The organism is Kitasatospora sp. NPDC041917 (genome assembly GCF_055589745.1).
Genome location: NZ_JBVJBI010000007.1, coordinates 228,968 through 327,838, shown reverse-complemented (window position 1 = coordinate 327,838; position 98,871 = coordinate 228,968). Strand labels below are relative to the sequence as shown.

Annotated in this window: 70 protein-coding genes, 1 pseudogene and 1 riboswitch; of the genes and pseudogenes, 25 read left to right on the top strand and 46 right to left on the bottom strand. The window is 72.7% G+C overall.

The window, feature by feature from the left end; genetic code table 11:
• Window positions 1-105 (top strand): annotated as a pseudogene (locus ACZ6EM_RS11780) (ATP-binding protein); the annotation flags it as partial.
• Between the two features lie 67 nt (window positions 106-172).
• Here ACZ6EM_RS11780 and cimA read toward each other — a convergent pair.
• The 3 genes from cimA to ACZ6EM_RS11765 all read right to left on the bottom strand — a co-directional run bounded on the left by cimA (window position 173) and on the right by ACZ6EM_RS11765 (window position 4,594).
• Window positions 173-1,777 carry a citramalate synthase gene (cimA, locus tag ACZ6EM_RS11775; RefSeq protein ID WP_401049502.1) on the bottom strand — a complete coding sequence of 535 codons (1,605 nt, stop codon included), beginning with the start codon at window positions 1,775-1,777 and terminating at the stop codon, window positions 173-175.
• 418 nt (window positions 1,778-2,195) lie between these two features.
• Entirely contained in the window at window positions 2,196-3,308 is a 1,113-nt protein-coding gene (locus ACZ6EM_RS11770) for a branched-chain amino acid aminotransferase (protein ID WP_401049504.1), read from the bottom strand.
• A 248-nt stretch (window positions 3,309-3,556) separates the two neighbouring features.
• A complete protein-coding gene (locus ACZ6EM_RS11765; RefSeq protein WP_359915405.1) occupies window positions 3,557-4,594 on the bottom strand; it encodes a 3-isopropylmalate dehydrogenase in 1,038 nt (345 codons plus the stop codon).
• A gap of 268 nt (window positions 4,595-4,862) precedes the next feature.
• Here ACZ6EM_RS11765 and ACZ6EM_RS11760 point away from each other — a divergent pair, with 268 nt between their 5' ends.
• Window positions 4,863-7,346: a YfhO family protein gene (locus ACZ6EM_RS11760; RefSeq protein WP_465772301.1), complete on the top strand. Its 2,484-nt coding sequence runs from the start codon at window positions 4,863-4,865 to the stop codon at window positions 7,344-7,346.
• A 154-nt stretch (window positions 7,347-7,500) separates the two neighbouring features.
• Here ACZ6EM_RS11760 and ACZ6EM_RS11755 read toward each other — a convergent pair whose 3' ends face one another.
• The 20 genes from ACZ6EM_RS11755 to ACZ6EM_RS11660 form a co-directional block, all read right to left on the bottom strand.
• A complete protein-coding gene (locus ACZ6EM_RS11755; protein ID WP_401054483.1) occupies window positions 7,501-10,854 on the bottom strand; it encodes a S8 family serine peptidase in 3,354 nt (1,117 codons plus the stop codon).
• Between the two features lie 274 nt (window positions 10,855-11,128).
• Window positions 11,129-11,293 (bottom strand): hypothetical protein, encoded by a 165-nt coding sequence (locus tag ACZ6EM_RS11750; RefSeq protein ID WP_465772300.1) that lies wholly within the window; start codon window positions 11,291-11,293, stop codon window positions 11,129-11,131.
• 285 nt (window positions 11,294-11,578) lie between these two features.
• The gene (gene serA, locus ACZ6EM_RS11745; RefSeq protein ID WP_401043809.1) at window positions 11,579-13,165 is read right to left on the bottom strand and encodes a phosphoglycerate dehydrogenase; all 1,587 of its coding nucleotides are present in this window, start codon (window positions 13,163-13,165) and stop codon (window positions 11,579-11,581) included.
• Window positions 13,166-13,407: 242 nt separating this feature from the next.
• Complete coding sequence (gene ilvC / locus ACZ6EM_RS11740) at window positions 13,408-14,406, bottom strand: ketol-acid reductoisomerase (RefSeq protein ID WP_401043804.1); 999 nt, start codon at window positions 14,404-14,406, stop codon at window positions 13,408-13,410.
• 104 nt (window positions 14,407-14,510) lie between these two features.
• Window positions 14,511-15,035: an acetolactate synthase small subunit gene (gene ilvN, locus ACZ6EM_RS11735; protein ID WP_049657946.1), complete on the bottom strand. Its 525-nt coding sequence runs from the start codon at window positions 15,033-15,035 to the stop codon at window positions 14,511-14,513.
• Between the two features lie 37 nt (window positions 15,036-15,072).
• Complete coding sequence (locus ACZ6EM_RS11730) at window positions 15,073-16,926, bottom strand: acetolactate synthase large subunit (protein WP_401043802.1); 1,854 nt, start codon at window positions 16,924-16,926, stop codon at window positions 15,073-15,075.
• A gap of 331 nt (window positions 16,927-17,257) precedes the next feature.
• Window positions 17,258-20,236, bottom strand: coding sequence for a putative bifunctional diguanylate cyclase/phosphodiesterase (locus tag ACZ6EM_RS11725; protein WP_452180878.1), 2,979 nt, complete (start codon window positions 20,234-20,236; stop codon window positions 17,258-17,260).
• Between the two features lie 469 nt (window positions 20,237-20,705).
• Complete coding sequence (locus tag ACZ6EM_RS11720; protein ID WP_465772299.1) at window positions 20,706-23,747, bottom strand: helix-turn-helix transcriptional regulator; 3,042 nt, start codon at window positions 23,745-23,747, stop codon at window positions 20,706-20,708.
• A 149-nt stretch (window positions 23,748-23,896) separates the two neighbouring features.
• Entirely contained in the window at window positions 23,897-24,055 is a 159-nt protein-coding gene (locus ACZ6EM_RS11715; protein WP_158077676.1) for a hypothetical protein, read from the bottom strand.
• A gap of 238 nt (window positions 24,056-24,293) precedes the next feature.
• The gene (gene gatB, locus ACZ6EM_RS11710) at window positions 24,294-25,799 is read right to left on the bottom strand and encodes an Asp-tRNA(Asn)/Glu-tRNA(Gln) amidotransferase subunit GatB (RefSeq protein WP_452180417.1); all 1,506 of its coding nucleotides are present in this window, start codon (window positions 25,797-25,799) and stop codon (window positions 24,294-24,296) included.
• An 84-nt stretch (window positions 25,800-25,883) separates the two neighbouring features.
• Window positions 25,884-26,141 (bottom strand): hypothetical protein, encoded by a 258-nt coding sequence (locus tag ACZ6EM_RS11705; RefSeq protein ID WP_359901541.1) that lies wholly within the window; start codon window positions 26,139-26,141, stop codon window positions 25,884-25,886.
• Window positions 26,138-27,646 (bottom strand): Asp-tRNA(Asn)/Glu-tRNA(Gln) amidotransferase subunit GatA, encoded by a 1,509-nt coding sequence (gene gatA, locus ACZ6EM_RS11700; RefSeq protein WP_452180418.1) that lies wholly within the window; start codon window positions 27,644-27,646, stop codon window positions 26,138-26,140. Before gatA ends, ACZ6EM_RS11705 begins: the two co-directional genes overlap by 4 nt.
• Before the next feature lie 5 nt (window positions 27,647-27,651).
• Window positions 27,652-27,948: an Asp-tRNA(Asn)/Glu-tRNA(Gln) amidotransferase subunit GatC gene (gatC, locus tag ACZ6EM_RS11695; RefSeq protein ID WP_030057414.1), complete on the bottom strand. Its 297-nt coding sequence runs from the start codon at window positions 27,946-27,948 to the stop codon at window positions 27,652-27,654.
• 206 nt (window positions 27,949-28,154) lie between these two features.
• Window positions 28,155-29,951: a putative bifunctional diguanylate cyclase/phosphodiesterase gene (locus tag ACZ6EM_RS11690; protein ID WP_359901535.1), complete on the bottom strand. Its 1,797-nt coding sequence runs from the start codon at window positions 29,949-29,951 to the stop codon at window positions 28,155-28,157.
• 322 nt (window positions 29,952-30,273) lie between these two features.
• Window positions 30,274-32,562 carry an NAD-dependent DNA ligase LigA gene (gene ligA / locus ACZ6EM_RS11685; RefSeq protein WP_401046165.1) on the bottom strand — a complete coding sequence of 763 codons (2,289 nt, stop codon included), beginning with the start codon at window positions 32,560-32,562 and terminating at the stop codon, window positions 30,274-30,276.
• 19 nt (window positions 32,563-32,581) lie between these two features.
• Window positions 32,582-33,592: a methionine synthase gene (locus ACZ6EM_RS11680; protein WP_380538112.1), complete on the bottom strand. Its 1,011-nt coding sequence runs from the start codon at window positions 33,590-33,592 to the stop codon at window positions 32,582-32,584.
• A 137-nt stretch (window positions 33,593-33,729) separates the two neighbouring features.
• Window positions 33,730-34,419: an SDR family oxidoreductase gene (locus tag ACZ6EM_RS11675; protein WP_401046168.1), complete on the bottom strand. Its 690-nt coding sequence runs from the start codon at window positions 34,417-34,419 to the stop codon at window positions 33,730-33,732.
• Between the two features lie 13 nt (window positions 34,420-34,432).
• Window positions 34,433-34,957 (bottom strand): LOG family protein, encoded by a 525-nt coding sequence (locus ACZ6EM_RS11670; protein ID WP_380538116.1) that lies wholly within the window; start codon window positions 34,955-34,957, stop codon window positions 34,433-34,435.
• Window positions 34,958-35,027: 70 nt separating this feature from the next.
• Window positions 35,028-36,164, bottom strand: a complete 1,137-nt coding sequence (gene mnmA, locus ACZ6EM_RS11665) for a tRNA 2-thiouridine(34) synthase MnmA (RefSeq protein ID WP_465772298.1) — start codon at window positions 36,162-36,164, stop codon at window positions 35,028-35,030.
• Window positions 36,165-36,211: 47 nt separating this feature from the next.
• Window positions 36,212-37,393: a cysteine desulfurase family protein gene (locus ACZ6EM_RS11660; protein ID WP_465772297.1), complete on the bottom strand. Its 1,182-nt coding sequence runs from the start codon at window positions 37,391-37,393 to the stop codon at window positions 36,212-36,214.
• Window positions 37,394-37,625: 232 nt separating this feature from the next.
• On the opposite strand from ACZ6EM_RS11660, the gene ACZ6EM_RS11655 reads away from it, so the two are divergent.
• Complete coding sequence (locus tag ACZ6EM_RS11655) at window positions 37,626-38,393, top strand: IclR family transcriptional regulator (protein ID WP_359901515.1); 768 nt, start codon at window positions 37,626-37,628, stop codon at window positions 38,391-38,393.
• On the opposite strand, the gene ACZ6EM_RS11650 is transcribed toward ACZ6EM_RS11655, so the two are convergent.
• Window positions 38,299-38,958 carry a trimeric intracellular cation channel family protein gene (locus tag ACZ6EM_RS11650; RefSeq protein WP_380538123.1) on the bottom strand — a complete coding sequence of 220 codons (660 nt, stop codon included), beginning with the start codon at window positions 38,956-38,958 and terminating at the stop codon, window positions 38,299-38,301. The two genes, ACZ6EM_RS11655 and ACZ6EM_RS11650, sit on opposite strands and share 95 nt — an antisense overlap.
• 129 nt (window positions 38,959-39,087) lie before the next feature.
• On the opposite strand from ACZ6EM_RS11650, the gene ACZ6EM_RS11645 reads away from it, so the two are divergent.
• Window positions 39,088-40,488, top strand: a complete 1,401-nt coding sequence (locus tag ACZ6EM_RS11645; RefSeq protein WP_465772296.1) for an acyltransferase family protein — start codon at window positions 39,088-39,090, stop codon at window positions 40,486-40,488.
• A gap of 74 nt (window positions 40,489-40,562) precedes the next feature.
• Here ACZ6EM_RS11645 and ACZ6EM_RS11640 read toward each other — a convergent pair whose 3' ends face one another.
• From ACZ6EM_RS11640 to ACZ6EM_RS11610, 7 genes are all read right to left on the bottom strand, one after another.
• Window positions 40,563-41,627 carry an ABC transporter ATP-binding protein gene (locus ACZ6EM_RS11640; protein ID WP_380538127.1) on the bottom strand — a complete coding sequence of 355 codons (1,065 nt, stop codon included), beginning with the start codon at window positions 41,625-41,627 and terminating at the stop codon, window positions 40,563-40,565.
• Window positions 41,628-41,661: 34 nt separating this feature from the next.
• Complete coding sequence (locus ACZ6EM_RS11635) at window positions 41,662-42,732, bottom strand: ABC transporter ATP-binding protein (RefSeq protein ID WP_359901503.1); 1,071 nt, start codon at window positions 42,730-42,732, stop codon at window positions 41,662-41,664.
• A complete protein-coding gene (locus tag ACZ6EM_RS11630) occupies window positions 42,729-43,739 on the bottom strand; it encodes an ABC transporter permease (RefSeq protein ID WP_452176988.1) in 1,011 nt (336 codons plus the stop codon). The genes ACZ6EM_RS11635 and ACZ6EM_RS11630 overlap by 4 nt, the downstream gene beginning before the upstream one ends.
• 98 nt (window positions 43,740-43,837) lie before the next feature.
• Entirely contained in the window at window positions 43,838-45,610 is a 1,773-nt protein-coding gene (locus tag ACZ6EM_RS11625; protein ID WP_401050364.1) for an ABC transporter substrate-binding protein, read from the bottom strand.
• Between the two features lie 80 nt (window positions 45,611-45,690).
• Complete coding sequence (locus ACZ6EM_RS11620; RefSeq protein WP_359901496.1) at window positions 45,691-46,680, bottom strand: ABC transporter permease; 990 nt, start codon at window positions 46,678-46,680, stop codon at window positions 45,691-45,693.
• Between the two features lie 445 nt (window positions 46,681-47,125).
• Window positions 47,126-48,052, bottom strand: a complete 927-nt coding sequence (locus ACZ6EM_RS11615) for an enhanced serine sensitivity protein SseB C-terminal domain-containing protein (protein WP_401050363.1) — start codon at window positions 48,050-48,052, stop codon at window positions 47,126-47,128.
• 117 nt (window positions 48,053-48,169) lie between these two features.
• A complete protein-coding gene (locus tag ACZ6EM_RS11610; protein ID WP_401050362.1) occupies window positions 48,170-48,973 on the bottom strand; it encodes an enhanced serine sensitivity protein SseB C-terminal domain-containing protein in 804 nt (267 codons plus the stop codon).
• Window positions 48,974-49,230: 257 nt separating this feature from the next.
• A riboswitch (glycine riboswitch) is annotated at window positions 49,231-49,332 on the top strand.
• Window positions 49,333-49,560: 228 nt separating this feature from the next.
• Between ACZ6EM_RS11610 and gcvT the strand changes: the two genes are divergently transcribed.
• The 4 genes from gcvT (at window position 49,561) to ACZ6EM_RS11590 (ending at window position 54,042) form a co-directional block, all read left to right on the top strand.
• Entirely contained in the window at window positions 49,561-50,682 is a 1,122-nt protein-coding gene (gene gcvT / locus ACZ6EM_RS11605; RefSeq protein WP_401054521.1) for a glycine cleavage system aminomethyltransferase GcvT, read from the top strand.
• A gap of 100 nt (window positions 50,683-50,782) precedes the next feature.
• Window positions 50,783-51,163, top strand: coding sequence for a glycine cleavage system protein GcvH (gcvH, locus tag ACZ6EM_RS11600; protein WP_359901485.1), 381 nt, complete (start codon window positions 50,783-50,785; stop codon window positions 51,161-51,163).
• An 80-nt stretch (window positions 51,164-51,243) separates the two neighbouring features.
• Complete coding sequence (gene glyA / locus ACZ6EM_RS11595; protein ID WP_452176989.1) at window positions 51,244-52,512, top strand: serine hydroxymethyltransferase; 1,269 nt, start codon at window positions 51,244-51,246, stop codon at window positions 52,510-52,512.
• Between the two features lie 162 nt (window positions 52,513-52,674).
• On the top strand, window positions 52,675-54,042 hold the full coding sequence (locus ACZ6EM_RS11590; RefSeq protein WP_380538136.1) for an L-serine ammonia-lyase: 1,368 nt from the start codon (window positions 52,675-52,677) through the stop codon (window positions 54,040-54,042).
• An 80-nt stretch (window positions 54,043-54,122) separates the two neighbouring features.
• Here the strand turns inward: ACZ6EM_RS11590 and ACZ6EM_RS11585 are convergent, their stop codons facing one another.
• Together ACZ6EM_RS11585 and ACZ6EM_RS11580 are read right to left on the bottom strand one after the other, a co-directional pair.
• A complete protein-coding gene (locus ACZ6EM_RS11585) occupies window positions 54,123-55,784 on the bottom strand; it encodes an MDR family MFS transporter (protein WP_465772295.1) in 1,662 nt (553 codons plus the stop codon).
• Between the two features lie 22 nt (window positions 55,785-55,806).
• Window positions 55,807-56,415, bottom strand: coding sequence for an NADPH-dependent FMN reductase (locus ACZ6EM_RS11580; protein WP_465772294.1), 609 nt, complete (start codon window positions 56,413-56,415; stop codon window positions 55,807-55,809).
• A 145-nt stretch (window positions 56,416-56,560) separates the two neighbouring features.
• Between ACZ6EM_RS11580 and ACZ6EM_RS11575 the strand changes: the two genes are divergently transcribed.
• On the top strand, window positions 56,561-57,313 hold the full coding sequence (locus ACZ6EM_RS11575) for a TetR/AcrR family transcriptional regulator (protein WP_452176992.1): 753 nt from the start codon (window positions 56,561-56,563) through the stop codon (window positions 57,311-57,313).
• Between the two features lie 34 nt (window positions 57,314-57,347).
• Here the strand turns inward: ACZ6EM_RS11575 and ACZ6EM_RS11570 are convergent, their stop codons facing one another.
• Window positions 57,348-57,800, bottom strand: a complete 453-nt coding sequence (locus tag ACZ6EM_RS11570; RefSeq protein WP_465772293.1) for a nuclear transport factor 2 family protein — start codon at window positions 57,798-57,800, stop codon at window positions 57,348-57,350.
• Between the two features lie 161 nt (window positions 57,801-57,961).
• Window positions 57,962-58,906, bottom strand: a complete 945-nt coding sequence (locus ACZ6EM_RS11565; protein ID WP_465772292.1) for a DMT family transporter — start codon at window positions 58,904-58,906, stop codon at window positions 57,962-57,964.
• 411 nt (window positions 58,907-59,317) lie between these two features.
• Between ACZ6EM_RS11565 and ACZ6EM_RS11560 the strand changes: the two genes are divergently transcribed.
• The gene (locus tag ACZ6EM_RS11560) at window positions 59,318-60,577 is read left to right on the top strand and encodes a chymotrypsin family serine protease (RefSeq protein WP_465772291.1); all 1,260 of its coding nucleotides are present in this window, start codon (window positions 59,318-59,320) and stop codon (window positions 60,575-60,577) included.
• 12 nt (window positions 60,578-60,589) lie between these two features.
• Here the strand turns inward: ACZ6EM_RS11560 and ACZ6EM_RS11555 are convergent, their stop codons facing one another.
• The 3 genes from ACZ6EM_RS11555 to ACZ6EM_RS11545 all read right to left on the bottom strand — a co-directional run bounded on the left by ACZ6EM_RS11555 (window position 60,590) and on the right by ACZ6EM_RS11545 (window position 63,851).
• The gene (locus ACZ6EM_RS11555; protein ID WP_465772290.1) at window positions 60,590-61,219 is read right to left on the bottom strand and encodes an RloB family protein; all 630 of its coding nucleotides are present in this window, start codon (window positions 61,217-61,219) and stop codon (window positions 60,590-60,592) included.
• On the bottom strand, window positions 61,173-62,495 hold the full coding sequence (locus ACZ6EM_RS11550; RefSeq protein ID WP_452176996.1) for an AAA family ATPase: 1,323 nt from the start codon (window positions 62,493-62,495) through the stop codon (window positions 61,173-61,175). The genes ACZ6EM_RS11555 and ACZ6EM_RS11550 overlap by 47 nt, the downstream gene beginning before the upstream one ends.
• A gap of 186 nt (window positions 62,496-62,681) precedes the next feature.
• Window positions 62,682-63,851, bottom strand: a complete 1,170-nt coding sequence (locus tag ACZ6EM_RS11545) for a methyltransferase domain-containing protein (protein WP_465772289.1) — start codon at window positions 63,849-63,851, stop codon at window positions 62,682-62,684.
• A gap of 541 nt (window positions 63,852-64,392) precedes the next feature.
• On the opposite strand from ACZ6EM_RS11545, the gene ACZ6EM_RS11540 reads away from it, so the two are divergent.
• On the top strand, window positions 64,393-65,088 hold the full coding sequence (locus tag ACZ6EM_RS11540; RefSeq protein ID WP_465772288.1) for a hypothetical protein: 696 nt from the start codon (window positions 64,393-64,395) through the stop codon (window positions 65,086-65,088).
• 46 nt (window positions 65,089-65,134) lie between these two features.
• Window positions 65,135-65,356, top strand: a complete 222-nt coding sequence (locus tag ACZ6EM_RS11535) for a hypothetical protein (protein WP_452176999.1) — start codon at window positions 65,135-65,137, stop codon at window positions 65,354-65,356.
• A 59-nt stretch (window positions 65,357-65,415) separates the two neighbouring features.
• On the opposite strand, the gene ACZ6EM_RS11530 is transcribed toward ACZ6EM_RS11535, so the two are convergent.
• Both ACZ6EM_RS11530 and ACZ6EM_RS11525 read right to left on the bottom strand, forming a co-directional pair.
• Window positions 65,416-65,946 (bottom strand): GNAT family N-acetyltransferase, encoded by a 531-nt coding sequence (locus tag ACZ6EM_RS11530; protein ID WP_465772287.1) that lies wholly within the window; start codon window positions 65,944-65,946, stop codon window positions 65,416-65,418.
• Between the two features lie 99 nt (window positions 65,947-66,045).
• Window positions 66,046-66,480, bottom strand: a complete 435-nt coding sequence (locus tag ACZ6EM_RS11525; protein ID WP_401043210.1) for an ATP-binding protein — start codon at window positions 66,478-66,480, stop codon at window positions 66,046-66,048.
• A 160-nt stretch (window positions 66,481-66,640) separates the two neighbouring features.
• Here ACZ6EM_RS11525 and ACZ6EM_RS11520 point away from each other — a divergent pair, with 160 nt between their 5' ends.
• The 3 genes from ACZ6EM_RS11520 to ACZ6EM_RS11510 all read left to right on the top strand — a co-directional run bounded on the left by ACZ6EM_RS11520 (window position 66,641) and on the right by ACZ6EM_RS11510 (window position 68,699).
• A complete protein-coding gene (locus tag ACZ6EM_RS11520) occupies window positions 66,641-67,450 on the top strand; it encodes a helix-turn-helix domain-containing protein (protein WP_465772286.1) in 810 nt (269 codons plus the stop codon).
• The gene (locus ACZ6EM_RS11515; protein ID WP_465772285.1) at window positions 67,447-67,647 is read left to right on the top strand and encodes a DUF397 domain-containing protein; all 201 of its coding nucleotides are present in this window, start codon (window positions 67,447-67,449) and stop codon (window positions 67,645-67,647) included. Before ACZ6EM_RS11520 ends, ACZ6EM_RS11515 begins: the two co-directional genes overlap by 4 nt.
• A 212-nt stretch (window positions 67,648-67,859) precedes the next feature.
• The gene (locus tag ACZ6EM_RS11510; RefSeq protein WP_465772284.1) at window positions 67,860-68,699 is read left to right on the top strand and encodes a hypothetical protein; all 840 of its coding nucleotides are present in this window, start codon (window positions 67,860-67,862) and stop codon (window positions 68,697-68,699) included.
• A gap of 333 nt (window positions 68,700-69,032) precedes the next feature.
• On the opposite strand, the gene ACZ6EM_RS11505 is transcribed toward ACZ6EM_RS11510, so the two are convergent.
• From ACZ6EM_RS11505 to ACZ6EM_RS11490, 4 genes are all read right to left on the bottom strand, one after another.
• Window positions 69,033-69,530 carry an ATP-binding protein gene (locus ACZ6EM_RS11505; RefSeq protein ID WP_465772283.1) on the bottom strand — a complete coding sequence of 166 codons (498 nt, stop codon included), beginning with the start codon at window positions 69,528-69,530 and terminating at the stop codon, window positions 69,033-69,035.
• Window positions 69,531-69,729: 199 nt separating this feature from the next.
• Complete coding sequence (locus ACZ6EM_RS11500) at window positions 69,730-70,974, bottom strand: L,D-transpeptidase (protein WP_465772282.1); 1,245 nt, start codon at window positions 70,972-70,974, stop codon at window positions 69,730-69,732.
• A gap of 214 nt (window positions 70,975-71,188) precedes the next feature.
• Window positions 71,189-72,439 (bottom strand): L,D-transpeptidase, encoded by a 1,251-nt coding sequence (locus ACZ6EM_RS11495; protein ID WP_452177006.1) that lies wholly within the window; start codon window positions 72,437-72,439, stop codon window positions 71,189-71,191.
• A 217-nt stretch (window positions 72,440-72,656) separates the two neighbouring features.
• The gene (locus tag ACZ6EM_RS11490; RefSeq protein WP_465772281.1) at window positions 72,657-73,970 is read right to left on the bottom strand and encodes a L,D-transpeptidase; all 1,314 of its coding nucleotides are present in this window, start codon (window positions 73,968-73,970) and stop codon (window positions 72,657-72,659) included.
• Window positions 73,971-74,186: 216 nt separating this feature from the next.
• Here ACZ6EM_RS11490 and glgX point away from each other — a divergent pair, with 216 nt between their 5' ends.
• The gene (glgX, locus tag ACZ6EM_RS11485) at window positions 74,187-76,475 is read left to right on the top strand and encodes a glycogen debranching protein GlgX (RefSeq protein WP_465772280.1); all 2,289 of its coding nucleotides are present in this window, start codon (window positions 74,187-74,189) and stop codon (window positions 76,473-76,475) included.
• A gap of 10 nt (window positions 76,476-76,485) precedes the next feature.
• Here glgX and ACZ6EM_RS11480 read toward each other — a convergent pair whose 3' ends face one another.
• The gene (locus ACZ6EM_RS11480; RefSeq protein WP_465772279.1) at window positions 76,486-77,913 is read right to left on the bottom strand and encodes a family 2B encapsulin nanocompartment shell protein; all 1,428 of its coding nucleotides are present in this window, start codon (window positions 77,911-77,913) and stop codon (window positions 76,486-76,488) included.
• A 235-nt stretch (window positions 77,914-78,148) separates the two neighbouring features.
• On the opposite strand from ACZ6EM_RS11480, the gene ACZ6EM_RS11475 reads away from it, so the two are divergent.
• Both ACZ6EM_RS11475 and ACZ6EM_RS11470 read left to right on the top strand, forming a co-directional pair.
• Window positions 78,149-80,044, top strand: a complete 1,896-nt coding sequence (locus ACZ6EM_RS11475) for an ABC transporter ATP-binding protein (RefSeq protein ID WP_465772278.1) — start codon at window positions 78,149-78,151, stop codon at window positions 80,042-80,044.
• The gene (locus ACZ6EM_RS11470) at window positions 80,041-81,888 is read left to right on the top strand and encodes an ABC transporter ATP-binding protein (RefSeq protein WP_380538180.1); all 1,848 of its coding nucleotides are present in this window, start codon (window positions 80,041-80,043) and stop codon (window positions 81,886-81,888) included. Before ACZ6EM_RS11475 ends, ACZ6EM_RS11470 begins: the two co-directional genes overlap by 4 nt.
• 167 nt (window positions 81,889-82,055) lie before the next feature.
• Here ACZ6EM_RS11470 and glgP read toward each other — a convergent pair whose 3' ends face one another.
• The gene (gene glgP, locus ACZ6EM_RS11465) at window positions 82,056-84,734 is read right to left on the bottom strand and encodes an alpha-glucan family phosphorylase (protein WP_380538182.1); all 2,679 of its coding nucleotides are present in this window, start codon (window positions 84,732-84,734) and stop codon (window positions 82,056-82,058) included.
• A 1,115-nt stretch (window positions 84,735-85,849) separates the two neighbouring features.
• On the opposite strand from glgP, the gene ACZ6EM_RS11460 reads away from it, so the two are divergent.
• From ACZ6EM_RS11460 to pyk, 7 genes are all read left to right on the top strand, one after another.
• On the top strand, window positions 85,850-87,805 hold the full coding sequence (locus ACZ6EM_RS11460; RefSeq protein ID WP_401043217.1) for an alpha-1,4-glucan--maltose-1-phosphate maltosyltransferase: 1,956 nt from the start codon (window positions 85,850-85,852) through the stop codon (window positions 87,803-87,805).
• On the top strand, window positions 87,802-89,526 hold the full coding sequence (treS, locus tag ACZ6EM_RS11455; RefSeq protein WP_380348689.1) for a maltose alpha-D-glucosyltransferase: 1,725 nt from the start codon (window positions 87,802-87,804) through the stop codon (window positions 89,524-89,526). The genes ACZ6EM_RS11460 and treS overlap by 4 nt, the downstream gene beginning before the upstream one ends.
• 251 nt (window positions 89,527-89,777) lie before the next feature.
• Window positions 89,778-91,268, top strand: a complete 1,491-nt coding sequence (locus ACZ6EM_RS11450; RefSeq protein ID WP_359901409.1) for a maltokinase N-terminal cap-like domain-containing protein — start codon at window positions 89,778-89,780, stop codon at window positions 91,266-91,268.
• A gap of 61 nt (window positions 91,269-91,329) precedes the next feature.
• Window positions 91,330-93,768, top strand: a complete 2,439-nt coding sequence (glgB, locus tag ACZ6EM_RS11445; RefSeq protein WP_465772277.1) for a 1,4-alpha-glucan branching protein GlgB — start codon at window positions 91,330-91,332, stop codon at window positions 93,766-93,768.
• 182 nt (window positions 93,769-93,950) lie between these two features.
• Window positions 93,951-96,122 carry a phosphate acetyltransferase gene (gene pta, locus ACZ6EM_RS11440; protein ID WP_465772276.1) on the top strand — a complete coding sequence of 724 codons (2,172 nt, stop codon included), beginning with the start codon at window positions 93,951-93,953 and terminating at the stop codon, window positions 96,120-96,122.
• Window positions 96,119-97,342: an acetate kinase gene (locus tag ACZ6EM_RS11435; protein ID WP_401048815.1), complete on the top strand. Its 1,224-nt coding sequence runs from the start codon at window positions 96,119-96,121 to the stop codon at window positions 97,340-97,342. The genes pta and ACZ6EM_RS11435 overlap by 4 nt, the downstream gene beginning before the upstream one ends.
• 94 nt (window positions 97,343-97,436) lie before the next feature.
• Complete coding sequence (gene pyk, locus ACZ6EM_RS11430) at window positions 97,437-98,864, top strand: pyruvate kinase (RefSeq protein WP_359899892.1); 1,428 nt, start codon at window positions 97,437-97,439, stop codon at window positions 98,862-98,864.
• Window positions 98,865-98,871: the final 7 nt, after the last annotated feature.

Below are 98,871 nucleotides of genomic sequence, written 5' to 3'. Positions count from 1 at the left end.
GGCGCCGACACCCCCGTCATCACCCTCGACGCCCGCCGCCGCGACAGCGCCAAGAGCGCCCTCATCACCCTCGTCGAACACGCCCTGCTGGCCCGACTGCGGTGATCGCGCACGACCGTGGCCCGCGGGACCTCCGGCGAGGTCCCGCGGGCCACAGGCGCGTTCGGGGCGACTACTCGGTGGGCTCCAGGCCGGCCCGGATCAGGCCGTAGGTGTACGCGTCCTCCAGCGCCAGCCAGGAGGCGGCGACCACGTTGTCGGCCACGCCCACCGTCGACCAGGTGGCGGCGCCGTCGGTGGACTCGATCAGCACCCGGGTCTTGGAGCCGGTGCCGTGCTGGCCCTCCAGGATGCGGACCTTGTAGTCCACCAGCTCGAAGGTGGCCAGCGGCGGGTAGATGCCCTCCAGGGCCGCGCGCAGCGCCTGGTCCAGCGCGTTGACCGGGCCGTTGCCCTCGCCGGTGGCGATCCGGCGCTCGCCCTTGGCCCACAGCTTGACGGTGGCCTCGTTGCCGGTGAAGCCCTTCGGGCCCTGCTCGCTGATGGTCCGCCAGGACTCCAGCGTGTAGAAGCGGTCCCGGCCGCCGCGCACCTCGTCGCGCAGCAGCAGCTCGAAGGAGGCGTCGGCGGACTCGTAGGTGTAGCCGAGGTTCTCCTGCTCCTTCACCTTGGCCACCACCCGGCCGGCCAGGTCCCGGTCGCTGGAGAGGTCGTAGCCGAGCTCCTTGCCCTTGAGCTCGACGGAGGCCCGGCCGGCCATGTCGGAGACCAGCATCCGCATGGTGTTGCCGACCCGCTCGGGGTCGATGTGCTGGTAGAGGTCCGGGTCGACCTTGATCGCGGAGGCGTGCAGGCCCGCCTTGTGGGCGAAGGCCGAGAAGCCGACGTACGGCTGGTGGGTGGAGGGGGTCAGGTTGACCAGCTCGGCGATCGCGTGCGAGATCCGGGTCATCTCGGCCAGCCGGCCCGCGGGCAGCACCCGGCGGTCGTACTTGATCTCCAGCGCGCCGACCACCGGGAACAGGTTGGCGTTGCCGACCCGCTCGCCGTAGCCGTTGGCGGTGCACTGCACGTGGGTCGCGCCGGCGTCCACCGCGGCCAGGGTGTTGGCCACCGCGCAGCCGGTGTCGTCCTGGGCGTGGATGCCGAGCCGAGCACCGGTCCTGGCGAGCACCTCGGCGACGATCTCCCGCACGCCGGCCGGCAGCATCCCGCCGTTGGTGTCGCAGAGCACGACGACGTCCGCGCCGGCCTCGTGCGCGGTGCGGACCACCGACACCGCGTACTCGGGGTTCGCCCGGTAGCCGTCGAAGAAGTGCTCGCAGTCGATGAACACCCGCCGCCCCTGGGAGCGGAGGAACTCGACGCTGTCCCGGACCATCTCCAGGTTCTCGTCCAGGGTGGTGCGCAGCGCGAGCTCCACGTGCCGGTCGTGCGCCTTGGCCACCAGGGTGATCACCGGGGCGCCGGAGGCGACCAGCGCGGCCAGCTGCGGGTCCTCCGCCGCCCTGCCGCCGGCCCTGCGGGTGGCGCCGAAGGCGACCAGCCGGGCGTGTTCCAGCTCCAGCTCGGTGGCGGCGCGGGCGAAGAACTCGGTGTCACGCGGGTTGGCGCCGGGCCAGCCGCCCTCGATGAAGCCGACCCCGAACTCGTCCAGGTGCCGGGCGATGGCCAGCTTGTCCGCCACCGTCAGGTTGATGCCCTCCCGCTGTGCTCCGTCGCGCAGCGTGGTGTCGAACACGTGGAAACTGTCGTCGGTACGGGTGACCTCGGTCATGACCCCTGGTTCTCCGTTTCGGGGAGGAAGGTACTGCTCTGCCGGACTTTCTCGTCCCGGCTCCACTGTCCATGATCCCGCGCGCGGTCCCGGTGTCCCCGGGCCCCTTGTGAGGGCCGTCGGCCGGTCCGGGAGAAACAAAAAGACCCCTCGCGGGTGCGAGAGGTCTGCGCGCGGGTCTGGACGCTAGTGGTCGCTCCGCATCGGGTCGTGCGGGAAGCGGTCACTGCGGACCGGCGCGCCTGCTGCTAATCATCAGCGAAAGCGAGGACACGCTCGCAGTCTGGCACAGCTGCCCGGGATCCGGCCCGCTCGTCTCGCGATGCGAAACGGGCGGGCCGGGCCGGACGGGCGGGCGGGCGGGCGGGCAGGCCGGAAGGGCGAGCCGGGCCGGGCGGTGCCGGACGGGGTGCGGCGATCAGACGATCTTGTGCAGCCAGTGGTGGGTGTCCGGGGTCTGGCCGCCCTGGATCGACAGCAGGGCCTTGCGCAGCTCCATGGTCACCGGGCCGGGCTCGCCGGCGCCGACGGTCCAGTCGGCGGCGGCGGACTTCACCGAGCCGACCGGCGTGATGACGGCGGCGGTGCCGCAGGCGAAGACCTCGGTGAGGGTGCCGTCGGCGTTGGCCTGCTGCCACTCGTCGGTGGAGATCCGGCGCTCCTCGACGGCGTAGCCGAGGTCGGTGGCCAGCTGGAGCAGCGAGTCGCGGGTGATGCCGGGCAGCAGGGCGCCGGACAGCTCCGGGGTGACGATCCTGGCGTCCTTGCCCTCGCCGAAGACGAAGTACAGGTTCATGCCGCCCATCTCCTCGACCCACCGGTGCTCGGCGGCGTCGAGCCAGACCACCTGGTCGCAGCCCTTCTCGGCGGCCTGGGCCTGGGCGACCAGCGAGGCGGCGTAGTTGCCGGCGCACTTGGCGGCGCCGGTGCCGCCGGGCGCGGCCCGGACGTACTCCTTGGACAGCCAGACCGAGACCGGCTTGATGCCGCCCTGGAAGTAGGCGCCGGCCGGCGAGGCGATGATCATGAAGAGGTAGGAGTTGGCCGGGCGGACGCCCAGGCCGACCTCGGTGGCGAACATGAACGGGCGCAGGTAGAGGCTCTGCTCCGGCTCGTTCGGCACCCAGTCCTGCTCCTGGCGGACCAGCAGCTCGACGGCCTCGACGAAGGTCTCCACCGGCAGCTCCGGCATCGCCAGGCGGCGGGCCGAGGCCTGGAAGCGGGCGGCGTTGGCCTCCGGGCGGAAGGTGGCGATGGAGCCGTCGGCCTGGCGGTAGGCCTTCAGGCCCTCGAAGATCGCCTGGCCGTAGTGCAGGGTCATGTTCGCCGGGTCGATCTCCAGCGGGGCGTACGGCGCCAGCTGGGCGTCGTGCCAGCCCACGCCCTCGGTCCAGCGGACGGTGACCATGTGGTCGGTGAAGACCCGGCCGAAGCCGGGGTTGACCAGCCGGGCCTCGCGCTCCGCTGCGGACAGCGGCTGGGCGGAGGGCTTGAGGTCGAACGTGATGGGCGCCTGGGTGGCCGTACTCATGGCTGTTTCCTTCACCGTGGGGTTGGTCCGGGCCGCCACCGCTGCAGATACGTTTCGGCAACATTCGCCGGAATGGACGCACAACGGCACGACCCACTGTCGATACTCGCATCCAGAGGGCCGTGCCGAACAGCTGTCCGCCCTTTTTTCGAGGGCGGCGAGCTGCGGTTATGCGGTCCGGCCCGCCGGGCCGGAAACCTTGTCGGATCCGGCCCGTCGGCCGGAACTCCGCTCCTGGGTCCGGCCCGTCAGCCGGATACTCGGGCGGCGAGCGCGTCGCCGACCTGGGAGGTGCTGCGGGTTCCGGAGCGCTCGGCCAGGTCCGCCGCCACCGCGGCCTCGACCCCGGCGGCCTCGGCGGCGAAGCCGAGGTGCTCCAGCAGCATCGCGACCGACAGCACGGTGGCGGTCGGGTCGGCCTTGCCCTGGCCGGCGATGTCCGGCGCCGAGCCGTGCACCGGCTCGAACATGGACGGGAACTCGCCGCTCGGGTTGATGTTGCCGCTCGCGGCCAGGCCGATCCCGCCGGTGACGGCGGCGGCCAGGTCGGTCAGGATGTCGCCGAACAGGTTGTCGGTGACGATGACGTCGAAGCGCTCCGGCTGGGTGACGAAGAAGATGGTCGCCGCGTCGACGTGCAGGTAGTCGGTGGTGACCTCGGGGAACTCCTCGCCGACCTCGGCGAAGATCCGCGTCCACAGGTGCCCGGCGTGCACCAGCACGTTGTTCTTGTGCACCAGGGTGAGCTTCTTGCGCGGCCGCGCCTGCGCCCGGCGGTAGGCGTCGCGCACCACGCGCTCGATGCCGTACGCCGTGTTCAGGCTGACCTCGGTGGCCACCTCCTGCGGCGTCCCGGCGCGCAGCGTGCCGCCGTTGCCGACGTACGGGCCCTCGGTGCCCTCGCGGACGACCACGAAGTCGATCTCCGGCTCGCCGCCCAGCGGGGACCGCACCCCGGGGAAGAGCCGGCCCGGACGCAGGTTGATGTGGTGGTCGAAGGCGAACCGCAGCTTGAGCAGCAGCCCCCGCTCCAGCACGCCCGACGGCACGCTCGGGTCGCCGATGGCGCCCAGCAGGATCGCGTCGTGCGACTTCAGCTCCGCCAGCACGTCGTCCGGCAGCGTCTCCCCCGTCCGGTGGTAGCGCCGGGCGCCGAGGTCGTACTCGGTGGTCTCCAGCTTCACGTCGGCGGGGAGCGCGGCGCCCAGGACCTTGAGGCCTTCGGCCACCACTTCCTGGCCGATGCCGTCACCGGGAACAACTGCGAGACGAATGGTGCGAGACATGCTCGGACCCTACTCCGCCGTCCCAGGTACTGACACCTGCCGTCCACGATGCGGACGGTCGCGGTCGTCCGCGGTGCAACCGGTGACCGGCGGCCTCAGCCGCTCCGGCATCTCCGCGTCGGCGTCTGCTGCCACGGGGACACGGTCGCGGGCCGAATCCCGCCGGTGCCGTCCCATCACCCCTTCGAGGGGGCGCGCGTGACGTCGGGGGCGCCTGGGGCGCGCTTAGGGTGGGCGGGTTCGGCGAAGCGCGTGGAACGGGGTGCGGATGGGCGAGCGGCGGCGGGAGGTGCTGGTCTGCGGGGGTGCCGCGGGGCTGGCCGCGGGCGGGTACGGGCTGGCGGCGGCGCTGAGCGGGCAGTGGCCGGCCGGGGCGGAGGCGGTCGCCGTGCCCTACCACGCCCACCTGTGGGACCTGCTGCACGGGCAGGCCGCCGGGGACCTGCTGGTCAACTGGAACAGCGGCTACGGCGCCCCGTTCCTGGCGGACTTCTTCGCCTACCTGATGAACCCCTTCTCCTGGCCCACCGCGCTGCTCCCCCGCGACCAGGGCCGGCTCGCCGTCCTCCTGGTCACCCTGGCCACCATCGGCCTCGGCACCGCCCTGATGACCCGGCTGCTCGGCCGCCTCCACCCGGGCCCGCGCCGGCTGCGGGCGCTCGCCGCGGTCGGGTACGGGCTCTGCGCCTGGGTGCTGGACATCGGCGGGGCGGCCCCGATGTGGCTCTGGGGCCTGGTCTCGCTGCCCCTGCTCGGCCTGGCCGCCGACTGGTGCCTGCGCGAGCGGCACTGGGTTGTCGGCGCGCTGTGCGTCGCGCTCGCCTGGGCGGGCAACCTGTACACGGCCGCGCTGGCGACCCTGGCGGCCGCGCTCCTGTTCGCCGTCCGGCTGTTCGCCGCCCCGCGCCCGCTGCGCCACCGGGTCCGGGCCACCGGCCGGGCCGTCACCATGGCCACCGCCGGGGTGCTGCTCGCCTCCCCGGTGCTGTTCGTCGCGGTGCTGGCCGCCCGCCGGGCCCAGCCGGAGTCCCCGGTCGAACCGCTCGGCCCGTCCGGCGTCGGCGCCCACCTCGCCCGGCTGCTGCCCGCCACCCACGGCGGGCAGCAGCTGCCGGACGTGGCGATCGGCGTCTTCGGCCTGCTGGTGGTGTGCGGGCTGCCGTTCAACCGGCGGGTGCGGCCGCGGGAGCGCGCCCTGTGGTGCACGGCGCTGGCGCTGGTGGCGGCCGGCTTCCTCTGGACCCCGACCGTGCTGGTCTGGCACGGTCTGGCGATCCCGGCCGGCGGGCCGTACCGGGTGGCCTTCGTGCTCAGCGGGCTGCTGGTGCTGGCGGGCTGGGTCTCGCTGGCGCACCGTCCGGACCGGCTCACCGTACTGGGCGGCGCCGCCGTGGTGGCGCTGATCGCCGGCCTGGCGGCGGGCCGGCACACGGTGCGCCCGGCCACCTGGGTGCTGCTGGCCGTCGGCGGCGCCGTCCTGTCGGCCGCGCTGTGGCTGCTGGACCGCCGGCACTCCGACCGGCGGGCGAACGCGCTGGCCACCTGGGTGATCGGCGGCGCGGTGCTGGGCAACGCCGTCTGGTCGGGGTACGCGGCGCTCGGCTCGGCGCCCTCCGACGACGTCTCCCCGGCGGCGGTCCGGGCCGGGCACGCGACGCTGCGCGCGGCCGACGACTGGCCGCGCGGCCGCAGCGACCCCGGGCCGCACGCCTTCACCCCGAACGACCCGCTGCTGCTGAACGGCCAGGGCGGCGGCTGGTTCAGCAGCTACCTGCCGACCGTCACCGCCCTGCTGCTGCACGACCTCGGCGCGGGCTGGACGGCCGGCGGGCGGCAGACCGCAAGCGTCACCGACCCGGTCGGGCAGGCGCTGTTCGGGGTCCGCACCCACCTCGACGAGGGACCGGCGCCGCGTTCCTTCACCCCTGTCCGGGCGGCCGCCACGCCGCCGCTGGTCACCGTGCTGCCCCCGGGCGCCCGGCCGGAGAGGTCCTCGGTCTGGGCCCGGCAGGAGTCGCTGCTCGGCAGCCAGGTGTACGACGCCCCGCTGCCCGTCCCGGCGGGCGGGCCGGCGCCCACCCTGCACGGCACCAGCGGCTGGTCGGTGCCGAGCGGCGGGGAGGGCACGGTGTTCACCGCCGCCTGCACGCCGGGCGGGACGGCCTACTTCCACGGGCTCTGGTACCGGGGCACGGTCAGCGGCCTCGGCAGCGCCTTCCGCAGCGACGGCGAGCAGCCCACCACCGCCGTGCCGATCCACCGGCTGGGGACCGTCCCGGCGGACGGGGTGGTCCGGGTGACCCTGCGGTCGGACGTGGTGAGCCAGGTGCCCGCCCGCCCGATCGGCTGCCTGCGGGCCGGTGCCCTGGAGGACGCGGTCGCCCGGCTGACCGCGACCGGCGCCACCCGGGTGGAGGCCGGCGGGCACACCCTCACCGCGGCCCTGCCGGCGGGTTCCACCGGCACCGCGCTGCTCTCCGTCCCGGCCACCGAGGGCTGGACCTGTGCGGTGGACGGCGGCCGCCGCGCCGCCCCCACGCCCGTGCTCGGCATGATCGGCGTCCCCCTGGGCGACGGCGCCTCCCGGATCGCCTGCGCCTTCCGGCCGCCCGGGCTCACCGAGGGCCTCGTCGTCGCCTCCGCCACCGCCGCCGTCCTCGCGCTGGTCGCCGTCTTCGCCCGGCTCTCGCGCCGCCCCACCCGCCCCCCGCGCCGCGACCGCCGCCGGGCGGCGCGGCCGGGCGGAGCATGACGGGCGGAGCATGACGGGCGCGGGCGGAGCATGACGGCCGCGGGCGGAGCATGACGGGGCGGGCGAGCCGCCGGAAACGTGCCGGGGCGGCCCGCCGGAGTGCCGGCGGGCCGCCCCTCTCCCGGTCCCGTGATCGGGTCTCCCGACCCCGTGGTCAGGGCAGGTCGAGCACCTGGGCCCGTCGCTCGGCCGGGTTGAGGTGGTGCAGCAGCAGGAGCCGCGAGGTGCCGCCCTGCGACCGGTGCACGTCGAGGACGGCGCCCGGGCCGGCCGGGACCACCACCGCGGTCGGGCCGGTGAGGCCGGCCCGTACGGTGAGTGCCGGCCGCAGCACGTCCAGCGGGACGGTCGGGACGGTGCCGTTCAGTCCGATGGCGCAGAGCGCGTCGGCCACGTCCGGCGTACCGGCCCCGGCGTAGCCGGTCCACACGCCGTAGCGGACGGTGCTGTGCCCGGGCGCGACGCCGGGCAGCGCGCTCAGCCGGACGGGCAGCACCAGGACGTCGCTGTCGAGCAGGGCGGTGTCGGTGTCGCCCCAGTGGGCGTTGAGCGGCTGGACGTCCAGTTCGGCCCCGGTGCGGGCGTCCAGGGCCCGGGAGACCAGGACGTCGCTGCCGCGCAGCCGGTCGGCCTTGAGGACGACGTCGGTGCTGCCGTCCCCGTCGGTGTCCAGCGCCACCCGCACCCCGTACAGCCCCACCGGGGTGGCCGCGGGCGCCCACAACTGCGCTCCCACGTACAGCAGTTCGGAGTCGGCGGCGGCGCCCGCGGCGCGCAGGTCGGCGGACCGTTCGCCGGGGTGCTCGACGCAGACCTCCTGCGCCGGGTCCGGCGCCTCCCCGGTGCCCTTCGGCCGGACGCCCGCGCCCGGCGCGATCGCCGCGTCACCGCCGCCGGGCGGGCAGTCCGGCCAGCGGATCCCCTCGCCGCCGAGTGCGAGGGCGCTGACCAGCCCGGGCTGTTCGCCGGGCGCGGCGCGGCCGCCGAGGGTGATCAGGGTGCCGTCCCGGGCGGTGCGGACGGTGGCCGTCGCCGTGAGGTCGCCGGTCGGGCGGGGGGCGGCCAGCACCGGGATCCGCAGCTGCGGCGGCGTGTCGTCGCCGACGGGCGTGAGCAGCACCCGGCCGGAGAGCTCGCCCCGGTAGCTGCGGGCCCGGCCGCCCTGCACGGTGTCGACGGTCGGGTCGGGCGCCCGCCCGAGCTCCCCCGGCACGGCGAGCGTCACCCGTACCCGGGCGGTGCCGCCCGCCGGGACGTCCACCCGGGGCGGCGTCACCCGGTAGGAGGCGCCGGGCAGTCGGGTGGCGGCCGCGTAGGAGGTGCGGTAGGTCAGCGGCGCGGCCGAGGTGTTGCGCACCTCGATCTCCCGGGTCACCGCCGTCGGCCCGCCGACCTCGACCGGCCCGAAGGAGACCCCGACGACGCCCTCCACGGCGCCCTCGCCCACCGCGTAGGCGACGGCGGGCGTGCGGACCGCCCGGTCCACCCGGACCCGCCCGGCGCCGGTGCGCTCGGGCCCGTAGACCGGCCCGCCGCGGTCGTCGCCGAGGTAGGTGTCCACGGTGGTGTTCATCAGCGCGGCCTTGACCTGCTCGACCGGCCAGTCCGGGTGGGCGGCGCGGACCAGCGCGGCGAGTCCGGCCACGTGCGGGGTGGCCATCGAGGTGCCGCTCTCGCGCTGGCCGCCGGCGCCGCTGCCGACCAGGCTGGACCAGATGCTCTCGCCGGGGGCCGCCAGGTCGGGCTTGACCACGCCCGGCACGCCGATGCCGCGCGAGGTGAAGTCGGTCAGGGTGTCGACCCGGGCCGGCTGGTCCTGCGCGACCGAGCCGTGCAGCGTGTTGCCGGGCGCCGCGAGCCGGATCCGCACCGGCCCGGCGGCCGCGGCCTGCCGCAGCCGGTCGCCGTCGGCGTGCGCCAGCAGCGCGGCCGGGATCCGGTCGTTGCCGGAGATCTCGGCCAGGTGGTCGGAGTCGGCGGCGTACAGCGCGCCGATCGCGCCCGCGTCGGCGGCGTGGTCGGCGCGCGGGCCGGAGTTGCAGGCCCGGTCGGCTTCCCGGGTGCGCCAGGCGAGCAGCGCGATCCGGCCCTTCAGCCGCTGCCGGTCGGCCTCGCTGAAGTCGGTGCAGCCGTCCGACTGGTCGGCGGGCAGGGCGAGTTCGCCGCTGACGTCGCCGGTGGACCAGCCCTGGTAGCGCTCGCTCCAGTGCGCCGGGACGATCCCGGCCCGCTCGGCCGGGGCGAGCACGGTGATGCCGTCCACGTCGGCGTGCCCGTGCACCGAGGCGGCGACGGTGATCGCCCGGGCGGCGGTGCCGGGGCTGCCGCCGATGCCGTACACGTCGCCGTCGTTGCCCGCCGCCGCGACCACGACGGTGCCCAGTTCGGCGAGCCGGTCGACGGCCAGGGCGTCGGTGTCGTCGGTGCTGCCGAAGTGGCTGCCGAGCGAGAGGTTGACGACGTCCAGCCGGTCGCTCAGGTCGCCGTCCCCGTCGGGGTCGGCGGCCAGGTCGAGCGCCTCGGCGACCCGGTCGGTGGAGCCGTCGCAGCCGAACACCCGGATCGCGTACAGCTGGGCGCCGGGGGCGGTGCCGGGGCCGATCCGGAAGCCGGCCGGGTCCAGCCCGGGCCCGTACGGACCGGTGTACGGGCGGCCGTCGGCGGTGACGCCGTACCCGGCGGCGGTGCCGGCCACATGGGTGCCGTGCCCGTTGCGCACGCAGTCGATCGGGTTGTCGCCGGGGTGCGGCACCGGCTGGTGGTGCGGGGAGGCCGGGTCGGGGTCGTAGTCGTCGCCGACCAGGTCCTTGCCACCGACCACCTTGGCGTTGGGGAAGAGCGCGGGCGGCGCGGGCTTGCCGCGCTCGACCGAGCGGAAGGCCTCCTCGGTGCCGGGGCCGCCGAAGTCGGCGTGGGTGTAGTCGATGCCGCTGTCGATGATCCCGATCCGCATGCCCTGCCCGGTGCCGGCCGTCCGGTCGCCGGCCCAGACCTGCGGGGCGCCGGTCAGCGGGACGGAGTGGGCGTTGTCGCGCCGCTTGGCGACGATCGGGTGGACGGCCCGGACGCCCGGCAGTGCCCGCAGCGCGGGCAGCCGGTCGGCGGGCGCGCTGACCGCCAGGCCGGTGAGCACGGTGCGGGTGCGGTAGAGCTCGCGCGCGGCGGGTGCCGCCCGGTGGACGGCCCCGGCGAGCCGGTCGAGCGCGTCCCCGGTCCGGGACCGCTGGGCGGCGCCGGCCCGCGCGGCCTCCCGGCGGACGTCCTCCGGGGAGCGCCGGGCCCGCCGGGCCCCGTCGGCGGCGCGCCGCCAGGCGGAGCCGGTCGTCTCGGTGGTGAGTTCGAGCAGGACGGAGGCCGTTCGGCCCGCCCCTGGCGGTCCGGCCGTTGGTGGTCCCGCGGTCGGTGGGCCGCCGGCCGCCGGGGTGGCGGCGAGGACGGCGCTTCCGGCCAGCAGGGCCAGGGTGAGGCCGATCCGGGCGGCGGGTCGGCGGACGGGTGGCAGACGCACTGGGCCCTCTCCCCCGGCAGGGGGACTGATCCGCACTCCGTGTCGCTGACGCCCGCCCACGCGAACGTCGATCACCCCTCCGAGAGCCCCAAATTAGGATGATCGCGCCGATGGGGACGAGCAACTTCCCTCGGACGGAGCGGGGTTGCACTCTACTGGGTGACATCCCGAGCGCCCGTACGGCCCATTCGGCCGATGAACGCCGACCGGCACCCGGCCCGACGGCGGGGCCGGCCGCCGGACAGCGGCGGCGGTCACCCGAGGGCGGGGCCGGTCAGTGGTGGCCGGTCACGCCGCCGTTGTCCCGGCGGTCCAGCGAGCGCTGCAGGGCGGCCGCCGCGAAGGGGTTCCGCTCGGCGGCCCGGCGGCGGCGCGGGGCACGGACGGGGGCGGTGGCGGTGGCGGACGTGGCGTGACGGTCGGCGGCGGTCGGCGACATACCGGGCTCCTTGGAAGCGGCGCCGCGGAGGGCGGGCGCGAAGAGGGGGAGGGAGCGCGGGAGCAGGGATCGCCTGCTCGTGAAGGCGCACGCGCACACGGGCCGCACACCCTGGCTACAGGGGCGGCACACCGTATGGCCCTTCCACGGTACGGCCGCGCCCCGGCCGTGTCTGCACGAATACTTGGATTTCCTAGTATCTGAGACGGGCGTCACCCGGGAGAACGCAGCAGGGCCCGGACCGCCGTTCGAACGGCGGTCCGGGCCCTGCTGGAGCCGGGAGGGTCAGCCCAGGTCGACCGAGCGCGCGAAGTGGGCGCCGATCTCGGCGGCGATGGCCGACAGCACCTCCTGCGGGATCTCGGTGTCCACGGTGATGGAGGCCAGCGCGTTGCCGCCGTCGCGGGCGACCTGCATGCCGGCGATGTTGATGCCCGCGTCGCCGAGGTGGCGGCCGAGCACGCCGACCACGCCGGGGCGGTCCTCGTACTTGAAGAAGGCCATGTGGTCGGTGAGCGCCACGTCCACGTCGAAGGCGTCCACGCCGACGATCTTCTGGGTCTGCTTGGGGCCGGCCAGCGTGCCGGAGATGGCGATCTCCTCGCCGCCCCCGAGCGTGCCGCGGACGGTGATCACGTTGCGGTGCTCGGGGCTCTCGCTGGAGGTGGTCAGCCGGACCTCGACGCCGCGCTCCTGGGCGAACAGCGGGGCGTTGACGTAGGACACCGTCTCCGCCACCACGTCCTCGAACACGCCCTTCAGGGCGGACAGTTCGAGCACCTTCACGTCGTGCTGGGTGATCTCGCCGCGGACCTCGACGTCGAGGCGGACGGCCACCTCGCCGGCCAGCGCGGTGAAGATCCGGCCGAGCTTCTCGGCGAGCGGCAGGCCCGGGCGGACGTCCTCGGCGATCACGCCGCCCTGGACGTTCACCGCGTCCGGCACCAGCTCGCCGGCCAGCGCGAGGCGCACCGACCTGGCGACCGCGATGCCGGCCTTCTCCTGCGCCTCGTCGGTGGAGGCGCCCAGGTGCGGGGTGGCGACCACGTTGTCGAAGGCGAACAGCGGGGAGTCGGTGCACGGCTCCTTGGCGTACACGTCCAGGCCGGCGCCGGCCACCCGGCCGTCGCGCAGCGCGCTCGCCAGCGCCTCCTCGTCCACGATGCCGCCGCGGGCGGCGTTCACGATGCGGACGGTCGGCTTGACCTTGTGCAGAGCCTCGTCGCCGATCAGGCCGATGGTCTCCGGGGTCTTGGGGAGGTGGACGGTGATGAAGTCCGAGACCTCCAGCAGCTCCTCCAGGGTGACCAGCTTGACGCCCATCTGCGCGGCGCGGGCGGCCTGGATGTAGGGGTCGTACGCGACGATCTTCATCCCGAACGCGGACATCCGCTGGGCGACCAGCACGCCGATCCGGCCGAGGCCGACGACACCGAGGGTCTTCTCGCTCAGCTCGACGCCGGTGTACTTGTTGCGCTTCCACTCGCCCTGCTTGAGCGCGGCGTTGGCCGGCGCGATGTTGCGGGCGACGGAGATCAGCAGACCGCAGGCGAGCTCGGCGGCGGTGACGATGTTGGAGGTCGGCGCGTTGACGACCATCACGCCGGCCTTGGTGGCGGCGGAGACGTCCACGTTGTCCAGGCCGACACCGGCCCGGGCGACCACCTTGAGCTTGCGGGCGACGGCCAGCGCCTCGGCGTCGACCTTGGTGGCGGAGCGGATCAGGATCGCGTCGACGTCGGCGATCGCGGTGAGCAGCTCGGTGCGGTCGGCGCCGTTGCAGTGGCGGATCTCGAAGTCGGGGCCGAGGGCGTCGACGGTGGCGGGCGAGAGCTCTTCGGCGATCAGAACTACGGCGCTTTTGGATGTCACAGTGCTCACGACAGTGGGTCCTTAACTGTCCGGTTCCCCCGGGCACGTAGGTGGCGTGGAGGGCGGGGGAAGGTGGCATGCCGCGTAGGTAGACGCACGACGCTGTGGGCCTGACGCGCACTCGGAGTGTATCGACGGGCTGGACAGCGGGCCGCTCCCGTCCGGCGAAATCACCCGGACGAGAGCAGCCTACTTGTACAACGAGGTAACAAAACCGGGCCCGGAGAACGGCCCGGAAGGGGTCAGGCCTTCTCGTTGACCCAGCTCATCAGCGAGCGCAGCTTCTTGCCGGTGGTCTCCAGCAGGTGGTTCTCGTCGGCCTTCTTGTACTCGTTGTACTTGGGCAGACCCGCCTTGTACTCGGCGATCCAGGTGTTGGCGAAGGTGCCGTCCTGGATCTCGGCGAGGACCTTCTTCATCTCGGCCTTGGTGGCGTCGGTGATGATCCGCGGGCCGGTGACGTAGTCGCCCCACTCGGCGGTCTCGGAGACCGACCAGCGCATCTTCTCCAGGCCGCCCTCGTACATCAGGTCGACGATGAGCTTCAGCTCGTGCAGGCACTCGAAGTAGGCGATCTCCGGCTGGTAGCCGGCCTCGACCAGGGTCTCGAAACCGGCCTTCACCAGGGCGGCGGTGCCACCGCAGAGGACGGCCTGCTCGCCGAACAGGTCGGTCTCGGTCTCCTCGGTGAAGGTGGTCTTGATGACGCCGGCCTTGGTGGCGCCCAGGCCCTTGGCGTACGACAGCGCCAGGGCGAAGGCGTTGCCCGAGGCGTCCTGCTCGACCGCGACGATCGCGGGGACGCCGCGGCCCTCCTCGTACTGGCGGCGGACCAGGTGGCCCGGGCCCTTCGGGGCGACCATGCAGACGTCGACGTCCGCCGGGGGCTTGATGAAGCCGAAGCGGATGTTCAGGCCGTGGCCGAAGAACAGGGCGTCGCCGGCCTTCAGGTGCGGGGCGATGTCGGCCTCGTAGACGTCGGCCTGGATCGGGTCCGGCACCAGGATCATGATGACGTCGGCCTCGGCCGCCGCCTCGGCCGGGGTGACGACGCGCAGGCCGGCCTCCTCCGCCTTGGCGCGGGACGTGGACTCCGGCTTCAGGCCGACCCGGACGTCGGCGCCGGAGTCGCGCAGCGACAGCGCGTGGGCGTGGCCCTGGCTTCCGTAGCCGATGACCGCGACCTTGCGGCCCTGGATGATGGACAGGTCGGCGTCGTCTTCGTAGAACAGCTCGGCCACGGGGGCACATCTCCTTGCGTGATGGTTGCCGGGTACGCGGTGCTCACCGTATGCGCACGCGGCGGGGGTTTGGGTCTTTGCGTCAGGGTTTGAGACGGCGCTGTTTACGCGCTGCGGTCCAGGGCGCGCAGCGAGCGGTCCGTGATGGAACGCGCGCCGCGGCCGATGGCGACCAGGCCGGACTGGACCAACTCCTTGATGCCGTAAGGCTCCAGCATCCGGAGCATGGCCTCCAGCTTGTCCGAACTGCCGGTGGCCTCGATGGTCACCGCTTCGGGCGACACGTCGACGGTCTTGGCACGGAACAGCTGGACGATCTCGACGATCTGCGACCGGGTCTCGTTGTCGGCGCGGACCTTCACCAGGACCAGTTCCCGCTGGATCGCAGCGGACTGGTCGAGTTCGACGATCTTTATCACGTTCACGAGCTTGTTGAGCTGCTTGGTGACCTGTTCCAGCGGGAGGTCCTCGACGTTGACCACGATCGTCATCCGGGACACGTCCGGATGCTCGGTCGAGCCGACGGCGAGGGAGTCGATGTTGAAGCCCCGACGGGAGAACAGGGCGGCGATGCGGGCGAGCACGCCGGGCTTGTTCTCGACCAGGACGGAGAGGGTGTGCTTGGACATGGGATTCCTCAGTCGTTCTGGAAACTGCAGGGGCTGGTCAGTCGAGGTCGTCGCCGAAGTCGGGGCGCACGCCCTTGGCGAACTGGATCTCGTCGTTGCTGGTGCCGGCCGCGACCATCGGCCAGACCATGGCGTCCTGGTGGACGATGAAGTCGATGACCACCGGGCGGTCGTTGATCTCCATCGCCTGCTTGATGACCGCGTCGAGGTCCTCGGGGCGCTCGCAGCGCAGGCCGACGCAGCCCATCGCCTCGGACAGCAGGACGAAGTCGGGGATCCGGGTGCCCTGGGCCGGCGGCTCGATGCCGTCGTGGCCGGGGCCGGAGTGCAGCACGGTGTTGGAGTAGCGCTGGTTGTAGAACAGCGTCTGCCACTGCCGGACCATGCCCAGCGAGCCGTTGTTGATGACCGCGACCTTGATCGGGATGTCGTTCAGGGCGCAGGTGACCAGCTCCTGGTTGGTCATCTGGAAGCAGCCGTCGCCGTCGATGGCCCAGACCGCGCTCTCCGGGCGGCCGGCCTTGGCGCCCATCGCCGCGGGAACGGCGTAGCCCATCGTCCCGGCGCCGCCCGAGTTGAGCCAGGTGCCCGGCTTCTCGAACTGGATGAACTGCGAGCTCCACATCTGGTGCTGGCCGACGCCCGCGGCGTAGATGGCCTCGGGGCCGACCAGCCGGCCGATCCGCTCGATGACCTGCTGCGGCGAGAGCTGCCCGTTCGGGGCCGGCTCGTAGCCGAGCGGGTAGGTCTTCTTCCACTCGTCGAGCCGCTCCCACCACTCGGTGTAGTCGCCCCGGTGGCCGGCGTCGAACTCGGCCTGGACGGCGACGATCAGGTCGGCGAGCACCTCGCGGGCGTCGCCGACGATCGGCACGTCCGCCGGGCGGTTCTTGCCGATCTCGGCCGGGTCGATGTCCGCGTGGACGACCTTGGCGCCGGGGGCGAAGCCGTCCAGCTTGCCGGTGACGCGGTCGTCGAAGCGGGCGCCGAGGGTGAACAGCAGGTCCGCCTTCTGGAGCGCGGTGACGGCCGGGACGGAGCCGTGCATGCCGGGCATGCCCAGGTGCTGGGGGTGGCTGTCCGGGAAGGCGCCGAGCGCCATCAGGGTGGTGACCACCGGGGCGCCGGTCAGCTCGGCGAGGATCCGCAGCTCGGCGGTGGCCTGCGCCTTGAGCACGCCGCCGCCGACGTACAGCACCGGACGCTTGGCGCCGACCAGCATCTTCGCGGCCTCGCGGATCTGCTTGGCGTGCGGCTTGGTCACCGGGCGGTAGCCGGGCAGCGCGGTCTCGACCGGCCAGCGGAAGGTGGTGGTCGCCTGGAGCGCGTCCTTGGCGATGTCGACCAGGACCGGGCCGGGGCGGCCGGTGGCGGCGATGTGGAAGGCCTCCGCGATCACCCGGGGGATCTCGGCCGGGTCGGTGACCAGGTAGTTGTGCTTGGTGATCGGCATCGTGATGCCGCAGATGTCCGCCTCCTGGAAGGCGTCGGTGCCGATCGCCTTGGAGGAGACCTGGCCGGTGATCGCGACGACCGGCACCGAGTCCATGTAGGCGTCGGCGATCGGGGTGACCAGGTTGGTCGCGCCCGGGCCGGAGGTCGCCATGCAGACCCCGACCCGGCCGGTGGCCTGGGCGTAGCCGGTGGCGGCGTGACCGGCGCCCTGCTCGTGGCGGACCAGGATGTGGCGCACCTTGACGGAGTCCATCAGGGGGTCGTACGCGGGAAGGATGGCCCCGCCCGGAATGCCGAAGACGGTGTCCGCGCCCACGGCCTCCAGGGAACGGATGAGCGACTGGGCGCCGGTCATGGTCTCGACGACGTGCTGGGGAGCGGGAGCGTTGGCGGCCGGGTTGTCCCCGCGGCGGGGGGATGCGGCGTGCTCAGTCATCTGCCTGTCTCTTCTCGGGATTTGCCGACCAGGTGCTGCGGGCCCCGGTGCTGCGAGGGTGGGGTCCCGGTCCGGGCCGAGCGCCGGCTCTGCCTCAATCGTCCCGCTCGATCCGACAAGTCGGACATGCTCGGGCGGCCGAGGCCAGGGGTCTTGCGGAGGTGGAACAGCGTCAGTGCAACAAAAAACCCCTCGTGCCCAAGGGCATGCGAGGGGTGGCGCGTCGGTCTGTCACGAGCAGGGCGTACGAGCCCACTCAGCCGACGCGCCCGCCAAGTACGAGAATTCGGGTGCGCATGGCAACGACCTTCCTCCCGTCCGGGGCGGCATGTCAAGCAGGTGGGACGACCGTCTCGCCATACGGACCCCCCGGCGGACCAGTGACGGCACGGTGTTCGGGCAGGTCAGAGCCGCCATGGTGATGTACGCCACGTCCCGGCGCGGCGTCCGTGCGGCCGCTCGTGCGGCCACTCGTCCGGGTGTCGTCGGCGGCGGGAGGGTACGCGCGGCGGGCCGGGACCGGGCCCGCCGGCGCGGGCAGCGGGTAGCCGCGGCGGGCCAGCGCCCGGCGCAGCCGGGGCTCGTCCAGCGGCGGGGCGAAGGCCGAGCCCTGGGCCTGCCCGCAGCCCAGCTCCTGCAGCGCGGAGACCTGGCGGGGCAGGTCCACCCCCTCGGCGGCGGTGGCCATCCCGAGGTCGCGGCCGAGCCGCAGCACGTGCCCGGCCAGGGTGCGGCTGAGCGCGGACTCGCCGAGGTCCTGGACGAGCGTGCGGTCCAGCTTGAGCCCGTCCAGCGGCAGCCGGGCGAGGGCGCCGAGCGAGCCGCCGCCGGCGCCGTACCCGGCCAGCCAGGTGGAGACGCCCAGCCCGCGCAGGGCGGAGAGCCGGCGGCCGAGCTCGTCGGCGAGCGAGTCCGGGCCCATCCGGGCCACCTCGATCACCAGCTCGTCGGCCGGCAGCCCGCTGTCGCGCAGCGCCGCGGCCACCGTCTCGTACAGGCCGGGCGAGCAGAGCCGTTCCACGGAGAGCCGGACGGCCACCGGGACGGGCTCCGGCGCGCCGCGGCCCCGGCCCGGCAGGGTGCGCCGCTCGACGGCCGCGCTGACCGCCTCCAGGACCAGCCAGCGGGAGAACCGGGTGGCCGCGTCGCCGTGCTCGCTCGAACGCAGGAACTCGGCCGGGGTGAGCAGCAGGCCGCCCACCGAGCGCCAGCGGGCCTGCGCCTCGACCCCGGTCACCGCGCCGCTGCGCAGGTCCACCACGGGCTGGTGGAGCAGCGTGAAGCCGCCCTCCCTCACCGCCATCCGCAGCCGTTCCTCCAGTTCGGTGCGGCGCTCCAGGTCGGCCCGCATCGCGGGGGTGTAGAGCACCACCCGGCCCTTGCCCTCGGACTTGGCCCGGTACATCGCGAGGTCGGCGTTGCGCATCAGCTCGTCGGCGGCGACCCTGGGGTCGGCCGCCGGGCCGCGCTCGGGGGTGCCGAAGGCGATGCCGATGCTGGCGGCGACGCCGAGTTCGGCACCGCCGATCCAGTACGGCTCGGAGAGCGCGAGGCGCAGCCGCTCGGCCAGCTCCTGGACCTGGAGGCGGCCGAGCGGGCCGCAGACCAGCGCGGCGAACTCGTCGCCGCCGAACCGGGCGACGGTGTCCCCGCAGCGGACGGCGCTCTGGAGCCGGCGGGCGGCCTGCACCAGCAGTTCGTCGCCGACCTGGTGCCCGGCGGTGTCGTTGACCGCCTTGAAGCCGTCCAGGTCGAGGAAGAGCACCGCGATCCCGGCGCCCGTCCCGCCCTGCTGGCCGCGGGCGCCGAGGGCGGCCCGCAGCCGCTGGGTGAACAGCGCCCGGTTGGGTAGGTCGGTGAGCGGGTCGTGGAAGGCGTTGTGCTGCAACTGGGCCTGGAGCATGACGCGTTCGGTGACGTCCCGGCTGTTGAGCAGCAGGCCGTCGCGATGTCTGCTGACGGTGGACTCGACGTGCAGCCACTCGCCGGCGCCGGAGCTGATCCGGCACTCGACCCGGGCGGAGAGCTCGGCGCCGCCGGGGCTGCGGTGGGTGGTGAGCCGGACCCTGGCGAGGTAGCGGCGGACCTCGGCGAGCACCCGGCCGACGTCCTCGGGGTGGACCAGGTCCAGCAGGTTGCCGCCGACCAGCTGCTCCGGGTCCCGGCCGTAGACGCCGAGCGCGGCCGGGGAGACGTAGGAGAGCACGCCGTTGGCGCCGGCGATCATGATGACGTCGCTGGAGCCCTGCACCAGGGAGCGGAAGTGCGCCTCCTTGTGGGCGAGTTCCTGGGCCAGCGACAGGTTGTCCAGGAGCATCACGCCCTGCCGGAGGATCAGCGCCAGCCCGACGGTGCAGGCCGCCGCGGCCACCACGCGGTCCAACTCCCGTCCGCCGAGGGCGTTGTAGAGGATTCCGGCGGTGCAGACCGCGGCGGCCGCGTACGGGGTCAGCGCGCTGAAGGTGGTGGCCACCCGGCGGTGCGGCAGGCCGCCGGCCGAGGGGTGCTCGCGCAGCGGGCGACGCCAGCGCGGCGACCACGGCGCCCAGGCCAGCAGCAGGCTGCCGGCGAACCAGCCGGCGTCCAGCAGTTCGCCCGAGTGGTAGGTGCTGCGCAGTTCCGGGGAGGTGAACAGGGCGTCGCAGGTGACGGTGACGGCGAGCGCCACCATCGCCGTGTGCACCGCCGCCCGGTTGCCGTCCCGGCCGCCGAAGCGCAGCCCGACCACCAGGCTGACCAGCAGGATGTCCAGCACCGGGTAGGCCAGGTTGAGGGCCAGGCGCAGCGGTGAGCCGTCCTCGCCGGCCGCGATCCGGCCGAGTGCCAGGCTCCAGCTGAGGGTGAACAGCGAGCCGGCGATCAGCCAGCCGTCGAGCAGCAGGCAGAGCCAGCCGGCCGCCGTGCGCGGGTGCTGGGCGAGCACCAGGACGCCGGTGATGGCGAGCGGGGCGAAGAGCAGGAAGGCGTACTCGGCGAGCGAGTCCCGGGGCAGCGCGGTGCGCACGACCAGCTCGTACCAGCCCCAGGTGCCGTTGCCGAAGGCGACCATGAGCGAGGAGAGGCCGAACAGCAGCCAGGCCGGGCGGGCGTGCCCGCCGACCGTGCAGCCGTACACCAGACAGGACAGCGCGGCCGCCAGGGCCGCCGCGGCCAGTCCGAAGTCGCCCATGAAGACGGACAGTTGGTGTGATCCCCAGCCGGCGGCGGCGCCCGCGGCGTAGGCCAGGCAGAGTGCGCCCAGGACGAACCCGGGCAGGGTGCGGCTGGCCCGGAGCCGGCACAGCGGGCTGCGGCGGGCGGGCGCGGGCACGTCGGCGGCGGACGTGTCGGTGTGCGGTGCCTCCGGCCGTCCGGTTCCGGGCAGCACCGTTTCGGTGGAGCTCACTCGGCCTCTCCCCCTCCGGCCCGGGGCCTCGCGCCCCGGCCACGGACCACCGGCCGCGCACCTCTCGGACGTACGCGGTGGCCTGGCGCCCCGTCAGGACGGTGGCCCAGGGGGTGGGCGGCCTGCCGGTCGCCGCACCGTACCGATGCTCCCAAAATGGACCCTACACCAATCCCGTCACTCAATGACACGCACACTCAACTTAGAGTAATGGCGAAAGGGTGGGGAAATGCCCCCGATTCCTACGGATCGGCCCGGTTGGCGGCGGCGCGCGGGCGGGGGCTCACGCGGCGCGCACGGGAGCACGCGGCGGCGCCCGAACACCGGTTCCAGGACGGACGAACGGCGGCCCCGGACCGGTCGGAACCGGTCCGGGGCCGCCGTGGGGCCCTGCTCAGCGGCCCGAGGAGGCCAGATCGTCCGGGAACAGCCGCAGCCGGTGCGCCAGTGCGGCCGCCTCGCCCCGGCCGCCGACCGCGAGCTTGCCGAGGATGTTGGAGACGTGCACGCTCGCGGTCTTCGGAGAGATGTACAGCTCCTCGGCGATCTGCCGGTTGGTCCAGCCGCGCGCGAGCAGGCGGAGCACGTCCCGCTCACGGGGGGTGAGGTTGAAGGAGTCCCCGGCGGCCTGGGTCGGCACCGCGGCCGACCGCTCGGCCGGGGCGAGGCTCAGCCCGGCCCGCTCGGCCAGCGCGGCGATCTGCCCGCCGAGCAGCCGGTCGTCCCGGACGGCCGCCAGTTCGGCCGCCTCGCGCAGCAGTTCGGCGCCGGCCTCGCGCCGGCCGGCCTGTACCTCGGCCTCGCCGGCCCGCAGCAGGGCCTGTGCCAGCGGGTACGGCAGGCCGGTTGGCCGCAGCGCCTCGACCGCGGCGGCCCAGACCTCCGGAGTGTCCGCCCCCTCGGCGCGGGCCAGTTCGGCCTCCAGCAGCCGGGCCCAGCCGTGGTGCAGCGGGGCCCGGGGACGCAGCTCGGCGGCGGCCGCCGCGATCGCGGCCAGCGCCCCCGGCCGGCCCGCCCCGGCCTGCGGCAGGCCCCGGCTGTCCGCCTCCACCGTCGCGGCCTCGGCCAGCAGCGGGTAGACGTCGGACTCGTGACCGAGCCGGCCGTCCTCCTCCAGCACGGCGAGCGCTTCGGCCCGGGCCTCCAGCGGCCGGCCGCCGAGCGCCGCGAGCCGCACCGCCAGCCGGCTGATCGGCACGCTGTGCTGGACCTGGCCGACCCGGTTGGCCGCCCGGGCCTGCGCCAGCATGGTCCCCGCGGTGGCCAGGTCCCCCTTGAGCAGGGCGAGTTCGCCGCGCATCCGGTCCAGGAACTCGGCGTGGGTGCCGGTCGGGCTGGCCGCCTCGTAGCCGGCCAGCACCTCGGCGGCCTCCCGGACCCGCCCGAGGTCGGTCAGCGCCTCGACCAGGTTGCCGGTCAGGATGGCGCCGATGTTGCGCAGCAGGCCGTTGCCGTCCGCGAACTCCAGGCCCTCCCGGGCCAGTCGGACCGCGTCCTCGGGGTGTCCCAGTCCGCGCTGCATGCTGGCCAGGTTGTTGATGCCGCGCAGCAGCAGGTCGGGCACGCCCAGCCGGCGGGCCCGTTCGACCGCCCCGGCGAGCTCGGCGAGCCCGCCCTCGGCGTCGCCGTGCACGTCGTAGCGCAGGCCGCCGAGGGTCATCCGGGCGTGCACCTCGACCGAGTGGGCGCCCACCTCCTCGGCGATCCGGATCGCCCGCTCGGCCAGCTCGATCGCCTCCGCGGTCGGCTTCTTGAGCATCGCCGTCCCGGCGCCGAGCGCGAGCACCTCGGCCTGGACCGCGGTCGGCGGCAGGTGCTCCACCAGCCGCAGCGCGTTCGCGATCTCCTCCTCGTCGCCGGAGCGGCGCAGGCTGCCCAGCATCCGGGCCCGGTTGATCCGGAACCAGGCCGCGCGCACCGGGTGCTCCGCCTCGTCGACCAGCCGCAGCCCGCGCTTGGCCAGGCTCAGGCCGCGCTCCCGGTCGCCGCAGCGCCGGGCCGCGACCACCGCCTCGGCCAGCACGTCGACCAGCTGGATCCGGTCGCAGTCCTCGTCCGCGGCGCTGTGGTCGCAGGAGCCCGGCGGGTAGGTCTCGGCCCAGTCGTACGGGCGCAGGGTGTGCGCCAGCACCTCCTCGGAGACCAGGTCCCACAGCTCCAGGGCCCGTTCCAGCATCCCGAGCTGCTCGGCGAAGGCGTTGCGGCGGCGGGCCGCGCGGGCGGCGTCCAGGGCCGTCGGCAGGGCGCGGGCCGGATCGTGCGCGTGGTACCAGTAGTTGGCCAGCCGGGCGGCCAGCGCGTCGCCCGGGACGAGCTGCGGCTGGGCCTCCACGACGAGCGCGAACTTGCGGTTGATCCGGTGCCGTTCGCCGGGCAGCAGGTCGTCCGAGACCGCCTCGCGGACCAGCGCGTGGCGGAACCGGTAGCCCTCGCCCTCGCTGTCCGGACGCAGGATGTTGGCGCCGACGGCCGCCCGCAGCGCCTCGATCAGCGCCTCCTCGTCGTCGTCCAGGACGGCGGCCAGCAGGGCGTGTTCGACGTGCGAGCCGCCCTCGGCGGCGATCCGCACCACCCGCTGGGCCTCCTCGTCCAGGCCCTCGACCCGCACCAGCAGGATGTCCCGCAGCGAGTCGGTCAGCCCGGCTCCGCAGCCGTCCTCGAAGGCGGTGGCCAGCTCTTCGACGAAGAACGGGTTCCCCTCCGAGCGGCGGTGGATGCGGTCCACCAGCTGGCGGTCGGGGACGGTGGTGCCGAGGATGCCGGCCAGCTGGGCGGCCACCTCGCGGCGGTCGAACCGCGCCAGCTCCAGCCGCTGGACGGTGCGCAGCCGTTCGAGCTCGGCGAGGAAGGGGCGCAGCGGGTGCCGGCGGTGCAGGTCGTCGGTGCGGTAGGTGGCGACCAGCAGCACCCGGGACCGGTGCAGGGTGCGCACCAGGAAGGCGAGCAGCTCACGGGTGGAGCGGTCGGACCAGTGCAGGTCCTCGACGGCGAGGACGAGGGTACGCTCCGCGCCGAGCCGCTCGAACAGCCTCGCGGTGTGCTCGAACAGCCGGGCCCGGCTGTACTCGTCGTTGGGTTCGCCGTCCACCTCGCCGAACTCGGAGAGCAGCAGGGCGAGGTGGCTCTCGCTGCCGGCCGCGGCGGCCTCCAGTTCGGGGCCCAGCGAGCGGTGCAGCCGGCGCAGCGCGGCGGCCAGCGGTGCGTACGGCAGGCCCTCGGCGCCGACCTCCAGACAACTGCCGAGCGAGGTGACCGCCCCGCGGGCGGCCGCCCGCTCCAGGAACTCCTCCAGCAGCCGGGTCTTGCCGACCCCCGCCTCCCCGCCGATCAGGATGGCCTGCGGGCTGCCGGTGCCGGCGCGGCGCAGCGCGTCGGTCAGCTCGGTGATCTCGCTGCCGCGGCCGACGAAGACGGGGCTGACCGATGTCTGCTGCATGGAGGCGAGCATGCCATAGCCGGTGGGGCCCGGCCGAGGGGTTATCTCCCCTGGCGAACGGGTCGAAGGACCCGAATGCCCGGAGGGGGAGACGCTGGTGAGCGTCTCCCCCTCCGGAGCTCCTTCGGCACCGCCGTGGTGCCGCACCGTCAGCATTCGGGCCGACGCACGGGGCGCCGCTGGAAGCGGGCGGCCACCGGACGCTGCCGCAGTCGGCGGGCCTCCTTGGCCTCGCGCACCAGGCGCTCGTGCTCGGCGCGGGCCACGAGCTCGTGGGCCTGTTGCTGGAAGGTCTGGTACTCGATCATTTCCGGTTCCCCCTCGGGTTTTCCACTCCGTCTTGCTGACAGGTAAGAGCTTCCTCCGCCAGTGGGGGGTGCCGCATCGGGAGCGTGCCGCATCTTCCGGGGCCCGGATGCCTTAGATCGGTCGCCAAAAACGGTTTAAGGCCCCGCCTCACCCAGATACATAGGTGAGACGGGGCCTTAGGCCTTACTTAGAGGGCCTTAGATGCCTTAGATGCCTTAGGAAGGCAGGGTCCACAGCCTAGGCCGCACCCAGCTTCTCCAAGATCAGGTCCTTCACGCGGGCGGCGTCGGCCTGGCCGCGGGTGGCCTTCATGACCGCGCCGACCAGCGCGCCCACGGCCTGGACCTTGCCGTCGCGGATCTTGGCGGCGATCGCCTCGTTCTCGGCGATGGCCTGGTCCACGGCGGCACCCAGCGCGGAGTCGTCCGAGACCACGGCCAGGCCGCGCTTCTCGACGATCTCGTCCGGCTCGCCCTCGCCGGCCAGCACGCCCTCGATGACCTGGCGGGCCAGCTTGTCGTTGAGCTTGCCCTCGGCGACCAGCGCGGCGACCCGGGCGACCTGCGCCGGGGTGATCGGCTGCTCGCTCAGCTCGGTGCCGGTCTCGTTGGCGCGACGGGCCAGCTCGCCCATCCACCACTTGCGGGCCTGGTCGGCCGGGGCACCGGCCGCGATGGTCTCCTGGATCGGCCCCACCGCACCGGCGTTGAGCACCGACTGCATGTCCTTGTCGGACAGGCCCCACTCCGCCTGCAGCCGGGCACGGCGCACCCGCGGCAGCTCGGGCAGACCGGCGCGCAGCTCCTCGACCCACTCGCGGGCGGGGGCCACCGGCACCAGGTCCGGCTCGGGGAAGTAGCGGTAGTCCTCGGCGTTGTCCTTGATCCGGCCCGAGGTGGTGGAGCCGTTCTCCTCGTGGAAGTGGCGGGTCTCCTGGACGATGGTGCCGCCGTCGGTCAGCACGGTGGCGTGCCGCTGGATCTCGAACCGGGCGGCCCGCTCCACGCTGCGCAGCGAGTTGACGTTCTTGGTCTCCGAGCGGGTGCCGAAGGTCTCGGTGCCGTTCGGGCGCAGCGACAGGTTGACGTCGCAGCGCATCTGGCCCTTGTCCATCCGGGCCTCGGAGACGTCGAGCGAACGGATCACCTCGCGCAGCTCGGCGACGTACGCCTTGGCGACCTCGGGGGCGCGCTCGCCGGCGCCGACGATCGGCTTGGTGACGATCTCGATCAGCGGGATGCCGGCCCGGTTGTAGTCGAGCAGCGAGTGGGTGGCGCCGTGGATGCGACCGGTGGCCCCGCCGACGTGGCTGGACTTGCCGGTGTCCTCCTCCATGTGGGCGCGCTCGATCTCCACCCGGAAGGTCGAGCCGTCCTCCAGCTGCACGTCGAGGTAGCCGTTGAAGGCGATCGGCTCGTCGTACTGCGAGGTCTGGAAGTTCTTGGGCATGTCCGGGTAGAAGTAGTTCTTCCGCGCGAACCGGCACCACTCGGCGATCTCGCAGTTCAGCGCCAGGCCGATCTTGACGGCCGACTCCACGCCGACCGCGTTGACCACCGGCAGCGAACCCGGCAGGCCCAGGCAGGTCGGGCAGGTCTGGCTGTTCGGCTCGGCACCCAGCTCGGTCGAGCAACCGCAGAACATCTTGGTCTTGGTGCCCAGCTCGACGTGGACCTCAAGGCCCATCACCGGGTCGTACGACGCGAGAGCGTCCTCGTAGGAGACCAGGTTCATGACGCTCACAGCGTCCCTTCTCACTTGAAGCTTGGGAGGTACGGGCCCGGCCACCGCGTCGCGCGGGGGCCGGGCCAGGGCGCTTAGCTCAGCTCAGCCCAGCAGCACGTCGTCGGAGCCCAGCCGGCGCAGCTCGCGCACCAGCAGGGCGGTGCCGGTGACCAGCGCGGCGGCGCCGACCAGGGCGTTGACCAGCTTGAGGGTGTCGCTCTCCTCGCGGGCCTTGCGGACGTCCTTGGCCACGGAGATCGCACCGAACGCGCTGGTGCCGATGGACAGCCACAGACCGGGCTTGGAGTGCTTGAAGCCCTTCAGGGAGCCGGAGCCCTTGGTCTTCTCGATCTTGCTCACAGTGCCGGTGCCTCCTCCAGCAGGGTGTGCCCCCACTTGTCGTTGAGTGCGGCCTCGACGGCGCCGCCCACGCGGTACAGGCGGTCGTCCGCCATCGCGGGTGCGATGATCTGGAGGCCGACCGGGAGATTGTCCTCCGGGGCCAGGCCGACCGGCAGCGACATGGCCGCGTTGCCCGCCAGGTTCGACGGAATCGTGCACAGGTCGGCCAGGTACATCGCCATCGGGTCGTCGGCGCGCTCGCCGATCGGGAAGGCGGTGGTCGGCGTGGTCGGCGAGACCAGGACGTCCACGCCCGCGAAGGCCGCGTCGAAGTCGCGCGAGATGAGCGTGCGGACCTTCTGGGCCGAGCCGTAGTAGGCGTCGTAGTAGCCCGAGGACAGCGCGTAGGTGCCCAGGATGATGCGGCGCTTGACCTCGTCGCCGAAGCCGGCCTCGCGGGTCAGCGAGGTGACCTCCTCGGCCGAGCGCGAGCCGTCGTCGCCGACCCGCAGGCCGTAGCGCATCGCGTCGAAGCGGGCCAGGTTGGAGGAGCACTCCGACGGCGCGATCAGGTAGTACGCCGGCAGCGCCAGGGTGAAGGACGGGCAGGAGACCTCGACGACCTCGGCGCCCAGCTCGCGCAGCAGCTCCACCGACTCGTTGAAGCGCTGCATCACGCCGGCCTGGTAGCCCTCGCCGGCGAACTCCTTGACGACGCCGATCCGCATGCCGCGGATGTCGCGCATCCGCGCTGCCTCGACCACGGCCGGCACCGGCGCGTCGATCGAGGTGGAGTCCAGCGGGTCGTGCCCGGCGATGGCCTCGTGCAGCAGGGCCGCGTCCAGCACGGTGCGGGCGCACGGACCGCCCTGGTCCAGGCTGCTGGAGAACGCGACCAGGCCGTAGCGGGACACCGAGCCGTAGGTCGGCTTGACGCCGACGGTGCCGGTGACGGCGCCGGGCTGGCGGATCGAGCCGCCGGTGTCGGTGCCGATCGCCAGCGGGGCCTCGAAGGCGGCCAGCGCGGCGGCCGAACCGCCGCCGGAGCCGCCGGGGATGCGGGAGAGGTCCCACGGGTTGCCGGTCACGCCGTACGCGGAGTTCTCGGTGGAGGAGCCCATCGCGAACTCGTCCATGTTGGTCTTGCCGAGGATGACCACGCCGGCGTCCTTGAGACGGCTGGTCAGCGTGGCGTCGTACGGCGGGATCCAGCCTTCGAGCATCTTCGAGCCACAGGTGGTCGGGATGCCCTTGGTGGTGAAGACGTCCTTGAGCGCGAGCGGGACGCCGGCCAGCGGGCCCAGCTCCTCGCCCTTGGCGCGCTTCTCGTCGACGGCCCTGGCCGCGGCCAGCGCGCCCTCGGTGTCGACGTGCAGGAAGGCGTTGACCTTCTTGTCGACGGCGTCGATGCGGTCCAGGTGGGCCTGCGCGACCTCGATGGCGGACACCTCGCCCTTGGCGATGGCGCCCGCGGTCTCGGCGGCGGTCCACTTGATGATGGGAGTGGGAATCAGCTCGGTCATCTCGGTCAGTCCTCCCCGAGGATCTGCGGCACACGGAAACGCTGCTCCTCGGCGGCGGGGGCGCCGGACAGCGCCTGCTCCGGGGTGAGCGACGGCCGGACCTCGTCCGCACGCATGACGTTGGTCAGCGGCAGCGGGTGGGAGGTCGGCGGGACGTCCTGTCCGGCGACCTCGGAAACGCGGGCGACCGCGCCGATGATCACGTCGAGCTGCTCGGCGAAGTGGTCCAGCTCTTCGGGCTTCAGCTCAAGACGCGACAGCCGGGCGAGGTGGGCGACCTCCTCGCGCGTGATGCCAGGCATGCAGCGATCCTCAGGGTGAGTTCTGGTGAGACCCGGCTGTGCCTTGCGGGCGGTGCCGGGCCCGGGCAGGAGCAGCCGGTTCCGGCGCTCCGTCCTCGTGGTCTTTGGACCCCATCCTATGGGGCCCGTCCCCCGCCCCGGCCAACGAGTGAGCCGCGGCGCCCGTCACCGGCCCTCCCCGGGGCCGGACCGCGACCTCCGGCGGGCTACTGCGGCCGGGTGCGGGCCCAGCCCTGCGGTTTGATCTCCCGGTGCGCGGCCTGCACCACCTGGGCCACCGGCGGCAGCGTGGGCGGGATGACCGGCGGCCGGACCGGCGGGAGTGTCGGCGGCAGCACCGGCGGCCTGGCCGGCGGGGCGATCGGCTTGGCGTTCGGGACCGACGGGAAGCCCGCGGGCAGCTGGGGCGGCAGGCCGAGCCGCTCCACCGGCGGGGCGCCGGTGCGGTGCACCCGCAGCCAGGCGGTGGCCTGCTCGGCCGGCAGCGCGGCCGACACCAGCCAGCCCTGGACGGCGTCCACGCCCATGCAGTGCAGCCGCTCCCAGGTCTCGTCGTCCTCGACGCCCTCGGCGACCACGGTCAGGCCCAGCGAGTGGGCGAGCTCCACCGAGCAGCGGACCACCGCCGCGTCGTGGTCGTCGGCGACCATCCGGGAGACGAAGGAGCGGTCGATCTTCAGCTCGCCGACCGGCAGGCTGCGCAGCCGCACCAGCGAGGAGTGCCCGGTGCCGAAGTCGTCCAGGGACATCCCGACGCCGTAGCCGCGCAGCTCGGCCAGGGTGTCGGCGGCCCGCCGGGAGTCGTCCAGCAGCAGCCGCTCGGTGATCTCCAGCTGGAGCGCGTGGGCCGGCACCTGGTGGCGCACGAGGTGGCCGGCGACCCGCTGGGCGAAGCCGGGGTTGAGCACGTCGCGCGGCGAGACGTTGACCGCGACCTGCACCTGGAGGCCCTGGTCGCGCCAGTACGCGAGCTGGCCGACGGCCGCCTCCAGCACGTAGTCGGTGAGCCGGGGCATCAGGCCGCTGGATTCGGCGAGCCCGACGAACTCGTCCGGCGGGACCTTCCCCTGGCCGGGGCGCTCCCAGCGCAGCAGGGCCTCCAGGCCGACCACCCGGCCGTCGAAGGCCACCTTCGGCTGGTAGTGCAGCTGCACCTCGCCGGTCTCCAGTGCCCGGCGCAGGTCCCCCAACAGCCCGATCCGGTACGGCGTGTCGGCGTCCTGGGTCTCGTCGTACTGGGCGACGCCGCAGTGTCCGCGCTGGGCGTGGCCCATCGCGACGTCGGCCCGGCGCAGCAGGGCCTCGGCGTCCTGGGCGTGCTGCGGGTAGACGCAGACGCCGCCGCTGGCCTCCAGGACGAGCAGCAGCCCGTCCAGCCGGATCGGGGCGGCCAGTTCGGCGATCAGCGCCTTGGCGACCCGCTCCAGGCTGTCCGGGCAGTTGATGCCGGGCAGCAGGACGGCGAACTCGTCGCCGCCCATCCGGGCCACCATCGGGCGGCCTCGGCGGTAGTGCCGGGGCAGGCCGGCGAAGACGTCGTCGATGGACTCCCGGGTGGCGCTGCCGGCCGGTCCGCCGGAGCGCAGGGCCCGGTGCAGTCGGCGGGCGATGTGAACCAGCAGCCGGTCACCGGCCGTATGACCTAGTGTGTCGTTGAGTGATCGGAAGCGATCGAGGTCGAGCAGGATGAGACCGACGCTGTAGCCCTGACCACACTCCGCGATCGCCTCCTGGGCAGCCAAAAGCAGGGCCTGACGGTTGGGCAGATCCGTCAGCGGGTCGGTCAGTTGGTCGCGGGCGCGGTCCCGGGCGATCCGCCAGGCCGCCACCAGCACCGCCAGGGGCACGGCGAACAGCGGCAGCAACTCGGGTTCGTACCGGTAGACCAGGACGGCCAGCGGGATGAGCGGCGCGGCTCCGGCCAGCAGCACGCCGAGCAGCAGGACCGCACCCGCCACCCCCTGCGGCGGGCGTGTGGGCGCACCGCCGGTCGTACGATCCATAAGCCCTGTCCTCCGTCGGGCCCGCCCCGTCGGGCCGCCTTACGGTGAGGCACCGTGCCGGTACCGACAGCTGCCGGGCATGGAGCGACCCCGCGGAACACCGGCCCAGCCGGTGCCCCCACCCCTGCTGACACTCTGTTGCGCTCCAGGGTATGCCGGGGTCCACCCGGTGGGCAGACTTTCGGACAACCGGAAACGCGCCACCGCTCTCGGGTGCCGCACAGTGACACAATGCCCGCTTTCACTGTGCGGCACCCGGTGACGTTGCATCAGGACGATAACAACACCGATCCGGTCACCGACCGCTCGGGTCCGCTCCGGGTCAGTCCTCGACGGGCTCCTTCTTCGCCTCCCCGGCCTCCTCCGGCTCCGGAAGCCCCAGGTGGGCACGGGCGGCGGACGGCCCGTCGGCGAGCAGGACGGCGAACCCGGCGTCGTCCAGGACCGGCAGGCCGAGCTGAACAGCCTTGTCGTACTTGGACCCAGGGTTGTCACCAGCGACCACAAAATCGGTCTTTTTCGAAACCGAACCGGTCACTTTCGCTCCACGCGAGGTCAGCGCCTCCTTGGCACCGTCCCGGGTGTGGCCGGCCAGCGTGCCGGTCACCACCACGGTCAGGCCCTCCAGCGGGCGCTCCGCCTCCTCCTCGTCCGCGAACTCCTCGGTGAAGCGGACGCCGTCCGCCTCCCAGTTCCGGAGGATCTCCTGGTGCCACTCCTCCGCGTACCACTCCCGGATCGAGCGGGCGATGGTCGGGCCGACCCCCTCGACGGCCGCCAGCTGCTCCTCGCTCGCCTCGAAGATCTTCGTCAGATCGCGGAACTCCCGGGCCAGCGCCTGCGCGGCGACCGGACCGACGTGCCGGATCGACAGCCCGTTGACGAACCGCCACAGCGGCCGCCCCTTCGCCACGCCCAGGTTGTCGATCAGGGCCTGGAGCGACTTCTTCGGCTCGCCCTTGGTGGTGGCGAAGAAGAAGACCTCCTTCTCCTTGCCCGTCCTGTCGTCCAGCTTCGGCATGCCGGTCTTCGGGTCCCGGACCAGCACCTTGATCGGCAGCAGCTTCTCCCGCGTCAGCCGGAAGATGTCGGCCTCGTTCCGCACCGGCGCCTCGGCCGGCTCCAGCGGCTGGGTCAGCGCGGTGGCCGCGACGTAGCCCAGCCCCTCCACGTCCAGGCACTGCCGCCCGCCGAGGAAGGCGATCCGCTCCCGGATCTGGGCCGGGCAGCGCTCCGCGTTCGGGCAGCGCAGGTCGATGTCGCCCTCGGCCATCGGCCGCAGCTCGCTGTCGCACTCCGGACAGTGCGAGGGCATCACGAAGGCCTGCTCGGTGCCGTCCCGCAGGTCGTAGACCGGGCCGAGGATCTCCGGGATGACGTCGCCGGCCTTGCGCAGCACGATCGTGTCGCCGAGCAGCACGTCCTTGGCCTTGACGACCTCCTGGTTGTGCAGCGTCGCGTACTGCACCATCGAGCCGGCCACCTTCACCGGCTCGGCCAGCACCGCGTACGGGGTGGCCCGGCCGGTGCGGCCGATGCCGACCTTGATCTCGGCCAGCTTCCCGGTGACCTCCTCCGGCGGGTACTTCCAGGCGATCGCCCAGCGCGGGGACTTGGAGGTGGCGCCGAGCCGGCCCTGCAGGGCGATCTCGTCCACCTTCACCACGACGCCGTCGATCTCGTGCTCGACCGAGTGCCGCTGCTCGCCGAAGTGCGCGATGAAGGCCCGCACCTCGGCGAGCGTCTTCACCACCTGGTTGTGGCGGGCGGTGGGCAGGCCCCAGTCGTGCAGCAGCCGGTAGGCGTGCGACTGGTTGTCGATGTCGAAGCCCACCCGGGCGCCGATGCCGTGCACCACCATGTGCAGCGGGCGGGAGGCGGTGACATGCGGGTCCTTCTGGCGCAGCGAACCGGCGGCGGCGTTGCGGGGGTTCATGAACAGCCGGATCAGCGCCCGGGGCCGCTTGCCCTCCTTGGCGCGCTCCTCGTTCTCCTGCCGGCGGCGCTCGTTCTCCTCCGCGAAGGAGGCGTTGAGCGCGTCGAACTCCTCGGTCGGGAAGTAGACCTCGCCGCGGATCTCCACCAGCTCCGGGATGTTCTCGCCCTTGAGCCGGTGCGGGATCTCCTTGATGGTACGGACGTTGGGGGTGATGTCCTCGCCGACCCGGCCGTCGCCGCGCGTCGCCGCCTGCACCAACTGGCCGTTCTCGTAGGTGAGGTTGACGGCCAGGCCGTCCACCTTGAGCTCGCACAGGTAGTGGTAGTCGATGCCCTGCAGCTCGGTGGCGACCCGCTCGGCCCAGGCGGACAGCTCCTCGTCGTCCATCGCGTTGTCCAGGCTGAGCAGCCGCTCGCGGTGCTCGACCTCGGCGAACAGCCCGGTGGCCGCGCCGCCGACCTTCTGGGTCGGCGAGTCCGGGGTGACCAGGGCCGGGTGCTCGGCCTCGATCCCCTCCAGCTCCCGCATCAGCGCGTCGAACTCGGCGTCGCTGACGACCGGCGCGTCCTGCTCGTAGTACCGGGCCCGGTGGTCGGTGATCTCCTGCGCCAGCTCGGCGTGCCGCCCGCGCACCTCCGCCGGGACGTCCTCCCAGCCCTCGACAGCCGTCACCGCAAGCCCTCCTGCACTCTCATTCCGGGTTGTCCACCAGGCTCTGTGCCGCCCGCACCGCGGACGACAGCGCCCTGCGCGCGTACGCCGGGGAGGCCCCGGCCAGCCCGCAGGTCGGTGTCACCAGCACGCGGCGGCCCAGCAGCTCCGGGGCGAACCCGAGCCTGCGCCACAAGGTCCTGACACCCTGGACACTACCGGCAGGGTCGGACACCGCCTGGTCAGTGGCGGGGACGACACCGGCGAGGATCGTCGTGCCGCCCTCCACGGCCTCGCCGAGGTCGTCGTCCTGGCGCTCGGTGAGGAGCGAGAAGTCGAGGGAGATCCCGGCCACCCCGGCGCGGCGCAGCAGCGGGACCGGGACGTCCGGCGCGCAGCTGTGCACCACCACGGGCGCGTCGAGGTTCCGGATCACCTCGCGCAGCACCTCCTCGGCGACCTGCCGGTCGACGGCGCGCAGCCGCTGGAAGCCGCTGGCGGTCTTCACCGACCCGGCCAGGACGGCGGGCAGCGAGGGCTCGTCCAGCTGCAGCACGACCTCGGCGCCGGGCACCCGCCTGCGGACGTCCGCGAGGTGGCGGCGCAGGCCCTCGGTGAGCGAGCCGGCGATGTCGCGGCACGCGCCGGGGTCGGCGAGCGCCTTCTCGCCGTGCTTGAGCTCGATGTTCGCCGCCAGCGTCCAGGGGCCGACGGCCTGGACCTTGAGCGCGCCCTGGTGGCCCTGGGTGAACTCCTCCAGCGCGTCCAGGTCCTCGCCGAGCCAGGAGTGGGCGCGCCGGGTGTCCCGGCCCGGACGGTCGGTGAACCGCCAGCCGCTCGGCTCGGTCTGCGCGAACAGTTCGACCAGCAGGCCGGCGCCGCGCCCGATCATGTCGGCGCCCGGCCCGCGGGCGGGCAGCTCGGGCAGGAACGGCAGGTGCTCCAGTGCCCCGGTGGAGGTCTTGGCGGCCTCCCGGGCGTCGGTGCCGGGCAGCGAACCGACGCCGGTGGCGGCGCCGCGCAGGTCGGGGAAGGTGTGTGGGGTGCTCACCCGCCCGAGCCTACTCAGCCGGACGGCCCCGGTGCCGGGCGCGGGGCTCGGTACCGGGGCCGCCGGGCACGCGGAGGCCGGGTCGACATCCGGTGCGCGCACGGAAAGTCGGACCGGCCGACTTCCCGTGCGGCGCGCTACCGCCCGGGGCGGACGGTGATGTCGGTGATCTCCGCGTCCCGGGAGGCGTCGAGGGCGGCGAGGATCGCCCTGGCGACGGACGCGGGCTCGATCCAGCGGCCGGCGTCGTACTCCTTGCCCTCCTGCTGGTGCACCTTCACCTGCATCGCGGTGGCGGTGCGGCCCGGGTAGACGGAGGTGACCCGGACGCCGTTGGCGTGCTCCTCGTGGCGCAGCGCGTCGGCGAGCGCCTTGAGGCCGTGCTTGCTGGCCGCGTACGCCGACCACTCGGCGTGGGCGTTGAGGCCCGCGCCGGAGTTCACGAAGAGCACATGGCCCTTGACCAGCCGGATCGACGGCAGCAGCAGGCGGGTCAGCTCGGCGGGGGCGACGAGGTTGACGTTCAGCGTCTCCTGCCAGGCCTTGGGGGTCAGGTCGCCGACCGGGCCGAGCTCGACCGTGCCCGCGACGTGCAGGAGGGAGTCCAGCTCGACCGGCAGCTGCTGGTGGCCGAAGGCCCAGGACAGCTTGCCCGGATCGCCGAGGTCCCCGACGAGGGTGCGGGCCCCGGGGAAGCGCTCGCGCAGTTGGGCGGCCCGACGGGCGTCGCGGGCCAGCAGCCAGAGCTCGTCCCCGCGCTCGGCGAGTCGCTCGGCGAGTACGGCGCCGATGCCGGAGCCGGCGCCAGTGATCAGATGTGCAGCCATGGTCGTGATCCAATCAGGCCTTGAGCTGGGCGAAAACCTCGGCGGGCGTGTCCGCGAAGGTGATCAGCTCGGCGAGCGGGCGCGGCAGGAAGCCCTCGGCGTCCATCCGCTCCATCTGGGTGCGCAGGCCCGCGTAGAAGCCCTCGGTGTCCAGGACCACCACCGGCTTGTCGAACATCCCGTGCTTCTTGAGCTCCAGCACCTCGGTGACCTCGTCCAGGGTGCCCAGCCCGCCCACCAGCACGACGATCGCGTCCGCCCGCGAGGCCAGCTCGGCCTTGCGCTCCGGCAGGTCGGCCGTCCACACCAGCTCGTCGGCGCCGACGTACGCCTTGTGCCGCAGCATCTCGACCATCACGCCGACGAGCCTGCCGCCCGCCGCCTTCACCTCGTCGGCGAGCAGCCCCATCAGCCCGGCGTTCGAGCCGCCCCACACCAGCGTGTGCCCGCCCTCCCCCAGGAGCCGGGCGAACTCCGCGGCGGGGGCGGAGTAGCGGTCGTCGAGCGAGTACGCGGAGCAGAAGACAGAGATATTCATAGTGCCGTCCGGTCTATCACGCCCCGCGGCGAGACTTCACCGGGGATTCCTCGCCGGGCGCGGGGCGGGCTCAGGCGGTGACGGCCGGGCGCTCGGTGGTGGCGATGGTGGCGGAGCCGACGACACGGGTGCCGTCGTAGATCACCACGGCCTGGCCGGGGGCGATGCCCCGCACCGGGGTGTCCAGTTCCACCCGCAGCTCGCCGTCGACGACCGAGGCGCTCACCGGCACCTCCTCGCCGTGGGCGCGCAGCTGGGCGGTGTAGCGGCCGTCCGCCAGGGGCTCGGTGCCGCACCAGCGGGGGCGGATGGCGGTCAGCCCGGTGACGTCGAGGCCCTCGACCGGGCCGACCGTGACGGTGTTGTTCACCGGGGAGATGTCCAGCACGTAGCGCGGCTTGCCGTCGGCCGCCGGGCGGCCGATCCGCAGGCCCTTGCGCTGGCCGATGGTGAAGCCGTACGCGCCGTCGTGCTCGCCGAGCTTGGTGCCGTCGACGTCGAGGATGTCGCCGGTGGCGGTGCCGAGGTGCTGGGCCAGGAAGCCCTGGGTGTCGCCGTCGGCGATGAAGCAGATGTCGTGGCTGTCGGGCTTCTTGGCGACGGCCAGGCCGCGGCGCTCGGCCTCGGCCCGGATCTCCTCCTTGGTGGTGTCACCGAGCGGGAAGAGCGAGTGGGCGAGCTGGTCGGCGTCGAGCACGCCGAGGACGTAGGACTGGTCCTTGGCGCCGTCCACGGCCCGGTGCAGCTCGCGCGAGCCGTCCGGCAGGTCGACGATCCGGGCGTAGTGGCCGGTGCAGACGGCGTCGAAGCCGAGCGCGATCGCCTTGTCCAGCAGCGCCGCGAACTTGATCTTCTCGTTGCAGCGCAGGCACGGGTTGGGCGTGCGCCCGGCCGCGTACTCGGCGACGAAGTCGTCGATGACGTCCTCGCGGAAGCGCTCGGCGAGGTCCCAGACGTAGAAGGGGATGCCGATCACGTCGGCCGCCCGCCAGGCGTCCCGGGAGTCCTCGATGGTGCAGCAGCCGCGCGCGCCGGTCCGGAAGGACTGCGGGTTGGCGGAGAGCGCCAGGTGGACGCCGGTCACCTCGTGCCCCGCTTCGACGGCGCGGGCGGCGGCGACGGCGGAGTCGACTCCGCCGGACATCGCCGCGAGCACGCGCAGACGGCCGGTGGACGGAGCGGTCGGGGCACCCGGGAAGTCAGTCATGATGGCAACAAGGGTACGGGGTGGCCCGCCTGTTCCCGGAGCCGAGATCAGCGCCGCACCGACGCCAGCCCCGCGTTGCGCGCCCGCTCGACGACCGGCCCGATGGCCTTCCCCAGCGCCGTGACGTCCTCCGGCACCGAGGTGTGCCCGAGCGAGAACCGCAGTGAGGCGCGCGCCAGCAGCGGGTCGACGCCCATCGCGAGCAGCACGTGGCTGGGCTGCGGCACCCCGGCCGAGCAGGCGGAGCCCGTCGAGCACTCGATGCCCTGGGCGTCCAGCAGCATCAGCAGCGCGTCGCCCTCGCAGCCGGGGAAGGAGAAGTGCGCGTTGGCGGGCAGCCGGCCCTCGGCCGACGGGTCGCCGTTGAGGATCGCGTCCGGTACGGCGGCCAGCACCGACGCCACCAGCTCGTCCCGCAGCGCGCCGAGCGTGACCGCGTGCTCGGCCCGCCGCTCGACGGCGAGCGCCGCGGCGGCCGCGAAGCCGGCCGAACCGGGGGCGTCGAGGGTGCCGGAGCGCACGTCGCGTTCCTGCCCGCCGCCGTGCAGCAGCGGTACGGGCGCGGCGCCCCGGGAGAGCAGCAGGGCGCCGATGCCGAACGGGCCGCCGATCTTGTGCCCGGTGACGGTGAGCGCGGTGAGGCCGGACTCGGCGAAGGAGACCGGGACCTGACCGAGCGCCTGCACGGCGTCGGCGTGCACCGGGATGCCGTACTCGGCCGCCACGGTGGTCAGTTCGCGCACCGGCTGGACGGTGCCGACCTCGTTGTTGGCCCACATCACGGTGACCAGCGCCACCGACGCCGGGTCGCGTTCGATCGCCGACCGCAGCGCGTCGGGGTGCACCCGGCCGTACCCGTCCACCGGCAGGTACTCGACCTCGGCGCCCTCGTGCTCGGAGAGCCAGTGCACCGCGTCCAGCACCGCGTGGTGCTCGACCGGGCTGCACAGCACCCGGGTGCGGGCCGGGTCTGCGTCCCGGCGGGCCCAGTACAGGCCCTTGACCGCCAGGTTGTCGGATTCGGTGCCGCCGCCGGTGAGCACGATCTCGCTGGGGCGGGCGCCCAGCGATTCGGCCAGCGATTCCCGGGACTCCTCGACCACCCGGCGGGCCCGGCGGCCGGCCGCGTGCAGGGCCGAGGCGTTGCCGACCACCCCCAGGTGCGCCGTCATCGCGGCGATCGCCTCGGGCAGCATCGGCGTGGTCGCCGCATGGTCCAGGTATGGCATAACCATCCGATTGTAGAGCGCGGCACCTCAGGGGGTTCCGGGGCGGGGCAGTTCCAGCCACTCACGGCCGGCACCGGCCGGCACCGGCCCGGACGCACCGCGGACGAACCACGGGCGCGGCGCACCGCGGACGCACCACTGCCGGACGGCCGCGTCCGGCAGTGGTTTGTACCACTGAGCCACCCAGCGGTTAGCCTGACGCCATCAGTCAGCCGGATCCACAGGAAACGCCATGTCGCAGTCGGTCGACCGCGCGCTGACCCTGCTCGACGCACTCGGCGACGCGCCGCTCTCGCTGGAGCAGGCCGCCAGCAGCCTCGGGGTGCACAAGTCCACCGCCCTGCGGCTGCTGCGCACCCTGGAGGAGCACGGCTTCGCCCGCCGCCAGCCGGACCTGCGCTACCGGCTGGGCGGCCGGGTGCTCTCGCTGGCCCACCGCGCGCTGGAGGACTTCGACGTCCGGCAGGTCGCCGCGCCGTACCTGGCCGCGCTCAACGCCCGCTGCGGCTACACCGTCCGGCTCGCCGTGCTGCACGACGGCGAGGTGCTCTACCTGGACGAGGTGGCCGGGTTGCCGGGCGCCGAGCCGTCCCGGATCGGGCGCCGGGCCCCGGTGGACGGGACGGCGGTCGGCCGGGTGCTGCTCGCCGGGCTGTCGGCGGACGGCGTCCCCGAGGAGCCCGAGCTGGCGGCGGTGCGCCGCCGGGGCTGGGCGGCCGAGTCCTGCGAGCACCGGGAGCCGGTGACCTGCGTGGCCGCGCCGGTCGCGGGCAGCGGCGGACGGACGGTCGCGGCCTGCGCGCTGAGCGCCCCGGCGAGCGAGGTGCCGCCCGGCGAACTGGCCCGGATGGTGCCGGAACTGCTCTGCACGGCCGAGGCGATCTCGCTCGCGTACGGCGGCTCGCCTACTCCTCGCTGGTGCGAGAACCGTTGCGGTGCCAGGCCCGCGGGGCACGCCAGCCGTACTTCAGCGCGAGCATCCGCAGCCCGAAGGCGGTGAGCGCGGCCGCGGTTCCGGTGATGCCGGTGAGGCGGTCCGCGCCGATCAGCAGCGCGACCAGGGTGGCACCGACCAGGGCCGGGACGGCGTAGATCTCCCGGTCCCAGCGCAGCAGCGAGGGGATCTCCCCGGCCAGCACGTCGCGGATCACGCCGCCGCCGGCCGCGGTCACCATGCCGAGCGCGATCGCCGCGACCGCGCCGAGCCCGAAATCGTGGGCCTTGGCGGTGCCGGTCACGCAGAACAGCCCGAGCCCGAGCGCGTCCAGGGTCTGCACGGCCCGGTTGATCCGCTCGACCTCCGGGTGCAGGAAGAACACCACCAGCGCGGCGGCCAGCGGGGTCACGAAGTAGCCGAGGTTGGTGAACGCGGCGACCGGGGTGGCGCCGATCACCAGGTCGCGCATCACGCCACCGCCGAGGGCGGTGACCTCGGCCAGCACACAGATCCCGAAGATGTCCATGTTCTTGCGGACGGCGAGCAGGCCCCCGGAGAGGGCGAAGACGAAGATGCCGACGAGGTCCAGCGACTGCTGCACGTCGGTCGGGAAGAGCTGGGATGTCACCGTCCATATGTACCTGATTCGCGCAGGTGTTCCATCGAACGTCCGTGCTCCGGATCCGAACGCACCGCCGGAACGGCGGCCAACCCCTTGTGCGCCGTGGGGCCGAACCGGTTCGGCTAGCCTCCGCCTGTGAAGCTCGCGAAGCCCGGGTCAGCCCCGAAGCCGCCGCCGAAGCCGCCGAAGTCGCCCACGCCGACCCGGTCGTCGAAACCGCCCGGGTCGCCGGGCTCCCCCGCCTCCGCCCGGCTCGGCTGGCTCGACGCGCTGCGCGGCATCGCCGCCCTCGCCGTCGCCATGCACCACTTCGGGCTGCTCGGCAAGATCCCGCACGCGGGCGGGGTGCCGCGCCACCTGGACCTCGGCTTCTTCGGCGTGATGCTGTTCTTCCTGGTCAGCGGGTACATCATCCCGGCCTCGCTGGAACGCCGGGGCGACGTCCGGGCGTTCTGGACGGGACGGCTCTTCCGCATCTACCCCGCGGTGGTCGTCACGGTGGTGGCGAGTCTGCTGGTGCTGCCCCGCAGCGGCCAGATCGTCCAGAGCTTCCCCTTCGACCACCCGGTGCTGTCGCTCGCCGCCAACGGCCTGCTGCTCCAGGACCTGCTGGGGGTGCCCAGCACCATCGGGGTGATGTGGTCGCTCACCTACGAGATGGTCTTCTACTCCTTCGCGTGCGCCCTGTTCGTGCGGGGGTGGCACCGGCACAGCGCGCCGATCGCGGTCGGCTTCGCGTCCGTCGCCCTGGTCCTCGGCACCTGGCTGCCGATCGGCGGGATCTCGGTGGACCTGGCGGCCACCGGGCACCTGGTGGCGGCGGCCGGGATCGTGGTGCTGATGGCGGCGGCCTGCATCGCCACCGCCCGCCCGGACCTGACCCGTTGGGGCGCGCTGCTGCTCGGCGGCCTGGGCCTGGTCCTGATCACGCTGAACAACCGGACCACCGGCTTCGAGACCATGCTGATCTTCGCGACCATGTTCGCCGGCACCGTGCTGTACCGGCTGGAGCACGGCCTGCTCGATCGGCTTCCGGCCCTGCTCTGCTGCGGCTTCGTGATCGTCACCGGCGTCACGGTCGGCTACCTGTACAACCGCGACACGGCGCTCCGGCACACCTGGACGCCCTCGTGGGAGTCCTTCTCGTCCGCCTACCTGGCCGCCTGGGCCCTGTTCGCGGCCGCCATGCTGCTGCGCCGCCGCCGCTTCCCGCGCTGGCTCAGCGGGCTCGGCACGATCAGCTTCTCGGTCTACCTGCTGCACGGCCCGCTGATGTACTTCCTCGGCTGGAAACTGCGGGACTACCCGCCGATCGTCGGGCCGAAGGGGCAGGCCGCGCTCACCCTCGGCTACCTGGGGGCGGTCGTGGTGCTCGCCTGGCTGTCGTACCGGCTGGTCGAGATCCCGTTCCAGAACCTGGGCCGCAGGGCGGTCCGGGCGCTGGACCGCCGCTTCCCGGCCCCCGCCCCGACGCCGCTCGCCGCGGCCGCCCCGGGCCCGCGCGTGCCGGAGCCGGAGCCGGCCGCCGGCGTCTGAGGCGCGGACCGCCAAGAGGCCGCCCGTCCCCGGAAGTCCGGGGGCGGGCGGCCTCCTGCGTACGTGCGAGGGCCTCAGGCCGTGGCGCCGGCCGACGCCTTCTCCGGAGCGTTCTCCGGGAAGTGGCAGGCCACCTGGTGCCCGGTCGCCAGCACCGTCAGCGGCGGCTCCTGGCTCGCGCACACGTCCTGCGCCTTCCAGCACCGGGTGCGGAAGCGGCAGCCGCTGGGCGGGTTGATCGGCGAGGGGACGTCGCCCTTGAGCAGGATGCGCTCGCGGCCCGCGCGCTGGCGGCGGCGCGGGTCGGGGACGGGCACGGCGGACATCAGCGCGTTGGTGTACGGGTGCATCGGGCTGCGGTAGAGCGAGTCCCGGTCGGCGATCTCCACGATCTTGCCGAGGTACATCACCGCGACCCGGTCCGAGACGTGCCGGACCACCGAGAGGTCGTGCGCGATGATCAGGTAGGTCAGCCCGAGTTCCTGCTGGAGGTCGTCCAGCAGGTTGACCACCTGCGCCTGGATCGAGACGTCCAGCGCGGAGACCGGCTCGTCCGCGACGATCATCTTCGGCTTCAGCGCGAGCGCCCGGGCGATGCCGATGCGCTGGCGCTGGCCGCCGGAGAACTCGTGCGGGTAGCGGTTGTAGTGCTCGGGGCTGAGCCCGCACAGTTCCAGCAGTTCCTGGACGGCCTTCTTGAGCCCGCCCTCCGGCACCGCGTTCTGGAGCTTGAAGGGCGCGCCGACGATGGTGCCGACGGTGTGCCGGGGGTTCAGCGAGGAGTACGGGTCCTGGAAGATCATCTGGATGTCGCGGCGCAGCGGCCGCATCGCCCCGACGCCCAGGTGGGTGATGTCGGTGCCCTCGAACTCGATGGTCCCGCCGGTCGGTTCGTCGAGCCGGGTGACCAGTCGGCCCATGGTCGACTTGCCGCAGCCGGACTCGCCCACGACGCCCAGGGTCTCGCCGGCGTTGACCGTGAAGTCGATGCCGTCGACGGCCCGCACCGCGCCGGTCTGGCGCCGCAGCAGCCCGCCGCGGATCGGGAAGTGCCGGGTCAGGCCGGCCACCTTCAGCAGCGGCTCGCGGCCGGGGGCGGGTGCCGGCGACGGGATCGTGGCCGCCTGAGTGTCCGTCATCGGTTCTCTCCAGAAAGGTGGTACGAGGCCGGGCTCACAGCCGGGGCGCGATCTCTTCGGCGAAGATGCGGTGCCGCTCGTCGGCCGCCAGGTGGCAGGCCGCGAAGTGCCCGGGCGCGGCCTCGGCCAGCACCGGAAGCTCGCCGGTGGAGCGCCCGCCGGTCAGGTCGGCGTACGGGCAGCGCGGGTGGAAGGCGCAGCCGGACGGCACGTTGATCAGGCTGGGCGGGGTGCCCTTGACCGGCACCAGCCGGTCCTGGAGTTCCCGGTCCAACCGCGGCATCGACCCCAGCAGGCCCCAGGTGTAGGGGTGTTCGGGCGCGTCGAAGAGGGTCTCGGCCGGGCCGCGCTCGACGCACTTGCCGCCGTACATGACCAGGATGTCGTCGGCCAGCTCGGCGACCACCCCGAGGTCGTGGGTGATGATGATGACGGCGGAGCCGAACTCCTCCTGGAGGTCGCGGATGAGGTCCAGGATCTGCGCCTGGACGGTGACGTCCAGGGCGGTGGTGGGCTCGTCGGCGATCAGCAGCGAGGGGTCGTTGACCAGTGCCATGGCGATCATGGCGCGCTGGCGCATGCCGCCGGAGAACTGGTGCGGGTAGTCGTCCACCCGGCGGTCGGGCTGCGGGATGCCGACCCGGTCGAGCATCTCGATCGCCCGGGCCCTGGCCTGCTTCTTGGAGGCCTGGGGGTGGTGCACCCGGTACGCCTCGACGATCTGCTGCCCCACCGTGTAGTAGGGGTGCATCGCGGTCAGCGGGTCCTGGAAGATCATCGCCATGTCGCGGCCGCGCAGTTGGCGCACCCGGTCCGGGCCGGCCGCGATCAGGTCCTCGCCGTTCAGCCGGATCTCGCCGCTGATCCGGGCCCGCTTGGAGCGGTGCAGGCCCATGATGCCCAGCGAGGTGACGGACTTGCCGGAGCCGGACTCGCCGACGATGCCGAGGGTGCGCCCCTTGTGGAGGTCGAAGCTGACCCCGTCCACCGAGCGGACCAGGCCGTCGTCGGTGTCGAAGTGGATCCGCAGGTCGCGGACCGAGAGGAAGGGGTCGCCCGACGGGGTCTGCGCGGCGTCCGCCGGGGACTTCTGGAGGTCGGTCACGAGAGCCTCACCCGGGGGTCGACGAGGGCGTACAGGAGGTCGACCACGAGGTTGCAGGCGACGATGAAGAAGGCGGCGAGCAGGGTGACGCCGAGGATCTTGGGCAGGTCGTTGTCGGAGATCGCCTGGACGGCGAACTGGCCGACGCCCTGGAGCGAGAAGACCTGCTCGGTGATCAGCGCGCCGCCGAGCAGCAGCCCGAGGTCCATGCCGAAGATCGTGACGATCGGGGTGAGCGCGGCGCGCAGCCCGTGCCGGGTGACGACCTTGCGCTCGACCAGGCCCTTGGCCCGGGCGGTGCGGATGTAGTCCTCGCTCATGGTCTCCAGCATTCCGGCGCGGGTGAGCCGGGCGTAGAGCGCGGAGTAGAGGAAGGCCAGCGAGATCCAGGGCAGGATCAGGTTGCGGGCCCACATCAGCGGGTTGTCGGTGAAGTTCACGTACTGCAGGTTGTCCAGGATCGGCCACTCGTAGCTGAACAGCGTGAGCAGCAGCGCGCCGGTGAAGAAGACCGGCAGCGAGACGCCGGCGAGCGCGACGCCCATGGAGAGCCGGTCGAAGATCGAGCGCGGCTTGAGCGCGGAGACGACGCCGGTGGCGACGCCGGAGACCAGCCAGAGCACCGCCGCACCGGCGGCGAGCGACATGGTGACCGGGATCCGCTTGGTCAGCTCGGGCCAGACCTCCAGGTGGTTCTTGAAGGAGTAGCCGAAGCAGGGCACGTGACAGGTGGCCGGTTCCGGGCCGAACGTGTACTCGGCACCGCTGACCAGCCCCTTGAGGAAGTGCCAGTACTGGGTGTACAGCGGCTGGTCGAAGCCGAGGTTCTGCTTGACCGCGGCGATCGCCTCGGGCGACGGGTTCTTCCCGATGTACTGGGCGGCCAGTTGGTCGGCCGTCTCTCCGGCGAGTCGCGGGAGCAGGAAGAAGATCGCGAAGGTGACCACGCTGACGACCAGCAGCAAAATCGCCGCCGCGATGATCCTGCGGATGATGTAGGCAAACACAGTTGGGCGGCTCCGGCGGCCCGCCGCCGTCCGGGATCTTCCGGACGGCGGCGGGCGCCGCTGCCTTCACCTGCCTTCAGGGATGCGGAGCCAGGCTCTTACTTGGTGGAGCCGATGTTCAGGTAGTCGTACTCACCCGAGAACGCCGAGGTGGAGACCAGGTTGGTGGCGTTGTCCGGGCGGTACAGGAAGACCTTGAAGTAGGTCAGCGGGACGTAGACCGCCTGCTCCATGACCTTCTTGTCGACGTCGCCGTAGATCTTCTCGCGGGCGCCCTTGTCGGGGTTGATCGCGGCGTCGTCGATCAGCTTGTTGACGGCGGAGTCGTTCAGCTGGGCCAGGTTGTTGTTGCCGGACGGCTTGATGGTGCGGCCGTCGACGATCTGCTGGAGGAAGCCGTAGCCGGTCGGCCAGTCGGCGCCCCACTGCATCATCATCAGGCCGATGTTGTGCTCGGCCGCGAACTGCGGGGACCCGGCGGCGTCCTGCAGGTACTTGCCCTGCGGGTACTGCTGGATCTCGGCGTTGATGCCGACCTTCTTCAGCGCGGCCTGGATCGAGGTGGCCGCGGCGACCTCGGTGGCGCGCTCGGTGCGGGCCGACAGGACGGTGTTGATGCCGCCCTCCTTGCCGCAGGCCTTCAGGGCTTCCTTGGCCTTGGCCTCGTCGCCCTTGTTGTCCTTGGTCTCGTACAGGTTGAAGTCCTGGTGGCCCGCGATGTCCGGCGGGAGGACCGTGTTGGCGATCTGGCCGCGGATCGGGCCGCCGAGCGCGGTCTGCACCGAGACCTTGTCGATCGCGTACTGGACGGCCTTGCGGCACTCGACGTTGTCGAACGGCGCGAGCTTGGAGTTGATCGCCATGTACACCAGACGGCCGCCGTAGGCGTTGTCGGTGCTGGCCTTCAGCTTCGGGTTCTGCAGGATCTGCGCCTGGGTCTGCGGGTCGACGCCGCCGCCCACCAGGTCGACCTGGGCGTTGCCGGCCAGCAGGTCCTTGTCGATGGTGGCCTGGTCGATGTTGAACTTGAGCACGATCTTGTCCGCGAGCTGCTTGCGGATCGGGTCGGTGCTCTGGTCCCAGTTGGTGTTCGGCACCAGGACGGCCTGCTTGCCGTCCTCGTAGGACTCGAACTTGTAGGAGCCCGAGGACGCGATCTTCTTCACGTACTCCGCACCGGTGTCCTTGGCCTGCGGGACGGGCACCGTCTCCGGGGCGCTGACCAGGTAGTCGAAGTCGGCGAAGGGGTGCTGCAGGTGGAAGACGATCGTGGTGTCGTCGGGCGTCTCGATCGAGTTGAGGCCGCCCTCCTTGTCCTTGTACGGCCCCGCGTACGGCGTGGCGTTGTCGACCAGCAGATCGTGGAAGTACACCGGGCCGTTGGAGTTCACGTCCAGCGCGTAGTTCGAGCGCTCGATGGCGTACTTGACGTCCTTCGAGGAGATCGGGGTGCCGTCGTCGTACTTCAGGCCCTTGCGGAGCTTGTACGTCCAGGTCAGGCCGTCCGCGCTCTGCTGGCCCATCGACTCGGCGAGGTCCGGGACGAGCTTGTTGCCCTCCTCCCCCGGCGCCGGGTTGAAGGTGGTCAGCGGCCGGCCGTACAGACGCGAGAAGTTGTAGATGTACGCGTAGTACGTGTTGCCCGGGTCGAGCGAGTCGGGGGTGCCCTTCATCTCGTAGGTCACCGTCCCGCCCTTCTTGTCCGAGGCGTTGACGATGCCCTTGGTGGCCGCGTTGGCACCGGAGCCGCCCTCGGCGGAGCCGGAGGCCGTGGAGGACCCTCCGCTCTTCGACGAACTGGTGCAACCGGTCACGACCAGGACCGCGGCGGCAGCCGCCGCGGTCAGGGCGACGGTACGGGACCTACGCATGGGTGAGATCAACCCCTTGAGGATGTGGAGGAGGGATTCTGACGCACCGTCGAGTGACGAGTGGTCCGAGTGACACAGGGTCAGTTGTTCTTGGGGTCGAGGGCGTCGCGCAGCCCGTCGCCGAGCAGGTTGAAGGCGAGCACGGTGACGAAGATCGCCAGACCGGGGACCACCATGTACTGGGGGTCCACCTGGTAGTACCGGATCGCGTCCTGGAGCATCCCGCCCCAGGAGGCCTGCGGGGGCTGGATGCCGACGCCGAGGAAGCTCAGCCCGGCCTCGAAGAGGATGTTGGTCGGGATCAGCAGGGTCGAGTAGACCAGGATCGGACCGACCAGGTTGGGCAGCAGTTCCTTGAACAGGATGAACGGTCCGCGCGCGCCCAGGCTGCGGGCCGCGTGGACGAACTCCCGCTCGCGCAGCGACAGCGTCTGGCCGCGCACGATCCGGCCCATGTAGGGCCAGTTGAAGAAGCCGATCACGAAGATCAGCACCAGCATGTGCAGCGGCAGGCCGTGCAGGCCGAACGCGCCGCCCTGGAGCGAGGTCGAGATCGCGATGGCGAAGAGCAGCAGCGGGAACGCCAGGAAGACGTCCATCACCCGGCTGATCAGGGTGTCCACCCAGCCGCCGTAGTAGCCGGCCATGATGCCGAGCACGGTGCCGATGGTGTTGGACAGCAGGGTCGCGCCGAAGGCGACCAGCAGGGAGACCCAGGAGCCCTCGATGACGCGGGTGAGCAGGTCACGGCCCTGGAGGGGGTCGACGCCGAGCGGGTGGTCCCAGCTCATGCCGCCCCAGTCGCCGAACGGCAGACCGCCGAGGTCGGCGTCCAGCAGGTCCTGGTGGAGGGCGTCCGGGTCGAGCCCGAACATCGACTCGATCGGCTTGGCGAGCACGGCGAGCAGGATCAGCAGGATCACCACGACGCCGCCGGCGACGGCGGCCTTGTCCCGCTTGAAGCGGGTCCAGGCGATCTGGCCGAGGGAGCGGCCCTCGATCTTCTTGGCCGGGCTTGCGGTGGCGGGTGCCTCCGGATCGTTCCCGGCGGTGGTCACGGTTGCGGTCATGGTCAGTTGGTCCCCTCGCCGACGGTGGCCGGCCCACGGGTGCCGGTCGCCGGCTTCGGCGGTGCGGCTGCGGACGTGCGGAGGTGCTTAGGAGGAGCGGGTGTTGACGGCAGTGCGTCGTGCACAGGCACTGCCACCACGCGGGATGGGCGTCGCGTGGGCGGACTGTCGGCGTGCGCGCTCGCCCTTGTGGGGTTCAAGCACGCGCGGTGCGTTGCGCAGAACTCTCTGCCATCCGAACTGGCTTGCGCCAGCCCTGCCAACCGACAGATGCCCAACTGTGATCTGCGTGCATGCACCTCCCCGGTCTTCGGCATATACCTCTTCACATGGCTGTAACTGCCATGTCAAGATGACCGGAGCACACATCCGGAAATTCGTCCGGAAAGCATCGAAGCCGACTTGACGGACAATCAAGTCGGCTTCGGGGAATGAGCTTTGGGAATCAGCGCCCGGGGTAGCCGGGCCACGGCCGCTGCGGCGGCTGCTGCTGCCAGCCCTGCGCCGGCGGCTGGGTGCCGTACCCGTAACCCGGCATCGACTGCCCCGGGTACGGCGGCGGGGGCACCGGCGGGTACGGACCGGTCGGCGGGCGGCCCGCCTCCCGGTCGAAGAACGGCCGCGCGTTGGCGCGCATCCACAGCGCCACCGGGTCGTACTCGTCCGACATCGCCACCGTCGACACCGCGAGCCCCTCCGGGGCCACCGCGATCGCACGCTGCATCAGCGCCCGCACCGCCTCCACCGCCGGCGGCGAACTCTCGTACAGGTCGAGGCCGATGGCCAGGTACGGCTCCCCCACCGCGGGCTGCACCCAGGCCCGGCGCAGGGCCCGCACGGCGCGCACCTCGGCGGCCTGCCGCTCCAGCAGCGCGAAGAACGACTGGGCGTTCAGCTGCGGCTCGCTCAACTTCAACGGCCCGGCCGGCAGCCGGTCCAGGCCCGCGGCGACCCGCCGCAGGTCCGCCCAGGGCACGCCGACGCCGCCGCCGGGCGCGTGCGGGTTGAGCCACAGGCCCCAGCGGGTGCGGTAGAGCGAGGCCGCGATCTCCCGGCCGGAGATGACCTCGTGGGCCCGCGCCCAGCCGGAGGCGGTCAGCTGCTCGGACGAGGTGACGGCCGGCGCGTAGCCGTGGCCGCTGATCTCCATGTTCCCGTACTGGGCGTCCGGGCTGCCCGGCGTGCCGTGCCACAGCAGCATCCAGACCTGGCCGTCCGCCAGCGCGTGCAGCAGCCCCTCGTACGCGTCGTAGCGCTCCGGCGCGACGTCGCGCAGGGCGCGCTCCAACGCGCCGGGATCAGCTCCCGGGCGCCCGGCCGGTGCCTGGCCCCAGGGCCCCGGCACACCGCCCGCTCCCGTTCCCGCACTCATGCGCCCACCTCGCCGCGCCTCTTTCCCTCAACCCGCCGGCCCGTCGGCCGTCTGCACGCACCCTATGGCGCTGCACCGGCCACCGCCACGGCGACGTGCCTTTGATACGAACCCCGCTCAGCCCCGCGAATAGAACGGCAGTACCCGGGTGAGCAGCCACTCGACCACCGGGTCGTCGGCGAGGTCGAGCAGTACGAGGTGGACGCCGCCGGGCAGCGGCGCGGTTCCCAGCGCTCGGCCGAGCGCGTCGTTCACCGCGGCCGGATCGGCCGGTGCCGCCGGGTCCAGCTGGACGCCCACGAACATCACGGTCGGCTCGCCCTCGATGCTGGCCAGCGCCCTGCGGGCGGTCAACACTCCCGGCAGTGACGACAGTTCGCCCCGGCAGGCGGCCAGGAAGTGCTCCGGGTCCTCGCCCGGCACCGGCTCGCGCAGCGCCACCCGGCCTCCGGTCGGCGCCGTGGCGTCGTCGGCGGCCTCCCAGCGGTCCCCGCGCGGACCGCGGCGCAGCTCGGCGACCCCCTGCGGCGGCACCGGGATGCCCACGGCCGCGTCCGGGTTCACCGCGATGCCCACGCCCAGCGGCAACCCGCGGGCGAACTCCCACACCGGCGCCACCGCGAAGGCCATCCCCGGCGCCTGCTGGAGGAACACCTCCTGCGAGGAGAACACCGGCACGTACGGGTCACCGCCCAGCTCGACGGTCGGCAGGTCCAGCGCCTGTCCCTGCGGATCGGCCCCGGCCGGCAGCGGCACCCACACCTGGCTGCGCGCCAGCACCTCGATCACCCTCGGCGTCGCGCCCGGGTCGCCCAGGGCCGCGGTCAGCACCTGCTCCAGCTCGTTGGCCGGCCAGGAACCGCCCGCCGGCGCCTCCTGCGGTCCGCCCCACTCCTGCTGCTGCTCCACCGGGTACCCCATGCGCCGCCGATCCCGCCCTCTGCCGCTCGGCCGCCCTCTGCTGCGCCGACGCGCAGCAGTCTAGGGCCCCGGGGCCTCCCCTTTAGGGCTCGTGTTCGGGTGCCCCGCGGGCCCCGGTCCCGGGTGCCGCCCCGGGCCCGCGTCCGGGTGCCGCGCGGTGTGACCGGGTCCCCTCTCCCCTCGCCGTCCCGGACGTGCCATGATGTGCCCGTCCGACGGCATGCGCCGCGGGCCCCCACAACTCCATACCGGCCGCTCGAACCCGCGCGGGAGAGCCCGGAGTGCCGTTCAGGCACAGCCGGCGCCGAAGGAGCAAGTCCTCCCCGGAATCTCTCAGGCACCCCTACCGCACGGGTTAGGCACATCTGGAAAGCGGCGCCCGGCCCTGTCGTGCGCCCACCCACGGTGCAAGCCGTCATGCTGTCCCCCAAGCTGGAAACAGCTGCGGGCGGTGGGCGGTGAAGCTCTCAGGTTCGACGACAGATGGGGAGACCCACGCCGCCGCATGCCCGCGCGCAGGGTCGAACCCGAGCGGGTCCGGTCCGGCGCGTGCACCCCTGAGTGCCCCGACCGAGGAGTTCCTGGCCATGTCGTCCCTCCGCCTGACCGCGCTCGACGCGCTGCACCGCGCCCTCGGCGCGACCATGACCGACTTCGCCGGCTGGGACATGCCGCTGCGCTACGGCAGCGAGCGCGAGGAGCACCTCGCGGTCCGCACCCAGGCCGGCCTGTTCGACCTCTCGCACATGGGCGAGATCACCGTCACCGGCCCGCAGGCGGGCGAGATGCTGGACCACGCGCTGGTCGGCTTCGTCTCCGCGCTGGGCGTGCTGCGCGCCCGCTACACCATGATCTGCGCCGAGGACGGCGGCATCCTGGACGACCTGATCGTCTACCGCCTGCGCGAGGACGCCTTCCTGGTCGTCGCCAACGCCTCCAACGCCCAGCTGGTCCTCGACGAGCTGATCGCCCGCGCCAAGGGCTTCGACGCCGTCGTCACCGACGACCGCGACACCTACGCGCTGATCGCCGTCCAGGGCCCGGAGGCCACCGGCATCCTGGCGAAGACCACCGACGCCGACCTGCCCGGCCTGAAGTACTACGCGATCCTCCCGGCCCGGGTGGCCGACCGCGACGTGCTGCTCGCCCGCACCGGCTACACCGGTGAGGACGGCTTCGAGATCTTCTGCCGGCCGGCCGACGCCGAGCCGGTCTGGCAGGCGCTGACCGCCGCGGGCGAGGGCCACGGCCTGATCCCGTGCGGCCTGTCCTGCCGCGACACGCTGCGCCTGGAGGCCGGCATGCCGCTGTACGGGCACGAGCTGTCCACCGACCTCACCCCGTTCGACGCCGGCCTGGGCCGGGTCGTCCGCTTCGACAAGACCACCAACGAGGGCGCCTTCATCGGCCGCAAGGCGCTGGAGCAGGCCGCCGCCGCGGCCGAGACCAACCCGCCCAAGGTGCTGGTCGGCCTGGTCTCCGAGGGCAAGCGGGTGCCGCGCGCCGAGTACACCGTGGTCTCCACCGAGGGCGAGCCGATCGGCCGGATCACCTCCGGCGCGCCGTCCCCGACCCTGGGCAAGCCGATCGCGATGGCCTACGTCGACGCCGCCCACGCCGTCCCCGGCACCACCGTCGCGGTGGACGTGCGCGGCAAGCACGAGCCCGTCCAGGTCGTGGCGCTGCCGTTCTACAAGCGCGCCCGCTGAGCCTTCGCCGGGGCCCCCGTTTTTCCGTTTGCGCACGTCGCGGCCGTCCGCGCGGCGGCCCGCTTCGTCGTACCCGCTTCCCATCCTGGAGAATGACGCCATGAGCAACCCCCAGCACCTGCAGTACACCAAGGAGCACGAGTGGCTGACCGCGGCCGCGGACGGTGTCTCCACGGTCGGCATCACGGAGCACGCCGCCACCGCCCTCGGTGACATCGTCTACGTGCAGCTGCCCGAGGTCGGCGAGACCGTGACCGCCGGCGAGACCTGTGGCGAGCTGGAGTCCACCAAGTCGGTCAGCGACCTGTACTCCCCGGTGACCGGCGAGGTCACCGAGATCAACCAGGACGTCATCGACGACCCGGCCTCCGTGAACGCGGACCCGTTCGGGAACGCCTGGCTGTTCAAGGTGCGCGTCGAGGCCACCGACGAGCTGCTCAGCGCCGACGAGTACGACGCGCTCATCAACCCCCAGGGCTGAGCCACCCGACGGGACGGGCCGCGCACGGCGGTCCGCCCCGCCCCGGCCCCTTTCCCTCCTCCTCCCGGGAAGACCACACCATGACGGTTCTCAACCAGTCCCTGCACGCCCTCGACCCGGAGATCGCCGCCGCGGTCGACGCCGAGCTGCACCGCCAGCAGACCACCCTGGAGATGATCGCCTCCGAGAACTTCGCCCCGGTGGCGGTCATGGAGGCCCAGGGCTCGGTGCTGACCAACAAGTACGCGGAGGGCTACCCCGGCCGCCGCTACTACGGCGGCTGCGAGCACGTCGACGTGGTCGAGCAGATCGCGATCGACCGCATCAAGGCACTGTTCGGCGCCGAGCACGCCAACGTCCAGCCGCACTCCGGCGCGCAGGCCAACGCCGCCGCGATGTTCGCGCTGATCCAGCCGGGTGACACCATCCTGGGCCTGAGCCTGGCCCACGGCGGTCACCTGACCCACGGCATGAAGATCAACTTCTCCGGCAAGCTCTACACCGTGGCCGCGTACCACGTGGACGAGAAGACCGGCCAGGTCGACATGGCCGAGGTCGAGCGCCTCGCCAAGGAGCACCAGCCGAAGCTGATCATCGCCGGCTGGTCGGCCTACCCGCGCCAGCTCGACTTCGCCGCGTTCCGCCGGATCGCCGACGAGGTCGGCGCGCTGCTCATGGTGGACATGGCGCACTTCGCCGGCCTGGTGGCCGCCGGGCTGCACCCGAACCCGGTGCCGTACGCGGACGTGGTCACCACCACCACCCACAAGACCCTGGGCGGCCCGCGCGGCGGCGTCATCCTGTCCAAGGCCGAGTACGCCAAGAAGATCAACTCCGCGGTCTTCCCCGGCCAGCAGGGCGGCCCGCTGGAGCACGTGATCGCCGGCAAGGCGGTCGCCTTCAAGGTCGCGGCCTCGGAGGAGTTCAAGGAGCGCCAGCAGCGCACCCTGGACGGCGCCCGCATCCTCGCCGAGCGCCTGCTCCAGGCCGACGTGGCCGAGGCCGGCGCCAGCGTGCTCTCCGGCGGCACCGACGTCCACCTGGTCCTGGTCGACCTGCGCAACAGCCAGCTCGACGGCCAGCAGGCCGAGGACCGCCTGCACGAGGTCGGCATCACCGTCAACCGCAACGCGATCCCGAACGACCCGCGCCCGCCGATGGTCACCTCGGGCCTGCGCATCGGCACCCCGGCCCTGGCCACCCGCGGCTTCCAGGCCGAGGACTTCCGCGAGGTCGCCGACATCATCGCCGAGGCGCTCAAGCCCGCCTTCGACGAGACCGTCGCCGCCGCGCTGAAGGCCCGGGTCACCGCCCTGGCCGACAAGTACCCGCTGTACCCGAACCTCTGATCACTCCGGTGATCGTTCGGGCGGGGTGACCGGCCTCACCCCTCCGGCGTACCTGGCACCCCGGGGCACCGCGCACACTGGACAGTGCGCGCGGTGCCCCGTCCCGTGTCGGCCCCTCCCTGCCCGCAAGTCCTTCCACGAGACCAGACAAGGACGTCCCCCGTGGCCATCAGCGTCTTCGACCTCTTCTCCATCGGCATCGGCCCGTCGAGCTCCCACACCGTGGGCCCGATGCGCGCCGCCCGGATGTTCGCCCGCCGACTGCGCTCCGAAGGCCTCCTGGACGGGGTGACGGGGGTGCGCGCCGAGCTGTACGGCTCGCTCGGCGCCACCGGCCACGGCCACGGCACCCCGAAGGCCGTCCTGCTGGGCCTGGAGAACGCCTCGCCCCGCACCGTCGACGTCGACCAGGCCGACAAGGACGTCGAGCGGATCATCGCCGAGAAGCGGATCAACCTGGTCGGCGAGCACACCATCGACTTCGACCCGGACACCCAGCTGGTCCTGCACCGCCGCCGCTCGCTGCCGTACCACGCCAACGGCATGACCCTGTGGGCGTACGCGGCGGACGGCTCGACCCTGCTGGAGAAGACCTACTACTCGGTCGGCGGCGGCTTCGTGGTGGACGAGGACGCGATCGGCGCGGACCGGGTCAAGCCCGACGACACCGCGCTGAAGTACCCCTTCCGCACCGGTGACGAGCTGCTGCGGCTCAGCCGGGAGACCGGCCTGTCGATCTCCGGCCTGATGCTGGAGAACGAGAAGGCCTGGCGCAGCGAGGAGGAGATCCGGACCGGTCTGCTGGAGATCTGGTCCGTGATGCAGGAGTGCGTGCGGGCCGGCATGTCCCGCGAGGGCATCCTGCCGGGCGGGCTGAAGGTCCGCCGCCGGGCCGCGTCCGGCGCCCGTGCGCTGCGCGCCGAGGGCATCGGGCCGGCCAACGCGATGGAGTGGGTGACCCTCTACGCGATGGCCGTCAACGAGGAGAACGCCTCCGGGCGCCGGGTGGTCACCGCGCCGACCAACGGCGCCGCCGGGATCATCCCGGCCGTCCTGCACTACTACCTGAACTTCATCCCGGGCGCCGACGACGACGGCATCGTCCGCTTCCTGCTCGCGGCCGGCGCCATCGGCATGCTCTTCAAGGAGAACGCCTCCATCTCCGGCGCCGAGGTCGGCTGCCAGGGCGAGGTCGGCTCCGCCTGCTCGATGGCCGCGGGCGGCCTCGCCGAGGTCCTCGGCGGCACCCCCGAGCAGGTCGAGAACGCCGCCGAGATCGGCATCGAGCACAACCTCGGCCTCACCTGCGACCCGGTCGGCGGCCTGGTCCAGATCCCCTGCATCGAGCGCAACGGCATGGCGTCCGTCAAGGCCGTCACCGCGGCCCGGATGGCCCTGCGCGGCGACGGACGGCACCACGTCTCGCTGGACAAGGCGATCAAGACGATGAAGGAGACCGGGGCCGACATGAAGATCAAGTACAAGGAGACCTCGCGCGGCGGCCTCGCCGTGAACGTCATCGAGTGCTGATCACCCGCTGATCCCGACAGCCTGACGGCCCCCGGCGGAGTCCTGCTCCGCCGGGGGCCGTTTCGCGTGCCTCGGACGCGTCAGGCCTTCGTCTCCGCCCGGGCTTCGGCCCGGGCTTCGGCCGGGGCATCGGCCGGGGCATCGGTCCGGGTTCCGGCTCCGGCCGGCTCCGGGGCCCGGCGCGGGCGGACCAGGCAGGCGAGGGCGGTCGCCGCGGCCGCCAGCAGGACCCCGCCCACGACCGTGCCGTACAGGCCGCCGGTGACCGCCGCCCCGACGGCGTCGCGGACCTCCGCCGGGAGGCCGTCGAGGGAGGCCGGGGTCAGCCCGCCGCCGGTGAGCCGGCCGGCCTCGGCGGACCCGAGGCGCTCCGTGAGGGAGTCCGTGAGCCGCGCCGTGTAGACCGCGCCGAGCGCCGCCATGCCGAGCGAGCCGCCGATGCTCCGCAGCAGCGTGACCACGCCCATCGCCGCGCCCATGTCCTGGGGCGGCACGGCCCCCATCGAGGTCAGCAGGGTGCTCTGCATCACCAGGCCGAGGCCGATCCCGGCGACTGCCGTGAGGGCCGAGGCCAGGGCGATCGGGGTGTCGGTGCGCAGGAGCAGCAGCAGTGCGCCGCCGGCCAGGGTGAGCGCGCCGCCCAGCAGCGGGTAGCGCCGCTCGCCGCCCGGCCGGCCCATCAGCCGCGCCGTCACCAGCTGGGTGCCCATCATGCCGAGCATCAGCGGCAGCAGGAGCAGGCCGCCGGCGGTGGGTGAGGCGCCCCGGGCCAGTTGCAGGTAGAGCGGCAGGTAGCCGACCAGAGCGATCATCACCGCGCCGGTGAGGAAGCCGAGCACCTGCGCCACCGTGAAGTTGCGGTCGCGGAACAGCGCGGGCGGGATCAGCGGCCCGGGGGCGCGCAGTTCGGTCCGGACGAACCAGCCCAGCGCGACCAGCGCGACGAGCGCCGTGCCGAGGAGCACCGGGGAGGTCCAGGAGTAGGCGGCGCCGCCCCAGCTGCCGACCAGGGTGAGCGCGAGGATGCCGGTGGTCAGCAGGACGACCCCGGCCCAGTCGAACGGGGCGCGCACCCGCTCGGTCCGCAGCCGTACCCCGACGCCGACCGCGAGCAGCGCGACCAGCCCGACCGGCAGGTTGACGTAGAAGGCCCAGCGCCAGCTCAGCCGTTCGGTGAGGAAGCCGCCGAGCAGCGGTCCGCCGACGAAGGCGATCGGCATCAGCACGCCGACCACCGACTGCACCCGCGCCCGGTCGGAGGCGGGGACGAGCACCCCGATCACCGAGAGCGCGCCGACCATCAGCCCGCCCGCGCCGATCCCCTGGAGGCCCCGGAAAGCGATCAACTGCCCCATGTCCTGGGCGAGTCCGGCCAGCACCGAGCCCGCCAGGAACACCACCACCGCCCACTGGTAGGCGCCCTTGCGCCCGTACAGGTCGCCGAGCCGGCCCCAGAGCGGGGTGGCCGCGGCGGAGGTCAGCAGGTAGGCGGTGACCGCCCAGGAGAGGTGCTCCAGTCCGCCGAGGTCGCCGACGACGGTCGGCAGCGCGGTGCCGATGATCTGCCCGTCGAGGGCCGAGAGGAAGATGCCGAGCATCAGCCCGATGACACCGAGCAAAGGCGGCTTGGGCCGCTCCTCGGCCTGCCTCTCGGCCTGGCTCTCGACCTGGCTCTCGGCCTGGCCCTCGACCTGGCCCTCGACCTGGCTCTCGATCTGGCTCTCGGCCGGTTCCGTGGCCATGGTCTCCGCCCCCTGCCCCGGCTCAGGCCGCGAACGGGCGGGCCCGGCGGGCGTCCCGCAGTGCCTGGGCCCACCAGACGAGCTGGTCGAGCATGGTCTTGGCGGCGGCGTCTGCGGCCGGGTCGATCGCCTTGCCGTCGGCGTCGAAGCGCTGGCCGGCGCCGTGGAAGCTGACCGTGTTGCGGATCGTCGCGGCGTTCAGCTCGGCCAGCACCACCCGGAGCTGTTCGACGGCCCGCAGGCCCCCGGACAGGCCGCCGTACGAGACGAAGGCGACCGGCTTGCCGTGCCACTGCCGGTTGTGCCAGTCGATGGCGTTCTTCAGCGGGGCCGGGAAGCTGTGGTTGTACTCGGGCGTGACGATCACGAAGGCGTCGGCCGCTTCCAGTCGGGGCGATACGGCGGCCAGCAACTCGGCGTCGCCCGGCGGAAGTTCACCGCCGAACGACGGGAAGGTGGTGGGCAGTGGGGTCTCCACCAGGTCGATCCGGTCGGCGGTCAGGTCGCCGTGGGCCTCCAGGTGGCCGAGCAGCCAGTCGGTGACCACCGGGCCGAAGCGGCCCTCGCGGGTGCTGCCGACGAGGACGGCGACCTTCAGGTTCTGCTCCATCAGGCTCTGCTCCGTGGACATGGGAATCCCCCTCCGGGACAACTGCTGTGTACGGCGTATCTGTCGGATACAACGTACACATCGGCGTGTACGTCGTCCACTGTGGATACGCCGTACACGCGGAGTGCTACGGTGGGCCCGACCCCAGTCGGAAGGAGCCCGCCCCGTGCCCGCTCAACAGGCCCCAGCCGGGGACACCCCCGCCGGCGACGACAGGCCCCCGGTCTCGCTCTGGGAGCGCCTGGCCCGCCCGGCCCCCGCACCGCGCACCACCCTGACCCCGCAGCGGATCGCCGAGGCCGCCGTCGCCGTCGCCGACGCCGAGGGCCTGGAGGCCGTCACCATGCGCCGACTGGCCGCCGAACTCGGCGTCGCCCCGATGGCCGCCTACCGGTACGTCTCCGGCAAGGACGAGCTCATCGAGCTGATGGTCGACTTCGTCTACGGCCGGCTCCCGCTGGGCACCCCCGCCGAGGGCTGGCGGGACACCATGCGCGCCCTGGCCCTCAACCTGCGGGCCATGCACCTGGCCCACCCGTGGACCGTCCGGACGGCCACCCCGTTCTCCCTCAGCCCCCACCAACTCGCCGTCCCCGAGCACGCGTTCGCCGCCCTGGCCGAACACGGCCTGGACGCCGACACCACCATGGCGGTGTTCCGCACCGTCACCGGCTACGTCCACGGCTCGGTCACCACCGAGGTCACCCTGAACACCCTGCGCCGCGAGCGCGGCTGGTCCGACGGCGACCAGACCCGGGCCGGCCTCGCCCCCCGGATGAGCTGGCTGATGGGCACCGGCCGCTACCCCAACTACCAGCGCTACCTCCACGCGGCCACCCGCAAGGACGACCCCGACTGGCAGTTCGAGACCGGCCTCGACTGCGTCCTCGACGGCATCGCCGCCCACTTCGCCCTCTGACCGGCCCGCGCCGGAGGCCGGCCCGGCCGACGCCCTACTCCCCGGCCTCCAGCCGCGCGGCGACGGCACCCAGCCGCCCCATCGCATGGGCCACACCCAGGCCGTCCATGTAGTCCCGGACGTGCACCAGCAGCCCGCCCCGGGACCGCATCACCAGCAGGCCCGGCACGGTGAACGGCTCGCCGGTGCCGGCGTGCGTCCCGACCACCTGCTGCTCGACGGTGAGCACCTCCGGATCGGCCCCCGGGTGGACGGCCACCTCCCGGATCTCCCGCGGCCGCGCCGCGCTCGGACCCCAGATCGCGCGGTACCCGGCCCGGATCTCCTCCCGTCCCCGGTACCGCTCGGGCACCCCGGGGAACAGGAACGGGAACTCGTGCACCCCGTCCTCCGCGTAGAGGTCGGCCAGGGCGTCCGCGTCCAGGCCGAGCATCGCCCGCCGGTAGCGGGCGAGCAGGTCGAGCGGGCCGGTGGCGTTGTCGGGCATGACGGGGATCCCCTCGTACGGCAAGGACGTCGGCGGCCCCGGTCGGGCCCGCCGCCGGCAAGCCCAACAGACGGGACCGCCGCCGGCAACCGGGTTCCGCGAACTTGCCTCTGCCGCACGGGAAGTCGGCCCGGCCGACTTCCCACGCAGGGGCGTCGGGCCTACCGCCGGGCGGGGAGCGCCAGGAAGGCCAGGCCGGCGGCGAGGACGGCGAGGCCGCACCAGGAGAGCGCCGGCAGGCGCTCGCCCAGGGCGGCCACGCCGAGCACCGCCGCGACGGCCGGTTCGGCGAGGGTCAGGGTGGTGGCGGTCTGGGCGCTGGTGTGCCGCAGGCCGTGGCCGAATAGCCAGTACGCGAGGAAGGTGGTGACCACCGCGAGGTGCAGCACCACGCCCGCCCCGCGCGCCGAGGCGAGCCACTCCAGGTCACCCGCGAGCAGCACCGGCAGCACGATCAGCGCCCCGCCGCCGAACATCGCGCCCATCACCCCGCCCGAGGGGTGCCCGGCCGTGATCAGCCGCCCGCCGATCAGCGAGTACCCGGCGTACGAGAGCCCCGACAGCGCCGCCAGCAGCACCCCCAGCGGGTCCACCGCACCGCCGCCCCCGGCGAGTTCGGGGCCCAGCACCAGGAGCGCGCAGCCGAGCACGGCCAGCGCCGTGGCCCCGGCCCACCGCCCGCCCGGCCGCCCCTGCCGGGTGAGCCAGCCGAGCAGCCCCGTGAACACCGGCGCGCTGCCGAGCGCGATCACGGTGGCCACCGCCACGCCCGTACGGCCGACCGCCGGGTAGAAGGTGACCGGATACCCGGCCACCGCGACCGCGCCGGCGACGAGCAGCCACCGCTCGCGCGGCCCGCACACCCGGGGCAGCACGCGGGCGGCGCGGTCGGTGAGGAGCAGCAGCAGCCCGCCGAGCACCAGCCCGGCGGCCCCGATCCCCGCCGCCGGGGCCCCGCCGGGCGCCAGCGAACTGGCCGTCCCGGTGGTGCCCCAGAGGACGGCGGCGATCAGGATCGGCCCCGCGCCACCGCGCGGGCGGGTGCGGCGGGTGCGGCGGGGAGTCGCGGGAAGGGAACGGGCGGGCGAGGACAAACGATTCGGCACAGTCGTGAACTTCCGTCGTCGAAAACCGTCGGGGGAACTGGTTCCGAGAACGGGCGCACGCCGTCGGCCCACGGCGGCCGCCATCGGGCCGGGCCGGGGTCGCAGGGGTCAAGCCACCGAAGCGCGCGCCCGATCAGGCGCTGAGCGGTGGCAGCACGACGTGCCAGTACAGGTTCACGGGCCCGATGCTATCCGCCCGCACAGGAAGTCGACAGGCCCGACTTCCTGCACGGCCGCCACCGGGCCGAGCCGAGCCGGGGGCGCAGGCGCCCCACCCGCCCCTCCCGGGGGCGCGTTGCCCCACGCGTGCACCGACTGCCGGCCCGGGCCGCGACGTCCGGACGTAGCGGACCGCCCATCCACCCCTACGCTGAGTAGCGACCCATCGACACATGCCGGAAGGACCCGCCCGTGCGCCGCTCCCGCCTCGCGTTGTCCCTGGTCCTGACCACCGTGGTCGCCTCCGGCCTGGTCGCCGTCGACACCGTTCAGGACGAGCCCTACCTGTCCGTCAGCCTGCCGGTGCTCCGCGACCCGCAGGCCCAGCAGCTGCTCCACCGCATGACGGACCCGGTGCAGGACTGGGTCGAGTCCGGGGATCCGGCGGCCGTCGGCTATGCCGGGACGGTGATCGACCCGGCGAATCAGCGCGCCGACATCTACTGGAAGGGCGAGGCCCCGGCCGAGGTCCGTTCCCTGCTCGACGCGAACGCCGCGAGCGCCGGCCCCGGCTACACCGTCGACGTCCACCGGAGCCCGTACTCCCGCGCCGAGATGCGCGCCGCGATCGACCGGTTCACCGCCGGCGTGGCGCGCGACGCGTGGACGTCGATCGGCCCGCAGGAGGACGGCACCGCCATCGCGATCACGTACGCGCGGGCGAAGGCGAAGCAGCTGACCGGCGGTGACACGGCCGTGCAGGCGTACTCCCGGCAGGCCGCCGAGATCGCCGGGATGCCGGTGACGGCCGGCATCGAGGAGACCCCGGTCGCGCTGTCCGGCAGCCGGCACTCCGACAGCGCGCCGCACTACGCGGGTGCCGAGGTGAGCACCGGAAAGGCGTCGTTCTGCTCGACGGCGTTCAGCGGCTGGAAGGGCGGGACGAAGGTGCTGCTGACCGCCGCGCACTGCGGCGGCGGCCGGTACTACAACGGCACCGGGAGCTACATCGGCGACCTGTCCTCGGTCGGGGACGGCCTGGACGTCGGCATGATCGCGATCAGCGGGAGCGGCGGCGGCCGGTTCTACGACGGCGCCTGGTCGGACAGGGGCGGCTCGTCCCGGCACACGTACGGGGCCGGGCGGAACAACGTCGGGGACCTGATCTGCCTCAGCGGTGCCCAGTCGGGGTGGAAGTGCGACGTGCAGATCAAGCGGGTCGACGTGGAGACGACGAACGACGAGGGCACGAGGATCAAGCCGGTCGACGTCGCGGAGTCGAAGGGCGGCGACCGCCGGGCGATCGCCGCGAAGGGCGACAGCGGCGGCCCGGCACTGGCGAACCCGTCCGGCCCGAACGGCGACATGGAGGCCCGCGGCGTGATCGTGGCCGCCCGGTCGGAGGTCGGCTGCCCGGCCGGATCCACGGCGCACCCGACGACCTGCTACGCGCAGGTGATGTACGTGCCGATGACCCCGGTGGTGAACCGGATGGGCTTCTCGCTCTCCTGACCCGGGGGCCCTTCACGGCTGTGCCTCGCCACCTCCGATGGCGAGCGCGAGCTTCCACATGCCGGTGGACGGGTTGACCTCGTGTTCCTTCCCTGATTCGGCCAGTTGTTTCGCCCGACTCGCAGCCAGCCGCCAGTGCGGCGCGTAGAGGTCGAACTTCATGCCGGTCTTCCCGTACCCGGCCGGGAACGCCTCATCAAGGGCCAGCATGAGCTGCTTGAACGATTGAGCCGGACGGCGATAGTCCTTGAAGTGCAGCAGGAGCCACACCTCGAAGCAGGGGTTGGAGAACGCCACCTCGATGTTCTTCTTCCGCGCCTCGACTGCCGTCTGCCCCAGGTCGGGAAATTCATCGACGTCGAGCACGCACCACGTCGCGTCGTACTCGCCGTCCGCTTGGTCACGCAGGAGCACCGCGTGATCGACGACCTGGGAGGGCGACCTCGGGCATTCGACGATCTTCAGTGAAACGGCTGGATTCCGGGCACTCGACTTGAGCCCCTGAAGGTAGTCGCGCTCGGTCACCTTCGCGCCGCAGACGACCAGCAGGCGCTGCCGCGACTCCCGATGCCCCGCCCGCCTGGTCAGTGACGTGTCAAAACTGGGACGCTTGCTTCCGCTCGGCTTCGCCGCCCTTGCCATCTTCATCCCCCCGCGCCGCCACGGCGCTGGCAAAATCGTCGTCGATGTACGGCACGCCGCCGTAGCTCCCGCTGAGGTACCGCCGCTCGCGGTTCTCCTCCTGGCGCGGCTTGAAGTCGGCGAGGGCGAAGAGCTCCGTCTCACCGTGCTCGTTCTTCTCCACGAACCAGACCTGGTCCCGCCGCAGGATCTCCTCCCCGCCGGTCCGGCCGAGCAGACTGGAGTCGTGCGAGGTGAAGATCAACTGGGCGCCGTTCGGATTGGTGGCGGAATCCTGGAAGAGCCCGATCAGGCGTGCGGTGAGAACCGGGTGGAGGCTCGAATCGATTTCGTCCACCACGAAGGTTCCACCCCGTCGGAGCGCCCCCGTGATGAGGGGTGCTTGCCGCAGCAGAGCCTGTGTTCCCTCGGACTCCTCGGACACGTCCATCCTGACGATCCCGTCGCGCCCGCGATGTCCTATCCACGGGCGCATGACCTCGCGCGGCCCGTTCTCTTCGAGGCCTGCCAACCGCCACTCCGGAATGCGCGCACCGTAGCGCCTCCGAAGCTCCCCCTCGTCTTCCAGCACGCGCTCGGTGCCGCAATCGGCGATCCCGAGGTCCGCGGCACGCAGCAGCTCGATGAACTCCGGGTACCGGTCCGGGTTTTCGAGGATTCGCGCAGCCCCGAGGCGGCCCGCGCCGCCCGGCAGCCGTCGGCTGAACTGGAGGCTCCGGGCGAACCAGTCGTACACCGGGCGGAAGTCGTCCTGCCGGGATCGCGCCGCGAGGGACATGAAGAGGACATTGGGTTCGGTGATGTTCTCGACCAGCTCCAGCTCTCGCCGGTGCTGCGAGTCACCGATCTCCACCCCGTCGGCCGAACGCTCGAAGATCTTGCGCTTCCTGCCGCGGGGAAAGCTGTGCAGCCACTCGTCGACCACCCGGTCGTCGTCAACGCTGAACCCGTAGGTGTAGCGGATCCCGTCGATCAGCAGGTCCACCACGTACCAGGACGGTTCCCTGCGCGCCGCCTCTTCGAGACGGAAGGGCTGCCGGGCCACACCACCGTCCGGCTCCGCGTCCCGGTGCGAGTTGACGACCATCCTGCTCATGTATGCCAGGGCATCGATCACGTTCGACTTGCCGGCGGCATTGGCCCCGAAGATGCCTGCCACGGGGACCGCTTCCCAGTGCGTCCCCGGCGGCCTGTCCGCTTCATAGACCGGGTTGAGCTGGAGCGATTGCTCGTCTCTGATCGAGCGGTGGTTCGCGACCCTGAAGTTCAGCAACATCTGTGATCCCCCCTTCGCGGGCTGTCAGGCCTTTCTGCGCAAGTGAATCGCACAAACAGGCCTTCGGCAAGCCTGAACAGGCTGCCGCAGGCCAGTGGCGCCCGCCCTGAAGCGCGAGAAGTCGGCCCACCCGACTTCTCGGGCAACATCGGCGTCACGCTGTTCAGCCGGAGGATCCGAGAACGGTCACCGCGTGGCCGGGTGCAAGCGTCCGATCGGCCAGCGCGGGCCGGTGTCCGGGTCGCCCTGCCACGCCCACTGGGAGTCGGGGGTGACGGTGACGCCGTAGTCGTACAGGTCGGGACGCCCCAGGCCCTCCCACTGGGACCAGGCGGCCAGCAGTTCGTCGCCGAGGCGGCGCGGCCCGCCCTGGAGGAGCAGCGGCCGACCGTCCGTGCCCGGGCGGATCTCGGCCCATGAGCGGTCCCCGTCGTGGACCAGGGCGGCCGGCCCGTCCGCGCTCTGTTCGGTGAACAGCACGGCCTCCGGGACGGCGACGCGCAGCGCGAACCGGAGGTGCCAGTCCTCCAGGCCGGCCGGGTCGCGGTCCAGTGCCCGGCGGGTCTCGGGTTCGGCGTCCCCACGCACCTGCGCGTACGCGGCGGGGCCGGTGCTCGGCTGGGCCGGGCCGGTCCGGTCGCCCATGAACCGGGCCAGGCCGTGGACCCAGCCGTGGGCGGCGGCACCGTCGTCGGCGACGGTGAGGGCGACGTACCCCAGCCGGCCCCAGGGGTAGACGATCCGTCCGCCCGGCCGGACCGCCGCGACCCAGGACCAGGGGACGGTCTCGACGGCGTAGGCGGCGTGGAGGCGGTCGACCGGGCCGCCGCCCGGCACCCCGCCACCGGTACCGTCCCCGGCCGCCGCCTCGACGTCGAGCCCGGCGTCCGCGAGCCTGGCCCGGGCGAACGCGGCCAGGTGCTCGTCGACCTCGGTGGTGACCACCCGACCCGGCCCGGCCCGCCAGGCGGACAGCGCCGCCGTCCAGCCCTGGCCGGTGCCGATGTCCCACACCCGGTGCCCCGGCTCCACCCGGAGGCTGTCCAGCATGTCCGCCACCACGGAGGGCGCGGACAGCGACGACGACGGGAGGCCGCCGGTGAGCTGGGTGACGGCCGGGGCATCGACGCCGGAGTACAGCTCGGCGGCCCACCTGTCCCGGTCCTCCGCGCGGTCGATCGGCACGTAGGACCGGCCGTCCCACCGCCACAACCGGTCCGGCGCGAACCGGTCGCGCGGCAGCGCGGCGAAGGCGTCGCGCAGCCACGGCGAATCCTCCGGCCACGCCCTGCGCCGCTCCATCTCCGCGTCCAGGCCGGCCCGGTACCCGGCCAGGCCCCCGTCGTCGCTCGTCATCACTTCTTGTGTTTGCCGTTGCTCGGCGGCGGCGGGGTGACCTTCCCGTCGGCGTTGTTCGGCGGGGGCGTTCCCTGGCTCGGGTCCTGCGGCGGCTTCGAGTGCTCTCCCATGCTGTTCTCCTGTCACTGGGACGGACACAACCGGTTGCCATCCTGGCGCCGCATCGCATCCAGAGGTAGGGGCGTGCGGGAGCGGCCATGGGCGCGTCCGGTGGCCCTTGCCCTGTTCGGAGGTCGTCATCATGGTTCGCCCTGGATGCAGGCTTGGTTGCCGACGGCCCCAAGGTCGAGGCATCGGCTGGTTGACGAGAAGCAGGTTGTACGGATGTCTTCGGAAGGGATCTCCGACGGATGCCGCGCGACGCCTACAAGGCGGAGAGCAAGCGTGATGAGTGGAACCTGCTCGGCATCGACCGCGAACACCCGCGATGTCCCTGGGTGTTCTGTCCCGTGAGGCTGGGGATGCGGCTGCCACCGGAGGCGTCGGCGCCCGGAAAACCCCGGCGGGCCTTCCGGGCGCTGACGTAGGATCCGGCCCCGTGCAGAGTGACGATACGACCACGTTCGAGAGTGCCCAGGCGGCCGAGAAGCCCAGCGGCCTCCGGGCGATCTGGGCGAACACCCTGGAGCCGGTGGCTCCGCTGCCCTGGTACCGGCGGGTGCCCCGCAAGGCTCTGATCGCGGGGGTCGTGGTCGTCGGCCTGTTCGCCGCGCTGACCGTCGCGGCGGTGACCGGGGCCGGCGCCCCGACGCGGCACCGGATCGTGCTCGCGGACCGGATCGGCGACCAGGTGCGGCTCCCGGACGACGGCAGCACCCTGGCCCTGCGCGCCGACATCGAGCGGCAGATGACGGCCCTGCGGCCGTATCGGGAGCTGACGGTGGCCGGCTACGGCGCCGCCGGGTCGACCGAAACCACGCTGACCGTGATCGGGCTGACCGGCAGCTTCCCGGACGTCCGGCGGGAGCTGGACAAGTACTTCGGCACGCAGACGATGAGCGACCCGTCGGACAACCCGGTGGTCGCGCGCCAGGACTACCCGGCCGGCCCCCTCGGCGGCGCGCTGGACTGCGCGGTGCTCGACTACCCGGCCGCGTCCCTCACCACCTGCGCCTGGGCGGACGGCACGACCGTCGGCATCGTCGTCGACGAGACGGGCGCCGGCGAGCCCGAGGAGCTGGCCCTGCGCACGCTGGACATCCGGGCCACCGTCGAGGTCGAGGCGAAGGACTGATCGACGGCCCGGCCGGAACTGTCGGACACGTCTCAGGGTCGCCGGAATGAAACCCAACCTTGTGGACCCGGCAACGGTCACCACGGAGATGGCCCTGCGGATTCGCACGTGGCGAGTCGACGAGGACCTCGGCTGGCGCTCCGTGGCCCGGGCCGCGACCGACCTGTGGGGCTCCGAGTACGGCAGCAACCAGATCTATGGCAGGGACCTCTGCGTCGCCGCCGCGAAGGTGCTGGGCGAAGACCCCGACCGGGAACCGTGGAACTGACCCCGGGTGAGCGTGAGAAGTCGGCCCACCCGACTTCTCACGCGGGCGGCGGGGCCCGGTCAGTCGTGGGCCGGCGGCGGGGACCAGAGGCCCAACCACTGGTCTGCGCCGAAGGCCTCGAAGCGCTCGACCTCGGTGAAGCCCAGCTTCGCCGCGAGGCGCATCGAGGGGAGGTTGGCGGTCTGGGTGGCGAGCACCGCCGGCTCGCCGGGGAGCACCCCGGCGAACCAGTCGAGCGCCGCCGCACACGCCTCGGCGGCGTAGCCGCGTCCCCACGCCTGCGGCAGAAACAGGTAGCCGAGCTCGGCCCTCTCGCCGACCCGGCCGAGGCGCCCCGCCTCCTTGCGGAGCAGGACCTGGCCGATCGTCTCCCCGTCGAGATCGACCGCGAAGATGCCGGGGCTGCGGCTGGGCGCCCCCGGCATCCCGCGCTCGATCTCGTCACGCGGCCGGGCCCCACCGAGGTAGGTGTTCACCTCCGGCGAGGCCAGCAGCTCGATGAACGCCGCCCGGTCCCGGGCCGCGGGCTCGCGGAGCACGAGCCGCTCGGTCCTGATCGGGGCGGACGGCGGCCAGGGAAGGGGGCGCATGGTGGTCTCCTGATCCTCTCGGGCGGCGACTTCCGGCGCCGTCGAAGATCAGGACGCGCTCCGGCGCGACGCCAGTTGCGTGCGCCCGGAGGACCGGGCTCAGCCGTGCGGGTTGGCCGGGGTGGGGAGGGCCAGTTCGCACCAGACGGTCTTGCCGATGTAGCCCTCACCGCGCAGGTGGGCGCCCCAGGAGGTGGAGAGGGAGGCGACGAGTCCGAGGCCACGGCCCGACTCGTCGTCGAGGGTGGCGTGGCGCAGGGTCGGGAGCGTGGCGTTCGCATCGGAGACCTCGATGCGGAGGAGGGAGTCGGTGGGGAGGAGGACGCGGACGCCGATCATCCGGTCGCGCTGGGAGCGGGCGTGACGGCAGGCGTTGGTGACGAGTTCGCTGAGGAGGATCAGCCCGGTCTCGGCGGAGTCGACGGGCACCTCCCACTCGAAGGCCTGCCGGATGAAACGGATCCGGGCACGGCCGGCGCTACGAGGGAGGCGGGGGAACATCCACTCGACGACATCGACGGGGTGAGTGAGCATCAGAGTCCTTGGGGGGCGTACGGACGGCTTCACTCGGGAGAGCTGAGTTCGGCCATTTCACCCTTCAAGCGTCGGCAGCCGGGCATAGCCTCAGCAGTAACGTCGTAAGTACAGCCAGAGCTTGACCGCCCTGTACCAGGGCAGGGAGGGGTGCGGGGCCGTGAGCACGCCGAAGCAGAACCCGATGTCGTGGAAGTACTGCGGCGACCAGGTCAAGCGCTGGCGCACGCTCGCCGGCGTGTCGCGGGAGCAGCTGAGCAAGGCAGCCTGCTACGACATCGAGAGCGTGCGGTCGATGGAGGCGGGGAGGCGGAAGCCGACGCTCAAGCTGCTCCAGGCGGCAGATGAGCTGTGCGACGCGAAAGGGATGCTGATGGCTGCCCACCCGTACCTCGCCCCCGAGGACAGGCCAACTCGCAGCGACAGCTATCGCGAAGTCGAGGACGAAACAGCTGCCATCTACTCGTATGAGCCCCTCTACATTCCAGGCCTCTTGCAGACCAAGGAGTACGCACGAACACTCCTCAGTTACACCATGCCTCCTGTGGATGACACGACCGTAGAAAAGAGCCTCGCAGTTCGCCTGGAGCGACAAGAGCGACTTAGGCTGCCCACAGTGCTGTTCAGCTTCACCATCTACGAAGCCGCCTTCCACACCAACGTCGGCGGCGTGGCGGTCATGAAGGCGCAACTGCACCGACTACTAGAGGACGAGCGTTCGCGCAACGTTCAGATCCAGGTTGTGCCAATCGGACGCACGATCCCGTCTGCGCTCTCCGGATCGCTGATCATCATGGAAACGATCAACAACGAGCAGTACGCGTACATCGAGACGCATGGAACAAATGCACTCCACTCAGAATCGCGCCTCGTGGGCGAACTCGGTCGACGCCACGCCATGATCCGCGCGCAAGCCCTGAATGTCCGGGACTCAGCGCAACTCATCAGGAAGACACTGGAGCAACTATGAAAACTCCAAGGCCGTGGTTCCGATCCAGCTACAGCGACTACGAAGGCGGCAACTGCGTCGAGGTCGCCCCCTCCCCCTCCGCCATCCACGTCCGGGACTCCAAGGACAAGGCCGGCCCGACCCTCACCTTCTCCCCCGCCGCCTGGGCCGCCTTCGTCTCGTTCGCCCCCGAAGCTCAAGCGGCGCCGGTCGAGTGACCCCTTAGTGGAACGGTGAGATAACCACCTTCCAACCATCCCTGTGCGCAGCAGATATGACTTATCGTCATCACTTCGCCGCAGCCGGTTCCGCCGTGTAGCGTGCGCAGCAACGAAACAACCCCCGCCGGTGTTAGCAGCACCGAACGGGGGTCTGACCGGCACGATCGAAATGCGAGCTCGATCCTGTGGCTACCCACAACTCTACCGCCATGGCCGCCCCCGGATACGGCAAGCAGTCCGCCCCGGAGCAACTCCCCCGCTCCGCGCGCAACTTCGCCCACCTCCCGGCGCGCGAGGCGTACCTCGCCTCGCTGATCGACCACCTCCCCGACGGCGCCGCCATGGACGCGAAGACCCTCGCCGTCCTCCAGCCCCACTACGGGCAGATGGCCTGCCGTTCGGCCCTCACCAGGCTCTCCACCGCAGGTCACCTGCGCCGTGTCCGCGAGCGGGTCGGCGACCGGCAGTGCCGCTGGGTGTTCCGCACCTACTTCTCCCGCACTCCCCGCTCCGACGGCTGGTGGGCGCACTTCCTCGCCACCGGGGAGACGTCAACGCCCGCCGCGCCCGATCCCCCTGTCGAGCGAACGCGCAACCGCACCTCCCCCGTCTCGGCCGCCTACGCCGCCCTCGCCGGCCTCGGCCTGGTCGACCCCCGTCTCGCCCTCTCCGCCGCCGACTGCGCCGCGCTCGAACCGCTGGCCGCCGAGTGGCTGGACCGAGGGGCCACCCTTCCGCTCTTCACCGCCGCGCTCACCGCGAGCCTGCCGCCGGACATCCACAGCCCGGCGGGCTTCACCCGCCGCCGCCTGATCGACAAGCTTCCGCCCGAACGCCCGCAGCCGCCGGAAGCCGTCCGCATCCCCGAGTGCACCGACTGCCGGACCCCCTGCCGACCACAGGTCCTCCTCGGCGGCCTCTGCCGTGCCTGCCGCAGCGGCGGCGGAAATGCGACCCCACGGCCCCGCTCCGGCGGCCTCTCCCCGACCGCCGTCCGCGCGCACGCCGCGCGAGCCCGCCAAGCCATGGTCACATCGCCGCGATCGTGAATATTCACAGGCAATGGCGTTAACGTATGCAAAATCCAAAGGTGAACTAGGTAACAAGCCTTGCATTCCAAGACGCCTGGTTTGCCCGCATGCTGAGATCCGTGCGATAGTCGAAGCGGCCCACCGGCGGGCGACACCGCACGCCGCCCTGGGTCGATGACTTCGGCGGGCCCGACCTGGCACTGCCGACACCCATCGCGCGGCACGCACCCCCTTGGCCGGCGCGATGACCTGCAAGGGCCCCCGCCCGCCGGACCACGGCGAATCCGGGGGCCCTGCGTGTTTTCCGGGGAAACCGTCGGCCCCGCCCGGACCTCGGACCCACCCCGGCCCTCAGGGCCGCTCGCGCACCTTCAGCTCGAACCAGACACCCTTGCCCCGCGGCAGCAGGTCCGCGCCCCAGCGGTCGGCGAGGTCGTCGACGATCTTCAGCCCCCGCCCCCGCTCGTTCACCGGCCTGGCCTCGGCGAGGATCATGCAGGGCAGCGCCCGGGAGGAGTCCCGGACCTCGATCCGGAGCCAGCCGGGCTTGCGGCTGACGTGCAGGCCGATGGTGCGCCCGGCCGCGTGCCGCACCGCGTTGGCCACCAGCTCGCCGGTGAGCAACTCCCCGGCCTCCAGGTGCTGGTGGAGCTCCCAGGACTCCAGGACGGAGAGCACCAGTCTGCGGGCCACCGGGCCCGACTCCGGCCGGGACGGCAGCCGCACCTCGTTGGGCGCCGACTGGTCGCACAGTCTGCCGGAGTACAGCTCCTCCAGCTCCTCGGAGGTGAGCCGCTCCAGCGCCGAGAGCCCGCCGCCCTGGACGTCGATCCAGGAAACCTCGGCCACCGCGCCGACCCCGGGAACCGATGACTGATCTGCTTCGCCCCAACCCGCCATGCGGACCATCATTGCGGAACGCAAGCAGCCGCGTACGGACAATGAGCAAACGATCTCCGCGAGTCGGCATATGCCGGAAGCAAGAAGGGGTCACCCGGGCCGACTTCCGTCAATCCCGGGTTGACCCCTCACACGCCTCAGCAGCCGGTCACCAGTTGCTCCACGGGACGTTCCAGCCGCTCAGCCCGTTCGCCGGGTCGAGCGTCTCCTTCCGGATCGAGTTCTTCACGACCATCACGTCGCCGACCAGCGAGCCGTCGTAGAACTTGCCCATGGAGGTGCTGGCGCCGCCGCCCTCGACGTCCTTGAGGCCCACGCAGCCGTGGCTGACGTTGTCCTCGCCGAAGGTGCTGCTGCTGCTCCAGTAGTTGCCGTGCACGTACGTGCCGGAGTCGGTGAGCCGCATCGAGTGCGGGACCTGGAGGTCGTACGGCGCGCCGGTCATCCCGGGCAGGGTGCTGGACTGCATCCGCACCACGCCCTCCTTGGACATGACCACCATCGTGCCGTTCCAGGTGGGGTGTTCGGGTGCGCCGGCGCTGATGTCGATGTCGCTCGACGCACCGTCCCGTACGACCGTCATCTTGTGTGCCGCGGCGTCAACCGTCGAAACCTGGGACCGCCCGATCGTGAAGGGCTCGTCCCGGTCCGCGCCGTACACCCCCGGGGCGATCTCGACGCTCTTGAGCCGGTAGTGCACGACCACCTTGGTCCCGGGCGTCCAGTACTGCTCCGGGCGGAAGTCCAGCCGGCGGTCGTTGAACCAGTGGCCCTTGACCACGGTGCCGTTGTCGGTCTGGAAGGTGATGCCCCGCAGGACCTCGTCCTTGTTCTTGACGTCCTTGCCGAAGTTCACCGAGACGATCATGCCGACGCCGTACGTGGCGTCGTTGTCCACGTTGTCGGAGGCCTTGGCGAGCGCCGTCGGCGTCAGCGTGGTGAAGCTGCTGTCCGCCGTGGCGACCGCGCCGTTCGCGTCCGCGGCCATCGCGCTGACCTGGTAGGCGGTGCCCACCTCCAGGCCGGCCGTCGGCGTCCAGGAGGCGCCGTCGGCGGAGATGGTGCCGGGGACCTCCTTGCCGGCCTTGTCGCTCACCTTGACGGTGGTGAGCCTGCCCCCGGTCGCGCCGATCCTGAGCGCGTTCGGCGCCACGTCCACCGAGCCGGCCTTGGGCTCGATGCTCACGGCGGCCGTGGAGACCTTCGGCACCGCGCTGGTGGGCACCGCGCTGGTGGGCACCGCCGCCGCGGGCGTGGCAGCGGCCCCGCCGGCCCCCAGGTCGGCCTTGGCCGCGCTGCCCCCCGTACCCCCGCCGCCCCCGCCGCAGGCCGCCGTCAGCGTCATCGCCCCGCCGACCAGACCGACCGCCACCACTCTGCGTATCGACCTCAACGTCGATTCCCTCCCTCAGAAGATCCGAGAAACTCCCCGTGGACCCGACGGACCCGACCGGTTGCACGCACCCGGCCACCGGAAAGGTTGCGCCACGCGTGGGGCTGATCGCCCCGGAAACCGCGGCGGCCCGACCCCAACGGGTGAGGATCGGGCCGCGCGGCGAAGGACTCGCCGGAGGGCCCGGGTATCCGGGCCCTCCGGCGGGTAGGGCCTACCAGTTGGCCCAGTCCACGTTCCAGCCGCCCAGCCCGTTGGAGGGCGCGACGGTCTTCTCCTTGGTGTTCACGACCTTGATCGGGTCGCCGATCATCGAGTCGTTGAAGAACTTGCCCGCGACCGAGCTGTCGCTGCCGCCCTTCACGTCCTGCATCGACACGCAGCCGTGGCTGGCGTTGGTCTTGCCGAACGGGCTGGCCCAGTAGTTGCCGTGCACGAAGGTGCCGGAGGTGGTCAGCCGCATCGCGTGCGGCACGTCCTGGATGTCGTACTCGCCGCCGAGACCGACGGTCTGCGAGTTCATCCGGGTGACCTTCTCCTTGGACATGACCACCATCGTCCCGCCCCAGGACGGCGTGGCGTCCGCGCCCAGGGTGACCGGCAGGGTGGCGCTCTGACCGTCCCGCTCGACGGTCATCTGGTGCGACTTGGCGTCCGCGGTGGAGATCATCGACCGGCCGATGGTGAACGGCTCGTCCTTGTCCACGTCGCCGTAGATGCCGGGCGCGACCTCGACGTTCTTCAGCCGGTACTTGACGGTCACCTTGGTGCCCGGCGCCCAGTACTGCTCCGGGCGGAAGTCCACCCGGCGGTCGCCGAACCAGTGGCCCTTGACCACGGTGCCGTTGCTGGACTCGATGCTGATGCCCTTGACGACGGCGTCCTTGTTCTTGACGTCCTTGTTGAAGTTCACCGAGACGATCATGCCGACGCCGTAGGTGGCGCCGTCGCTGATGTTGTCGTTGGTGGCGATCTTCTTGTCCGGCGTCAGGGTGGTGAACGAGGTGGTGGACGCGGCCACCAGGCCCTCGCCGTCCTTCGCCTGCGCGTTCACCTTGTACGCCATGCCGACCGCGAGCGCCCCCGCGGGCTTCCAGCCGGAGCCGTCCGGGGTGATCGCCCCGTCGACCGGCTTGCCGTCCTTGTCGGTCACCTCGACCGTGGTGAGCTTGCCGTTGGAGACGGACACCTGGAGCCCGTTCGGCGGGACGTCCTGGGCACCGTCCTTCGGCTCGACGGCGAGCACCGCGGCCGAGGGCTTCGGCGTGGCCGACCCGCCCCCGTCCGCCGCGGCCGAAGCCGAGGCCCCACCGCCGGCCGCCGAACCGCCCGAACCGCTGCCCTTGTCGTCGTTGCAGGCCGCGGTGAGCAGCAGCACCCCACCCATGACCAGCGCCATCGCACTCCTGCGCCCGTAGCGGTTGGTGGTGCGTATCGCTGCGCCGGCCGTCTTACCCGTCTTCACGGTTTCTCCCCTCCCGGTATTCACTCACTTGACGCGCTGAGTGCCCCCATGAGTTGCACTGTCCGGCCGATCTTTCCGGCCGGACCCCGGACGCGCCGGAGCAGGATAACTAAGCCTTCCGAGTGAAAGCTGAGGGGAGTCGGGTTGACGGCGTGTGAAGCAGGCGTGAAGTCGGGACGGAACGGGACGGAAACCCCCTCGGACCCCTGAACGGCCCTTACGGCACGGCCGGCGGCACGGCCGGAACGGACACCACGGCCGACGGAACCCCGGACTCGGACGCCCCGACCGACACCGCCTGCGGCAGCGCGCTCCCCGCCACCCACTGCTCCCACGGCACGTTCCAGCCGTTGAGCCCGTTCTGCGGCGGCACGAAGTCCCCGGACGAGGCCTTCACCTCCAGCACGTCCCCCGGGATGGTGTGCTCGAACAGCCAGCCCGCCGGGGAGTCCTTGCTCGCCCCGCCCTTGGCATCGGCCAGCCCGATGCAGCCGTGGCTGGTGTTGGTGGCGCCGAACACCCCCGGGTCGGCCCAGTAGTTGCCGTGCACGAAGGTGCCGGAGGTGGTCAGCCGCATGGCGTGCGGGACGTCCTTGATGTCGTACTCGTCGCCCATGCCGACGGTCTGCGAGTCCATCCGGGTCACCTTGTACTTCTCCGACACCACCATCACGCCCCGGTAGGTGGAGTGGTCCCGGCTGCCGCCGGAGACCTTGAGCACCCGGACCACCGCGCCGCCCTGGCCGGCCCGGACGGTCAGGGTGTGGGCGTCCAGGTCGACGGTGGAGACCTGCGCCCGGCCGACGGTGAAGTGCAGCTCCCGGCTCTGGGTGCCGAACTCCCCCGGCGCGCCCTGCACGTCCTTGAGCCGCAGCGCCACCGCGACCTTGGTGCCGGCCGCCCAGTACTGCTGCGGGCGGAAGTCCAGCCGCTGGCCGTCGAACCAGTGCGCGGCCACCGGCACCGGCGGGTCGGCGGCGACCTGGACGGCCTTCTCCACCGCCGCCCGGTCGGTGATCGGACGGCTGAAGCGCAGCGACACCGGCATGCCGACGCCGACCGTGGAGCCGTCCTCCGGGGTGAAGAAGGCCACGAAGGTGTGCGCCCGGGCGACGGTCGTGAACGCCGAGTGCTGGGCCGCCTTCTGGCCCTGCTCGTCCTCGGCGACGGAGTCCAGGGTGAACGCGGTGCCGAGCGGCAGCGGGCCGTCCGGCGCCCAGCCGGTGCCGTCCGGGGCGATCGTGCCGGGCACCTCGGTGCCCTTGGCGTCGGCCAGCCGGACGGAGACCAGCCGGCCCTGCGCGGCGCTCACCCGGACGGCGCCCTCCGGCTGCACGTCCTGCGCGCCGTCGGCCGGCTGCACGGTGAGCACCGCCCGGGACGGCGCCGCCGGCGCGGTGTGCCCACCGGCCGCGACCGCGTCCCCGTCCGGCACGGCCGTGGAGCCACCGCCGCCGCAACCCGTCAGGACGGCAAGGCAGCAGGCCACCGCCGCCGCGCCCCGCGCCCACACCCGTCCTCGGCGCCGCATCCCGGGGCCCTCCCACTGTTCGCGTCCGACGCCGGGAACAACGAGGCGCATCGACGCGGGGACACGCCGATCGCCCCGGAATCCCCCCATCCCGTCAACCCGTCACCCTGGCCGCCATCCGCCGGTAAGCCCCCGTTCAACGGCTTCCGATCTGCGCAATCCGGGAAGGAGAAGGTGAACGGGGTCCGGGACACCCCGCCCAGGGAGGGTGCGGCCATGGCGTCAGGGCAGGAGCTGGAAGCCGGGGTACGGCCGGTCGGCGGTCCGCACCGCACCGCCGAACCGCCCTGGCCCGGCAGCTGGCAGCCGCTCGGCGCCCGCTGCCGCACCGACCGGCGCGGCCGCCGGGGCACCAACTTCGCGCTCTGGGCGGCCGGCGCCGAGGCCGTCGAGCTGTGCCTGTTCGACGAGGACGGCCGGGAGAGCCGGCACCACCTCACCGAGCAGGACGTCCAGATCTGGCACGGCTTCCTCCCCGACGTGCACCCCGGCACCCGCTACGGCTTCCGCGTGCACGGCCGCTGGGACCCGTGGACCGGCGCCCGCTGGAACCCGGCCAAGCTGCTGCTCGACCCGTACGCCCGCGCCGTGGACGGCTGTTACACCTCGCACGACGCCGTCTGCTCCGCCGTCCGCAACTGGCCCGAGGCGGACGTCGCCGACACCGTCCGGGACAACCGCGACTCCGCGCCGTACGTGCCCAGATCCGTGGTCGTCCACGACGACGACGACTGGTCCGACGACCACCGCCCGAGGACCCCGTGGGCCGAGACGGTGCTCTACGAACTGCACGTGCGCGGCTTCACCATGCGCCACCCCGAGGTCCCGCCGCAGCTGCGCGGCACCTACGCCGGCCTCGCCCACCCCGCCGCCGTCGCCCACCTCACCCGCCTCGGGGTGACCGCCGTCGAGCTGCTGCCGGTGCACCAGCACGCCAGCGAGGACCACCTGCAGGCCCGCGGACTGGTCAACTACTGGGGCTACAACACGATCGGCTACTTCGCCCCGCACGCCGGCTACTCCGCCTCCGGCTCCCGCGGCGGCCAGGTCGGCGAGTTCAAGCGGATGGTCCGCGCCCTGCACGCCGCCGGGATCGAGGTGATCCTGGACGTGGTGTTCAACCACACCGCCGAGGGCGGCGCACTCGGCCCGGCGCTCTCGCTGCGCGGCATCGACAACGCCGCCTACTACCGCCTCCCGCCCAACCGCCCCCGCGGCTACGCCGACTACACCGGCTGCGGCAACACCCTGGACACCCGCCGCCCCCAGGTGATCCGGCTGATCACCGACTCGCTGCGCTACTGGGTCGCCGAGATGGGCGTGGACGGCTTCCGCTTCGACCTGGCCGCCGCGCTGGCCCGCGGCGGTCCGAACGGCGGCGACGCCGTCGACATGGACCACCCCTTCCTCGCCGCCGTCGCCCAGGACCCCCTGCTCAGCCGGGTGAAGCTGATCGCCGAGCCCTGGGACGTGGGCCCGGGCGGCTACCAGGTCGGCGGCTTCCCCCCGCTGTGGGCCGAGTGGAACGACAAGTACCGCGACACCGTACGGGACTTCTGGCGCGGCGCCCGCCCCGACGTGCGCGAGCTCGGCTACCGCCTCTCCGGCTCCTCCGACCTCTACCAGCGGGCCGGCCGCCGCCCGGGCGCCTCGGTCAACTACGTGACGGCGCACGACGGTTTCACCCTGCGCGACCTGGTCTCCTACGACCGCAAGCACAACGAGGCCAACGGCGAGGACAACCGGGACGGCACCGAGGACAACCGCTCCTGGAACCACGGCGCCGAGGGCGAGACCGCCGACCCGGCGGTCAACTCCCTGCGCCTGCGCCAGCTGCGCAACCTGACGGCCACCCTGCTGCTCTCCGCCGGCGTCCCGATGATCACCGCCGGCGACGAGCTGGGCCGCACCCAGGGCGGCAACAACAACGCCTACTGCCAGGACAACGAGGTCGGCTGGCTGGACTGGTCGCTGCTGGAGCAGCCCGGCTGGCAGGAGCTGTGCGAGCTCACCGCCCGGCTGGTCCGGCTGCGCCGGGCCCACCCGGTGCTGCGCCGCCGGGCGTTCTTCTCCGGCCGCGCCACCGGCCCCGGCGGCCGGCCCGACCTCGTCTGGTTCACCCCGCGGGGCACCGAGATGACCGAGGCCGACTGGTTCGCGCCGACCGCCTGCCTCGGCATGCTGCTCTGCGGCACCGCGCTGTCCGAACGGGACGAGGCCGGGCTGCCGCTCAGCGACGACAGCTTCCTGCTGCTGCTCAACGCGGGCCACGAACCGGTGGTGTTCACCCTGCCCGGCGAGCCCCGCGCGGCGCCGGCCGCCGAACGGGAGCCGATGACCGGGCGGGAGGCGCCGGCCGGGCGGGAGGCGGCGGTCGGGCGGGAGGCGGCGGTCGGCTGGGAGACGGTGGTCGACACCGCCGCGGGCCCGGACGGACCGTGCCCGCGCGGCGCCGTCGTGCTCGGCGGGCGCTCGCTGCGGCTGCTGCGCGCGCCCGCCGCCTGAGGGCCCGGGCTCAGCCGCGGGCGTGCCCGAGCTCGACGTTCTCCAGCACCCCGATCGCGTCCGGCACCAGCACCGCCGCCGAGTAGTAGGTGCTGACCAGGTAGGAGGCGATCGCCTTCTCGTCGATGCCCATGAACCGCACGTTCAGACCCGGCTCCACCTCGTCCGGGATGCCGACCTGGGTGAGGCCGACCACGCCCTGGTTCTCCTCGCCGACGCGCATCGCGATGAACGCGGTGGTCTGCTGGTCGGACACCGGGATCTTGTTGCACGGGAAGATCGGCACCCCGCGCCAGGTCGGCCGCTGCTTGCCGAGGACGTCGACGGTGGACGGGTAGACGCCGGCCCGGTTGCACTCCCGCTCGAAGGCCGCGATCGCCCGCGGGTGGGCGAACAGGTAGTCGGTGTCACGGCGCATGCTCAGCAGCTCGTCCAGGTCGTCCGGGGTGGGCGCCCCGGCGCGGGTCTGGATCCGCTGGTCGAAGTCGGCGTTGCCGAGCAGGCCGAACTCCGGGTTGTTGACGAGCTCGTGCTCCTGCCGCTCCCGCAGGGCCTCGACGGTCAGCCGCAGCTGCTCCTCGGTCTGGTTCATCGGCTGGTTGTAGAGGTCCGCGACCCGGGTGTGCACCTTGAGCACGGTCTGCGCGACGCTCAGCTCGTACTCGCGCGGCTTCAGCTCGTAGTCCACGAAGGCGCCGGGCAGCTCGTACTCGCCCCGGTGGCCGGCCGAGAGGTCGATCCTCGCCTCGCCGTGCTCGTTCTGCGCCTGCGCGACGTCGGCGGCGAAGCCCAGCAGCTGCTCGCGCAGCGCCTCGGAGCGGCCGATCAGCTCCTGGAGCACCGGCCAGGACAGCGTCATCGCGACCCCTGAGGTGTTCGCCCGCACGGTGTACGGCCAGGTGCCGCCGCCCTCGGTGATCGCCTCGGCGCCCAGGTGGTCGCCGTCCGCGAGCGAGCCGAGCACGGTCGGCTCGCCGTACTTGCCGGTGCCGATCCGGTCCACCTTGCCGTGCGCGATCAGGAACACCTCCTCGATCGGCGCCCCCTCCCGCACCAGCACGTCGCCCTGCGCGAAGTCCCGCTGCACGAACCGGCGGGCCATCTCGGCGAGCACCTCCTCGTCCTCGAAACCGCGCAGCGCCGGAACCTCGGCCAGCGAGGGGGCGATCACCGTCACCGCGGAGCCGGTCTTCGCGAAGCTCACCCGGCCCTGCCCGGGGGCGAAGCTCAGCCGCCGGTTGACCCGGTAGGTGCCCGCGCCGACCTCCACCCACGGCAGCATCCTCAGCAGCCAGCGGGAGGTGATCTCCTGCATCTGCGGCTTCGACTTGGTCGTCGTCGCCAGGTTCCGCGCCGCGGTCGTGCTGAGGCTGAGCTGGGCCCGTACCTGCACGATTGCGGAGCCGGGCCCCGGGGTGGGTTCGGTTTCGACCGTCATGTGTGCACTCCTGTCACTCGCGCATCAAAGGCAGTCCGTCAGGAGCTGTCATCGGCCGATCAGCAGGGCGCTCGCAAGAGGCGCGCGGCGCACTCCTGTCCGCACGAACGGCTATGCGCGCCCCGTCCTTTCGCGCCCGCCCCGGCCGTTCAGGTGGCCGGTTCTCGGCGGGCCGCACCGACAGGGGCGAAAAACCGGATGAGAAGTGACGGGCTCTGTGCCTACCCTCACCGCGATGGCCGAGAACAGGCAGGACCACGACAACCCGCCCCAGGGAAGCCCCCGAACCGACGGCCCCGGGGAGCCGGGCAGAACCGACGAACCCGACGGAACCGGCCGGACCGGGCCCGGGCCGCGATACTCCGCGGTCCGCTCCCTGCTGCGCCTGTGGCCGTACGCCCGTGCCGTCCGCGGCCGGCTGGCCGTCTCGGTGACGGCCGCGACGCTCGCCATGCTGAGCACCCTCGCCGTCCCGGTGGTCCTCGGCCGGATCGTGGACGGCCCGCTCGCCGAGCGCGACCTCGCCGGCCTCTGGCCCCTGGTCGGCCTGCTGCTGATCCTCGGCCTGGTCGAGTCGGCGCTGTTCTACACCCGCCGGGTGGTGCTGGCCCGCCCGCTGGCCGGGCTGGAGACGGCGATGCGCGGGGACCTCTTCGCCAAGCTCCAGCGGCTGCCGGTCTCCTTCCACGACCGCTGGGGCTCCGGCCAGTTGCTCTCCCGGGCCACCGCCGACATGTACACCATGCGGCTGTTCCTGGCCTTCCCGCTGGTCTTCCTGATCGTCAACTCGGTGATGTTCCTGGCCGGCACGGTGCTGATGTTCACCCAGGACTGGCGGCTCGCCCTGATCGCCCTGATCCCGGTCGTCCCGCTGTTCGTGGTCACCCGGCGGTTCGAGACCGGCTACTCCGGCGCCACCCGGCGCGCCCAGGACCAGAACGGGGACCTCGCCACCGTGGTCGAGGAGTCCGTCCTCGGCATCCGCATCCTCAAGGCCTTCGGCCGCCACCGCTCGATGGCCGAGCGCTTCCGCGCCCAGTCCCAGGAGCTGCGCCGCACCGAGCTGCGCAAGGCGCACCTGCTCGCCAACCTGTGGGCGGTCACCGTCGGACTGCCGGAGATCGCGCTGGGCTGCGCCCTCGCCGTCGGCGCCTACCTGGTGGCGAACGACGGCCTGAGCGCCGGCACCCTGGTCGCCTTCCTCTCCACCGCGCTCGCGCTGCGCTGGCCCGTCGAGTCGCTCGGCTGGCTGCTCGCCTACGGCAACGACGCGGCCACCGCCACCGACCGCTTCTTCGAAGTGATGGACGAGCCGGAGACCCCGGACCCGGGCACCGCCGCCGAACTCGCCGCCGCGGACGGCATCCGCTTCACCGGCGTCCGCTTCCGCTACCCCGACGCCCCCGGGGACAGCCCCGACCTGCTGGCCGGCATCGACCTGCACGTCCGCAGCGGCGAGACGATGGCCCTGGTCGGCGCCACCGGCAGCGGCAAGACCACGCTCACCGCCCTGCTCCCCCGGCTGTACGACGCCACCGCCGGCACCATCACGCTGGACGGCCGGGACGTCCGCGAGCTGCCCCGGCAGCGGCTGCGCGAACTCGTCGCGGTCGCCTTCGAGGAGCCCACCCTGTTCTCCGCCACCGTCCGGGAGAACGTCCTGATGGGCGCCCCGGGCGCCGGCGAGGAGCAGCTGCGCACCGCCCTCGCCACCGCCCAGGCCGGCTTCGTCGAGAAGCTCCCGCAGGGCCCGGACACCGAGGTCGGCGAGCAGGGGCTGAGCCTGTCCGGCGGCCAGCGCCAGCGCCTCGCGCTGGCCCGCGCGGTGGTCGGCGACCCGGCCTTCCTGGTGCTGGACGACCCGCTCTCCGCCCTGGACGTGCACACCGAGGCCCTGGTCGAGCGGGCGCTGCGCGAGGTCCTCGGCACCACCACCGCCCTGGTGGTCGCCCACCGCCCCAGCACCGTGCTGCTCGCCGACCGGGTCGCGGTGCTGGCGGACGGCCGGATCGCGGCCGTCGGCACCCACCAGGAGCTGCTGCGCGACTGCGCGCACTACCGAGAACTGATGTCGGGCGAGGCCGCCCCGGTGCCGGAGGGCTCCCTCGCGTCGAATGGAGGGCGCGCATGACCACCACCGCCGAACCCGTCCGGACCGGGCCCGCCGAGCCGGCCGAGGAGGAGCTGCCCGCACCTCCCGCCGACGAGGAGGACATCCCCGTCCCACCGGGTGCTCCCCGGGCGCTGCTGCGCTCGCTGCTCGGCCCGCACCGGGCCCGGATCACCATCGCGATGGTGATCATCCTGGTCCAGCAGGCCGCGCTCCAGACCGGACCGCTGCTGGTCGCGGTGGCGATGGACCGCGGCATCCCGGCACTGCGCGAGCACGACTCCGGCCCGCTGATCGCGGTGGTCGCGGCCTACCTGTTCTGCGCGCTGCTCAGCCCGGTGCTGCAGTGGGCGTTCATCAAGATCAGCGCCCGGGTCAACCAGGACATCGTGCTGGAGCTGCGCGGCCGGATCTTCCGGCACGCCCAGCGGCTCAGCCTGGACTTCCACGAGCGCTACACCTCGGGCCGGATCATCTCCCGCGCCACCAGCGACATCGACGCGCTGCGCGAGCTGCTCTCCGAGGGTCTGCAGGAGCTGCTGACGGTCTTCCTGTCGGTCTGCTACATCTCGGTGCTGCTGCTGGTGCTGGACTGGCGGCTCGGCCTGGTCTCGCTGGCGGCCTTCCTGCCGCTGGCCCTGATCGCCCGCTCCTTCCGCCGCCGCTCGCGCCGGGTCTACCGGCGCTCGCGCACCTCGGCGGCCTCGCTGATCGTCCGCTTCACCGAGACCATGAACGGCATCCGTCCGGTGCAGGCCTTCCGCCGCGAGAAGGCCAACGACGCGGCCTTCGCCGTGGTCAACCAGCAGTCCGCCACCGCGACGGCGGACGGCCTGCTGGAGATCGCCCGCTACGTCGGCCTCTCCCGCGCCACCGCCAACCTGTGGACCACCGGCGTGGTGCTGCTCGGCGCCTACCTGGTCGTGGACGACGCCCTGGAGCTGGGCGTGCTCACCGCCTTCGCGCTCTACCTGCGCCGGCTCTTCGACCCGATCGACCAGCTGGCGATGTTCCTGAACAGCTACCAGTCGGCCGCCGCCGCCCTGGAGAAGATCTCCGGCCTGCTCGCCCACGAGCCGACCGTCGCCGAGCCGGCCGAGCCCGTCGAGCTGCCCCGGGCCGACGGCAAGGGCCGGGCGGTGGCCTTCGAAGGCACCCGCTTCGCCTACCGGACCGGCAAGGAGGTGCTGCCGCCCTTCGACCTGTCGATCCCGGCCGGGCAGACGGTGGCGGTGGTCGGCGCGACCGGCGCGGGCAAGTCGACGGTCGCCAAGCTGCTGGCCCGCTTCTACGACCCGACCGACGGCCGGATCCGGCTGGACGGCGTGGAGCTGCGCGACCTGGCCACCCCCGAGCTGCGGCGCGGGGTGGTGATGGTCACCCAGGAGTCCTTCCTGTTCTCCGGCACCGTCGCCGAGAACATCGCGATCGGCCGCCCCGGCGCCACCCGCGCGGAGGTCGAGCAGGCCGCCCGCGACATCGGCGCGTACGAGTTCATCGCCGCCCTGCCGGACGGCTTCGACACCGACGTGCGCAAGCGCGGCGGCCGGATCTCGGCCGGCCAGCGCCAGCTGGTGGCCTTCGCCCGCGCCCTGCTGGCCGACCCGGCGGTGCTGATCCTGGACGAGGCGACCAGCTCGCTGGACGTCCCCGGGGAGCAGGCCGTGCAGCGGGCGATGCGCACCGTGCTGGCCGGCCGGACGGCGGTGATCATCGCCCACCGGCTCTCCACCGTGGAGATCGCCGACCGTGTCCTGGTGATGGACCAGGGCCGGATCGTGGAAGATGGCTCCCCACAGGAGCTGATCGACGGCTCCGGCCGTTTCGCCGCCCTCCACCGGGCCTGGCGGGACAGCCTGGTCTAGGGTCCGGCTCCGGGCCCCCATGAATGTGCCCGACCGGGTGCGCCGTCACGCACCCGGCCGGGCCTCCCCACTTCCCGACCGGACGTACGGGCCCGGCCGCGGCCGTGGTTCACGGCCCCGCGGGCGGCTGCCGTCCTCCCCGGGACGCACGGCAGCCGCCCGCGGGGTCAGCGCAGCAGTCCGGCGTCCATCCCGGCCGACTCGGCCGGCAGGGCGACCAGCCCCAGCTCGGCCGGCGAGGCCAGCCGGGGGTGCGCGGGCAGCACCCGGACGGTGTAGCCGAACGGGCCGGTCCGGCACAGCTCCAACGAACCCTCGTAGCGGGTGCGGCCGTCCAGGTCCGGCCCGCCGACCGGCTTGAGGGCGAGCAGGCAGGCGTCCGAGATCCGGTCCCGTTCGTCCACCCGGCCGGAGACCGCCTGCACCTCGACGTCGCCCGGTTCCAGCGTCCCGAGCGCGACCTGCACCCGCAGCGCCAGCGAGCTGCCCAGCTCCTGCGCCTCGGCCGGGCAGTCCGCCTCGACGTGCTCGACCCGGACGGCCGGCCACGCCTCCCGGACCTTCGCCTTCCAGACCGCCAGCTCGCGCGCGCCCGTGAACCGCCCGGTCGCGTGCTGCCCCGCCAGCTCCCGCTGGGCCTGCGCCGCCGGGGCGTACAGCCGTTCGACGTACTCCCGGACCATCCGCCCGGCCAGCACCTTGGGCCCGAGGGTGACCAGGGTGTGCCGGACCATGGCGATCCACTGCTGCGGCAGCCCGTCGGCGTCCCGGTCGTAGAACCGGGCGGCGACCTGGTTCTCGATCAGGTCGTAGAGCGCGGCCGCCTCGATGTCGTCGCGCCGCTCGGCCTCGCCGCTGTCCGGGTCGAGCGCCCCGCCGCTCTCGTCGGCGGTGGGGATCGCCCAGCCGTTGCGGCCGTCGAACCACTCGTCCCACCAGCCGTCCAGGACGGACAGGTTGAGGCAGCCGTTGAGCGCGGCCTTCATCCCGGAGGTGCCGCAGGCCTCCAGCGGGCGCAGCGGGTTGTTCAGCCAGACGTCGCAGCCCGGGTAGAGGCGCTGGGCCATCGCCATGTCGTAGTCCGGCAGGAAGACGATCCGGTGCCGCACCGCCGGATCGTCGGCGAAGGCGACCATCTGCTGGATCAGCCGCTTGCCGCCGTCGTCGGCCGGGTGGGCCTTGCCGGCGACGACGATCTGCACCGGCCGGGTGGGGTGCAGCAGCAGTCCGCGCAGCCGCTCCGGGTCGCGCAGCATCAGGGTGAGCCGCTTGTACGAGGGCACCCGGCGGGCGAAGCCGATGGTGAGCACGTCGGGGTCGAGCACCGAGGAGACCCAGCCGAGCTCGGCCGCGCCGGCCCCGCGCCGGCGCCAGGAGGCGTGCAGCCGGCGGCGGGCCTCCTCCACCAGCTGGGCCCGCAGGGTGCGCCGCAGCTCCCAGACCTCGGTGTTGCCGATGCGTTCCAGTCCGCTCCAGCGCCGGGTCTCGCCGGTGGTCATCGCCTCCTCGGCGCGCTCGGCGCCGAGTTCGGCGGCGCCGAGCCGGACCACCGCCGGGTCGATCCAGGTGGCGGCGTGCACGCCGTTGGTGACCGAGGTGATCGGCACCTCCGCGGGGTCGAAGCCGGGCCACAGGCCGTTGAACATCGAGCGGCTGACCTCGCCGTGCAGGGTGGAGACCCCGTTGGCGCGCTGGGCGAGCCGCAGGCCCATGGCGGCCATGTTGAAGAGCTTCGGGTCCCCGTCGGGCCAGCTCTCGGCGCCGAGCGCGAGCACCTGGTCGACCGGTACGCCCGGCAGCGTGGCGTCGCCGCCGAAGTGGCGGGCGACCAGCTCGCGGTCGAAGCGGTCGATGCCGGCCGGGACGGGCGTGTGGGTGGTGAAGAGGGTGCCGGCCCGGACGGCCTCCAGGGCGGCGGCGAAGTCGAGGCCGGCCCGGCCGTCGGCGATCAGTTCGCGGATGCGTTCGACGCCGAGGAAACCGGCGTGGCCCTCGTTGGTGTGGAAGACGTCGGGGGCGGGGTGCCCGGTGAGCCGGCAGTACGTGCGCACCGCCCGGACGCCGCCGATGCCGAGCAGCATCTCCTGGAGCAGCCGGTGCTCGCTGCCGCCGCCGTACAGCCGGTCGGTGACGTCCCGCTCGGCGGGCGAGTTGGCCTCGATGTCGGAGTCGAGCAGCAGCAGCGGGACCCGCCCGACCTGGGCCTTCCAGATGTGGGCGGCCAGGGTGCGGCCGCCGGGCAGGGCGAGGTCGACCCGGCCGGGGGTGCCGTCGGCCTCCCGCAGCAGGCTGACCGCGAGTTCGTCCGGATCGAGCAGCGGATAGCGCTCCTGCTGCCAGCCGTCCCGGCTCAGGGACTGCCGGAAGTAGCCGTGCCGGTAGAACAGGCCGACGCCGACGACCGGCACGCCGAGGTCGCTGGCGGCCTTGAGGTGGTCGCCGGCCAGGATGCCGAGTCCGCCGGAGTACTGGGGCAGCGCGGCGGCGATGCCGTACTCGGGCGAGAAGTAGGCGATCGCGGCGGGCAGCGGGGCGGCGTCGGACTGCTGCCGGTTCTGGTACCAGCGGGGGCCGGTGAGGTACTCGCGCAGGTCGTCGGCGAGGTCGCCGAGTCTGCGCAGGAAGCGCCGGTCCGTGGCGAGTGCGGCCAGTCGGGCGGCCGGGACCTCCCCGAGCAGCCGTACCGGGTCCTCGCCGGTCGCGGCCCAGACCTCCGGGTCCACGGACCGGAAGAGGTCCCTGGTCTCGGGGTGCCAGGACCAGCGCAGGTTGAGGGCCAGCTCGTGCAACGGCTGGAGTTGTTCGGGCAGGACGGTGCGGACGGTGAATCTGCGGATTGCCTTCACGGCGTGAAGCGTAGCCTCGGCGGTCGGTCCGACAGTGCGTCAAGTGGGCTATTGGGCATCCGTTCGGGCTATTGATGAGATCGCATTCGGCGCATTGGTCTGCACGAGGGGCGCGCGCGGCGCACATTTCGGAGGCCCGCGCTACCAATACGTGAACTCTTCGGTACGACTCCATTTCCGGGGGCCCGTCCACCCGGGAGAAGGCCCGAAACTACTGTCGTACCGCTGCAAAAACCTTGTCGCCGGTGCGAGGATGACCGAAGGTCGTTGGTGCTGTGGGGAGTGCGACGACGGGTGGCGTCCCCCGCGAAGCAGCACGTCCGAATCCTTTTCGTGTTGGCCGTTCCCGTCCTTCTTAGCCCATTCGGCGCTCACCGCGCACGGACGCGTGTCCTGACGCCCGGCCCGCTCGTTCACGGGTGGACCGGGTCGGCCGGGGCGTGGCCCGCGCAGGCGTGCGCCGGGACGCACACGGGCTCCGGGGCGTCCCACCACCGGCTCGGCGGGCGCCGGGCAGGTTGCCGGGAACAGCGGCGCGGGCAGGCTCCGGTGGCACGTCCTCCCCACCCAGCAGTCCTCCGGTACTCCCCCGGCCCGACCCCGGCCCGCGGGGAGCTGCCGCCGATCTCGGGCAGGAGCTTGGCATGCACGGCGACACGCGGGACCAGTCCACACCGGTGGCCGAAGGCCTCGACGCAGCGGTCGCGGAATCCGCCGGACGGATGGATTCTGACACTCGGACAGATCCGGCGATGCCGGCGCCGAGGGCGTCCGGGGCGGGCGGTGGCGGATCCTCCGAAGCCCAGCCCCCCGCGGCACAGCCCTCCGCGACCCGACACCCCGGGAGCGAGGAGGACCGGACCGCGACGCCCCGCCGGCGCACCACCACGCGCCGCAGCACCGCCACCGCGTCGGCCACCACCCCGAAGGCCGGCACCGGGGCCGATCCCGCGCCGCGCCGCCGGACGGCCGGCGCCAAGGCGCCCGCCGAACCGGCGACCGCCCGCCGGACCGCGGCCGAACCCGCCGGGAGGACCGTCGGCAAGGCCGCCGCCAAGCCCTCCACCAAGCCCTCCACCAAGCCCTCCGCCCGCAAGACGACAGAGAGCGACACCGTGATCGGCCGCATCCCCGTCCTGGACGTCAGTCCCCTCGTCGACGCCGGCCGCCGCCCGGCCAAGGCCGTCGTCGGCGAGACCTTCCCGGTCACCGCGACCGTCTTCCGCGAGGGCCACGACGCCGTCAACGCCAACGTGGTGCTGCGCGACCCGCGCGGCCGCAGCGGCCCGTGGACGCCGATGCGCGAACTGGCCGAGGGCACCGACCGCTGGGGCGCGTACGTCACCCCGACCGCGCCCGGGCGCTGGTCGTACCTGGTGGAGGCGTGGAGCGACCCGGTCGCCACCTGGCGCAAGACCGCCGCGGTGAAGCTGCCCGCCGGGATCGACACCGCGCTGGTCCTGGAGGAGGGCGCCCGGCTGCTGGAACGGGCCGCCGCCGGGGTGCCCAAGAAGGAGGGCCGCGCCGACCTGCTGGCCGCCGCCGACGCGCTGCGCGACCCGACCATGCCGCCGCTGTCCCGGCTGGCCGCCGCGCTCGCCCCCGAGGTGCTCGACGTGCTGGTCCGCCACCCGCTGCGCGAGCTGCTCAGCGCCTCCCGCCCGCTGCCGCTCCAGGTGGACCGCGAGCGCGCGCTGTTCGGCTCCTGGTACGAGTTCTTCCCCCGCTCGGAGGGCGCCGTGGTGGACCCGACCGGCGTCGAGCCGCCGCGCCCGGGCAACCTGCGCACCGCCGCCGAGCGGCTGCCGGCCGTCGCCGCGATGGGCTTCGACGTGGTCTACCTGCCGCCGGTCCACCCGATCGGCCGAGCCTTCCGCAAGGGCCCGGACAACACCCTGACGGCCGGCCCGCACGACGTCGGCTCGCCCTGGGCGATCGGCTCCCCCGAGGGCGGCCACGACGCGGTCCACCCGGACCTCGGCACCATCGAGGACTTCGACCACTTCGTCACCGAGGCCCGGGCGCTGCACCTGGAGGTGGCGCTGGACTTCGCCCTCCAGTGCTCCCCCGACCACCCCTGGGTGAACAAGCACCCGGAATGGTTCAGCCATCGCGCGGACGGCACCATCGCGTACGCCGAGAATCCGCCGAAGAAGTACCAGGACATCTTTCCGGTCAACTTCGACCAGGACATGGACGGAATCGTCAAGGAAACCATCCGGATCCTCCGGTTCTGGATGTCCCACGGCATCCGGATCTTCCGGGTCGACAACCCGCACACCAAACCGGTGGCGTTCTGGGAGAAGGTGCTCGCCGACGTCGCCCGGACCGACCCCGACGTCGTGTTCCTGGCGGAGGCCTTCACCCGCCCGGCGATGATGCACACCCTGGCGAAGATCGGATTCCACCAGTCGTACACGTACTTCACCTGGCGCACCACCAAACCGGAACTCACCGAGTACCTCACCGAACTCACCGGTGACGCCGCCGCCTACATGCGGCCCAACTTCTTCACCAACACCCCGGACATCCTGCACGCGTACCTCCAGCACGGCGGCCGGGCCGCCTTCGCGGTCCGCGCGGTGCTCGCCGCCACCCTCTCCCCCAGCTACGGCGTCTACGCCGGCTACGAGCTGTACGAGGACGAGCCGGCCCACCCGGGCTCCGAGGAGTACCTGCACTCGGAGAAGTACGAACTGCGCCCGCGCGACTGGAGCCGCACCGACACCCTGGCCCCGCTGCTGACCGTGCTGAACCGGCTGCGCCGCCGCCACCCCGCCCTCCAGCAGCTGCGCGACCTGCGCTTCCACCCCACCGACAACGACCAGGTGCTCGCCTACTCCAAGACCGCGACCACCCCCGAGGGGCTCACCGACCAGGTCATCACCGTGGTGAACCTCGACCCGCACCACGTCCAGGAGGCCACCGTCACGCTGGACGGCGACGGCCCGTACGCGGTGCACGACGAGCTCACCGGCGCCGTCTTCACCTGGGGCCGGCACAACTACGTCCGGCTCGATCCCTCAGCCGAGCCGGCTCACCTCCTCACGGTTCGGAGGAACCCAGCGTGACAGTGAACGAGCCCGTCCCCGACACCTTCCCCGAGACCTCGAAGAAGACGCTCGACCCCGACTGGTTCAAGCGTGCGGTCTTCTACGAGGTGCTGGTGCGGTCCTTCCAGGACAGCAACGGCGACGGGGTCGGGGACCTCAAGGGGCTCACGGCCAAGCTCGACTACCTCCAGTGGCTCGGGATCGACTGCCTCTGGCTCCCCCCGTTCTTCGCCTCGCCCCTGCGCGACGGCGGGTACGACGTGTCCGACTACACCTCGGTGCTGCCGGAGTTCGGCGACCTCGCCGACTTCATGGAGTTCGTCGACGCCGCCCACGCCCGCGGCATGCGCATCGTCATCGACTTCGTCATGAACCACACCAGCGACCAGCACCCGTGGTTCCAGGCCTCCCGGACGGACCCGGACGGGCCGTACGGCGACTTCTACATGTGGGCCGACGACGACAAGCAGTACCCGGACGCCCGGATCATCTTCGTCGACACCGAGACGTCCAACTGGACCTACGACCCCGTCCGCAAGCAGTACTTCTGGCACCGCTTCTTCTCGCACCAGCCGGATCTCAACTACGACAACCCCCGGGTCCAGGACGAGATGATCGCCGGGCTGCGGTTCTGGCTCGACCTCGGCATCGACGGCTTCCGGCTGGACGCGGTGCCGTACCTGTTCGCCCGCGAGGGCACCAACTGCGAGAACCTGCCGGAGACCCACGAGTTCCTCCAACGGGTCCGCAAGGAGATCGACGCCAACTACCCGGACACCGTGCTGCTCGCCGAGGCGAACCAGTGGCCGGAGGACGTCGTCGACTACTTCGGCGACTTCGCCTCCGGCGGCGACGAGTGCCACATGGCGTTCCACTTCCCGGTGATGCCTCGGATCTTCATGGCGGTGCGCCGGGAGTCCCGCTACCCGGTGTCGGAGATCCTCGCCAAGACCCCGCAGATCCCCGGCGGCTGCCAGTGGGGCATCTTCCTGCGCAACCACGACGAGCTGACCCTGGAGATGGTCACCGACGAGGAGCGCGACTACATGTACGCGGAGTACGCCAAGGATCCGCGGATGCGCGCCAACGTGGGCATCCGCCGCAGGCTCGCCCCGCTGCTGGAGAACGACCGCAACCAGATCGAGCTGTTCACCGCCCTGCTGCTCTCCCTGCCCGGCTCCCCGGTGCTCTACTACGGGGACGAGATCGGCATGGGCGACAACATCTGGCTCGGCGACCGGGACGGCGTGCGCACCCCGATGCAGTGGACCCCGGACCGCAACGCGGGTTTCTCCTCCGCCGACCCGGGCAGGCTCAGTCTGCCGCCCATCATGGACCCGGTGTACGGCTACCAGGTGACCAACGTCGAGGCGCAGCAAAGCAGTTCGAGTTCGCTGCTGCACTGGACGCGTCGCATGATCGAGATCCGCAAGCTCAATCCGGCGTTCGGCCTCGGCGGCTACGCCGAACTGCCCTCCAGCAACCCCGCCGTACTGGCCTTCGTGCGCGAGCACGAGGGGGACCTGGTCATGTGCGTGAACAACTTCTCGCGGTTCGCGCAGCCGACCGAGCTGGACCTGCGGCAGTACGGCGGGCGGTATCCGGTCGAGCTGATCGGCGGGGTGCGCTTCCCGTCGATCGGCGAGTGGCCCTACCTGCTCACCCTGGCCGGGCACGGCTTCTACTGGTTCCAGCTCCGGCAGCCCCCGCGCCTGAGCGGGACCAGGCGATCGAAGTAACGATCCGCCGCACGCCGCACACCAGCGTGAACAGCACCATCAGACCCTCCGGGGGCGCGAGTTGAACCCCCGCGCCCCCGGAGTTCTCTGCACCACCGCGTACGGAGAACAGCCCAACGGCCACCCACACGAAGGCGTGACACCCGAGCCGTGCTCGCGTGCCGCGACCGCCGCGCCGCCGCAATCCGGAAGACTGACGGACCCGGCCACGACCCGTCGGGCAGTCCGCGTGCTTCCGGGGAAAGGGAGCCATGTCCGAAACCTCCCGTTCTCAAGCCCACCTCCAGGACGGCGCCCCCGCCGGTTCCGCCGCCGCGGCGGGCACCCGGGGCGCCGGGGTCCGGAGAACCGCCCTGGGCGTCAGCGAACTCGTCCAGGCGGCCCTGCCGCTGATCGCGGCGTGGCTGCCCACCCAGCGCTGGTACGCCGGCAAGGGGCGGCCCATCACCGGCCTCACCCCGGTGGTCGGCACCCCGCTGCAGGTCGGCGACCCGGCCCTGCTCCACCTGTTGCTACGGGTCGAGCACGCCACCACGGCCGGCGCCCCGCACGGCGACATCTACCAACTGCTGCTCGGCATCCGCTCCGGCGGGCTCGGGGACATCGGGCCCGGCGCCGTACTCGGCCGGCTCAGCCAGGGCCCGTACGACGGCGCGACCCTCTACGACGCGGTGCACGACCCGGAACTCACCGGGCGGCTGCTGGAACACCTGGCCACCGGCGACCGCTTCGGCGCGCTCTCCTTCCGCCGCACCCCCGGCTCGGGGCTGCCCGCCAACCTCCCCGGCCGCGCCTCCACCGCCGAGCAGTCCAACAGCTCGGTCATCTACGGCACCTCGTACATCCTCAAGCTGTTCCGCCGCATCCACCCCGGCACCAACCCCGACCTCGAACTCTCGCTCGCGCTCTCCCGGGCCGGGTCCACCCGCATCCCCCGGGTCGCCGCCTGGTTCGAGAGCCGGATGGAGCGCGCCGAGCCCGCCACCCTCGGGCTGCTGCAGCGCTACCTGCCGGACGCCGAGGACGGCTGGGAACTGGCCCTCGACCAGGTCGGCCGGCTCAAGGGCGACCGGTCCCCGGGCAACTTCGCCATCGAGGCGCACCGGCTCGGCCGGGCCACCGCCGAGGTGCACCGGGTGCTGGCCCGCTCGATGCCGGTCGCCCGGCTCGACCGCACCCAGACCGGACGCCTGGCCGGCGCGATGGCCGACCGGCTGGACAGCGCCGTGGCCGCCGTCCCCGGGCTGCTGCGCTTCCGGGCCGCGCTGCGCGCCGCCTTCCAGCAGCTCGCCGACGCCCACCCGGACGGCCTGCCGGTCCAGCGCATCCACGGCGACCTGCACCTCGGACAGGCGATGCGCACCCCGCACGGCTGGGTGCTGCTGGACTTCGAGGGCGAGCCGGCCAAGTCGGTCAACGAGCGCCGCGAGCCGCAGCCGGCCCTGCGCGACGTCGCCGCGATGCTGCGCTCCTTCGACTACGCGGCCGCCCACCTGCTGGCCGGCGGCCCGGTCGACCCGGAGCTGGCCCACCTGGCCGCTGCCTGGGCCCAGCGCAACCGCACCGCCTACTGCGCCGGCTACACCGCCGGCGGCGGCGCCGACCCGGCCGCCTCGCCGGAGCTGATGCGCGCGCTGGAGATCGACAAGGCGGTGTACGAGGTGGTGTACGAGGCCCGGCACCGGCCGAGCTGGCTGCCGATCCCGCTGGCCGCGATCAACCGGCTGGCCCTGTCCGTCTGACCCCCCGCTTCCCGTACCGCCCGCAGGAGTTCGCCCACCCCCGTCGCAGGAGGACCCCGCCGTGACGCCGATCGACCCGACCGGCCGCCCCACCCGCACCGTACCGGCCACCTTCCTGGCCGGACCGCTCCCAGCCGAAGGGCGGGCGGCCGAAGGGCGCGCCGGCCACGACCGCGAAGCGCGCCGGGCGACCGAGGAGGAGGACGCCGGGACCGCCTCCGAGCCTCCACCCTCGCCCCGGCCCGCCCCCCGGCCCGCCGCCGGAGAACCCCGGGAGGCCGGACGCCCGGCCCCCGCCGGGGCGCTGCGGCTGCCCGAGGCACCGTTGCCGCCGTCCGAGGTGGACCGGCTGGTCGGCGGGCAGCACCACGACCCGCACGCCCTGCTCGGCGCACACCCGGTGCTCGGCGGCACGGCGATCCGGGTGCTGCGCCCGTTCGCCGAACGGGTGGTCGTGGAGACCACCCAGGGCCCGGCCGAACTCACCCACCAGCAGGGCGGACTGTTCACCGGCCTGGTGGCCGGCGGCGATCCGCCGGACTACACCCTGCTGGTGACGTACCCCGACGGCGAGCCGCTGCGCCAGCACGACGGCTACCGCACCCCGCCCACCCTCGGCGAACTCGACCTGCACCTGATCTCCGAGGGCCGGCACGAACAGCTGTGGCGGGCGCTCGGCTCGCACGTGCGCACCGTCGACGGGGTGGCCGGCACCGCCTTCGCGGTCTGGGCGCCGAACGCCGCCGGGGTGCGGCTGATCGGCGACTTCAACCACTGGAACGGCACCGGGCACCCGATGCGCTCGCTCGGCTCGTCCGGGATCTGGGAGCTGTTCGTCCCCGGCCTGGCCGAGGGCGCCACCTACAAGTACGAGGTGCACACCCGGCAGGGCTGGGTGCTGGACAAGGCCGACCCGCTCGCCCGGGCCGCCCAGTGCCCGCCCGGCACCGCCTCGGTGGTCACCTCCTCCGACCACACGTGGCAGGACGGCGAGTGGATGGCCCGCAGGGCCCGCTCGGCGCACCACCGGGCACCGATGTCGGTGTACGAGCTGCACCTGCCGTCCTGGCGCCCGGACCTCACCACCTACCGCGCCATCGCCGAGGAACTGCCGCGCTACCTCCAGGAGTTGAACTTCACCCACGTGGAGTTCATGCCGGTGATGGAGCACCCCTTCGGCGGCTCCTGGGGCTACCAGGTGTCCGGCTACTACGCCCCCACCGCCCGGCTCGGCGGCCCCGACGACTTCCGCCACCTGGTGGACACCCTGCACCGGCACGGCATCGGCGTGATCGTCGACTGGGTGCCCGCGCACTTCCCCAAGGACGACTTCGCGCTCGCCCGCTTCGACGGCGAGCCGCTGTACGAGCCGGCCGACCCGCTGCGCGCCGAGCACCCGGACTGGGGGACGCTGGAGTTCGACTACGGCCGCAAGGAGGTGCGCAACTTCCTGGTCGCCAACGCGGTGTACTGGTGCGAGGAGTTCCACATCGACGGCCTGCGGGTGGACGCCGTCGCCTCGATGCTCTACCTCGACTACTCCCGCGAGGGCGGCGACTGGACGCCCAACCAGTACGGCGGCCGGGAGAACCTCGACGCGGCCTCCTTCCTCCAGGAGATGAACGCCACCGTCTACCGCCGCTGCCCGGGCGTGATCACCGTCGCCGAGGAGTCCACCGCCTGGGACGGGGTCACCCGGCCCACCGACGCCGGCGGCCTCGGCTTCGGGCTGAAGTGGAACATGGGCTGGATGCACGACTCGCTGGTCTACATCTCCAAGGAGCCGGTGCACCGCAAGTACCACCACAACGAGATCACCTTCTCGATGGTGTACGCCTACTCGGAGAACTACGTCCTGCCGATCTCCCACGACGAGGTGGTGCACGGCAAGCAGGCGCTGGTCTCCAAGATGCCCGGCGACTGGTGGCAGCAACGCGCCAACCACCGCGCCTACCTCGGCTTCATGTGGTCCCACCCGGGCAAGCAACTGCTGTTCATGGGGCAGGAGTTCGCCCAGGGCGCGGAGTGGGACCACGAGCAGGGCCCGCAGTGGTGGGTGCTCGACGAGCAGTGGCCGGCCCACCGGGACCACCTCGGGGTGCGCCGGCTGGTCGGCGACCTCAACCGGTGCTACCTCGACACCCCGGCACTGTGGGAGCTGGACACCGTCCCGGACGGCTTCCGCTGGCTCGACGGCGGCGCCGCCGAGGACAACCTGCTCTCCTTCGTCCGGTACGCGGCCGACGGCTCGCCGCTGGTCGCGGTCTGCAACTTCTCGCCGGTCGTCCGGCACGGGCACCGGGTCGGCCTGCCCCGGCTGGCGGGCCGCGAGCAGCTCTGGGAGGAGGCACTGAACACCGACGCCGAGGAGTACGGCGGCAGCGGCGTCGGCAACTCCCACCCGGTCAAGGCCGAGCCGGTGGAGTGGGACGGCCAGCCGCGCTCCGCCGAACTGGTCCTCCCCCCGCTCTCCACCGTCTGGCTCCGCCCCGCCCGCTGAGCGCCGCTCGGCCGGGGGCCGCGCACGACGAGGCCCCGGGTGCCCGCCCCACCGGGCGGGCACCCGGGAGGGACCTCCGCCCCTTGCCCGAACCCCGCCGTTCTGCTCGCGGACGGCCGTTCGGGGTGCGAAGGTATGGTCGATATGACCACTTTCCGAGACGACGGGACGGAGACACCCACGTGGCGCGCAGCGTGTACGTGACCGGTATCGACCGGGGGGACGGCCGCCAGGCGGTCGAACTCGGGGTCATGGAACTGCTCACCCGCCAGGTGGACCGGGTCGGGGTGTTCCGCCCACTGGTGCACGCCGCCGCGCCCGGGCGGCCGGGCTCCGACCACGTGGTCGAGCTGCTGCACGGCCGCTACCGGCTCGACCTGCCGAGCACCGAGCTGTACGGCCTCACCTACGAGGAGGCCGCCGCGCTCCAGGCCGCCATGGGGCAGGACGAGCTGGTCTCCGTCCTGGTCGACCGCTTCCACGCGCTGGAGCGGCGCTGCCAGGCCGTGCTGGTGCTCGGCACCGACTTCTCCGACACCAGCATCCCGGACGAACTGGCCTTCAACGCCCGCCTGGCCAACGAGTTCGGCGCCGCCGTACTGCCCGTGGTCGGCGGGCACGACGCGGACGCCGGGACGGTCATCGCCGAGGTCCGCAACGCCCACCGGGCGTACACCGACCTCGGCTGCCAGACCCTCGCGATGATCGCCAACCGGGTCTCCCCCGGCGCCGAGCAGCGGATCCGGCACACCCTCACCGAGAAGCTGCCGATCCCCGCCTACGTCATCCCGGAGGAGCCGGCCCTGGCCGCGCCCACCGTCGCCCAGCTGGTCGAGGCGACCGGCGCCGAGGTCCTGATCGGGGACGCCGCCGGCCTCGCCCGGGACGTGCGCGGCTACGTCTTCGGCGGCGCCATGCTGCCGACCTTCCTGGACGCGCTGACCGAAGGCGCGCTGGTGGTCACCCCCGGGGACCGCGCCGACCTGGTGATCGGCTCGCTGGCCGCGCACGCCGCCGGCGCCCCGCCGATCGCCGGCGTGCTGCTGACGCTCGGCCAGCACCCCGGCCCCAACGTGATGGCACTGGCCGCCCGGCTCGCCCCCGGCACCCCGGTCGCCGTCGTCCCCGAGGGCAGCTGGCCCACCGCCGCCCATCTGACCCACCTGGAGGGCAAGCTCACCCCGGCCAGCCCCCGGAAGGCCGAGATCGCCCTCGGCCTCTTCGAACTGCACGTCGACACCGCCGAGTTGACCAACCTGATCGAGGTCGGCCGGTCCGACCGGGTCACCCCGATGATGTTCGAGCACGAGCTGCTGGAGCGCGCCCGGGGCGCCCGCCGGCACGTCGTCCTGCCCGAGGGCACCGAGGAGCGGGTGCTGCGCGCCGCCGAGATCCTGCTGCGCCGCAACATCTGCGACCTCACCCTGCTCGGCGAGGTGGACGCCGTCCGCCGCAAGGCCTCGGCCCTGAGCATCGCCCTCCCGGACGCGGGCACCGCTCCCGGCCACCAGGCCGGGGGGAACCCGGCCGCCGACCGGGCCCAGGTGCGGATCGTCGACCCGGCCACCAGCCCGCTGCGCCGCCAGTTCGCCGAGCTGTACGCGAAGCTGCGCGCCCACAAGGGGATGACCGTCGAGCTGGCGCTGGACGTGGTCACCGACGTCTCGTACTTCGGCACCCTGATGGTCCAGGAGGGCATCGCGGACGGCATGGTCTCCGGCGCGGCGCACTCCACCGCCGCCACCATCCGGCCCGCCTTCGAGGTGATCAAGACCTCGCCGGGCGCCTCGATCGTCTCCTCGGTCTTCTTCATGTGCCTGGCCGACCGGGTGCTGGTGTACGGCGACTGCGCCGTCAACCCGGACCCGGACGCCCAGCAGCTGGCCGACATCGCCATCCAATCGGCCGCCACCGCCGCCCAGTTCGGGGTGGAGCCGCGGGTCGCGATGCTCTCGTACTCGACCGGCACCTCCGGCTCCGGCGCCGACGTCGACAAGGTCCGCAAGGCCACCGAGCTGGTCCGCGAGCTGCGGCCGGACATCCTGGTCGAGGGCCCGATCCAGTACGACGCGGCGGTGGACGCCCACGTCGCGGCCACCAAGCTGCCGGGCTCCCCGGTCGCCGGGCGGGCCACCGTACTGATCTTCCCGGACCTCAACACGGGCAACAACACCTACAAGGCGGTCCAGCGTTCGGCCGGCGCGGTCGCGGTCGGGCCGGTGCTCCAGGGGCTGCGCAAGCCCGTCAACGACCTCTCCCGCGGGGCGCTGGTGCAGGACATCGTCAACACCGTCGCGATCACCGCCATCCAGTCCCAGGACCGCACATCGGACAGCAAGGAGCCCGTCGCATGAGTGGAGGCACCCGCGTTCTCGTGCTGAACGCCGGCTCCTCGTCGGTGAAGTACCAGCTGATCGACATGCTGGACGGGGCCAAGCTGGCCGCCGGGCTGGTCGAGCGGATCGGTGAGACCGGCGGGCGGCTGGTGCACACCCCGCGCGGCGGCGAGGCGCGCGAGACCGTCCAGGTCTTCCCGGACCACGCCGGCGCGCTCAAGGCCGTCGCCGAGGAACTGTCCGCCGACGGCCTCGGGCTGGACTCCCCCGAGCTGGCCGCGATCGGCCACCGGGTGGTGCACGGCGGCCTGCGGTTCACCGAGCCGACCGTGATCACCGACGACGTGCTCCGGGAGATCCGCCGGCTGATCCCGGTCGCCCCGCTGCACAACCCGGCCAACATCACCGGCATCGAGGTGGCCCGCGCGCTGCGCCCCGACCTCCCCCAGGTGGCCGTCTTCGACACCGCCTTCCACGCCTCGATGCCCGAGTACTCGGCCCGGTACGCCATCGACAAGGCCGTCGCCGACCGGCACCGGGTGCGCCGCTACGGCTTCCACGGCACCTCGCACCAGTACGTCTCGCGGGCCACCGCGCGGCTGCTCGGCAAGGATCCGGCCGAGGTCAACGTGATCGTGCTGCACCTGGGCAACGGCGCCTCCGCCTCGGCTGTCGCCGGCGGCCGCTGCGTGGACACCTCGATGGGCCTGACCCCGCTGGAGGGCCTGGTCATGGGCACCCGCTCGGGCGACATCGACGCCGGCGTGGTGTTCCACCTGCACCGGGTCGGCGGCCTCTCCGTGGACGAGATCGACGACCTGCTGAACCGCCGCAGCGGCCTGCGCGGGCTGTGCGGCGAGAACGACATGCGCGAGATCATGCGCCGGGCCGACGAGGGGGACGCGGACGCGAGGCTGGCCTTCGACTCGTACGTCCACCGGCTGCGCAAGTACATCGGCGGCTACTACGCGGTGCTCGGCCGGGTGGACGCGATCGCGTTCACCGCCGGCGTCGGGGAGAACGCGGCGCCGGTGCGCGCGGCGGCCACCGCGGGACTGGAGGAACTGGGCATCGCCGTCGACCCGGAGCTGAACTCGGTGCGGTCCGGCGAGGCCCGGATCATCTCGCCCGAGTACGGCCGGGTGGCGGTCGCCGTGGTGCCCACCGACGAGGAGCTGGAGATCGCCCGACAGGCCTTCGCCCTGGTGCACCGGGAACGCCGGGAGTCCGAGGACTGACACAGAACCGTCTCACTCCTCGGAACTTTTCGTCGGCGATTCCTCCCGGTGCGTGCCGAATGCACCTATAACACGAACGGATAGACTGATCCATATGCGCCGAGCGAAAATTGTCTGCACCCTGGGTCCGGCGACGGACTCCTACGAACAGCTGAAGGCCATCGTCGAGGCGGGCATGAACGTCGCCCGACTGAACATGAGCCACGGCAACCACGCGGACCACGAGGAGCGGTACCGCAAGGTCCGCCAGGTCTCGGAGGACACCGGCAAGGCCATCGGCGTCCTGGCCGACCTCCAGGGTCCGAAGATCCGTCTGGCGACCTTCGCCAACGGCCCGGTGACCGTCGACAACGGCGACGAGTTCACCATCACCACCGAGGACGTCCCCGGTGACCAGCACATCTGCGGCACCACCTACAAGGGCCTGCCCGGCGACGTGAAGCCCGGCGACCCGATCCTGATCAACGACGGCGTCATCGCCCTGGAGGTCGTCAGCGTCGACGGCCCGCGGGTGAGGACCGTGGTGGTCGAGGGCGGCGTGCTCTCGAACAACAAGGGCATCAACCTGCCCGGCGCGGCCGTGAACGTGCCCGCCCTGTCCGAGAAGGACAAGGACGACCTGCGCTTCGCGCTGCGCCTGGGCGTCGACATGATCGCCCTGTCCTTCGTCCGCAACGCGGACGACGTCAAGGACGTCCACGAGGTCATGGACGAGGTCGGCATCCGGGTGCCGGTCATCGCCAAGATCGAGAAGCCGCAGGCCGTCGAGGCCATGGAGGAGATCGTCCTCGCCTTCGACGCCATCATGGTCGCCCGCGGCGACCTGGCCGTGGAGTACCCGCTGGAGCGGGTGCCGCTGGTCCAGAAGCAGCTGGTCACCCTGGCCCGCCGCAACGCCAAGCCGGTCATCGTCGCCACCCAGATGATGGAGTCGATGATCCACGCCTCGCGCCCGACCCGCGCCGAGGTCTCCGACGTCGCCAACGCCATCCTGGACGGCGCCGACGCGGTCATGCTGTCCGCCGAGTCGAGCGTCGGCAAGTACCCGGTCGAGACCGTCCGCACCATGAGCCGGATCTGCGAGAAGGCCGAGGAGGAGCTGCTCTCCCAGGGCCTCCAGCCGCTCAACCCGGGCCGCAAGCCGCGCACCCAGGGCGGCTCGGTCGCCCGCGCCGCGTGCGAGCTGGGCGACTTCCTGGACGGCAGGGCGCTGGTCGCCTTCACCAAGTCCGGTGACACCGCCCGCCGGCTGTCCCGCTACCGCTCGCCGATCCCGGTGATCGCCTTCACCCCGGACACCGCCACCCGCAACCAGCTCTCGCTGAGCTGGGGCGTCGAGGCGTACGTGACGGAGCAGGTGGCCACCACGGACGCGATGGTCGCGCAGGTCGACCGGGAGCTGCTGAAGCTGGGCCGGCTCGGCGAGGGCGACACCGTCATCGTCACCGCCGGTGTCCCGGTCGGCATCCCCGGCACCACCAACATGGTGCAGGTGCACCACCTCGGCACCCGGAGCGAGTGACCGCCCG

Coding starts and splice junctions, on each gene's coding strand:
- ACZ6EM_RS11670 (WP_380538116.1), bottom strand. CDS start 34,957: ATGAATATCTCTGTCTTCTGCTCCGCGTACTCGCTCGACGACCGCTAC.
- glgX (WP_465772280.1), top strand. CDS start 74,187: ATGGCGTCAGGGCAGGAGCTGGAAGCCGGGGTACGGCCGGTCGGCGGT.
- cimA (WP_401049502.1), bottom strand. CDS start 1,777: ATGACCGAGGTCACCCGTACCGACGACAGTTTCCACGTGTTCGACACC.
- ACZ6EM_RS11655 (WP_359901515.1), top strand. CDS start 37,626: ATGTCGCAGTCGGTCGACCGCGCGCTGACCCTGCTCGACGCACTCGGC.
- gcvT (WP_401054521.1), top strand. CDS start 49,561: ATGTCGTCCCTCCGCCTGACCGCGCTCGACGCGCTGCACCGCGCCCTC.
- ACZ6EM_RS11615 (WP_401050363.1), bottom strand. CDS start 48,052: ATGAGTGCGGGAACGGGAGCGGGCGGTGTGCCGGGGCCCTGGGGCCAG.
- pyk (WP_359899892.1), top strand. CDS start 97,437: ATGCGCCGAGCGAAAATTGTCTGCACCCTGGGTCCGGCGACGGACTCC.
- ACZ6EM_RS11435 (WP_401048815.1), top strand. CDS start 96,119: ATGAGTGGAGGCACCCGCGTTCTCGTGCTGAACGCCGGCTCCTCGTCG.
- ACZ6EM_RS11555 (WP_465772290.1), bottom strand. CDS start 61,219: ATGGCAAGGGCGGCGAAGCCGAGCGGAAGCAAGCGTCCCAGTTTTGAC.
- ACZ6EM_RS11675 (WP_401046168.1), bottom strand. CDS start 34,419: ATGGCTGCACATCTGATCACTGGCGCCGGCTCCGGCATCGGCGCCGTA.
- ACZ6EM_RS11490 (WP_465772281.1), bottom strand. CDS start 73,970: ATGCGGCGCCGAGGACGGGTGTGGGCGCGGGGCGCGGCGGCGGTGGCC.
- ACZ6EM_RS11765 (WP_359915405.1), bottom strand. CDS start 4,594: ATGTCTCGCACCATTCGTCTCGCAGTTGTTCCCGGTGACGGCATCGGC.
- gcvH (WP_359901485.1), top strand. CDS start 50,783: ATGAGCAACCCCCAGCACCTGCAGTACACCAAGGAGCACGAGTGGCTG.
- ACZ6EM_RS11570 (WP_465772293.1), bottom strand. CDS start 57,800: ATGCCCGACAACGCCACCGGCCCGCTCGACCTGCTCGCCCGCTACCGG.
- ACZ6EM_RS11475 (WP_465772278.1), top strand. CDS start 78,149: ATGGCCGAGAACAGGCAGGACCACGACAACCCGCCCCAGGGAAGCCCC.
- ACZ6EM_RS11640 (WP_380538127.1), bottom strand. CDS start 41,627: ATGACGGACACTCAGGCGGCCACGATCCCGTCGCCGGCACCCGCCCCC.
- ACZ6EM_RS11715 (WP_158077676.1), bottom strand. CDS start 24,055: ATGATCGAGTACCAGACCTTCCAGCAACAGGCCCACGAGCTCGTGGCC.
- ACZ6EM_RS11535 (WP_452176999.1), top strand. CDS start 65,135: ATGAAACCCAACCTTGTGGACCCGGCAACGGTCACCACGGAGATGGCC.
- gatC (WP_030057414.1), bottom strand. CDS start 27,948: ATGCCTGGCATCACGCGCGAGGAGGTCGCCCACCTCGCCCGGCTGTCG.
- ilvN (WP_049657946.1), bottom strand. CDS start 15,035: ATGTCCAAGCACACCCTCTCCGTCCTGGTCGAGAACAAGCCCGGCGTG.
- ACZ6EM_RS11530 (WP_465772287.1), bottom strand. CDS start 65,946: ATGCGCCCCCTTCCCTGGCCGCCGTCCGCCCCGATCAGGACCGAGCGG.
- ACZ6EM_RS11480 (WP_465772279.1), bottom strand. CDS start 77,913: ATGACGGTCGAAACCGAACCCACCCCGGGGCCCGGCTCCGCAATCGTG.
- ACZ6EM_RS11510 (WP_465772284.1), top strand. CDS start 67,860: ATGGCCGCCCCCGGATACGGCAAGCAGTCCGCCCCGGAGCAACTCCCC.
- ACZ6EM_RS11525 (WP_401043210.1), bottom strand. CDS start 66,480: ATGCTCACTCACCCCGTCGATGTCGTCGAGTGGATGTTCCCCCGCCTC.
- ACZ6EM_RS11450 (WP_359901409.1), top strand. CDS start 89,778: ATGTCCGAAACCTCCCGTTCTCAAGCCCACCTCCAGGACGGCGCCCCC.
- ACZ6EM_RS11620 (WP_359901496.1), bottom strand. CDS start 46,680: ATGACCGCAACCGTGACCACCGCCGGGAACGATCCGGAGGCACCCGCC.
- ACZ6EM_RS11690 (WP_359901535.1), bottom strand. CDS start 29,951: ATGGATCGTACGACCGGCGGTGCGCCCACACGCCCGCCGCAGGGGGTG.
- gatA (WP_452180418.1), bottom strand. CDS start 27,646: ATGACCGAGCTGATTCCCACTCCCATCATCAAGTGGACCGCCGCCGAG.
- ACZ6EM_RS11760 (WP_465772301.1), top strand. CDS start 4,863: ATGGGCGAGCGGCGGCGGGAGGTGCTGGTCTGCGGGGGTGCCGCGGGG.
- ACZ6EM_RS11750 (WP_465772300.1), bottom strand. CDS start 11,293: ATGTCGCCGACCGCCGCCGACCGTCACGCCACGTCCGCCACCGCCACC.
- ACZ6EM_RS11770 (WP_401049504.1), bottom strand. CDS start 3,308: ATGAGTACGGCCACCCAGGCGCCCATCACGTTCGACCTCAAGCCCTCC.
- ACZ6EM_RS11720 (WP_465772299.1), bottom strand. CDS start 23,747: ATGCAGCAGACATCGGTCAGCCCCGTCTTCGTCGGCCGCGGCAGCGAG.
- mnmA (WP_465772298.1), bottom strand. CDS start 36,164: ATGACTGACTTCCCGGGTGCCCCGACCGCTCCGTCCACCGGCCGTCTG.
- ACZ6EM_RS11585 (WP_465772295.1), bottom strand. CDS start 55,784: ATGGCCACGGAACCGGCCGAGAGCCAGATCGAGAGCCAGGTCGAGGGC.
- ACZ6EM_RS11610 (WP_401050362.1), bottom strand. CDS start 48,973: ATGGGGTACCCGGTGGAGCAGCAGCAGGAGTGGGGCGGACCGCAGGAG.
- ACZ6EM_RS11470 (WP_380538180.1), top strand. CDS start 80,041: ATGACCACCACCGCCGAACCCGTCCGGACCGGGCCCGCCGAGCCGGCC.
- ACZ6EM_RS11580 (WP_465772294.1), bottom strand. CDS start 56,415: ATGTCCACGGAGCAGAGCCTGATGGAGCAGAACCTGAAGGTCGCCGTC.
- ACZ6EM_RS11625 (WP_401050364.1), bottom strand. CDS start 45,610: ATGCGTAGGTCCCGTACCGTCGCCCTGACCGCGGCGGCTGCCGCCGCG.
- ACZ6EM_RS11550 (WP_452176996.1), bottom strand. CDS start 62,495: ATGTTGCTGAACTTCAGGGTCGCGAACCACCGCTCGATCAGAGACGAG.
- ACZ6EM_RS11660 (WP_465772297.1), bottom strand. CDS start 37,393: ATGCCATACCTGGACCATGCGGCGACCACGCCGATGCTGCCCGAGGCG.
- ACZ6EM_RS11545 (WP_465772289.1), bottom strand. CDS start 63,851: ATGACGAGCGACGACGGGGGCCTGGCCGGGTACCGGGCCGGCCTGGAC.
- glyA (WP_452176989.1), top strand. CDS start 51,244: ATGACGGTTCTCAACCAGTCCCTGCACGCCCTCGACCCGGAGATCGCC.
- ACZ6EM_RS11730 (WP_401043802.1), bottom strand. CDS start 16,926: ATGACTGAGCACGCCGCATCCCCCCGCCGCGGGGACAACCCGGCCGCC.
- ACZ6EM_RS11515 (WP_465772285.1), top strand. CDS start 67,447: ATGAAAACTCCAAGGCCGTGGTTCCGATCCAGCTACAGCGACTACGAA.